General features: G+C 34.9%; 79 protein-coding genes, 1 tRNA gene, 1 rRNA gene and 1 pseudogene (1 of these 82 running past the window's edge). 42 read left to right on the top strand and 40 right to left on the bottom strand.

The window, feature by feature from the left end; all coding sequences use genetic code 11:
- Nucleotides 1-162 precede the first annotated feature (162 nt).
- The 4 genes from rrf to ACNQGJ_RS12830 all read left to right on the top strand — a co-directional run bounded on the left by rrf (nt 163) and on the right by ACNQGJ_RS12830 (nt 8,892).
- Nucleotides 163-272 (top strand): 5S ribosomal RNA (gene rrf, locus ACNQGJ_RS12845).
- 231 nt (nt 273-503) lie between these two features.
- Complete coding sequence (locus tag ACNQGJ_RS12840; protein ID WP_417973348.1) at nt 504-6,035, top strand: T9SS type B sorting domain-containing protein; 5,532 nt, start codon at nt 504-506, stop codon at nt 6,033-6,035.
- 57 nt (nt 6,036-6,092) lie between these two features.
- Nucleotides 6,093-7,010 (top strand): PorP/SprF family type IX secretion system membrane protein, encoded by a 918-nt coding sequence (locus ACNQGJ_RS12835; RefSeq protein WP_417973346.1) that lies wholly within the window; start codon nt 6,093-6,095, stop codon nt 7,008-7,010.
- Nucleotides 7,011-7,029: 19 nt separating this feature from the next.
- The gene (locus tag ACNQGJ_RS12830) at nt 7,030-8,892 is read left to right on the top strand and encodes an OmpA family protein (protein WP_417973344.1); all 1,863 of its coding nucleotides are present in this window, start codon (nt 7,030-7,032) and stop codon (nt 8,890-8,892) included.
- A gap of 79 nt (nt 8,893-8,971) precedes the next feature.
- On the opposite strand, the gene ACNQGJ_RS12825 is transcribed toward ACNQGJ_RS12830, so the two are convergent.
- Nucleotides 8,972-9,553 (bottom strand): MiaE family protein, encoded by a 582-nt coding sequence (locus ACNQGJ_RS12825; protein ID WP_417973342.1) that lies wholly within the window; start codon nt 9,551-9,553, stop codon nt 8,972-8,974.
- Between the two features lie 111 nt (nt 9,554-9,664).
- On the opposite strand from ACNQGJ_RS12825, the gene ACNQGJ_RS12820 reads away from it, so the two are divergent.
- Nucleotides 9,665-10,906, top strand: a complete 1,242-nt coding sequence (locus ACNQGJ_RS12820) for a glycosyltransferase (protein ID WP_417973340.1) — start codon at nt 9,665-9,667, stop codon at nt 10,904-10,906.
- Between the two features lie 61 nt (nt 10,907-10,967).
- On the opposite strand, the gene ACNQGJ_RS12815 is transcribed toward ACNQGJ_RS12820, so the two are convergent.
- The 5 genes from ACNQGJ_RS12815 to porU form a co-directional block, all read right to left on the bottom strand.
- On the bottom strand, nt 10,968-12,638 hold the full coding sequence (locus tag ACNQGJ_RS12815) for a pyruvate dehydrogenase complex dihydrolipoamide acetyltransferase (protein ID WP_417973338.1): 1,671 nt from the start codon (nt 12,636-12,638) through the stop codon (nt 10,968-10,970).
- Between the two features lie 7 nt (nt 12,639-12,645).
- Entirely contained in the window at nt 12,646-13,644 is a 999-nt protein-coding gene (gene pdhA, locus ACNQGJ_RS12810) for a pyruvate dehydrogenase (acetyl-transferring) E1 component subunit alpha (protein WP_417973336.1), read from the bottom strand.
- 156 nt (nt 13,645-13,800) lie between these two features.
- Nucleotides 13,801-14,283, bottom strand: a complete 483-nt coding sequence (gene cdd, locus ACNQGJ_RS12805; RefSeq protein WP_417973334.1) for a cytidine deaminase — start codon at nt 14,281-14,283, stop codon at nt 13,801-13,803.
- 84 nt (nt 14,284-14,367) lie between these two features.
- Complete coding sequence (gene porV, locus ACNQGJ_RS12800) at nt 14,368-15,537, bottom strand: type IX secretion system outer membrane channel protein PorV (RefSeq protein WP_417973331.1); 1,170 nt, start codon at nt 15,535-15,537, stop codon at nt 14,368-14,370.
- Between the two features lie 38 nt (nt 15,538-15,575).
- Nucleotides 15,576-19,412 carry a type IX secretion system sortase PorU gene (gene porU, locus ACNQGJ_RS12795; protein WP_417973329.1) on the bottom strand — a complete coding sequence of 1,279 codons (3,837 nt, stop codon included), beginning with the start codon at nt 19,410-19,412 and terminating at the stop codon, nt 15,576-15,578.
- 208 nt (nt 19,413-19,620) lie between these two features.
- Here porU and gldJ point away from each other — a divergent pair, with 208 nt between their 5' ends.
- Nucleotides 19,621-21,306: a gliding motility lipoprotein GldJ gene (gene gldJ / locus ACNQGJ_RS12790; RefSeq protein WP_417973327.1), complete on the top strand. Its 1,686-nt coding sequence runs from the start codon at nt 19,621-19,623 to the stop codon at nt 21,304-21,306.
- Between the two features lie 63 nt (nt 21,307-21,369).
- On the top strand, nt 21,370-22,656 hold the full coding sequence (locus ACNQGJ_RS12785; RefSeq protein WP_417973325.1) for a UDP-N-acetylmuramoyl-tripeptide--D-alanyl-D-alanine ligase: 1,287 nt from the start codon (nt 21,370-21,372) through the stop codon (nt 22,654-22,656).
- A 64-nt stretch (nt 22,657-22,720) separates the two neighbouring features.
- On the opposite strand, the pseudogene ACNQGJ_RS12780 reads toward ACNQGJ_RS12785, so the two are convergent.
- Nucleotides 22,721-23,401: pseudogene (locus ACNQGJ_RS12780) on the bottom strand (helix-turn-helix transcriptional regulator); the annotation flags it as partial.
- Between the two features lie 9 nt (nt 23,402-23,410).
- Here ACNQGJ_RS12780 and ACNQGJ_RS12775 point away from each other — a divergent pair.
- The 5 genes from ACNQGJ_RS12775 (at nt 23,411) to ACNQGJ_RS12755 (ending at nt 30,651) form a co-directional block, all read left to right on the top strand.
- The gene (locus ACNQGJ_RS12775) at nt 23,411-23,575 is read left to right on the top strand and encodes a glycoside hydrolase family 30 beta sandwich domain-containing protein (RefSeq protein WP_417973323.1); all 165 of its coding nucleotides are present in this window, start codon (nt 23,411-23,413) and stop codon (nt 23,573-23,575) included.
- A 44-nt stretch (nt 23,576-23,619) separates the two neighbouring features.
- Nucleotides 23,620-25,077, top strand: coding sequence for a glycoside hydrolase family 30 protein (locus tag ACNQGJ_RS12770; protein WP_417973321.1), 1,458 nt, complete (start codon nt 23,620-23,622; stop codon nt 25,075-25,077).
- Nucleotides 25,078-25,092: 15 nt separating this feature from the next.
- Entirely contained in the window at nt 25,093-26,841 is a 1,749-nt protein-coding gene (locus tag ACNQGJ_RS12765; protein WP_417973319.1) for a cellulase family glycosylhydrolase, read from the top strand.
- A 68-nt stretch (nt 26,842-26,909) separates the two neighbouring features.
- Nucleotides 26,910-29,153: a glycoside hydrolase family 3 N-terminal domain-containing protein gene (locus tag ACNQGJ_RS12760; RefSeq protein ID WP_417973317.1), complete on the top strand. Its 2,244-nt coding sequence runs from the start codon at nt 26,910-26,912 to the stop codon at nt 29,151-29,153.
- 742 nt (nt 29,154-29,895) lie between these two features.
- The gene (locus ACNQGJ_RS12755; RefSeq protein WP_417973315.1) at nt 29,896-30,651 is read left to right on the top strand and encodes an NUDIX hydrolase; all 756 of its coding nucleotides are present in this window, start codon (nt 29,896-29,898) and stop codon (nt 30,649-30,651) included.
- 145 nt (nt 30,652-30,796) lie between these two features.
- Here ACNQGJ_RS12755 and ACNQGJ_RS12750 read toward each other — a convergent pair whose 3' ends face one another.
- The 5 genes from ACNQGJ_RS12750 to ACNQGJ_RS12730 all read right to left on the bottom strand — a co-directional run bounded on the left by ACNQGJ_RS12750 (nt 30,797) and on the right by ACNQGJ_RS12730 (nt 39,085).
- Complete coding sequence (locus tag ACNQGJ_RS12750; protein WP_417973313.1) at nt 30,797-32,098, bottom strand: TolC family protein; 1,302 nt, start codon at nt 32,096-32,098, stop codon at nt 30,797-30,799.
- Nucleotides 32,091-34,511, bottom strand: a complete 2,421-nt coding sequence (locus ACNQGJ_RS12745) for an ABC transporter permease (protein ID WP_417973311.1) — start codon at nt 34,509-34,511, stop codon at nt 32,091-32,093. Before ACNQGJ_RS12745 ends, ACNQGJ_RS12750 begins: the two co-directional genes overlap by 8 nt.
- Nucleotides 34,512-34,513: 2 nt before the next feature.
- Nucleotides 34,514-36,937, bottom strand: a complete 2,424-nt coding sequence (locus tag ACNQGJ_RS12740) for an ABC transporter permease (protein WP_417973309.1) — start codon at nt 36,935-36,937, stop codon at nt 34,514-34,516.
- A gap of 5 nt (nt 36,938-36,942) precedes the next feature.
- Complete coding sequence (locus ACNQGJ_RS12735; protein ID WP_417973307.1) at nt 36,943-37,653, bottom strand: ABC transporter ATP-binding protein; 711 nt, start codon at nt 37,651-37,653, stop codon at nt 36,943-36,945.
- 172 nt (nt 37,654-37,825) lie between these two features.
- Entirely contained in the window at nt 37,826-39,085 is a 1,260-nt protein-coding gene (locus ACNQGJ_RS12730; RefSeq protein WP_417973305.1) for an efflux RND transporter periplasmic adaptor subunit, read from the bottom strand.
- A gap of 119 nt (nt 39,086-39,204) precedes the next feature.
- Here ACNQGJ_RS12730 and ACNQGJ_RS12725 point away from each other — a divergent pair, with 119 nt between their 5' ends.
- The 3 genes from ACNQGJ_RS12725 to ACNQGJ_RS12715 are packed head-to-tail and all read left to right on the top strand — an operon-like array spanning nt 39,205 to nt 42,141.
- Nucleotides 39,205-40,554, top strand: coding sequence for a sigma-54-dependent transcriptional regulator (locus ACNQGJ_RS12725; protein ID WP_417973303.1), 1,350 nt, complete (start codon nt 39,205-39,207; stop codon nt 40,552-40,554).
- Between the two features lies 1 nt (nt 40,555).
- Entirely contained in the window at nt 40,556-41,890 is a 1,335-nt protein-coding gene (locus tag ACNQGJ_RS12720) for a sensor histidine kinase (protein ID WP_417973301.1), read from the top strand.
- 5 nt (nt 41,891-41,895) lie between these two features.
- A complete protein-coding gene (locus ACNQGJ_RS12715) occupies nt 41,896-42,141 on the top strand; it encodes an NrtR DNA-binding winged helix domain-containing protein (protein WP_417973299.1) in 246 nt (81 codons plus the stop codon).
- Between the two features lie 50 nt (nt 42,142-42,191).
- On the opposite strand, the gene ACNQGJ_RS12710 is transcribed toward ACNQGJ_RS12715, so the two are convergent.
- Together ACNQGJ_RS12710 and ACNQGJ_RS12705 are read right to left on the bottom strand one after the other, a co-directional pair.
- Nucleotides 42,192-42,266: transfer RNA gene (locus tag ACNQGJ_RS12710), tRNA-Val, on the bottom strand.
- Nucleotides 42,267-42,352: 86 nt separating this feature from the next.
- Nucleotides 42,353-43,573, bottom strand: coding sequence for a bifunctional folylpolyglutamate synthase/dihydrofolate synthase (locus ACNQGJ_RS12705; RefSeq protein ID WP_417973297.1), 1,221 nt, complete (start codon nt 43,571-43,573; stop codon nt 42,353-42,355).
- Nucleotides 43,574-43,702: 129 nt separating this feature from the next.
- Here ACNQGJ_RS12705 and ACNQGJ_RS12700 point away from each other — a divergent pair, with 129 nt between their 5' ends.
- Nucleotides 43,703-44,398 (top strand): MotA/TolQ/ExbB proton channel family protein, encoded by a 696-nt coding sequence (locus ACNQGJ_RS12700; protein ID WP_417973295.1) that lies wholly within the window; start codon nt 43,703-43,705, stop codon nt 44,396-44,398.
- A gap of 1 nt (nt 44,399) precedes the next feature.
- On the top strand, nt 44,400-44,795 hold the full coding sequence (locus ACNQGJ_RS12695) for an ExbD/TolR family protein (RefSeq protein WP_417973293.1): 396 nt from the start codon (nt 44,400-44,402) through the stop codon (nt 44,793-44,795).
- Nucleotides 44,796-45,050: 255 nt separating this feature from the next.
- Here the strand turns inward: ACNQGJ_RS12695 and ACNQGJ_RS12690 are convergent, their stop codons facing one another.
- The 3 genes from ACNQGJ_RS12690 to ACNQGJ_RS12680 form a co-directional block, all read right to left on the bottom strand.
- Nucleotides 45,051-45,950 carry an energy transducer TonB gene (locus ACNQGJ_RS12690; RefSeq protein WP_417973291.1) on the bottom strand — a complete coding sequence of 300 codons (900 nt, stop codon included), beginning with the start codon at nt 45,948-45,950 and terminating at the stop codon, nt 45,051-45,053.
- A 408-nt stretch (nt 45,951-46,358) separates the two neighbouring features.
- Nucleotides 46,359-47,585 carry a Glu/Leu/Phe/Val dehydrogenase dimerization domain-containing protein gene (locus tag ACNQGJ_RS12685; protein WP_282711823.1) on the bottom strand — a complete coding sequence of 409 codons (1,227 nt, stop codon included), beginning with the start codon at nt 47,583-47,585 and terminating at the stop codon, nt 46,359-46,361.
- Nucleotides 47,586-47,652: 67 nt separating this feature from the next.
- Nucleotides 47,653-48,723 (bottom strand): anhydro-N-acetylmuramic acid kinase, encoded by a 1,071-nt coding sequence (locus ACNQGJ_RS12680; RefSeq protein WP_417973289.1) that lies wholly within the window; start codon nt 48,721-48,723, stop codon nt 47,653-47,655.
- An 88-nt stretch (nt 48,724-48,811) separates the two neighbouring features.
- Between ACNQGJ_RS12680 and ACNQGJ_RS12675 the strand changes: the two genes are divergently transcribed.
- The 9 genes from ACNQGJ_RS12675 (at nt 48,812) to ACNQGJ_RS12635 (ending at nt 55,218) form a co-directional block, all read left to right on the top strand.
- A complete protein-coding gene (locus ACNQGJ_RS12675) occupies nt 48,812-49,951 on the top strand; it encodes an acyl-CoA dehydrogenase family protein (RefSeq protein ID WP_417973287.1) in 1,140 nt (379 codons plus the stop codon).
- 139 nt (nt 49,952-50,090) lie between these two features.
- Nucleotides 50,091-50,768, top strand: coding sequence for a Crp/Fnr family transcriptional regulator (locus ACNQGJ_RS12670; protein WP_417973285.1), 678 nt, complete (start codon nt 50,091-50,093; stop codon nt 50,766-50,768).
- A gap of 80 nt (nt 50,769-50,848) precedes the next feature.
- The gene (locus ACNQGJ_RS12665) at nt 50,849-51,448 is read left to right on the top strand and encodes a peroxiredoxin-like family protein (RefSeq protein ID WP_417973283.1); all 600 of its coding nucleotides are present in this window, start codon (nt 50,849-50,851) and stop codon (nt 51,446-51,448) included.
- A 3-nt stretch (nt 51,449-51,451) separates the two neighbouring features.
- Entirely contained in the window at nt 51,452-51,766 is a 315-nt protein-coding gene (locus ACNQGJ_RS12660) for a hypothetical protein (RefSeq protein WP_417973281.1), read from the top strand.
- Nucleotides 51,767-51,923: 157 nt separating this feature from the next.
- The gene (locus ACNQGJ_RS12655) at nt 51,924-52,304 is read left to right on the top strand and encodes a DoxX family protein (RefSeq protein WP_417973280.1); all 381 of its coding nucleotides are present in this window, start codon (nt 51,924-51,926) and stop codon (nt 52,302-52,304) included.
- A 9-nt stretch (nt 52,305-52,313) separates the two neighbouring features.
- Nucleotides 52,314-52,802 (top strand): DinB family protein, encoded by a 489-nt coding sequence (locus ACNQGJ_RS12650; RefSeq protein ID WP_417973277.1) that lies wholly within the window; start codon nt 52,314-52,316, stop codon nt 52,800-52,802.
- Nucleotides 52,790-53,500 carry an NRDE family protein gene (locus ACNQGJ_RS12645; protein WP_417973275.1) on the top strand — a complete coding sequence of 237 codons (711 nt, stop codon included), beginning with the start codon at nt 52,790-52,792 and terminating at the stop codon, nt 53,498-53,500. The genes ACNQGJ_RS12650 and ACNQGJ_RS12645 overlap by 13 nt, the downstream gene beginning before the upstream one ends.
- Before the next feature lie 22 nt (nt 53,501-53,522).
- Nucleotides 53,523-54,572, top strand: a complete 1,050-nt coding sequence (locus ACNQGJ_RS12640) for an ATP-grasp domain-containing protein (RefSeq protein ID WP_417973273.1) — start codon at nt 53,523-53,525, stop codon at nt 54,570-54,572.
- Between the two features lie 4 nt (nt 54,573-54,576).
- The gene (locus tag ACNQGJ_RS12635; RefSeq protein WP_417973271.1) at nt 54,577-55,218 is read left to right on the top strand and encodes a hypothetical protein; all 642 of its coding nucleotides are present in this window, start codon (nt 54,577-54,579) and stop codon (nt 55,216-55,218) included.
- A gap of 164 nt (nt 55,219-55,382) precedes the next feature.
- On the opposite strand, the gene ACNQGJ_RS12630 is transcribed toward ACNQGJ_RS12635, so the two are convergent.
- The gene (locus ACNQGJ_RS12630) at nt 55,383-55,940 is read right to left on the bottom strand and encodes a GNAT family acetyltransferase (protein ID WP_417973269.1); all 558 of its coding nucleotides are present in this window, start codon (nt 55,938-55,940) and stop codon (nt 55,383-55,385) included.
- A 143-nt stretch (nt 55,941-56,083) separates the two neighbouring features.
- Between ACNQGJ_RS12630 and ACNQGJ_RS12625 the strand changes: the two genes are divergently transcribed.
- The 3 genes from ACNQGJ_RS12625 (at nt 56,084) to ACNQGJ_RS12615 (ending at nt 58,312) form a co-directional block, all read left to right on the top strand.
- Nucleotides 56,084-56,761, top strand: a complete 678-nt coding sequence (locus tag ACNQGJ_RS12625; protein ID WP_417973267.1) for an SDR family NAD(P)-dependent oxidoreductase — start codon at nt 56,084-56,086, stop codon at nt 56,759-56,761.
- A gap of 19 nt (nt 56,762-56,780) precedes the next feature.
- Nucleotides 56,781-57,383, top strand: coding sequence for a SprT-like domain-containing protein (locus ACNQGJ_RS12620; RefSeq protein WP_417973265.1), 603 nt, complete (start codon nt 56,781-56,783; stop codon nt 57,381-57,383).
- 260 nt (nt 57,384-57,643) lie between these two features.
- Nucleotides 57,644-58,312, top strand: a complete 669-nt coding sequence (locus tag ACNQGJ_RS12615) for an outer membrane beta-barrel protein (protein WP_417973263.1) — start codon at nt 57,644-57,646, stop codon at nt 58,310-58,312.
- A gap of 152 nt (nt 58,313-58,464) precedes the next feature.
- Here the strand turns inward: ACNQGJ_RS12615 and ACNQGJ_RS12610 are convergent, their stop codons facing one another.
- From ACNQGJ_RS12610 to gcvP, 8 genes are all read right to left on the bottom strand, one after another.
- Nucleotides 58,465-59,226 (bottom strand): ABC transporter ATP-binding protein, encoded by a 762-nt coding sequence (locus ACNQGJ_RS12610; protein ID WP_417973261.1) that lies wholly within the window; start codon nt 59,224-59,226, stop codon nt 58,465-58,467.
- Nucleotides 59,223-59,972, bottom strand: a complete 750-nt coding sequence (locus ACNQGJ_RS12605; RefSeq protein WP_417973258.1) for an MlaE family ABC transporter permease — start codon at nt 59,970-59,972, stop codon at nt 59,223-59,225. The genes ACNQGJ_RS12610 and ACNQGJ_RS12605 overlap by 4 nt, the downstream gene beginning before the upstream one ends.
- 68 nt (nt 59,973-60,040) lie before the next feature.
- The gene (locus tag ACNQGJ_RS12600) at nt 60,041-60,889 is read right to left on the bottom strand and encodes a glycosyltransferase family 2 protein (RefSeq protein WP_417973256.1); all 849 of its coding nucleotides are present in this window, start codon (nt 60,887-60,889) and stop codon (nt 60,041-60,043) included.
- Nucleotides 60,890-60,993: 104 nt separating this feature from the next.
- The gene (locus tag ACNQGJ_RS12595; protein WP_417973254.1) at nt 60,994-61,518 is read right to left on the bottom strand and encodes a class I SAM-dependent methyltransferase; all 525 of its coding nucleotides are present in this window, start codon (nt 61,516-61,518) and stop codon (nt 60,994-60,996) included.
- A 236-nt stretch (nt 61,519-61,754) separates the two neighbouring features.
- The gene (locus ACNQGJ_RS12590) at nt 61,755-62,813 is read right to left on the bottom strand and encodes a 3-oxoacyl-ACP synthase III family protein (RefSeq protein WP_417973252.1); all 1,059 of its coding nucleotides are present in this window, start codon (nt 62,811-62,813) and stop codon (nt 61,755-61,757) included.
- 342 nt (nt 62,814-63,155) lie between these two features.
- Nucleotides 63,156-64,706, bottom strand: a complete 1,551-nt coding sequence (locus ACNQGJ_RS12585) for a DUF6770 family protein (protein ID WP_417973250.1) — start codon at nt 64,704-64,706, stop codon at nt 63,156-63,158.
- Between the two features lie 23 nt (nt 64,707-64,729).
- Nucleotides 64,730-66,076 (bottom strand): M48 family metalloprotease, encoded by a 1,347-nt coding sequence (locus ACNQGJ_RS12580; protein WP_417973248.1) that lies wholly within the window; start codon nt 66,074-66,076, stop codon nt 64,730-64,732.
- A 95-nt stretch (nt 66,077-66,171) separates the two neighbouring features.
- A complete protein-coding gene (gene gcvP, locus ACNQGJ_RS12575) occupies nt 66,172-69,021 on the bottom strand; it encodes an aminomethyl-transferring glycine dehydrogenase (RefSeq protein WP_417973246.1) in 2,850 nt (949 codons plus the stop codon).
- 148 nt (nt 69,022-69,169) lie between these two features.
- Between gcvP and ACNQGJ_RS12570 the strand changes: the two genes are divergently transcribed.
- Nucleotides 69,170-69,982 (top strand): UbiA prenyltransferase family protein, encoded by an 813-nt coding sequence (locus ACNQGJ_RS12570; protein ID WP_417973244.1) that lies wholly within the window; start codon nt 69,170-69,172, stop codon nt 69,980-69,982.
- Here the strand turns inward: ACNQGJ_RS12570 and ACNQGJ_RS12565 are convergent.
- Both ACNQGJ_RS12565 and ACNQGJ_RS12560 read right to left on the bottom strand, forming a co-directional pair.
- Nucleotides 69,962-70,423: an SRPBCC family protein gene (locus ACNQGJ_RS12565; protein ID WP_417973242.1), complete on the bottom strand. Its 462-nt coding sequence runs from the start codon at nt 70,421-70,423 to the stop codon at nt 69,962-69,964. The two genes, ACNQGJ_RS12570 and ACNQGJ_RS12565, sit on opposite strands and share 21 nt — an antisense overlap.
- Nucleotides 70,424-70,554: 131 nt before the next feature.
- Nucleotides 70,555-72,582, bottom strand: a complete 2,028-nt coding sequence (locus ACNQGJ_RS12560; protein ID WP_417973240.1) for a M3 family metallopeptidase — start codon at nt 72,580-72,582, stop codon at nt 70,555-70,557.
- A gap of 225 nt (nt 72,583-72,807) precedes the next feature.
- Here ACNQGJ_RS12560 and ACNQGJ_RS12555 point away from each other — a divergent pair, with 225 nt between their 5' ends.
- A complete protein-coding gene (locus ACNQGJ_RS12555) occupies nt 72,808-73,479 on the top strand; it encodes a hypothetical protein (protein ID WP_417973238.1) in 672 nt (223 codons plus the stop codon).
- A gap of 47 nt (nt 73,480-73,526) precedes the next feature.
- On the opposite strand, the gene purE is transcribed toward ACNQGJ_RS12555, so the two are convergent.
- Together purE and ACNQGJ_RS12545 are read right to left on the bottom strand one after the other, a co-directional pair.
- A complete protein-coding gene (gene purE, locus ACNQGJ_RS12550) occupies nt 73,527-74,009 on the bottom strand; it encodes a 5-(carboxyamino)imidazole ribonucleotide mutase (protein ID WP_417973236.1) in 483 nt (160 codons plus the stop codon).
- 64 nt (nt 74,010-74,073) lie between these two features.
- Nucleotides 74,074-75,231 carry a 5-(carboxyamino)imidazole ribonucleotide synthase gene (locus tag ACNQGJ_RS12545; RefSeq protein WP_417973234.1) on the bottom strand — a complete coding sequence of 386 codons (1,158 nt, stop codon included), beginning with the start codon at nt 75,229-75,231 and terminating at the stop codon, nt 74,074-74,076.
- Nucleotides 75,232-75,444: 213 nt separating this feature from the next.
- Between ACNQGJ_RS12545 and hpt the strand changes: the two genes are divergently transcribed.
- The 10 genes from hpt (at nt 75,445) to ACNQGJ_RS12495 (ending at nt 84,004) form a co-directional block, all read left to right on the top strand.
- On the top strand, nt 75,445-75,975 hold the full coding sequence (hpt, locus tag ACNQGJ_RS12540) for a hypoxanthine phosphoribosyltransferase (RefSeq protein ID WP_417973232.1): 531 nt from the start codon (nt 75,445-75,447) through the stop codon (nt 75,973-75,975).
- 12 nt (nt 75,976-75,987) lie between these two features.
- Nucleotides 75,988-76,560 (top strand): adenylate kinase, encoded by a 573-nt coding sequence (locus ACNQGJ_RS12535; RefSeq protein WP_417973230.1) that lies wholly within the window; start codon nt 75,988-75,990, stop codon nt 76,558-76,560.
- Nucleotides 76,561-76,775: 215 nt separating this feature from the next.
- The gene (locus tag ACNQGJ_RS12530) at nt 76,776-78,047 is read left to right on the top strand and encodes a hemolysin family protein (RefSeq protein ID WP_417973228.1); all 1,272 of its coding nucleotides are present in this window, start codon (nt 76,776-76,778) and stop codon (nt 78,045-78,047) included.
- Nucleotides 78,048-78,135: 88 nt separating this feature from the next.
- Entirely contained in the window at nt 78,136-79,137 is a 1,002-nt protein-coding gene (gene obgE, locus ACNQGJ_RS12525) for a GTPase ObgE (protein ID WP_417973226.1), read from the top strand.
- Between the two features lie 126 nt (nt 79,138-79,263).
- The gene (locus tag ACNQGJ_RS12520; protein WP_417973224.1) at nt 79,264-79,971 is read left to right on the top strand and encodes a tetratricopeptide repeat protein; all 708 of its coding nucleotides are present in this window, start codon (nt 79,264-79,266) and stop codon (nt 79,969-79,971) included.
- Nucleotides 79,972-80,009: 38 nt separating this feature from the next.
- On the top strand, nt 80,010-81,365 hold the full coding sequence (locus tag ACNQGJ_RS12515) for a UDP-N-acetylmuramate--L-alanine ligase (protein WP_417973222.1): 1,356 nt from the start codon (nt 80,010-80,012) through the stop codon (nt 81,363-81,365).
- An 8-nt stretch (nt 81,366-81,373) separates the two neighbouring features.
- The gene (locus ACNQGJ_RS12510) at nt 81,374-81,832 is read left to right on the top strand and encodes a GNAT family N-acetyltransferase (RefSeq protein WP_417973220.1); all 459 of its coding nucleotides are present in this window, start codon (nt 81,374-81,376) and stop codon (nt 81,830-81,832) included.
- 12 nt (nt 81,833-81,844) lie between these two features.
- Nucleotides 81,845-82,540 (top strand): RadC family protein, encoded by a 696-nt coding sequence (gene radC / locus ACNQGJ_RS12505; RefSeq protein ID WP_417973218.1) that lies wholly within the window; start codon nt 81,845-81,847, stop codon nt 82,538-82,540.
- 8 nt (nt 82,541-82,548) lie between these two features.
- Nucleotides 82,549-83,238 (top strand): YjjG family noncanonical pyrimidine nucleotidase, encoded by a 690-nt coding sequence (locus ACNQGJ_RS12500; RefSeq protein WP_417973216.1) that lies wholly within the window; start codon nt 82,549-82,551, stop codon nt 83,236-83,238.
- Between the two features lies 1 nt (nt 83,239).
- Nucleotides 83,240-84,004: a hypothetical protein gene (locus tag ACNQGJ_RS12495; protein ID WP_417973214.1), complete on the top strand. Its 765-nt coding sequence runs from the start codon at nt 83,240-83,242 to the stop codon at nt 84,002-84,004.
- 72 nt (nt 84,005-84,076) lie between these two features.
- Here ACNQGJ_RS12495 and ACNQGJ_RS12490 read toward each other — a convergent pair whose 3' ends face one another.
- Nucleotides 84,077-85,354: a replication-associated recombination protein A gene (locus tag ACNQGJ_RS12490; RefSeq protein ID WP_417973212.1), complete on the bottom strand. Its 1,278-nt coding sequence runs from the start codon at nt 85,352-85,354 to the stop codon at nt 84,077-84,079.
- A 259-nt stretch (nt 85,355-85,613) separates the two neighbouring features.
- Here ACNQGJ_RS12490 and ACNQGJ_RS12485 point away from each other — a divergent pair, with 259 nt between their 5' ends.
- Nucleotides 85,614-86,402, top strand: coding sequence for a rhomboid family intramembrane serine protease (locus ACNQGJ_RS12485; protein WP_417973210.1), 789 nt, complete (start codon nt 85,614-85,616; stop codon nt 86,400-86,402).
- Between the two features lie 43 nt (nt 86,403-86,445).
- Here ACNQGJ_RS12485 and rlmB read toward each other — a convergent pair whose 3' ends face one another.
- From rlmB to ACNQGJ_RS12440, 9 genes are all read right to left on the bottom strand, one after another.
- Nucleotides 86,446-87,180 carry a 23S rRNA (guanosine(2251)-2'-O)-methyltransferase RlmB gene (gene rlmB, locus ACNQGJ_RS12480; RefSeq protein ID WP_417973208.1) on the bottom strand — a complete coding sequence of 245 codons (735 nt, stop codon included), beginning with the start codon at nt 87,178-87,180 and terminating at the stop codon, nt 86,446-86,448.
- A gap of 66 nt (nt 87,181-87,246) precedes the next feature.
- The gene (locus ACNQGJ_RS12475) at nt 87,247-88,695 is read right to left on the bottom strand and encodes a SusD/RagB family nutrient-binding outer membrane lipoprotein (RefSeq protein WP_417973206.1); all 1,449 of its coding nucleotides are present in this window, start codon (nt 88,693-88,695) and stop codon (nt 87,247-87,249) included.
- Nucleotides 88,696-88,700: 5 nt separating this feature from the next.
- Nucleotides 88,701-91,916, bottom strand: a complete 3,216-nt coding sequence (locus ACNQGJ_RS12470; protein WP_417973204.1) for a SusC/RagA family TonB-linked outer membrane protein — start codon at nt 91,914-91,916, stop codon at nt 88,701-88,703.
- Nucleotides 91,917-92,651: 735 nt separating this feature from the next.
- The gene (locus ACNQGJ_RS12465; protein ID WP_417973202.1) at nt 92,652-93,038 is read right to left on the bottom strand and encodes an integrase core domain-containing protein; all 387 of its coding nucleotides are present in this window, start codon (nt 93,036-93,038) and stop codon (nt 92,652-92,654) included.
- 120 nt (nt 93,039-93,158) lie between these two features.
- Nucleotides 93,159-93,518, bottom strand: a complete 360-nt coding sequence (locus ACNQGJ_RS12460) for a hypothetical protein (protein WP_417973200.1) — start codon at nt 93,516-93,518, stop codon at nt 93,159-93,161.
- Nucleotides 93,519-93,540: 22 nt separating this feature from the next.
- On the bottom strand, nt 93,541-93,888 hold the full coding sequence (locus ACNQGJ_RS12455; protein ID WP_417973198.1) for a hypothetical protein: 348 nt from the start codon (nt 93,886-93,888) through the stop codon (nt 93,541-93,543).
- A 124-nt stretch (nt 93,889-94,012) separates the two neighbouring features.
- Nucleotides 94,013-95,263: a hypothetical protein gene (locus tag ACNQGJ_RS12450; protein ID WP_417973196.1), complete on the bottom strand. Its 1,251-nt coding sequence runs from the start codon at nt 95,261-95,263 to the stop codon at nt 94,013-94,015.
- 17 nt (nt 95,264-95,280) lie between these two features.
- Nucleotides 95,281-96,732, bottom strand: coding sequence for a SusD/RagB family nutrient-binding outer membrane lipoprotein (locus ACNQGJ_RS12445; protein WP_417973194.1), 1,452 nt, complete (start codon nt 96,730-96,732; stop codon nt 95,281-95,283).
- 3 nt (nt 96,733-96,735) lie between these two features.
- Nucleotides 96,736-98,476, bottom strand: the 3' portion of a protein-coding gene (locus tag ACNQGJ_RS12440) for a SusC/RagA family TonB-linked outer membrane protein (RefSeq protein WP_417973192.1). The gene runs 1,514 nt beyond the window's last position; only the last 1,741 of its 3,255 coding nucleotides appear in the window; its start codon lies off the right edge, out of view; it ends in the stop codon at nt 96,736-96,738.

The following is a 98,476-nucleotide window of genomic DNA, read 5'->3' as shown; positions in this document are numbered from 1 at the left end:
GTATGTTTTTATTAGTTCCTGAAGTAAATTCAGGATAAATTTCTTTATCTCAGTATGTTAAGATATTACTATAATTATGAATTGCTTCGCCTGTTCGCTAACGCTCGGGTGTAAATTTCAATTGTTAGTTATAGATAATTGCCCAAAGCAATTATAACCTCTTAAGGTGGTTATTGCGGCGGGGCTCACCTCTTCCCATCCCGAACAGAGTAGTTAAGCCCGCCTGCGCAGATGGTACTGCAGTTATGTGGGAGAGTATGTCGTCGCCTTTCTTTAATCTGACGTAAATTCAGATTTATTTAAATCCTCATCATGTATTTGATGAGGATTTTTTGCGTTCATAAAATTTGGATTTATGTAATTATTTTATTTTGTTATACCTATTTAAATTTTTTATAAATCGTTAAATTTTTATTAAAATTTGCTCTGTTCATTGAAAATAAAAGAATACTTTTAATAAATAAAATAGTATACGGTTATATATTAACTACAAAAATCAGTTTATGAAGAAAAAATTACTTTTATTTTTGCTGTTTCATTTGTTATTTGGGTTTACATTAAGTTCAAAAAATTTAAACGATTTGGTAAAATTGCATAATCTGAAGTTTGAATTATCTTCAAAAATAATTTCTGCAGATACAATAAAAAAAAATAAAAAAACATCAAGGATTTCCAAAACTAAAGCAATTTTGTCTCCACCTTCAACAACTGCGGGTAGTTCTTGTGGTGATGGTGTTGCTTTAATGCAGGTTAATGTTTATGCATTTGGTGCTAATGGTTCTGAAACTATTGAATGGTTTACATCTCAATCGTCAGCAACTCCTATATACACTGGAACTGTCTACAGTCCAAGTATTAGTTCAACTAGGACTTATTATGTACGAAGTAGATCCGGCAGTGATATTAGTACACGTGTGCCGGTAGTAGCATCAATTTATGTAGTGCCTCCCACGGTTACTTTGACAGCTTCGCCCGCAAATAATACAACAAGTCCTTTATGTTTCGGAACAACAGTTACTTTCACTGCTTCAGGCGGCGCTGATTTATTTGAATTCTCAGTTGATGGTGTCGTAATGCAAGGTATGTCTTCGAGTAGAGTGTTTACAACTAATACTTTATCTGATGGGCAAATTGTTAAAGTTAGAACTAGATACGCAGTAGTCCTGGATGGTTCAATTACTGAAATGGCTTGGGGAACGGGAGTTTTGGAAGATAATTTTCTTTCTGCACCCTTATCCGTAAATGCTTCAACTGGATATGTTAATTCGTTTAAAATAAGCGCCTTAGAGGATAAAGTTGTTTTAGGGATCGCTGGAAAAGTTTTACTTAATAGAAGTATTTTGTTATTTCTTGATACTAAATCTGGTGGATTTAATGTTTCGAATTATGGAAATGAAGTAGATAATGATCCATTAGTCAAAGCTTTCAATATATTCAATAATAACCCTAGTACATTCGATTCATATTTTCTGGCTGATTACTGTTTAGTTATTACTACAGATGCGACTGAAACTAATTATTATGCAAATGTTATTGAATTAAAAACCGGCGTTTCCGTTAAAACTTATTTAGGAAGTGCTGCCACAGGTTTTCCTTCATCTGCAATAGGTGTTAATAAAAATAATAGTGGAACTAATGATTATAGTCTTGGTTTTGAAGTAGAAGTTCTAAAATCTCTTATTGGTTATACTACAGGAGATCTTAAGTTTTTTGCATTGACTATGAATGATAAAGAAGACGGCAGTGAATCAGTTACAAATTCATTTTTGAGTCCGGAAAGAAGTAGTAGTTTAGATTATGGCATAGCAGCTGTAGATTATAATTTTAAAGATCCTAACCCAGTTGTTGTTGCTTCAGCGGCATTGACACCTTGTTATTCTGAAGCAAATATTACAATGAATTTTGTTTCTATCCCTACAGCTGCAAGTATAACACAACCAACTTGTGCTGTACAAACCGGTACGATTTTAATTACGACACAAACCGGGGTTGATTATAGTATAAATGGAACAGTTTATCAAGATTCTAATACGTTTTCGGGATTAGTACCCGGAAATTACACCTTATTTGTTAGAAATAAATTGGATAATTCTTGTGCGCTTTCATCGGCAGCTCCATCAGTAATCAATGCGATTCCAACTCCTCCCGTAGCTCCAACAACGGCAAGTGTGGTTCAACCAACATGTGGAACACCATCGGGAAGTATTGTAATATCAACACAAACTGGAGTAGAATACAGTTTAAATGGTACAACGTATCAAGTTTCAAACACATTCAATGGATTAGCTCCGGGTAGTTATACTATGTATGTTAGAAATACAGCAGACACTACTTGTGTAACTTCGTCTGGATCTACCGTTACCATCAATGCAATTCCAACGCCTCCGGCAGTTCCAACTTCTGCGAGTGTTACGCAACCTACCTGTGCAACACCATCAGGAACGATTATAATAACCACACAAACAGGAGTAGCATATAGTTTGAACGGTACAACCTACCAAGCTTCAAATAGTTTTGCAGGATTAGCTCCAGGAAGCTATACTTTGTTTGTTAGAAATACAGCTGACAATACTTGCGTAACTTCAGCTTCATCAGTAATAAGAATTGATTCAGTTCCAACTCCTCCAGTAATTCCAACAGCGGCCACTATTACTCAGCCTACTTGTGCTGTACAAACCGGTACGATTTTAATTACGACACAAACTGGGGTTGATTATAGTATAAATGGAACAGTTTATCAAGATTCTAATACGTTTTCGGGATTAGTACCCGGAAATTACACCTTATTTGTTAGAAATAAATTAGATAATTCTTGTGCGCTTTCATCGGCAGCTCCATCAGTAATCAATGCGATTCCAACTCCTCCCGTAGCTCCAACAACGGCAAGTGTGGTTCAACCAACATGCGGAACACCATCGGGAAGTATTGTAATAACAACACAAACTGGAGTAGAATACAGTTTAAATGGTACAACGTATCAAGTTTCAAACACATTCAGTGGATTAGCTCCGGGTAGTTATACATTGTATGTTAGAAATACAGCCGATACTACTTGTGTAACTTCGTCTGGATCTGCCATAACCATCAATGCAATTCCAACTCCTCCGGCAGTTCCAACTTCTGCGAGTGTTACGCAACCTACCTGTGCAACACCGTCAGGAACAATTATAATAAGCACACAAACAGGAGTAGCGTATAGTTTGAATGGAACAACGTATCAAGCTTCAAATAGTTTTGCAGGATTAGCTCCAGGAAGCTATACTTTGTTTGTTAGAAATACAGCTGACAATACTTGCGTAACTTCAGCGTCATCAGTAATAAGAATTGATTCAGTTCCAACTCCTCCAATAGTTCCAACAGCGGCCACTATTACTCAGCCTACTTGTGCTGTACAAACCGGTACGATTTTAATTACGACACAAACTGGGGTTGATTATAGTATAAATGGAACAGTTTATCAAGATTCTAATACGTTTTCAGGATTAGCAGCCGGAAATTACACCTTATTTGTTAGAAATAAATTAGATAATTCTTGTGCGCTTTCATCGGCAGCTCCATCGGTAATCAATGCGATTCCAACTCCTCCCGTAGCTCCAACTACGGCAAATGTGGTTCAACCAACATGTGGAACACCATCGGGAAGTATTGTAATAACAACACAAACTGGAGTAGAATACAGTTTAAATGGTACAACGTATCAAGTTTCAAACACATTCAGTGGACTAGCTCCGGGTAGTTATACTATGTACGTTAGAAATATAACCGATACTACTTGTGTAGCTTCGTCTGGATCTGCCATAACCATCAATGCAATTCCAACTTCTCCGGCATTTCCAACTTCTGCTAGTGTTACGCAGCCTACCTGTGCAACACCATCAGGAACGATTATAATAAGCACACAAACAGGAGTAGCGTATAGTCTGAACGGTACAACCTACCAAGCTTCAAATAGTTTTGCAGGATTAGCTCCAGGAACCTATTCTTTGTTTGTTAGAAATACAGCTGACAATACTTGCGTAACTTCAACGTCATCAGTAATAAGAATTGATTCAGTTCCAACTCCTCCAATAGTTCCAACAGCGACCACTATTACTCAGCCTACTTGTGGGGTGCCGTCAGGAAGTATTGTGATAACAACACAAACAGGAGTATCGTATAGCTTGAATGGCACAACATATCAAACTTCAAATACGTTCACGGGATTAGTTCCAAACAATTACATTTTATATGTTAGAGGTACTTCTGATACTAGTTGCGTAACTCCATCTGGGTCTTCAATAACTATCAATGCAATTCCAACTCCTCCCGCAGATCCAACTACGGCAAGTGTTGTACAACCAACATGCGGAACACCATCGGGGAGTATTGTAATAACAACACAAAATGGAGTAGAATACAGTTTAAATGGTACAACGTATCAAGTTTCAAGCACATTCAGTGGATTAGCTCCGGGTACTTATACAATTTATATTAGAAATACAGCCGATATTACTTGTGAAACTTCGTCTGGATCTGCCATAACCATCAATTCAATTCCAACTCCTCCGGCAGTTCCAACTTCCGCTAGTGTTACGCAACCTACCTGTGCAACACCATCAGGAACGATTATAATAACCACACAAACAGGAGTAGCGTATAGTTTGAACGGTACAACCTACCAAGCTTCAAATAGTTTTGCAGGATTAGCTCCAGGAACCTATACTTTGTTTGTTAGAAATACAGCTGACAATACTTGTGTTACTTCTTCGGGATCAACTACAACAATTAATTCTATACAAGCAGTGCAAGCACCAACAGCAGTCAGCGTGGTTCAACCAACATGTGCTGTGCAATCAGGAAGTATAGTAATAACAACACAAGTAGGAGTAGCGTATAGTTTGAATGGCGCAACCTATCAAATTTCCAATACATTCACAGGATTAGCTCCGAGAAATTACACCTTATATGTACGAAATACATCTGACATCAGCTGTTTAAATTCATCGATAGCAGCGGTAATTATTAATGCTATTCCAATTCCTCCAGTAATACCTACAATGGCCAGCGTGGTTCAGCCAACATGTGCGATTACATCTGGGACTATTGTTATAGCAGCTCAATCTGGAGTAGAATATAGTTTGAATGGTACTACGTTTCAAACCTCAAATACCTTTACAGGATTAGCTCCAAACAATTACATATTGCATGTGAGAAATACTGCTGACATTACATGTTCAGTTCAAAGCCGGACGAGTGTAACTGTTAATCCACTTCCTTTATTGCCGTTAACTCCAGTTCAAATTCGAGTTGTACAACCAACTTGTTTGGTGCCATCAGGAAGCATTACAATTAGTACACAAGTGAACGTTCAGTACAGTATAGGTAGTGGCTATCAAAACAGTAATGTCTTTACTAATTTGGCTCCTGGAAAATATATAATGAATGTCCGATTTACAAATAGTACTGCCTGTATAAGTCAAGGTTCTGAAATAACGATAAACGCTATTCCTCCATTAATTCAGTTTGAAACCGTAGGTGATTGTGAAAATAAAGAATATATTTTAACAGCGAGTCCATTATTAGGATCATATGATCCAAACAATGTATCCTATCAATGGAAGGATAACTTAGGAGCTCCTGTCGGAACAAATTCAAACGTGTTAAATCTATCCGATGTGATAAGATCCACTCCAAGCGGACAAGTGGTGTTTCCTATAACATATACGCTTACTATAACTTCTACAAACACGGGTTGTGAAACCTCAAGTAATGTGGTTGTTGAATCTATTTATTGCAATATTCAAAAAGGAATTTCTCCTGATGGAAATGGTTCAAATGACTTCTTTGATTTAAGATTGATGGATGTCAAAAAACTGGAAATATTTAATAGGTATGGGATCAAGGTTTTCAGTCAACCAAATTATACCGACCAATGGAAAGGTCAGTCAGATAAAGGAGATGATCTTCCAAGTGCCACCTATTATTATGTGATAGAATTCAGTAGTGGAGTACCAAAAACAGGGTGGATTTATTTAATTAGAGAAAATAGTAAGTAATATATTTATTAGTCTGTAAATTTTTAAATCAACCAATAATCCGAAAAATAAATAGATATGAACAAAAAAATATTGATGTCTCTTTTAATTCTTATTGCCTATATGGATGTAAAAGCGCAACAAGATCCACATTATACTCAGTATATGTATAATATGAATGTTATTAATCCAGCTTATGCAGGCTCGAATGAAAGTCTTTCTTTTGGTCTTTTATATAGAAAACAATGGGTGAATATCGAAGATTCACCCGCTTCTTTTACTTTTGCAGGTCATACTCCTGCGGGCAAGAATGTAGGTATTGGAATATCCTTTATATCCGATAAGATTGGACCGGTAACAGAACAAAATGTATTTGGAGATTTCTCCTATACTTTAAAATTAGGAGAAACACAAAGATTGGCTTTTGGTTTAAAAGCCGGAGTTTCTTTTCACAAAGTAGGACTCAGGGATATACAATCCAGTTTGCCAGACCCTAATGAAGGTGTTTTTGGAGAAGATATCAACGATACATCATTTAATTTAGGATCAGGATTGTTTTATTACACAGACAAATATTACGTGTCTTTTTCGATTCCAAATATGATTAAATCGACGCATTTAGATTATAATGGACGTGAATATGGTTCAGACGTATCGCATTATTTTATTACAGCGGGTTATGTTTTTGACGTTAATTATGAATTAAAATTTAAGCCCTCTTTAATGTTAAAATCTGCATTTAATGTATCCCCATCTTTGGACGTTTCGGCCAATTTTTTATATCAGGAAAAATTTGAAATTGGAGCAACTTATCGCGTGGAAGATAGTTTTGGAGGGATGGTCAACTTTGCTGTCACACCAGAGTTGCGCATTGGATATGCTTATGATCATATAATTTCAGATTTGAAAGTAACTTCTCCTTCCTCACATGAATTCATATTATTATATGATTTATTTGAATCGAAAAAAGTTTCACGTTCTCCTAGATTTTTCTAAAATTTAATTTTTATAATTAATGAAAAAAATTACACTATCACTGATTTTTGTGTTAGCAGGTTTCTCACTTTGCGCACAAAATAAAGAAACTAAGAATGCCGATAAATTATTTGAAAGCTTCGATTATGTTGAAGCCGCTAAAGGATACTTAATCTTAGTTGAAAAAGGAAATACAGACGCTTATATAATGAAACAACTAGGCGATAGTTATTATTATATGAATAATACCGTTGAAGCCGAAAAATGGTATGCCAAAGCAATACAAACAAAACAGGATATTGAAACGTATTACAGGTATGTTCAGATCTTAAAATCTAATGGCAAATACGCTGAGGCTGATGCACAAATGAAAATATTTGCTGCTTTAGTTCCTGATGATCAAAGAACCAAGCAATTTAATAAAAATCCAAATTATCTTTCAGAGTTACGCAACAAAGAAAAACTTTTTGATGTCGATAAAATTTCAGTGAATTCTGAAAGATCGGATTTTGGAGCAAGTCTATATGGAGAAACACTTTATTTTACAAGTGCCCGAAATGAAAACAGTAAAATATACGGTTGGAATAATGAACCTTTTTTAGATATTTATCAGTCAACTTATAATGTTGATGGAAGCTATTCAGAGCCAATTCCTGTTAATGAATTAAATAGCAGGTTTCATGAAGGTCCAGTATCCATAACAAAAGATGGTAATGTTGTTTATTTTTCAAGTGAAAGTTATAAAGCTAATGTATTCGAGAAAGATAAAACACATAAGTTGAAGTTTGGTCAAGTCAATCTTTACAAAGCAGTAAAAGAAAATGAAAAATGGGGAGCCACTACGCCACTTCCGTTTAATAGTAAAAGCTATTCTATGGGGAATCCTTCCATAGATAAAGATGGCAAAGTACTTTATTTTGCTTCCAATATGATGGGCTCTGTCGGAGGAACTGATATTTGGAAAGTAATGGTGAACGATGATGGAACATTTGGAACACCAGAAAATTTAGGAACTAAAATTAACACAGTCGGTGATGAAAATTTTCCATTTGTAACTGATAATTCCATTTTGTACTTTTCATCAAATGGATTGTTAGGTTTTGGAGGTTCGGACGTTTTTTCTGTTGATCTAATTAAAGATACGGAACCTTCTAATGTTGGAAAACCAGTGAATACGGAGAAAGATGATTTCGCTTTTAGTTTCAATACAGATAAAAATTTAGGATATGTGTCCAGTAATCGTTCAGGGAAAGATCATATTTACAGTGCGAGCCCAATCTGCTATTCTCAAATTTTCGTTGCGGTCAAAAATGCTAAAACAGGGGAATTATTAGCCAATTCCAAAGTTGTAATTTTGGATGCTACCAAAACTATTTTAGAGACCCAAATGTCTGATAGGAATGGCGAAGTTCTTTATAATGCAGAATGTAAAAAGCCATACACGATAGAAGTTTTTAAAGATGGTTACGTTACTAAATCATTTTCAGCCTCAAGTAAGCAAGGAAAAATAAGTTTTGAAGCTGCAATTGAGCCAATCGATGTTATTGTTACAGAAACTGAAATTCTATTAAATCCTATTTATTTTCATTCTAATAAAAGCGATGTAACAGCGCTTGGTGCTACAGAACTTGATAAATTAGTTTATGTGATGTCGCAAAATAACACGCTCAAGATTACTGTTAAAGCGCACACTGATTCTAGAGGAACCGATGAATACAATGCAAATTTATCCGGAAGAAGAGCTAAATCAACAGTTGAGTATATTATTTCAAAAGGAATTAATGTAGACAGGATATCAGGAAGGGGATATGGAGAATCTGAGCCTAAGTTGGATTGTCATGATACATGTACAGAATTAGAATATGCCTTAAACAGGCGTTCTGAGTTTATGATTGTAAAATAAATTACTTAGTAGTAATTAATAAAAAAACAGGGTGCCGTTAAGCATCCTGTTTTTGTTTAATCGGATATTTCATTTTAAATTAACCATGGATGGTTTCTTGTTTACCATAGTTTGTGATAATCGAAGTTTCAAATTCAATCCACTCCTTCCAACGTTTTTCTACATCTATATTATCAGCATATTTTCGAGCAAAACCTAAAAAAGTGGTGTAGTGTCCCGCTTCTGAAATCATAAGATCTCTGTAAAAAGTAGCCAGTTCAGCATCTTTTATATTCTCTGATAAAACCTTAAACCGTTCGCAGCTTCTGGCTTCTATCATAGCTGAAAACAACAACCTGTCACAAAGCGCATCTTTTCGACTGCCATCTTTTTTCATGAATTTAAAAAGCTGATTCACATAATGATCCTTTCTTTCTCTGCCTAAAGTCAATCCTTTGCTTTTTATTAAATTATGAACCAATTGCAAATGGTCTAGTTCTTCTTTTGCAATGATTAACATTTCAGTTACTAATTCTTCTAATTCGGAGTTATTAGTAACTAGACTTATTGCATTTGATGCTGCTTTTTGTTCACACCAAGCATGATCTGTCAAGATTTCTTCTATATTCGATTCAACTATATTTACCCAACGCGGGTCTGTGGCTAATTTTAATCCTAACATGGTAATGAAATTTATTTGGCACAAAATTAGTGTTTTATAATCTATTTTTGGTTCAAATGACCGGATTGAAGTCAAAATAGCATTATTTTGCAATGGAAATTTTTTAATACTATGAATCAAGTTCAAAAGCTTTTAATTATTGGTTTTGTTTGGCCAGAGCCAAATTCCTCCGCAGCAGGAGGAAGGATGATGCAATTAATTTCGCTTTTTAAAGCGCAAGGTTTCAGCATTACGTTTGCTAGTCCTGCACAAAACAGTGATTTCATGGTTGATTTACAAGAGTACGACGTTGAGAAAAAATCAATAGAACTTAATAATTCCAGTTTTGATATTTTTATAAAAGAATTAAATCCGTCGATGGTTTTGTTTGATCGTTTTATGATGGAAGAACAATTTGGTTGGCGCGTTGCCGAAAATTGTCCTGATGCGTTACGAGTTTTAGACACTGAGGATTTACATTGTCTGAGATTGGCTCGCCAGAAAGCGTTCAAAGAAAATCGTTCTTTTAACACAACTGATTTATTTGTAGAAGAGGTTGCAAAACGGGAAGTAGCGAGTATTCTACGTTGTGATTTGTCTCTGATGATTTCTGAATTTGAAATGGAACTTTTGGAATCGACTTTTAAAATAGAAGCTTCTTTATTGTATTATTTGCCTTTTTTATTAGAACCAATTGACAATACCGAAACAGAAAAGCTCCCTTCTTTCGGAGAACGTAAAGACTTTGTTTTTATCGGAAATTTTCTTCATGAGCCCAATTGGAATGCCGTTCATTATTTAAAAGAAATCATTTGGCCATTACTTAAAAAACAAATACCAGAGGCTGTTTTGAATGTCTACGGCGCTTATCCCTCGCAAAAAGTACTGCAATTGCATAACAAGACAGAAGGCTTTTTAGTTAGGGGACGAGCTAGTGATGCACAAGAAGTAGTGAAGGAGGCACGAGTTGTTTTGGCTCCCTTGCGTTTTGGAGCTGGTATTAAAGGAAAATTATTGGAAGCGATGCAGTGTGGTACACCAAGTGTTACGACTGCAATTGGTTCGGAGTCCATGCATGGTGAGTTGCCGTGGAACGGTTTCATCGCAGATGATGTTGTTGATTTTGTGGATGTGGCGGTACAATTATATCAAGATCAAACAATTTGGCTGCAAGCCCAACAAAATGGTGTAAAAATTATTAATCAGCGATATGTGAAAGATTTGTTCGAAAATAACTTTAGAACTAAAATAGAATTTTTACGCTCTAATTTACAGCAACATCGACTGCATAATTTTATGGGAGCCATGTTGCAACACCATACTGTAAAAAGCACGAAATATATGTCGCGCTGGATTGAGGAGAAGAATAAATAAAAAATCCCGTCAAGTTTTTTTTATAAACAAGACGGGATTAATATAGTATAAAACCTAGTTGTTACGCGAGCATTGTAACAGGGTTTTCTATAAATTGTTTTAATGTTTGTAAAAATTGAGCTCCAGTAGCGCCATCTATCGTTCTGTGATCGCAAGCTAAAGATAACATCATTGTATTTCCTACAACAATCTGACCGTTTTTCACTACCGGTTTTTCAACAATAGCTCCTACTGAAAGGATTGCCGAATTTGGTTGATTGATGATAGAATTAAATTCAGTAATACCAAACATTCCAAGATTTGAAACTGTAAAAGTACTTCCTTCCATTTCTGCAGGTAATAATTTTTTGTTTTTAGCTCTTCCTGCAAGATCTCTTACGCTTCCGCCAATTTGAGATAAACTCATACCATCTGTAAAACGTAGTACAGGAACCACTAATCCGTCTTCAACAGCTACAGCTACACCAATATTTACGTGGTGGTTGATAAGAATGGAGTCTTCTCTCCATTGTGAATTTATTTTTGGATGTTTTTTCAAAGCCATTGCACACGCTTTTATCACCATATCGTTAAAAGATACTTTTGTATCTGGAACGTTGTTTATGATAACTCTTGATTTCATTGCTTCATCCATTGTCACTTCAATTACTAAGTTGTAATGTGGCGCGGTGAATAACGATTCGCCTAAACGTTTCGCAATGATTTTTCGCATTTGCGAATTTTTGATTTCTTCTGTGACAACTTCTCCTGCAGGAACAAATGGTTTTGTAGCAGCTGCAGTTTCTGTTTTTGCTGGTGCGGATGTAGTCGGAGCTGAAGAAGCGGCTGTTTGTGGGGTGAAATTTTCGATATCGCTTTTTACAATACGTCCGTTTTCACCAGAACCTTTTACTTGAGTCAATTGAATCCCTTTATCACTTGCAATTTTCTTTGCTAATGGTGATGCTAAAATTCGTTGTCCGTCAGTTGATGGTTCTTGAACAATAGGTTCTGTAGCTTTCTCAGTTGAAGCTACTTCTTTTTCTTCTACTGCAGCAGGAGCCGCTTGTGGTGCTCCGCCAGTTTTATAGTTTTCAGCAATTCCAGTAATATCAGTTCCTGCAGGCCCAATGATTGCCAAAAGGCTATCAACAGGTGCGGAATTCCCTTCTTCGATTCCTACGTATAATAAATTACCTTCGTTGAAAGATTCAAATTCCATTGTAGCTTTATCGGTTTCGATTTCAGCAAGAATATCCCCTTCGGCAACTGTATCCCCTACTTTTTTCAACCAAGTCGCCACTGTTCCTTCTGTCATGGTATCGCTCAAACGAGGCATGGTGATAACTACAACTCCTTTTGGTAATGAAGCGGTAGCAGGTGCTGCTGCTTTCGTCACTTCGGGAGTAGTTGCTGTTTCTTCAGTAACTTTTTTCTCTTCAGTAACTTTTGTTTCTTCTTTAGCTGGAGCTGCATCAGCGGGTTTTCCTGCTAATAATGCCGAAATATCCTCGCCTTCAGTTCCTATAATTGCTAATAAAGAGTCTACCGGTGCAGTTTCACCAGCAGGTATTCCTATATGTAAAAGTGTTCCTTCATTGAAAGACTCAAATTCCATTGTTGCTTTATCGGTTTCAATTTCAGCAAGGATATCACCTTCGCTTATTTTGTCACCTACGTTTTTTAGCCAAGTCGCTACTGTTCCTTCCGTCATCGTATCGCTCAAACGAGGCATTGTAATTATTGTTGCCATAATTGATTTATAATTTATGAGGTAAAAATGGATAGTTCTCTTGTTCGTATACTACATCGTATAGTTGTTGAATTTCTGGATAAGCAGATTCTTCGGCAAATGTGACACATTCTTCCACTAAATCTTTTACCCTTTTCTCAATTGCTTCGATTTCTTCATCTGTAGCGTATTTTAAATCCTTAATTACATCTAAAACTTGAGTAATTGGATCAATTTTTTTATATTCTTCTACTTCTTCTTTCGAACGGTATAATTGTGCATCCGACATCGAGTGACCTCTATAACGGTATGTTTTCATTTCTAGAAAAGTTGGTCCGTCTCCGCGACGTGCTCTGTCAATCGCTTCAGTCATTGCTTCAGCAACTTTAACAGGGTTCATTCCGTCAACAGGTCCACAAGGCATTTCATATCCTAAACCTAATTTCCAAATATCAGTATGATTGGCTGTTCTTTCTACTGAAGTTCCCATGGCATATCCATTGTTTTCAACAATGAATACAACTGGAAGTTTCCATAACATAGCCATATTAAAAGCTTCGTGTAAAGATCCTTGACGTGCTGCTCCATCACCAAAATAGGTCATTGTAACACCGCCTGTTTCAAAATATTTATCGGCAAACGCTAATCCCGCACCTACAGGAATTTGTCCTCCTACAATTCCGTGGCCGCCATAAAACCGGTGCTCTTTTGAAAAGATGTGCATAGAACCACCCATGCCTTTTGAAGTTCCGGTAACTTTTCCTAAAAGTTCGGCCATTACGCGTCTAGGATCAACTCCCATCCCTATTGGCTGAACGTGATTTCTATAAGCAGTAATCATTTTGTCTTTTGTCAAGTCCATTGCATGCAACGCTCCAGCTAAAACTGCTTCTTGGCCATTGTATAAATGTAGAAATCCTCTAACTTTTTGTTGAATGTATAATGCTGCAAGTTTGTCCTCAAACTTTCTCCAAAGCAGCATGTCTTCATACCACTTTAAATATACTTCTTTTGTAACTTCTTTCATCTGAATTTTTCTTTTGCTAAAGTGTTATTGTATTATCAATTTGTACCTATAACGCAAAACAGTTTCCTCCCACAAATTTGCGCCCCGAAGGGTCGGGATGCAAAAATAAGACATTCCAAGTAAGTACTAAAATTTAATAGGTAATTTTTGGAATTTTTACAAGAATTTTTTATCGAACATAAACGGAAGCAAGTTTTTCAAGGATTCTGATTTGTAAATTACGCCAATCTCTCCCATAAAATAGATTTCGATTGGGGTTTCTTGTCGGATTTCGTATTCTGCTATCGATTGTCTGCAAGATCCGCATGGTGGAATTGGAATACTCGTTTGGTACGAGTCTGAAGCAGCTGTTATTGCCATTTTTAAAATTTTGGCTTCTGGGTAGTTTGCGCCGGCATAAAAAATAGCGACACGTTCTGCACAAAGTCCCGAAGGATAAGCTGCGTTTTCTTGGTTCGAACCTAATACAATTTTACCGTTGTCTAAAACAATTGCAACTCCAACTTTAAATTTCGAATAAGGTGCATAAGCATTTTTTCGAATTTCAACGGCTTTCGACATTAGATTCTGAATGTCATTTGGTAAATCCTGAGTTGAATCGAATACTTTGAATTGAGTAGTGATAGTTATTTCTTTCATACTTTTTTAAGGAAAAAAAATCCAAACCTCATTCCGAAGATTCGGAATTGAAATTTGGATTGTTACTTGGAAATTTATTTAAGTTTAATATTCGTCATATTTCTCTCCAAAATTGAAGGTAAGTGAAAAACGAAGGGTATTTTCTAAAGGGTTTTTTACTTTGGATGCCGAGAATAAATAAGAAACATCGACCTTAACTACGTTGTATTTGAAACCGGCCCCCAGCGAGAAAAATTGTCGCGCTCCTTTCAAGGGACTTTCGTGAAAGTAACCCAAACGCATCGCAAACGAATCTTGGTACATATATTCAGCACCTACCGCATAAGTAACTTCTTTTATCTCTTCACCAAATCCGTCAGGCGCATCACCAAAAGATTTAAAAACACCGGAAGTCCACCCAATACCGCGGTAATTCTGATTGTTTTGATTGCGTTCTTCAGGGGTAGTTGTTCCGTCACCGTTTAAATCGGGATCTTGTGGTGTTGGGACTAATAATTTATTAAATTCTACATTTACGGCAACTCTATTATAGTCGTCTAAAATAAAATCAAAACCAGTTCCTATTTTTAAATTGGCAGGTATAAAGTTGTTGTTAAAATCATCATTATCATAACTGATTTTTGGACCTAAATTTTGAAAATTAAATCCCGCTCTCCATCTTCCGTTGAATTCATTAAATGCGATTTCTTCGGATTGGTAAAAACCGGCTACATCAACAGCAAATGTACTTGCAGATGAAGCGTCGTTATTATCTGAAGCCACTTTTAGATTTGAATTTATATATCTTCCGGCAATGGCCATTGAGAATTTCTCGCTTAGTTTCAAAGAGTAAGAACCGTCGATGGCAAACTCGTTTGGAGAAACTAGTCTTGGCGCCTCGTTTGGATCGCCTGTTTCGCGTAATTCAATTTCACCTAAACCAAAGTAGCGAAGGCTTCCCGCAAAGGCACTTCTTTCGTTCAATTTTTGATAATAGGTCAGCTGTCCTAATGATATATCATTTACCAGATCAGTAAGGTACGGAGTGTAACTTACAGAAAATCCTTTTTGGTCAATTGCAAAAGCATATTTAGCGGGATTCCATTGTTGTGAAAATGCATCAGCTGATGTTGCTACTCCTATGTCTGCCATACCTGCAGCTCTTGCGTCAGCTGCAACTAATAAAAAGGGAACCCCCGGATTTATAACTCTATCTTGTGCTTTTAAAAAAGAAATCGCAAATAAAGAGATAAAAAGTAAAGTAATTTTTTTCATTATATTTGGAAGTTATATTAAACAAATGTACTAATTTATTAAAGTATTACAAGTTTTTCAAATTTTTCAGTTTTCTTGTTTGTTAAACTTGATTTGACCGTTAGTTTATAAACATAAACACCTTTTCCTATTTTATCTCCAAAATCATCTTTGCCATTCCAAGTAATTTCTTTTGATAAAAACCCTTCCGTGGTAATAATTTGATTTTTCGTCCAAACCACTTTTCCAGTTATTGTCATTACTTGAACCTGTACCTCCAAAGGCTCAAATGGTCTGTTGTGTGTAAACCAAAATTCAGTATAATTAACGAACGGATTAGGATAATTCAACACATGTGTCAATGTTATCGTTTCATCTCCTACAACAATAAACTGAATTTCAGCTGTTATCGGGTTGTTGTATACATCCCAGGCTTTAAATGTTATTGTGTGTAATCCAGGAGCTAAATTGCGCAACGGAAATCGGAGTATTCCACTTGTAAAATCGTCTAGTGTTGTTTGATAATAATCATTCAATACAAAAGGATTACTTACATCTCCATCAAGAATAGCAACAATATCATGGCCTATTCCGCTTGCCGTATTTATTCCGTTTTCATCTTCAAGCAGTGCAACAAGAAATGGGGATTCATTAGTTGTGCCGCCAGAAACAAATGTCTCGTCATTCATATATAACTTAACTCTTGGACTAATATTGTCCGCAGATGCATTTTCATTTATTCCGCCTATTTTTATGCGGCTTTCGTACCCGGTTTCGTTCTGTAATATTTGATTTTTTTTGGAATAAAAACTAATTCTTCCGTTGGCTAATGGAATTCTAATGTCACGAGGTACAACAAAACTAAATTCAAATTGGCCATTTGTAACTGATGCGTTTCCCCGGAATATTGTTTCCCCTAAAACAGTGAAATTAATTGGAGGACTATTACTGTCATTATTATACGTTGTTCTTGAAACTGTTTTGTCAAAAATTGTTGTGGAAATTTCGCCGTTATAATTCGTCAACAGGTTGTTGTTTTCGTCAGTAACTTCTCCGGTTATTTTCATTTTTGCCAATGATTTAAAGTCGTCAATGGTTTGGTTAACCGGAATATCATTTACTTTAGTGAGTCTGATTTTTGGCTTTGGTATGGCAAGCATTAATGCCGGGTCGCCTATATAAAAAACAACATTGGTGGCTGAATTTGGATTGCTGTTTTTTGAAATTCTTAATGCTTCTGCAATTGAAGTATATTGGTTCGAATTGTACGATAATAAATTTTTTGTTAGTAAGTCGTTGAAATTTTCTGCACTGAATTGTCCAATTGAACGAATGGTAGTGATCATTGCGATTGCTCCTCCTTTTGGATTCCAATACGTATATTCTCCCGCGGTTGGTCTAAAGGGATTGTCAAAGCGGGAAAATTCACAAGTAATAGTTATAAATAAAGGATACTTGTATTGATTGCTTAAGTTTTGTCCGTCAGATTTTTCCCAAATGCGCTCGCTTGATAAACCGTCTTCACCGCCATGACCTAAATAATTAAATATCAAGGCTCCTTTTTCGAAGGCATTGAAGAAGTCCGTTCGAGCTTTTGGATATCTGGAGCCTCCTGCCGATGCTTCTTGGACGTAAGAATCTAAAAGAATTTTATTCACATTTAAAAATGGTTTTTCAAAAGCAATTGTATTTGCAAGGATATTTTGCCTGTTTTGTAAGCTGGCATCGGAGGCTACATCTGAATCATCAGCAATCAATGCGACGTTATTTCTCCAGCTTCCGTAGGATTTTAGATCGTGATATTCGATTACTTTTTGGACCATTTCGTCGGCCTGTTTTGTGTCGTTAACCAGCATTCTTCCGACAGCGATATCGATTCCTCCAAAATACGATGCAACATTTCCTTCGGCAGCATCCATTAATCCAAAAAAATCATCTGAGGCAAAAGACGATTCCCCGGTTGAGCTGCTGTTCAATGCGTGGTAAATTGGTACAACATTACTATTGTTTGAAATTCTATTTTTAAAATCATAAGAAGCATCGCCAAAAAGATTAATAAATTTCACTCTTTTTTCTGGTACAGAAGCATTTTCATAAATGTATTTAATGCAGTTTCTTATGGCGGCAACATCTTGTTTTCCAGAAGAAAATTCTTGATAGATAGCTTCCAAAGGAATAACTTTTACATTTAAATTGGATTGGATGCGATGAAAAGCAGCTAATTTCTCGGCTTGTATGGCTAAAAAAGCGGGTGTGATAATCACGTAATCGATGTCTTGAAATTGACCTTGTTTGTTTTTAAATAAAGTTCCTTTTAGATTTTGATTCGCAATTTTAAATTTGGTATCTTTTAAAGGAGTATAATAGTCCAAAGCATCTAAGGCGATATATTTTCTAAGTTCTCCTAAGTTTGCTTTAAAATTTAAAGTGTTTTGATTGGAGTTTTCGATTTTGGTTGGGTTATAAATATCAGTAACATCCCAAATTTGCGAAATATCTGTCGTGTTAGAAATACTGTAGTTCACGATCCCAAGATTTGAACTGGATTGATCGTACTGAAAATGAAATTGTTTACCGTAGCCTTGCAATTTTTGCTTAGCGACAAGTCGGATGTTGTCAAGAAATCCTTTGGAACCCGGAACGCCGTTGTTGTTATATTTCAGTTTTATTTTTATGTTTTCAGTACCCATGAAAGTGGTGTTATTGGGTAAAAAACCTAAATAAAATTTCGTTTCGGAATTGTTGTTTAATGCTGGGAAAGAAATAGTCCCAACCGCGGTTCCATTTGCAGTCACATTCAAAGTAGTAGGAGTAAATGCCGCTGATGCCGCAGTTACTAGCATTTTTACAGGTGTAGAAGAATCAATATTCGGGAAATTAAAATTGAATTCCTGTTCGTCTTTGACTTCAAATGATTCACCAAACCACTGACGACCCAATCGTACTATATTGATATTGTCAACTTCGTGGTATTGATGATTGTCAAAAGAAGTGATATTCAAGGTACTGTTTCCGGAAGGTTGAGCCATAGGAGTGATCCTTTTTCCATCGGCGCCTTGAATAGTGATGTAATAATAGGATTTTGTATCGTACAAATTAGTAAAGGTCAGACTTTCTTGGTTCCAAGTGTCAACTCCTTCCGCATAAAAAAGAATATAGTCGTCATTATTAAAAATCCCGTCGCCTTCTCCATTGATTTGAATCGCGTTTTCGGATATGTCATTTGGATAAAAAACACTGTTTGATAGCGGAAGCATTCGTCCGCCGTTACCATATATTTTTATTTTACGGGGATCTAATGTGCTTAGATCTAATCCTAATTGTTGTAAAAAACTTTTGGTAATTTTATATACGCCGGATTTTTCTATATGAAATTGATACCAGTTGCCGGTAGCAAAAATAGAATTAACAATGCTATTTGTCTTTGCGCTTTTACTGGATGGTAAAATTTGGGTACTATTATTTGCAACTTCGTAGGAAAAAGATTTGATTCGTTTATATCCAAAGTCGTCTTTAATTATAGGGGACAGATTTATAAAAGCTTCTTTGATGTCTCTTGAAATGGTAATTTTTAAAGATGCATTTATTGCCTTAGGAATGTTTTCGAACGCTAAATCGCCAAGTTGGGAAGTTGTGATTGTTTCGTAAGTTGCATTTGTAATCGTGACTTTTCCTTCAATAAAAGTAACTGGATCTTTTATTTTTAAAGTATAAAGCAATGCTTTTTGAGCAGCATCATAATGGAAACTGCTTCCTGTAAATTGCGGGATAACGACTTTGAAATTACCATATGACATTTCTTTTTTGTCAGTCCAGTCAAGGACTGCGTCACCTTTTATTTGAGCACAAGCAACAAAAGGGACTAAGCTTAAAAAAGCAAAAAGTATTTTTCTCATCGTTTTTTTAACGTGGTTAATAGTGAGATGTTATTTGTCAGTAAAAATAAAGCATTTCGTGTGATTTAAATAATAAATATTATAAATTTGCGTTCTCATATATAATTTATTGTTAAAGTACATCGGCGAAAAATATCAAATAGTATGATGTTGATTAATGGTTAATTATTATATTGCGGCACTTAAATTATTACCTACTAAAGAGAGTATGAAAGCAAACAAAATTATGGGCTTGCGATTGTTGATGTCAATCATGATAGTAATTGGTTTTTCCAGTTGCAGTAAAAAGTCCAGCTCCAAAAATACTTCAAGAGCAACCGGCTGGAATATGGACAGCAAAAAAGCGGGTTCAAGTAAAAAACAACAAGCAGGGCCAGGATTGGTTTTTGTTGAAGGTGGTACCTTTACTATGGGTAAAGTACAAGATGATGTAATGCATGATTGGAATAATTCCCCAACACAACAACACGTTCAGTCTTTTTATATGGATGAGACTGAGGTTACTAACTCTATGTATTTAGATTACTTAGATTGGCTAAAAAGTGTTTATCCACCTACTGAAGAAATTTATCAAAATATATACGAAGGAGCTTCCCCTGACACGTTAGTTTGGAGAAATAGATTGGGCTATAATGAAACGATGACTAATAATTATTTAAGACATCCTTCTTATGCTGAATATCCTGTTGTAGGAGTAAATTGGATTCAAGCCGTTGAATTCAGTAACTGGAGAACACAACGCGTAAATGAAGCGCTTTTAGAAAAAAACGGATATCTTAGAAAAAATGCAAAAACATTAGATGTAACTGCTGAAAGTAATTTTGATACAGAGACGTATTTGAATTCCCCTACTTTGGCGTACGGCGGAGATGAAGAAATCGTTTTAAAAGGAAAAAATGGATCTAGAAAAACTCCTAAAACTGGTAAAAATGGTCAAGTTATAGAGCCTAAAAATGTTTACGCACAACGCTCTTCTGGAATCCTTCTTCCTGAATATAGACTTCCAACTGAAGCGGAATGGGAGTATGCGGCTGCGGCTGATGTAGGACAAAGAGAGTATAATATTTATAAAGGTCAGAAAAAATACCCTTGGTCAGGCGGATACACGCGTTCCGGCAAAAGACAGAGTAAGGGAGATCAATTAGCTAATTTCAAGCAAGGTAATGGAGATTACGGAGGAATTGCAGGTTGGTCAGATGATGGTGCAGATATCACAAATGAAGTGAAGAAATATCCTGCAAACGATTTTGGATTGTACGATATGGCTGGAAATGTTGCCGAATGGGTGCAAGATGTTTACAGACCGATCATAGATAATGAAGCAAATGATTTTAATTATTTTAGAGGAAATAAATACACTAAAAATAAAATTGGAGCCGACGGTAAAGTTGAAATTGTTACTGCAGCGAATATGGAATTTGATACTTTAAGTAATGGTCGAATAGTAGCCAGAAACTTTCCTGGTCAGATAGCCCAAGTTCCAGTTGATGAAAAAGAGACGTATTTGAGACAGAATTTTGACAAAAGCGATAATGTCAATTATAGAGATGGTGACAAACAATCAACAAGATACTATAACTTTGGATCGTCGGAAGCTGACACTGAAAAACAAAAAGATGAAAAAAGCATGTATAACTTCCCTAGACATAATGTTACGACAGATAGTTTAGGTAAAATGGTTAGGAAATATGATAAATCAAGCGACAGGACAACTTTGATAAATGATAAGGTTAGAGTATATAAAGGCGGATCTTGGAGAGATAGAGCGTATTGGCTAGATCCTGCGCAAAGAAGGTATTTTCCACAAGATATGGCTACAGATTACATTGGTTTTAGATGTGCAATGTCTCGAGTAGGGCCTAAAGCCGACAATAAAAAATCAGCTAGAAATTAATTTTTTTTATAAAATAAAAACAAAAGCCCTATTTAGGGCTTTTGTTTTTTTAAATCGTTTTAAATGGATAGTAAGTACATTCATAGTTTATTTTTAAAATGCAATTCGGTTTCGATTGATACCCGAAACATCGGGTTAAACTCCTTATTTGTCGCCATTAAAGGCGAACGTTTTGATGCTAATACATTTGCACAAGAAGCATTGGATAAAGGTGCTTCTTACGTGATAATTGATGATAAATCGTACTTCATTGATCAAAGAACAATCTTAGTTGATGACAGTTTAATAGCATTGCAGAAGCTGGCCAAATTTCATCGTGAATATTTAAAATTGCCTATCATAGCACTTACGGGAAGTAATGGAAAAACAACGACCAAAGAACTAATTCATGTCGTTCTTTCTAAAAAATTCAATACTAAAGCGACCGTTGGAAACCTAAACAATCATATTGGAGTTCCGTTAACATTGCTTTCGTTTAATTCAGAAACGGAAATTGGAATCGTTGAAATGGGTGCTAATCACAAAAAAGAAATTGAATTTCTATGTGATTTAGCAAAGCCTGATTTTGGGTACATTACTAATTTTGGAAAAGCACATTTAGAAGGTTTTGGTGGTATTCAAGGAGTGATTGAAGGAAAAAGTGAAATGTACCATTACCTTTCGGCAAATGATAAACTTGCTTTCATAAATTTAGACGACTCGATTCAAGTGGAAAAGTCAGTGTCGCTGAAGACCTATTCTTTCGGAGTAAATAAAACAAATGCGAATGTAAATATTACAGCGATTAATGCAAATCCATTTGTAGCAATAAGTAAATCTAATATAACCATTTCAACGCATTTAATAGGCCTGTATAATGCCAATAACATCAATGCAGCGATAACTATTGGCACCTATTTTAACATTGATGAAGCCGCAATAAAAGAAGCTTTAGAGCGCTATGTTCCTGAAAATAACAGATCGCAGTTATTGACAAAAGGAACTAATCAAATTATTCTGGATGCCTATAATGCAAATCCGAGCAGTATGGCTGTAGCTATTGATAATTTTCTACAGTTAGAGAATTCAAACAAGGTAATGATTTTGGGAGATATGTTTGAGTTAGGTCAGGAAAGTCAACATGAGCATAAAGCAATAGTGGATCAGCTTGCGAATGAAGTTAAAGTGAAATGTTATTTTATCGGGGCAGCATTTTATGCCAATAAATTTGAAAATAGTAACTTTCGATTCTACGATACATTTGAAGCGTTTTCGAATGATTTACCAAGTACAGCATTAAGTAATAGTACTATTTTGATAAAGGGATCCAGAGGAATGGCATTGGAGCGAAGTTTAGATTTCTTTTCATAGCGCGCCGCTATTTGTAAATTAAAAATGCCATTGTAGTAATTTATAATGGTGTTTTTTGGTTTTATTAAATGCTCATTAGAAATCCAATCAGATTTTCCTTTTTGTTAAGTTCCAGTTTTTTTCGCAATCGGTACCGTGCAAGTTCTACTCCTCCGTTAGAGATGTTCATGATTTCAGTAATCTCTTTTGTTGACATATTCATTAACAAATAGGTTGATAAGTCCAGTTCTCGTGGAGATATAGTAGGATATTTTTCTTTTAGTCTTTTAAGGAAATCAAAATGAACATTCTTAATTTGTTTTTCCAAGTCTTTCCAGCTTTTATCCGCATTAACTTCCTTAGTGATACTTTTATTCAATTTTGTAAATTGAAATTTGGTAGAATCATCGAAGGATTCAACATTGATATCCTTTAATTTGTAAATGATTCCATTTAGAATTTTGTTTTTCTTAACTACTTGCAATGAGTTATTGACTAATTCTTTATCCTTTGCTAAAATCTTAATTTGCAACTTGTCACTTTTTAATTTTTCAATTTCTTTTTCCAGTTCATATTGTTCCTGTCTTATTTTAGATTCTTTTTCTAAATAAAGTCTTCGTTGTTCAATAGTTTCGTAATATTTATTTTTTCTTATTTTCATTTTTACTCTGCTTCATTGAACGCCATTATTGTTTCTCACTTTTAATTTCATTTTGTAATCACCTTCCCTTAAGTTCGTGTATTCTTTAATTGAAAGGGAAGACCAGTTGGTTCAGTGCGAATTTTGAGTAACTTTAGTGGAAATTTGAATAATGTGGCATTTAAAACGCCTGATGGAAAAAAAGTTTTAATAGTTGAGAATGATGGAAGACTTCTGAAATTTTTAATATTAAATACAATGGAAATTGGATTACAACGTCACTGGAAGCAGGATCGGTAGTAACGTATATCTGGTAAAATAGCAATCGCATAACAATAAATATAATGAAAAAAATAACCGCAGTAGTAGTTTTGGCAACGTCTTTTTTAGCTTTTTCGCAACAAAAAAACCAAGCTAAACTTAAATATTTTTCGACAAAAGATAAAACGATTACCGTTTATACGACAGCTGAAAACACAAATTTACGATTAACAGAAACCGATAAATTGAGCTTTGGTACTTCAAAACAACCTTTGGAAACCGAAATTTCTGTTTTTGTGGAACCAACAAAAATGTTTCAAAAATTTATGGGAATTGGTGGCGCAATTACAGATGCCAGTGCTGAGGTTTTTGCAAAATTAAGCAAAGAGAAACAACAAGAATTTTTAGACGCCTACTATGATAAAGAAAAAGGAATTGGATATTCCTTATTGCGCACCACCATTCATAGTTCGGATTTTAGTAGCGGTAGTTATACGTATATCAAAGAGGGTGACACGGATTTAAAGACATTCAATATTGATCATGATAAACAATATCGCATACCCATGCTTAAAGAAGCCATTAAAACGGCGGGCGGGAAATTATTGCTTTATGTATCGCCATGGAGTCCTCCTGATTTCATGAAAAGTAATGGCAACATGCTAAAAGGAGGTACTTTACTTCCTGAATATTACCAGTCGTGGGCAAATTATTATACGAAGTTCATCAAAGCTTATGAGAAAGAAGGAATGCCAATTTGGGGAATAACCGTTCAAAACGAACCTATGGCAACGCAAACTTGGGAATCCTGCGTGTATTCGGCCGAAGCAGAAAGAGATTTTTTGAAGAATTTCCTTGGTCCAACAATGAAAAAACAAGGTTTAGGAGATAAAAAAATTGTGGTTTGGGATCACAATCGCGATTTGATGAACCAGAGAGCCAATGTTATTTTCTCTGATCCGGAAGCTTCAAAATATGCTTGGGGAATGGGATTTCATTGGTATGAAACTTGGGCAGGAGGAGACCCAATGTTTGATAATGTTCGAAAAGTACACGAAGCCTATCCCTCTAAAAATTTACTGTTTACCGAAGGTTGCGTCGAAAGATTTGATGCTAAGAAATACCAATTATGGGCAAATGGAGAACGATACGGCACTTCTATGATTAACGATTTTAACAATGGAACTGTGGGTTGGACGGATTGGAACATTCTTTTGGACCAAAATGGCGGACCCAATCACGTAGGGAATTTTTGTTTTGCACCCATTCATGCCGATACTAATTCAGGAGAATTGATCTATACCCCGTCTTATTATTACATTGGGCATTTCTCAAAATTTATTCGACCAGATGCGAAAAGAATCAGCACAGCAGTAAGCAGAAGCAGTTTGATAAGTACGTCATTCCTTAATACAGATGGAAAAATGATTACGGTGGTAATGAATCAAAGCGATAAAAAAGTCACATATAATTTAATTATCGCTACCGAGAAAACGGTTGTTGAAATTCCGGCTCACGCGATTCAAACATTAGTATATTAATTTTAAACCAACTTTATGAAAAAAATAATTTTAATAGCCTTTATTTCTTTTTCAATTGCCTCGTTTGGACAAGGTTTTTTGCATAGAAATGGACAAGAAATTGTCGATGGGAATGACCAAAAAGTGATCTTGCGAGGATTGGGATTGGGCGGATGGATGGTTCAGGAAGGATATATGCTTCAAACCGGTTCGTTTGCTGGTCCTCAACATGTGATTAAGCAAAAAATAACGGATTTAATTGGTGCCAAAAACACCGTAGAATTTTATGATGCTTACAAAGCAAATGGAATAACGAAGAGTGACATCGATTCATTGGCGGCTTGGGGATTTAATTCCGTTCGCTTGCCGATGCACTATAATTTATATACGTTGCCTCTTGAACAAGAAGTGGTTTCAGGTCAAAATACGTGGCTGGAGGAGGGTTTTAAAATGACCGATGATTTGTTGAAATGGTGTGCTGCGAATAAAATTTATTTGATTCTTGATTTGCATGCAGCTCCCGGCGGTCAGGGAAAAGATGCCAATATCTCAGATTATGACCCCGAAAAACCATCACTTTGGGAAAGTACAGCGAATCAGGATAAAATGGTGGCACTTTGGGAAAAGATAGCGGTGCGTTACAAGGACAATCCTTGGATTGGAGCGTATGATATTATCAACGAGCCCAATTGGAATTTTACGGGAACGAATCAAAATGGTTGTGACGAAACGTCAAATGCGCCTTTAAAAGCGTTGCAAGTTCGAGTTACAAATGCGATTCGAGCCATTGATACAAATCATTTAATCTTCATTGAAGGAAATTGCTGGGGAAATAATTACAATGGTATGTTTCCGCTTTGGGATGAAAATATGGCGCTGAGTTTTCATAAATATTGGAATCAAAATGACACCGCGTCGATACAAAAAATGTTGGACTACAGAACCCAATATAATGTGCCAATTTGGTTGGGAGAAAGTGGCGAAAACTCAAATGTTTGGTTCAAGGAAGCCATCTCTTTAATGGAGTCTAATAACATTGGTTGGGCTTTTTGGCCAATGAAAAAAATTGAAAGCTTAGCTGGAGTTACGTCAGTAATAAAAACTCCTGAATATGATCAATTACTTGCATATTGGCAAAACGGAGGAAAAAAGCCAACAGTGGATTTTGCCAAAAACGCCTTACTGCAAATTGCTGAAAACTTCAAAATGAATAATCTGACCATCAGGCATGATGTGATTGATGCAATGTTCAGACAAGTTCAAACAACCGAAACAAAGAAATATAAAAATCATTCGTTGCCGGGGAGAATATTCGCAACAGAATATGATTTAGGGCAAAACGGATTCGCGTATTTGGATAAAGATGTCGCTAATTATGATGGTACTAAATTTACCAAATGGAACAAAGGCGGAATGATGCGAAATGATGGAGTTGATATTCAATCTTGTAGCGATGCAATGACAAATGGATTTCATGTTGCGTTTATTGAGGATGGCGAATGGCTACAATACACCGTTGAGGTGAAAGCCAAAACTACTTTTGATGTTGCTATTCGGTATGCAAGTGATGGCACAGGTGGAAAACTTTATTTAGAAGATGAAAATAGGAGAATTTCTGAAACAATAACAATTCCATCTTCAGGAGGAATAAATAATTGGAAAACGGTGACATTAAAAAATGTGGTTTTAAAACAAGGAATGAATAAAGTCAAAGTGCATTTTGAAAAAGGAAATTTCAATTTGAACTTTTTAGAATTCAAAATTCCAGTCGAGGTAAAAAAATAAAAGGACATTTCCTCTTCTTTGGATGATGGAATAAATAAATTTGATTATAAAAATAATAGTATTTAGAAATGAAAAAAATAGGAACTATAACTCTTTTATTGACCTGCTTTATTGCCTTGTCACAACAAAAAACAATTGACCAAAAAGTGAATGCGTTGCTGAAGCAAATGACACTCGAAGAGAAAATTGGGCAACTCAATCAATATACGGGAAATAATCAGGCGACTGGACCCATAACGATAAATCCAAATAAGGAAACCGAAATCAAAAAAGGTTTAATAGGTTCGATGTTGAATGTTATTGGTACTAAATATACCCGACAATATCAGGAATTAGCGATGCAATCCCGATTGAAAATTCCTTTGTTGTTTGGTCAAGATGTTATTCATGGGTACAAAACTACTTTTCCAATTCCTTTGGCGGAAGCCGCAAGTTGGGATTTAGCCGCGATGGAACTTTCAGCAAGAATCGCTGCTATCGAAGCATCGGCAAGTGGAATTCATTGGACATTTGCTCCCATGGTAGATATTGCTCGTGATCCGCGTTGGGGACGCGTAATGGAAGGCGCAGGAGAAGACACCTATTTAGGTTCGAAAATTGCTTATGCCAGAGTGAAAGGTTTTCAAGAAAAATTAGGCAATGTCAATTCGGTAATGGCTTGCGTGAAACATTTTGCGGCTTATGGCGCTGCAATTGGCGGGAGAGATTACAACTCAGTTGATATGAGCGAAAGAATGCTTTGGGAAACGTATTTACCTCCTTTTAAATCTGCTTTGGATGCGGGTGCAGCCACTTTTATGAATTCATTTAATGACCTTAACGGAATTCCTGCAACCGGAAATAAATACTTACAACGCGACATTCTAAAAGAGAAATGGAACTATCAAGGTTTTGTAGTTTCTGATTGGGGTTCAATCGGGGAAATGGTCAATCACGGATACTCAAAAGACACTAAAGAAGCGGCACTACAAGCCATAACAGCAGGAAGTGATATGGATATGGAAAGCAATGCTTATCGCTACCATTTAGCGGCATTGGTTCAAGAAAACAAAGTGCCAATTGCCTTGATTGATGATGCTGTAAAAAGAATTTTACGCAAGAAATTCGAATTAGGTCTTTTTGACAATCCGTATAAATACTCCAATCTTGAAAGAGAACAAGCCGCAATGAATAACCCGGAGCACAGAAAAGCAGCAAGAGCTATTGCAGCAAAAAGCATCGTATTGTTAAAAAACGCTATCCCGTCGGGGAAGGAGAAAAATATTTTACCCCTTTCCAAAGACACGAAAACAATTGCTTTTATTGGCCCTTTGGTAAAAGAACACAAACAAAATATGGGTTTTTGGGCAGTAGAATTGCCAGAACTTGATTATGATAAACAAGTTGTTTCTCAATGGGAGGGTGTGGTAAATAAAGTAGGTAGTTCCACTAAATTGCTTTACGCCAAAGGGTGTGAGATCGATGGGGATAATAAAGAAGGTTTTGCAGAAGCAGTCGCCATTGCCAATCAAGCGGATATCGTAATTTTGAGTATTGGTGAAAGAGCGGATATGAGTGGCGAGGCTAAGAGTCGTAGTAATATTCATTTACCAGGCGTTCAGGAAGAATTGGTAAAAGCAATACAAGCGACCGGGAAACCGGTTGTGGTTTTAATTAACGCAGGTCGACCGCTTGTTTTTAATTGGACGGCTGATAATGTTCCCGCAATCCTGTATACGTGGTGGTTGGGTAGCGAAGCAGGAAATGCTATCGCGGATGTTTTGTTTGGCGATTACAATCCCTCAGGGAAATTGCCAATGACTTTTCCAAGAGCAGAAGGACAAATTCCTATTTATTACAATCATTTTAATACAGGAAGACCCGCTCCAAATGACACCGCTTTTAATTATGTTTCGGCCTATACCGATTTAAACAACAGTCCTAAATTTCCTTTTGGCTATGGATTAAGTTATACTACTTTTGAATATTCAGATTTAAAATTATCTAAAAATAAGATAAAAAGTACGGGAAAAATCACGGTTTCATTACACGTAAAAAATTCAGGAAATGTGGCTGGAGAAGAGGTGGTACAGTTGTATTTAAGAGATAAGGTAGGATCTGTGGTTCGGCCAATTATTGAGTTGAAAGATTTTCAAAAGATACAACTGAATGCGGGTGAAACTAAAGTGTTGGAATTTATCATAGACAAGGAAAAATTATCTTTTTACAATGCAGCTTTACAATGGATTACTGAACCAGGAGATTTTGATTTAATGATAGGCTCGTCTTCGACAGATATTCGGTTGAAAAGCACTTTTGAATTAGTAAAATAAAAAGCCTCAATCGACAGTTTACGTAGAAGTCCTGTCGATTGAGTTTTAAATACTTTTATAACAACATTTACTACTACTTTTTAATTTTGGTTGATAGCGGTCAAAATACCATCAAGAGCTGCGTCTGCAAATTTCCCTCCTGATAAAAAAAAGAATTTATTTCTTGGCCTATTGACTAGCATTGCTTATAAAAAAAGGAAGTTGCTGTTTTCTTCTCGTCCGTTTTGGTATTTTAGTGGCACTTGTGAAACTTTAAACTCCATTAATAAAACCATTGGCAATTTCTTCTCTCAAAACAAGAACTTCAGAAAATTATAGCCAGTTTCTTCCACCAATAAGGGTGCACTTCATACCTAATCTGAATACTATACTATTTGAACAGCATTGGCTTTAAATTTAATTCCGAAAGGTTTATCCATTTTTTGTGCTGTAAGAGTATTTTAAGAGGTGGCAACTGATAAAGTTGTTGAAAAACAATCATGAATTACTTGATAATCTATGCGTGGGTATGCGACTGTTTTCCAGTCTTCCAATGATTAGTGAAATGAATTTTTTAGCTGTTGTTCACCATAAATATGTTTTTTCATCGAATGGATTCGTTTCTTTGTCCAATCTTTTTTTATATTAAGATCAAAATAAAGGATGATGAATTTTTAAAATTGTTACGTCCTTCAATTGCTTAACAAAAATGAACTAAATTGCGTCTTTCGAAGGGTATAATTTAATTGCTAGAATAAATCACATGTTAAAAGCCATTTTAGATAATAAGGAAAAGTATCAACCGGGTTTGTCGATAGATTGTGTGATTTTTGGATTTCATGACAATCAGCTCAAAGTGCTGTTAATAAAAACAAAGTACAGTGACAAATGGGCTTTGCCCGGAGGTTTTGTACCTGTAAATGAAGATATTGATCAGGCTGCAGTAACTGTTTTACATGGTAGAACTGGATTGAAAGGAATTTTTCTGAGGCAGTTTTCGACATTTGGCGCAGCTAGACGGACTAGTGTTGTTATCAGTAATTCAATACTTGAATTTTACGGAATACCCTTAGACGAAGGGAAATGGTATGCTAGCCGTTTTGTAACGGTAGGTTATTATGCGTTAGTCGATTTTTTGAAAACGGTTCCACAGCCTTTAGATAGCAATGAAATTGTAGAATGGATTGACCATAATGCGGTGCCGGAATTGGTTTTAGATCACAAACAAATTCTGGACACAGCATTGGAAACCCTTCGTATGGAATTAAATTTAATGCCGGTAGGATATAATTTGCTACCTGAAAAATTTACGATTCCGGAATTACAAAAACTATATGAAACCATATTAGGAAGAAAACTCGACCGTAGAAATTTTCTGCGTAAGATAACGGCAATCGGGATTTTGACAAAGCTGGATGAGAAGAAAAGTAATGTAGCGCATAAAGCGCCAAATTTATATAATTTCGATAAAGAAAAATACGAAGAAGTAGTTAAAAACGGATTGACACAAGGTTGGTAATTTTAAAAAAAACATAAAAAAACTCCATTATTTCTAATGGAGTTTTTTGTGGTCCTTACGGAACTATTTACGAACCATTTCATGCAGAATTTAAACAAGTTATCGCTACTGGATTGTGAATGATTTTAAATTTTAGTCTTTATTTTTACAACCGATCCTTTCTCAATAGATTTATTTTCAAGTCAATATATTGTAATTGAAGATTGTTTCTCAACACTTCATACTCAGCAGAGAGAGACTGATTTTTAACTGAGGAATATAAAATAGCTTCTACTTTGCCACTTATAAATTTAGCTTGAGTAGTTGCTAGAGAAGCTTTGGCATACTTTTCTTTCTCCATCAATTTATTCTGTAGGAGCAAATAATTTCTTTTGTTTTGTTCTTCCAATATTACTTGTTTGTCCAATTGTTGTTTTTCTTTTTCTACAACGAGTTTTGCCTGATCACCTGCTATTTTTGATGCACTGATTTTTTTGTTATTTCTAAAGCCATTGAAAATTGGAACGCTCAATTGCATACCAACTTGTTGACTTTTATTTTCTTCTAATTGGTTGAAAAAAGAATCTGTGGTGGCATTTGCTTGTTTAATATTTTTATAATAAAAAGTAGAATATCCATAATATGCTGACAAGATCGGTAGATTGCTGGCTCTCTCTAAACGGATCGACTTCAAACTGTTTAGATAATTGAGCTCTGCAAGTTTGATTTTAGGATTGTATAACGAATTCTCAGCATATTCAGTTCTTCCATTCAAATAAGGTTCCAATATAATTTCATTAGTTGCCACACCCGTAATATTCATCAACTGGAATAATTGTATTTTCTTAATAGCATACAATTGTGCGGTTTCCAAATTTCGGTTTTCTTCCTCCGAAAAACTCAATTGCATATCATACAAATCGCTTTGAGGTTTGCTACCGATAGCCACTTCTTTAGTTACTCTGTCTAAGTTAAAGGTAGCTTGCTTGAGTTGCTCTTTTTGAATTTTCAATAACTCCTGAGTATAAAGTGCCTGATAATAGCTTTCCAAAAGCTGCAATTTATATTCGTTTTCTAAAACTTCTTTTTCGGCTTTGGCTTGCTCAATATTAATTCTATCTTTTTGAGCATTCGCAAAAGCACTAAAATCTATTAGATTAGTTCTGGCACTGAGATAGAAATTATCATTTTGAATGTTAGAACTTACTCTTCCGTTAGTCGAAGGATCAATGGTAGAACCAAAATTATATCCTTGTTCTCCATATAAATTGATAGTCGGTAACATTCTATTTAAAACTGAATTCTGTGACTTTTGAGTTCTTTTTATTTCGAGTTGTCTGATTTTTATTTCGATATTATTCTGCAAAACTGTTTCCATGCATTTTGTAAGCGACCAAGAATTTTCTTGGCCGCTGGCAAAAGCACTAAAAATTAAAAATAAAAGTGTTATAACTGTTTTTTTATTCATATTTCAAATATTTCAAAACATCTGTTTTTGTTGCCTGATAGGCTTTTAAAAGCACAATTATCAAAGTTAAAACTAATAGTATGATGAATCCAAAAATGAATGGAAATACAGTGATGTCAATCCTAAAGGCAAAATTTTCGAGCCATTTGTTCAACAAATAATACACTGGAAACAAAGCGATTAGAAACCCGATTGTGCAATATAATATATACTGTTCTGATAATTCTTTAAGCAAAGTGTTGGTTTCTGCACCCAAAGTTTTTCTGATGGCGATTTCTTTCATCCGACTTTGTATAGAATACGAAGCCAAAGCAAATAAACCAAAAAGAGCAATGAGAATCACCACAATATTCAGCAATGAAAAGAGGTTCTTTTGTTTTACATAAGTTTCATATGTTCTGGCGTACTCTTTATCAACGAAATCATATTTGAATGGGTATTCTTTATCGACCGTTGTCCAGAATTTCTCGATATCAGCAATAGTATTTTCAACATTATCCGATTTTAGTTTTACGTAAACAAGACTTATGGTTTTAGCTATATCTACGGATTTAATATGGAAAAAGGTCATTGGTGGGACTTCAACTTCCGGGCTTAATAAATTGAAATCTTTGACAACCCCCACAATTTTTAACTTTTGATTCCTAATCAGTACTTCTTTCCCAATTGGGTCTTTCATATTCATTAGTTTTAGGGCTGTTTCGTTTACCAATACAGAATTGATGGTGTCGGAAGCGAATTTTTCGTCAAGACCTCTGCCTTTTAGCACTTTTATTTTCAGCATTTCAAGCATACCAAAATCTACCGGAATAGTTCGTTCTTTAAAGAGCTGATCTTTATATAAAACAGGGAATAATGAATGGTCTGCACCATCAAATGTAACAAGACCCGTTGATGCCTGTTCAACTCCTTTTATTTTTGTCAATTCCTGTTTGATGGTAGTGTATCTGTTGTAAATATTTCTGCCGATGTCTTCTCCCTCATAGTACGAAGATGGAAGATTTAATGCTATGGCAATCACTTGGTCTCCTTTAAATCCAAGGTCTTTATTGCTTAAATAGTTGACTTGCTGATAGACAATATGAGACCCGATAATAAAAAAAGTAGCAATAGCAAACTGTAAAATTAGCATTCCGTTACGCAACCAAACACCACTTTTACTCCTTCCGAAATTCCCTTTCAATACTTTGAGCGTTTCAAAATTGGAAACATAAACCGCTGGAAATATTCCCGCAACCAAAACGGTTAAGATGAAAATCAGAATTAATTGCAAATAAAATTGGCTTCCAACAATCATTAGGTTTTTCTCTAAAAATTCATTGTAATAAGGCAACGCCAATTCTACAATGACCAATGCCAATAAAATAGAAAACGAACTTATAAGAATAGTTTCAAAAATAAATTGACTGATAATGTTACCTCTTGATGCGCCCACGATTTTACGCACTCCCACTTCTTTGGCTCGCTTTATGGCATTGGCAGTAGCCAAATTGACATAATTGACAACAGATAAAATGAGAATTACAACAGATAGTCCAGCCATAATCAACAAAAATTGAGAATTGCCTCTGCCTTCCGGATACCCATCAACGATGGAATGTAATCTCGCCTTTGAAAGCGGTTCCATGAAAATTTCAAACTGCCCGATTTTTTTAGCCATTTCCTCGGTTGTAAAGCCGGCTTGTTTTGCGTTTTTTACGATATATTCGTCGAAATATATCTTTTCTATCCTCTTTCTTGTTTTCTCCACTTTAGAAGGGTCTTCCGTTTTCAAAAGCACTTTGAAAGCAAAAATCCCCATCTGTTTATTTGGATCCAAAAGCTCCTTCATTCTATTGACGATGACATTTGGAGCAATAGAAGAATTATCTGGAATGCGATATACGGCGCGAACAATGCACATAGCGTCCAAGCAATTCACTTGTTTGCCAATCGGGTTTTCATCGCCGAAAACCCTTTTGGCAATGTCTTCTGAAATGGCAATGCCGCTGTCATCTTTTAATGCAGAAATGGCATCTCCTTGAATGATTTTAAAAGGGAAAAGAGAAAAGAAATCACTTTCTACATTGATGATTTTATCGACTAATTGCTTCTTTCCATTATGAATGATTCGGTCATTTTGATACCAACTGTCACCATAAACTACAGTTTCTACATTCGGGTCTTCTTCCAAAAAAGATTTTAGTACCAATGGGTTTTCTCCTCTCACGGGTGTACCTGTCAATTGAACCAACACCTGATAAACTTTTTCTTTTTCAGGGTTCCAGGCGTTATAGCTATGTTCATCGTTCCAGTATAGCAAAGCGAAAATTAAGCCCGATATTCCGATGCTCAATCCTAACACATTCAAAGCCGTAAAAAGCTTGTTGTTTTTGATGTGATATAAAAATATATTTATCCAATTTTTCAGCATGGTTATTCGTATTTTAAGAATTGTAAAACATCGACTCTGGTTGCGGCATAAGCCCTGGAAAGTACTATAGCTAATGTTAAGCTTAACAGGACTATGAGACCAATGACAAAAGGAATAATTGAAATTGAAATTCTAAAAGCAAAATTTTCCAGCCATAAATTCAATAAATAGTACACCGGAAATGCCGCAATCAGAAATCCAATTACACAAAAAAAGATGTATTGTTTGGATAACTCTTTTAGTAAAACATTGGTTTCTGCTCCTAGTGTTTTTCGTATCGCAATTTCTTTCATTCGTCTTTGAATTGAATATGTTGCTAAGGCAAACAATCCGAACAAGGCAATACCAATAACTACAATATTTAGTAGTGAAAACAGGGTTTTTTGTTTCACATAACTGCTGTACGATCTTTTGTAATCTTTATCGACAAAATCATACGCAAATGGATAATCTGGGTCTACATTTTTTATCCAAAATTTTTCAATATCTGCAAGCGTTTGCGACATAGTCTCAGGATTTGCTTCGACATAAATATTATTTAAAGTACCTATAAACCACGGAATTGTTTTGAAATGAAAAAAAGACATGGGCGGAATTGCTTCGCTTGGATTATCTAAATTAAAATCTTTAACAACACCTACAATAATTACTTCTTTTCCATCCCAATTGACTTTTTTACCTATTGGATTTTTTTCTTTTAACATTTTCAATGCGGTTTCATTAATCAGCATAGTGTTGATCGTATCTTGAGCAAATTTTGGATCTAAGTATCTTCCTTTCAACATTTTGATTTGCAACATTTCGAGCATTCCAAAATCGATAGGGATATTATTCCCATCTATACTCCTATCTTTATAATAATACGTCGTTGTTATTGGCGCACCAATGCCAAACACAAAAGCACCACCTGCAACTTGTTTTATTCCTTTTATTTTTAATAATTTATTTTTAATTGTTGTATATCTATCAAATCTAAACTTGTCTGATATCTTTTCTCCATATACATTCCTATAGGATACGTTTAAGATTTGATCGGCTTTAAAACCTAAATCTTTTGTACTCATATAGTCTATTTGTTGGTAAACAATATAAGAGCCGATAATAAAAAAACTTGCGATGGCAAACTGCAATACTAACATGGAATTTCTTAGCCAAATCCCTGCTTTACTTCTATTGAAGTTTCCTTTCAATACCTTTAAAACTTCAAAATTTGCTACATAAATGGCGGGAGAAATTCCGGCAGTTACTATAATTAAAAGAAATAGTAGTACTAATTGAAAGAAAATCTGATCCAATTGAATACTCAAATTTTTCTCCAAAAACTCATTATAATAAGGCAAGGCTAATTCTACAATTACTAAAGAAAACAATAAAGCAATCAAAACAACAATTATGGTTTCAAATAAAAACTGCGTGGTGATATTTCGTTTTGACGCCCCTAAAACTTTACGCAAACCTACTTCTTTTGCTCTTTTTATAGCACTCGCAGTTGCCATATTGACATAATTGAATATGGATAAAAGCAAAATAAGAATGCTCAACCCCATCATTATTTTTAAAAACAAATAATTTCCTTTAACTTCTATTATTCCACTTGTTTTGGTATGTAAACGAACATCTGATAAAGGTTCTAAGGAAGGTTTTGTCGATCCAAATTTTTCAATAAACTCTTCTGGTGTAATACCTTTTTGTTTTGCATAACGAACGGTCATATTATCATAATACAATTGTCCTAAAGTCTTTTCTATATGTGCTTTAGAACTAGCACTTTTTGCTCTAATTAATAACACAAATTGAAAATTACCCCATTGATCAATAGACTTTTTTATTCTAAAATCCATAAAATTAACCACACAGGAAGGACTGTACGATGATTTTTTATCTAATTTATAAACCCCTCTTACAACTAGTTTTTTGTTGTCAAAAACCACTTCTTGATTTAAAGCGCTCTCATTCCCGAAGAGTTGCATAGCTGTTTCCTGTGATAAACAAATACTGTTTTCATCCGGTAAAGCTCCTTTTTGGTTTCCTTCGACAAATTCAAAAGGAAAAAAATCAAAGAAATTATCTTGCGCAATTAGTATTTTTTCAAATTGTTTTTTATTGTTTTTAAATCGTATTATATCCTTATTATAATCTCCGCTGATATAACAAAAGGAAGCTACATCATCTGATTTTTTTATTAAATTAGAACCTACCGGAGCAGGAGTAGTAGTCCAAAAAGAATTTTCATCCATTTGATTGACTAAAAAAAACACTTTCTCCTTATTTGGGTTCCAAGCATCATAACTTTGCTCCTCATTCCAATATAAAATCGCGAAAATCAATCCCGCTATCCCAATACTCAAACCCAAAACATTCAAAGCCGTGAAAAGCTTGTTGTTTTTGATTTGGTATAAAAATATATTTATCCAATTTTTCAGCATGATCTTTAGATTTTCTCGCTTATCAATACATCAACATTACGACTGTTTATTTTTTCTGAAAGTATCATTCCATCTTTCATCAAAATGGTTTTTTGAGAAAAAGACGCATCATAATCAGAGTGCGTTACCATCAGGATTGTGGCTCCATTAGCATGTAAATCTGTTAAAAGTTCCATGACTTCATTTCCGTTTTTGCTGTCTAGATTTCCTGTAGGTTCATCGGCAAGGATGATTTTCGGATCGTTAATTAATGCTCTTGCCACGGCTACACGCTGTTGTTGTCCTCCAGAAAGCTGTTGTGGATAATGTTTTAATCGATGTGAGATCCCTAATTTTTCGGCAATTGCTTCTACTTTTTTCTTTCTGTCCGAAGAAGGAACTTTGTTATAAATCAATGGCAATTCAATATTATCATAAACCGATAGTTCGTCAATCAAATTGAAATTTTGAAAAATGAAACCGATATTTTCTTTTCTGGCTTTTGACTTTTCTTTCTCTTTCAATCCAGTCATTTCTTGATTCAGCAATTGATAGTTCCCGCCAGACGCACTGTCGAGCAATCCTATAATATTCAATAAGGTTGATTTACCACTTCCCGAAGGTCCCATGATAGACACAAAATCACCTTGATTAATTGTTAAAGAAACTTCACTCAATGCTTTGGTCTCCAATTCCTCGGTTCTGAATACTCTTGAAAGATTTTTAATTTTTATCATAATTGTTGTTTTTTAACGTCTAGTGTGCGTTAATTATTGGAATCGTCAATTCAATACTTTTTTTAAACCATTAAGAAATTAAGTACGCTTAAGTTTAACAATCTTAATGTCTTAATGGTTATTTTTATTGTAATTTATGTTTAATAGCCTTATCCGTATGAGTAAACTTACTTTATTCTATGTTTAATATTTCAACTGATTCATAATCTTTATAAGACGAAGTAATTACTTTTTCGCCAGCTTTTAATCCGCCAAGGACTTCATAATACAAAGGGTTTTCTCTTCCCAATTTGATTGCTTTTCTCTCTGCTTTGTTGCCGTTGACAACAAAAATCCATTTCCCATTGGTTTCTTCATAAAAACTTCCTTTGGACAGTACTATGGTTTTTGTTTTTTCAGACAAGTTTAATTTCACTCCAAAACTCAATCCTTGTTTTAAATCCAGTTTTTCAGAGGAAACAAAATCTAATTCCACTTGAAACCTTCCGTTTTTGATTTCGGGAATTACTTTAGTTATTTGAACTTCGATGGCTTTGTTTTCAAAATCCACCGTTCCTTTTTGTTTCTCTGCAATTCTGGCCAAATAAAATTCATCTATATCGGCTAACAATTTATACCCTTTTCTATCGTCAATAAAACCGATGCTCGTGTTTTGCGAATACGTTTTTCCGAGTATCGGTTCAAATGAAGAAAGCCTGCCTGAAAGTGGTGCAATGATTAAAAAATTCTTTTTATTATTTCTTAAAATGGACAAGCTTTTATCCATAATGCCAATGGATTGATTGAGTTGCACTATCTGAATTTGATTCGCCAGTTTTTCTTTTTTGACACTTTGTTTAATGATGTTCATGCGTTCTTTTTGAAAACGATAATTTTCATTGGTCTTTTCCCATTCGTTTTTAGAAAGTATTTCTTGTTCAAAAAGTTTTTTATTCAAATCGAATAAATTTTTAGCATCGAGATAATCGTGTTCTATCGCGATCAAGTCTTTTTCTAAATTCAATTCCTGATTTCTTAAATCGAGTTTTCCTTTATTCAAATTATTGATTTGTTCGATAATCGCTGTTTCTTGTTGCATATACGCCAGTTCTGCATTGGGATTGTATAATCTTGCCAGCGGTTGCCCTTTTATAACCATATCGCCATTTTCTACAAATATTTCCTGAACCGCACCACCTTCTATGATATTAATTAACATTGAATTTAAAGGAACTGCTTTTGCCTGAAAAGACATAAAATCTTCAAAAAAATCATTTTCAACCGTCTTAATCGTAATTTCAACTTTTTTTACGTTCAAACTTCTTTTTTTGGTCGCAGAAGTAAAGACAAAATACCCGAAGAGTAAGATTATTATTAATGCGATTATAAGATACTTATTTTTGTTAGTTTTACCTGTGATTACAGTGTCCATTGTTTGTGATTTGTTAACCATAAAGGGATTTTTATGCCAATAATTTAAATATTGTAACTGCCTTATTTTTAAGTTTTTATTTTTAATAAAATTTTAAAGGTGTCCATTATTGAACACCTTTTGTCCGAAACCGAACAGTAATGAAAAAGACGAACGCCTCTATTTTAGTGATAGACGACCAAGAAGACATTCTTTTTGCTTCCAAAATGCTCCTTAAAAAGCATTTTGAAAACATTTTTACACTCAATAGTCCGAAAAATGTAGTTGAATTATTGGCAAAAAACACCATTGATGTCGTTTTGCTCGATATGAATTATAGAATAGGATTTGAGGATGGGAGAGAGGGGTTGTATTTACTGAAAGAAATAAAAACGCTTTCGCCAAAGACTGTTGTTATTTTGATGACTGCTTTTGGAAAGGTTGAGACGGCTGTAGAAGGTTTAAAAGCTGGGGCTTTTGATTATATTTTAAAACCTTGGGAAAACGAAAAATTGCTCAGCGTTGTAAAAAATGCGGTTGATAAAAGCCGCAAAGAGCAGAAAAAATCAAATGATATCGAGATCATAAACGAATTCTTCGTTGGTAATTCAGACGTTATAAAAAAGGCATATTCCTTGGGAGATAAAGTCGCAAAAACCGATGCTAATGTTTTAATTCTTGGCGAGAACGGAACTGGTAAATTTGTTTTATCTCATCATATATACTGCCAATCAGATCGAAAAGACAGTTCATTTATTCACGTTGATTTGGGTTCTTTGAATTCCAATATTTTTGAAAGCGAATTATTTGGCTATGCCAAAGGGGCTTTTACTGATGCCAAAATAGACACGCCGGGACGCTTCGAAATGGCCCAAAACGGAACTATTTTTTTGGATGAAATAGGAAATGTTCCATTACAATTGCAGTCTAAACTCTTGCAGGTTATCCAAACCAAAACCGTAACCCGATTAGGAGAGTCGAAAGCGAGACCTTTGAATGTCCGCATTATTACTGCCACTAACTTGAATTTGAAGCAGGAAATTGCCAATAAAAACTTTAGGGAGGATTTGTATTATCGCATCAACACCATGGAAATCGTACTGCCTCCATTGCGAGAACGAAACGAAGATAAAATCCCTTTAGCGAACTATCTTTTGCTAAAAATAATTGCGAAATACAGACGAGACGAAATCACTTTTCACGAAAAAGCATTAGAACAAATCGAAAAACACGCTTGGAACGGGAACATCCGGGAAATGGAGAACCGAATAGAACGTGCCGTGATTCTTTGTGAAAATAATCAAATTACTGTTTCGGACCTGGATTTGGAACAAATAACAACGTACGAGGATAATCAAGACGATATTCAGCTGTCGTCTGTCGAAAAAATAACCATCGAAAAAATCCTTTTCAAGAACAACAACAATATTACTAAAACTGCTGAGGAATTGGGATTGTCCAGAGGTGCATTATACCGACGTTTAGAAAAATATAACATCAGCACCAATTAATATGTTTAATTCCTGGAAAACATACAATCTCTTTTTTGCTCGATTGATTTTTATTCTTTTTGCTGCCGGAATTTCCATTTTTCTTATTCAAAAAGGACTGGTTTATACAGCTGCATTTGGTCTTTTTGTAATTTTTATACTCGTTTTTGAAATGTATTTGTATCTAAAAAATGCTTTTCTACTTTATGACAGAACGATTACTTCGATTTTGCAAAATGATTTCACATCCGATTTTTCCAAACACAAATCCTATCAAAATTACTCCAACTTATTCAAGTTATATGAAACGCTGAAACGCAAAGAAAACGAACAGGTTTCAAAAGATATTGTGTATCGTTCTATTCTAAATAATATCGAAACGGGAATTGTTATTCTGCAAAAAGATAAAAACGACTGGAATATTTTTTTGATGAATGACTATTTTTCCAATCATTTTGATGTGCCAAAAGTTTCCAAATGGAAATACTTGAAAAATCAGTTGCCTGCTCTATGTGAAATTATTGAGGAACAGGATTTTAAAGAAATTAAAACGTCATTAGAAATACGTGTTAATCAACAAGACACGCAAACATTTCTGATGCAGACTTCCAGAAGTGAAATTTACAATCAAGATTATTTTATTATTCTACTGGACTCAATTCAGACTGTAATAGAGAAAAAAGAGAAAGAAGCCTGGAGCAATCTGATGAAGGTGATTTCTCATGAACTTTTAAATTCAATTACTCCCATTCGATCACTTTCTCAGAATCTACAGGATTTGGTTCAACAGAAGACAATTTCATCGGAAGACGTGGACGATATGAAAAGCAGTGTTGCCACGATGTTGAGGCGGACCGACCATCTACAGCAATTTGTTGAAAGTTACCGCAAACTGGCCATGTTGCCTTCTCCCAAAAAAGAAAAAACAGAATTGTTGAAAATGATTGAAAACGGTTTCCAAATTATGACTCCAATCTTCAAAAAAGAACAAATAGAAGTCATAAACACGATTGCTTTTGACCACAGGCTAAATGTTGACATGCAACAAATGGAACACGTATTGATTAATCTTTTGACGAATTGTATTTATGCCTTGGCAGACACAGAAAAGAAGCAAATTATTATTTCGGCAGAAGTTAAAGAAAAGAGAATTTTTATTAAGATTACCGATAACGGAAAAGGCATCGAAAAAGAAATAGAAAGTAAAATATTCTTACCCTTTTTCACCACTCGTAAAGAAGGGGCCGGAATTGGCTTGACTTTATCCAAAAGCATTATAGAAGCTCATGGCGGCTATTTGGCGCATAGAAATGACGATGGAAAAACCACTTTTGTGATCTGTTTAGTTGATAATTAAATTTAATGCCGGTAGGATATAATTTACTGCCCGAAAAATTTACGATTCCGGTATTACAAAAACTATATGAAACAATATTAGGTAGAAAACTCGACCGTAGAAATTTTCTGCGTAAGATAACGGCAATCGGGATTTTAACAAAGCTGGATGAGAAGAAAAGTAATGTAGCTCATAAAGCGCCAAATTTATATAATTTTGATAAAAAAAAATACGAAGAAGTAGTTAAGAACGGATTGACCCAAGGTTGGTAATTTAAAAAAAAAGCATAAAAAAACTCCATTATTTCTAATGGAGTTTTTTGTGGGCGATGAGGGGTTCGAACCCCCGACCCCCTCGGTGTAAACGAGGTGCTCTGAACCAGCTGAGCTAATCGCCCTAATGCAATTTAGTTACTTTCGTTTCCGTTATTGCGTGTGCAAATATACGCCACTTTTCTAGATTTGCAAGTAAAAACCAAAAAAATTATAAAATTTCTGCCACTACAAAGGTGCTTCCGCCAATGTATATAAAATCAGATTCTCCAGCGTTTTCAATTGCTATGTTATAAGCTTCTGAAACAGAATTATATACTTCGCCTTTTAATTCGAAAGTTGCTGCTTTTTGTTGTAAAAGTACAGCATCTAACCCGCGAGGAATATTTGGTTTGCAGAAATAATAGCGTGCTTTTTTAGGGAATAAAGGCAGAATTTTATCTAAATCTTTATCGTTTACTACTCCCAAAACAATATGTAAAGCTTCAAAATTTTCTTTTTGTATTTGTTTTAAAACAACTTCCAGTCCGTTTTTATTGTGTGCCGTGTCGCATACAACTTTTGGAAGTTCATTCAATTGTTGCCATCTTCCTTGAAGTCCGGTATTTTTTACCACATTTAATAAGCCACATTTTGTATTTTCGACAGTGATTTTATATTCGGTCTGACTATTTAAAATGGAAACGGTTTGTAACACGGTCTTTTTATTATGAATTTGATAATCCCCCATTAAATCAGAAGGATAAGTTTCTGAAATCAAATCAGAAGCAAAATAGATTTCTGAATTGCATTCTTTGGCTTTGATCCCAAAAACAGGTTCGGTTTCAGCAGTGTATTCTCCAATAATAACTGGAATATTTGGCTTTATAATTCCCGCTTTTTCAAAAGCGATAGCTTCCAGCGTGTTGCCCAAAAACTGGGTGTGATCCAGTCCTATATTTGTTATAACGGAAACTAGAGGGGTAATGATATTGGTTGCATCCAGTCTTCCGCCCATTCCCACTTCAATAATGGCGATGTCTACTTTTTCTTTGGCAAAATAATCGAAGGCTAATCCAACAGTCATTTCAAAAAAACTCATGTCATTGGATTCAAAAAAACTTTTGTGTTTATTGATGAAATCAGTAACGAATTCCTCAGAAATATCTTTTCCGTTGATTTTTATGCGCTCTCGGAAATCCTTTAAATGGGGTGAAGTGTATAATCCAACTTTATAACCCGCTTCTTGAAGTATGGATGCCAACATGTGTGAGGTCGAGCCTTTTCCATTAGTTCCCGCTACATGAATGCACTTTATTTTTTCCTGAGGATTCTCAAGATGAGCAATGAGTAAATGCGTGTTGGTTAAATCTTTTTTATAGGCCGAAGCGCCCTGAAGTTGGTACATCGGTAGTTGGTTAAACATCCAATTTATGGTTTCCTGATAGTTCATTTTTGTAATAAAATAGTAATTGTTTAAAATATTTTTCGTTTTTTTTAGTTTAATACTACATCGAAAAGTATCTTTAATGCAAAATTGAAATAATTTTTAGAATTAATGATTAAAATACAATAATATTATATGTTTAGTTTTATACAAGTACAGGCCGACACTATTACCAACGCTGCATCTAACGTAGTTATCGAAAAAATTGCTCCAAATGCCGAAATATCCACTTTAGGATTCCTTTTAAAAGGCGGTGTGTGGCTTATCCCAATTGGGATTTTATTATTTTATACTTTTTATTTAATTATTGAACGCTATTTGTTTATTAATAAAGCATCGAAAATTGATGCCCATTTAATGCGCGACATACGTGATAATTTAAATTCTGGGAATCTTGATTTGGCGCGATCTATTGCAGAACGAAATAATAGTGCGTCAGGGAATATTATCAAAGAAGGAATTCTGGTTATTGGCAGGCCTATTATCGAGATTGAATCCAATATGGATCGTGCTGCGGATATCGAAATAGGAGGAATGGAAAAGCATTTAGGTCACTTGGGTCTTATTGCCGGAATTGCACCTACATTAGGATTTGTTGGAACTATATCTGGAGTTATCAAAATATTTTACAGCATATCGGTTACTGAAAACATCAGTATTGGTAATATTTCCGGTGGATTGTATGAGAAAATGATCAGTAGTGGTGCCGGCTTAATTGTTGGTATCATCGCCTACAGTGGATATCATATATTAAACGGCAATATTGATAATTTTGCTTTAAAAATTCAAAAACAAATATTAGAGTTTGTAAATATTATTCAAAGATCGTAACATGTCTATAAAACGAAAAAGAAGATTTCATGCCGAGGTGGCAACGTCGTCATTAAGTGATATTATGTTTTTTCTGTTGCTTTTTTTCTTGATTATATCAACCTTGGCTAATCCTAATGTTATCAAAATGACATTGCCAAAAGCTAAATCTAACGAGAAAACAAACAAGCAATACATCAGTTTATCCGTTACTGAGGATAAAAAATTCTATATTGACAAGCAAGTAGTTTCCTTTGAAGAACTCGAAACAACTTTGATGTCTAAAATGAATGTAGAGAAGGATCAAACCGTAATCGTACGTATTCCATTCAATTTGCAAGTACAAGATTTAGTCGATGTACTGCAAATAGGAGTGAAGAACAATCTGAAGTTTGTGATTGCAACGAGTCCCAAGTAAATGGCATTGCGATTTTTGTGAAGCAATTGCATTATTTGGGCGTGACCGCGATAGAAAAAGGGGCTAATCAACTTGATATTGATTAGCCCCTTTTTCTATCGCGGTCGGGCTATCCGCAGTACTTCGGTACTTGCTGCTATCCCTCACGCAAATTTGTATCTGATGTTACGCAGTTGTCATTACCTTGTTCCTCGCAATCGTAAGATAGAGAGGTTGTTTTAAAAAAACATAAAAAAAATACGCTTCCTAATTGCTCTAATTCAAATTGAAATTATAAACAATCTTACCTACTTGTTTTTCCGGAGCATCGCTGCTGGCATCCCATCTCGTATTCATAGCAGCAATTCTAGCTTGATCTAATAAACATTTTGCGGTATTGGTTGTTCCTTTTACACCGGCAACTGCATTCACAGTCCTTCCGGATCTATCTACTGATACTTCAACAACAACTTTTCCTTGTTCATTACACGTATATTTTGGTGCTGGTTTTGAGAGTGCTTTTCTGTTTCCTAACGAATATCCGACTCCGCCGCCGGAGCCACTTCCGGAACCACCACCGCTTCCGGAGCCATAGCCACTGCCAGTTCCTATTCCGCTTCCAGTACCATTTCCTCCGCCATTTCCTCCACCGGAACCACCCGTTCCATAATAGCCATTAGAACTCAAGCTTCCGTTAGCTTTTCCTTTGTTTCCAGATGCTTTGTCATCGCCATCGCCACCTTTATTGGAGCCTTTTAGTATGCTGGATAAAGCATCATTGGTATTGTTAGAAACCTTAGGCTTTACAACCACTTGTTTAGTTAATTCTTTTATGACAACTGCTGGTTTTTTAGTTTTTTCTTTTGTCGGAATCACAACACTTTCTTCAGTGCTGTTTTCTTGAGATAAAATAGCTTCATCAGGAGTTGATTTTGCAGGGGTTTGTCGGTTTTGGCTTTTTACGTCTAAAACTTCGCTTTTATAATTTGCACCAGAACCTAAATCGCTGTCACCAAAATTAACGGTAACGCCACCGCCACCGCCACCGCCGGCAAGTTCATCCATATTCGCAGGTGGCCAAAATCGGATGAAAAATAAAATCAACAACATTGTCGCATACAGAAGAATGGATAGTGCTAACGATTTCTTTTGATCTGATGAAATGGTGGAACTCATTTGTATTTTTAATTTAAAAAAGTGTATGAATAAAAAACGTGGAAAAGTACTAAAAATTGTTAAGAGTAAAAAGCGACTGCCAGAATATAAATAAGATTGCTTTCGCTTAAAACTAGAAATGAGAAAAGGGATTAAATAGATTTTAAAATCTTCTTAATCCCAGTTCCGAGAATAAAGAATAGTCCGTTGGGTAATATTAATAAAAATTCAAATTAATTTTAAAAAAAATCGAACCACATAGAAACATAGAAAAAAAGAGTCACATAGCCCAATTCTTGAGTTCACCTAGCCATGGTTTTTACTAAAAAAGTGAAACGCCTTCCATAAAGTAAAAATCTATGTTTCTATGTGGTTAAAAAATTAAACGAATTGAATTACACCCAACGGGGTAAAGAATACCATTGTATTTTAAGTAAGCTGCTTCAATGCGATTTCAAAAGCGGTAGCACTGATATTTGTTTTACTTGGATTCAAGGCATGTGCTTTTTCAATTGCTTTTTTAATGATTTCTGATGTGTCTTGAAAGATAGCTTCATCCGTCATTTGTACTTTCTTTTCCATGAAGTAAGCAAAAACGCGCGCCATACCACAGTTAGAAATAAAATCTGGAATCAAACTCACTTTATGATCTACATCTTCCATAATTGGACCAAAAAAGATCGCTGTATCCGCAAAAGGAACATTCGCACCACAAGAAATTACTTCAAGACCATTAGCAATTAAACTGTCAATTTGAGATTGAGTAACCAATCGGGAAGCGGCACAGGGAGTGAATATTTCAGCACCTATTGTCCATATTTTCTGATTGATTTCTTCAAAAGGAATCATGTTTTCGGCAACTAGTTTGTTTCCGTCTTTGGCGAGGAACAAGGCTCTTATTTCTTCAAAAGAGAATCCTTCTTCGTTGATTAATCCACCGTCTCTATCGATAATTCCAATTACTTTAGCACCCATTTCGGCTAGGTAAAAAGCGGCAGCAGAACCTACATTTCCAAAACCTTGCACGATTGCTTTCTTTCCTTTTACATCTCCGCCATAAATTGTGTAGTAATTACGAACGGCTTCGGCAACGCCGTAACCGGTAATCATATCAGCAATCGTATATTTTCTGGAAACATCAGGTGAGAATTTTGGGTTTTCAATCACTTTCACAACGCCTTGACGCAATTGTCCAATTCTGTTAATTTTATCCGCTTCTGTAGGTTTAAAATGACCGTTAAAAACGCCCTCTTGTGGATGCCAAACACCGCATTCTTCCGTCATGGGAATTACTTCGTGAATTTCATCAACATTTAAATCGCCGCCAGTTCCGTAGTAACTCTTTAATAAAGGAGAAACGGCTTTGTACCAACGTTGTAAAACGCCTTTTTTTCTTGGATCGTTCGGATCAAAATTAATACCAGATTTAGCTCCGCCAATAGCAGGTCCAGAAACCGAAAATTTCACTTCCATTGTTTTTGCCAAAGACAAAACTTCATTCATATCCAACCCTTTTCTCATTCTAGTTCCACCACCGGCAGCACCACCACGTAGCGAATTGATGACTGTCCATCCTTCAGCTTCCGTTTCGGCATCTTTCCAATGAAAGACTATTTCAGGTTCTTTATTTTCGAATTTCTTTAATAAATCTTTCATTTGTTGCGATATATTTAATTTTGGCAAATATAAAAAATAGAATAATGTGAATTATCTATTTTTAATTTTATTTTGGAGAATAAATAAATCCAGAACTGTGATCTGTTTTCGCCCCGGTTACACTGCTCAAAACGTTAATTTCTCCGCGCAATTTTAAAACTCCGAGAAGTGCAAAAATCAGCGCTTCTTTAAATTCCAGGATTTTAGCTGACGGAATTATAATTTTCATTTTGGGTAAGTGGAAATGAATTCTCTCGACAAGAAAATCATTGTAAGCACCACCACCAGTTATAAAAAGAGTGCCGTTTTTATTTGGCAGAGCCAATGCAATTTGTAGAGCCACATGTTCCGTGAAAGTGTGTAATTTGTCTTCAATTGGAATCAAATAGCTGTCGATAATAGGTAGGACAGTTTCTTTTACAAATTCATAACCCAATGATTTAGGGTGTTTTTTTTGATAGAAATCCAATGCATTTAATTCATTTAACAATGCATCATTACAAATTCCTGTTTTTGAAATACTGCCTTTGTCATCATAATTCAAACCCAATTGGTTCGCATAAAAATTCAAAACGGTATTTACAGGTGATATGTCAAAGGCGATTCGTTTGTTATTTTGTTCAAAAGACACATTCGAAAAGCCGCCTAAATTCATGCAGTAATCATATTCAGGAAATAAAATTCGGTCACCAATAGGAACCAAAGGTGCGCCTTGACCACCGAGTTGTACGTCCTGAACTCTAAAATCACAAACTACCTTTTGATTAATTAAAGTGGCGAATTCGGGTAAATTACCAATTTGAAGCGTAAATCCATTTTGTGGTTGGTGTAAAATAGTATGTCCGTGAGAACACACGGCGTCGAGATCTTTTATTTCGTGTTTGACGATAAAATTAGTAATAATAGTAGCCAGAAGCTCCGTGTAGTCTTGATTTAATTTTTCAAGCGCAACTTTAGAAAAATCGACAGCTATTTTTAATTTGTTCAGCCAATCGGCTGTGTAAGAAACGGTTTCGGAAGCAAGAATTTGAAAGTCCCATTTGTTGTTTTTGACAGTAAAGCTAATATGTGCCAAATCTACTCCATCAAGAGACGTGCCTGACATAACCCCTATAATTGTATAGTTTTCTTTAAACATTGGCTAAATTTACGAAATCGTTTGAAATCTGATTTTTAATAATTACTTTTGACCACAAATTTAAGAACATTTAATTTACTATAAAAATATGGATTTTAATCTTACTGAAGAGCATTTAATGATTCAACAAGCGGCACGAGATTTTGCAAATGCTGAATTATTAGCTGGAGTTATAGAAAGAGACGAACATTCAAAGTTTCCTACTGAGCAGGTGAAAATGATGGCTGATTTGGGTTTCATGGGAATGATGGTCGACCCTAAATATGGTGGATCTGGTTTAGATAGTATTTCGTATGTTTTGGCTATGACTGAAATCTCAAAAGTAGATGCTTCTGCGGCTGTAATTATGTCTGTAAATAATTCATTAGTCTGTGCCGGTATAGAAAAATATTGTAATGAAGAACAAAAAATGAAATATTTGGTTCCGCTAGCAAAAGGAGAAGTGATTGGAGCCTTTTGTCTGTCAGAACCAGAAGCGGGTTCAGATGCCACTTCACAAAAAACAACCGCTTTTGATAAAGGAGATCATTACCTGTTAAATGGTACAAAAAACTGGATAACCAATGGTTCTTCGGCATCGACTTATATTATAATTGCGCAAACGGATATTGAAAAAGGACATAAAGGAATCAATGCTTTTATTGTTGAAAAAGGTTGGGCAGGATTTGATATTGGACCAAAAGAAAAGAAAATGGGAATTCGTGGATCAGATACGCATTCTTTAATGTTCACTGATGTAAAAGTTCCAAAAGAAAACCGAATTGGAGAAGACGGTTTTGGATTTAATTTTGCGATGGCAGTTTTAAACGGAGGACGAATAGGTATTGCTTCTCAAGCATTGGGAATAGCAACCGGAGCGTATGAGTTGGCATTGAAATATTCACAAGAAAGAAAAGCTTTTGGAAAAGAAATTTTTAAACACCAAGCAATCGCTTTTAAGTTGGCGGATATGGCTACTCAAATTATGGCGGCAAAAATGCTGGTTCTTAAAGCGGCATCAGAAAGAGATGAAGGCAAAGATATTTCACAATCAGGAGCTATGGCTAAATTATTTGCTTCGCAAACCGCTATGGATACAACAATTGAAGCTGTCCAAATTCACGGTGGGAATGGATATGTAGCTGAATATCACGTGGAGCGTATGATGCGTGATGCTAAAATTACTCAGATTTATGAAGGAACTTCTGAAATACAAAGAATTGTAATTTCAAGAACTTTGATTTCCTAGTTAACCATCTAGTAAAAAATATATTTTCAAACCATTAAGGAATTAAGAGAATTAAGGCGTAATCTGTCTTAATGAATCTTAATTTCTTAATGGTTTTTAATTTAAAAAAAATACTACATTTACTTAAAGATTTACTTTTATGTACGATGAATTAAAATATTGGTATTTGCGCGATCACAAATTGTTCAGAACTTTGAGTTTTGGACAAATCAGACAATTATGTATTATTACTGGTTTTAAAAAAGCGAAGAAAGGCGAAATTATTTATTTTTCTTCTTCGGATTTGCCAAAAATATTTCTGCTAAAAAAAGGAAATATAAAAATTGTGGCAGTTGATGAGGACGGCAATGAAACAATTAAAGATATTATTCAAAAAGGGGATTTATTTGGGGAATTGGCTTTGGAAGCCGACAGTCAATCTAATGAGTATGCAAAAGTACTTTCTGATGATGTGGCTATCTGTAGTTTTTTAATGTCGGATTTTGAAGATCTACTGTTGCGAAATCCAAGTTTGGCTTTGTCTTACACCAAGTTTGTAGGTTTGAAAATGAAGCGCATTAAAAACAGTTATTCTAATTTGATTTCTAAAGATGCTAAAACCAGAATGTTTCAGTTTTTAAAGGATTGGGCTGAAAAAGAAGGCCGAAGAACAGATAATAAAGTGGTTGTTGAAAATTATTTAACCCAAAACGATATTGCGCAAATTATTTGTACTTCAAGACAAACAGCAACTCAACTGCTTAATGAAATGGAAAATAATGGGACCATCATTTACAGTAGGAAAGAAATCATTATTACGGATATCAGTAAATTATAATTATTTTAATGGAACTGTAACATAACCGACAAATCATTTTAAAATTTCACAGTAGTTTTACAACATTAAAAAGTAACACTATGAAAAAAATTATTTGTTTGGCTTTATTTGCAATTGGATTATCAGTTCACGCTCAAAATGACTTGCCAAAAGTAGCCACAGAAATCGCTCCATTACTTATTGGAGAAAAAATCCCTAATTTTATTTTAAAATCAGTAGAAAATACGGCTGTTAATTTGACGGAATTAATCAGCAAGAAAAGAACGGTTTTAGTTTTTTACCGTGGCGGATGGTGTCCATATTGTAATGCTCATTTAGCTGCATTAGGAGAAGCCGAAAAACAATTACTGGATTTAGGCTATCAAATTATCGCCATAAGTCCGGATGCTCCAAAAAGTTTGAGGGTTACGGATGAAAAACAAAAATTAAATTATTTGTTATTGTCTGACAGTACAGGGGAATTGTCGAAAGCTGTTGGAATTGCTTTTCAAGCCCCGGAAAATTATAAAACTAACATCACTAAAGGTTCTGATGGCATGAACAGTTCTTTTGTACCTGTTCCGGCGGTGTTTATTCTAAATACAAATGCTGAAATTGAATTTGAACACATCACTCCAAATTATAAAAACAGAATTTCAAATGATTTGTTAATTGCCGCTGCTAAGGCTTTAAATAAATAACTCATGAAAAAGCTCTTGTGCATCCTAACCGTACTGTGTACTCTTTCTAGCTTTTCGCAAAAGGTTGACATACGAGTAACTCATTTTAATCTGGAAAAAAAGGTGGCTATTCAAGGATATGATCCTGTGGCTTATTTCAAACAAGGAAAAGCAGTCAAAGGAAAAAAAGAAATAACAACATTACATGAAAATGTGGTTTATTATTTTTCGATGGCAGTTAACAAAGAATATTTCTTGAAGAATCCGTCAAAATATGAACGCAATACGGAGGTTGGTGTGCCTTTGCAATGGGAGACTCTAATGAAAAAGTTTCTGTAAATCCGGAAACTTTCAAAATTATTAATGGGAAGTTGTATTTGTTTTACAACGCGTTTTTCAATAATACACTGAAAAGTTGGAATAAAGAGGAAGCTGGATTGATGAGGAAGGCCGATGACAATTGGAGTAAAATAATAAAACAATAAAAATAGAAATCATGAAATCAGGTGTATTTTTCTGGATACTACGACTCGTGGTGGTGGTAATTTTAGTGCAAACATTGTACTTCAAATTTACAGCCAGCGAAGAATCGATTTATATTTTTTCTGCTTTAGGAATAGAACCTTATGGAAGGATTGGTACAGGAATTGCCGAATTGATTACAGCAATCTTGATTTTAATACCAAGAACTTCAATTTTTGGTGCTTTATTGGGTTGCGGCATTATGGTTGGTGCGATTTTTGCTCACCTGTTCGTGCTTGGTATTGAAGTTAAAAATGATGGTGGTACACTTTTTATTTTGGCGCTCATTACCTTTCTTTGTTGTGTTATTTTAGTGTTTAAAGATAAAACTAAAGTAATGAATTTGTTGAATTAAAATTTAAATATGCTAATACCTTCTATTAAAAATAGTTTAAACGAACTAACTGATTTGCTGAAGCAATTGTCTCAAAATGAATATTCAAATTCCTGTGCGGAATTAAGTGATGCAACTATCGGGGAGCATACAAGACATATTATTGAAATGTTTCAGTGCCTGGAAAATCAATATGATTTTGGCATTGTAAATTATGATAGAAGAGAACGAAATACACGTATTCAAACGGATACTGTTTTTGCTATTGAAAATATAGCGTCGATTCAACAAAACTTAGATAAAAAAAATAAAAACATCGAGTTGCTGCAAATTATCGATGGAGAAGAAATCCGTATAGGAAGCAACTATTTTAGAGAATTGCTTTATAATTTAGAACATTGTATTCATCATCAGGCGCTTATAAAAGTCGCTATTTTGCAATGTGAAACAGTAACATTAGATCCTAATTTTGGAGTTGCTCGATCTACAATAGAATATAGAAAACAATGTGCACAGTAAGTTTTGTAGCAACGAATGATAAAATTATCATTACTTCCAATCGGGATGAAAAAACAATCAGACCGAGTGCAATACCTCCAAGGAATTACGCCGTAAACGGAAAAAATCTTATTTTTCCAAAGGACCCAAAAGCTGGTGGAACTTGGTTTGTTGCTAAAGAAGACGGAACAATTTTGGTGCTTTTAAATGGTGCCGACGAAAAGCATGAGGTGAAACTTCCGTATCGAAAGAGCCGCGGTTTAATTGTTTTAGATGTGATCAGCAGCATTTCGCCAAAGGATTTCTGGACCGAAATTGACTTACAAAACATCGAACCTTTTACGTTAGTTTTATTCCAAAACAAGGCTCTTTTTCAATTGCGCTGGAATGGAAAAGAAAAAGACACAAAATCTTTAGACATTCATCAAAATCATGTGTGGTCTTCATCAACGTTGTATTCGTCTGCAATTCGTGATAAACGCTCGCAATGGTTTCATGCTTTTATGGATAGAAATTCTGAAATCTCCGAATCAAAAATGCATGATTTTCATCGCTACACCGAAAAAGGAAATGATGAAAACGGGTTAGTAATCAATCGAAATGACGAGATGAAAACGTTAAGTATCACGCAGTCGGTTGTTGAAAAAAATAAAGTAGCTATATTGCATTACGATTTGGTTACCCAACAGGATTTTTTCACCTCATTTATCACCGTTTAAAAAAATTATATTGACCCGAGTTATGACGAACAGGCGAAGCAAACTATTTTTTCATAAAATTACGCATTGGGAATACTGGCCTTTCCAGATCGTTTATATTCCTATTTATTTTTTATGGTCCTATTATTCGATCAAGGCAAAATCTATTTTTTTCTTTAACGCCTCTAACCCAACCATTAAAAATGGTGGTTTTATGATGGAGTCCAAAAAACAAATTTACAATTTGATTCCACAACAATATTACCCAAAAACGGAATTAATCAACGAGGGAACTGCCCTTGAAGAAATTTTAAATATCATTGAAACAGCAAAAATAAAATATCCTTTGATTGCTAAACCAGATATTGGGCTGCGAGGATCAGGGGTTAAAAAAATTAATACGATTGGCGAATTAAAATGTTATGCAGAAAAAGCAAATTTCGATTTCCTGATACAGGATTTAATTCCGTACGAGAACGAAGTTGGGATTTTCTATGTGCGTTATCCTCATGAAAAAACGGGTAGAATTACAGGAATAGTGTCTAAAGAATTTCTGATTATTACCGGAAACGGATATTCTACTGTAGAAGAATTAATCAAAGAAAATCCTCGATATGAGCTGCGATTAAAGGTTTTGCAACAGGAATATGGAAAAAAACTACTCGATATTTTGCCTAAGGAAGAAAAGTTAAATTTAGTGCCTTATGGGAATCACGCACGAGGCGCTAAATTTATTGATGGTAGTCATTGGATAACCCCGAAATTGACAAAAATGATTAATGAAATGTGCTTGCAAATTCCCGGATTCTACTTTGGGCGATTGGATGTAATGTACAATACAATAGACGAATTAGAACGAGGATTAAACTTTTCTATCGTTGAATTGAATGGTGCAGCAAGTGAACCCACGCATATTTATGACCCAAAACATTCTTTGTTTTTTGCCTGGAAAGAACTCGCGCGTCATATTACGTACCTGTATGAAATAAGTGTGGCAAACCATAAAAATGGAGCTCCGTATTTAAAACATAAAGACGGTATGAAGGAGTATAGAATGCATCTGGAACAAAGCAATAAAATTGTAAATTTCTGAAATTGTGAAGGCATTAAAGAACATTTTTATTGGTTTTTTGGTGAGTTTTATCGGTTCCATACCGCTGGGATATTTAAATGTCATCGGTTTTGAAATTTATTCAAAACAGGGAATGAACAGTTTGGTTTTCTTTTTGCTGGGAGTGATTTTTGTAGAAATGTTTGTGATTTATTTCACTTTAATTTTCGCAAAGCAATTGGTCAAGAATAAAAAATTAATAAAGATTATTGATTTTTTTGCCATTTTCTTTCTGCTAATTTTAGGCTATTCTTTTTATTCAAATTCCAGTCAGACGATTGGTCAACATGGGATTTTAGAGAAATATGCAATGTATTCTCCTTTCTTTATTGGAATATTTTTAAATTGTATCAATTTCCTTCAAGTGCCATTTTGGACCGGTTGGAACCTTTATTTGATGAATGGGAATTATATTTTGACAGTAAAAAAGCTAAAACTATTTTATGTTTCAGGGACACTAATAGGTACATTTTTTGGGATGTTAACGTTGATCTTAATATTAAACTCGTTATCTCAAAACACAACAAGCTTTTCTAAATATGTAATGCCAATAATAATTCCGTCATTTTTTGTGGTTTTGGCTTTTGTACAAATGATAAAAGTTTACAAGAAATACTATCGGAATTAAATCATATTGTAAAAAGTAAATGCAATTTTGAAAAAAATAAACGGCACAAATCATAAAAATAGTATTCCTATCTTTTTCTTTCGTTTTCGTCGGTTGTCTCTCAACATCTGCGGTCATAACACAAAAGTTTGACGCGACACAAGTAATCATAATGCTGAAAGAGTTTAAGAAACTGCCTGATTCATGTCATACGCTAAAATAAAGTACTCATTATTGTTGAATTGAAAATCTCCAATTACAGTCCATTTTAATTTTTCGGTATGCGCTTTTGCGGACGGAATATTAATTTTGTTGATGAAAGTCAAACTCAATGGGAATTTTTGCACCATGTGTGCTCTCATGAATTCAAACAATGGCTTTATCAATCCTTTTCCTCGATATTCCTTATGAATGCAAATGGGGCCGTATTGAAAAGTATTGGTGGTGGTAATTTCAAAATCTAAAAAGGTAAGTTGCGGAAACAATGAACTCATATACTTGAAAATGGGCCATTGTTGGAAAAAATCCCAACTTCCGGCAAAAATATAAGCAATGATTTTGTTGTTGTCTTTGGTAATAAACAATTCTTCTTTTTGGATAACTTCGGTTAGTTGTTGTATTGTAAATGGTGTGGTAACAAAGCCGAACGCTTTTTCTTGGTCCGATAAATTAGCGACAAGATACAAGTCCTGTAAAGCCAATACACCATCAATGTCACTCATTTTTGCGGTTTCAAATTGCATGGTTTGTGCTTTTTTTAGGAGAATTCAGATGGTACTTACTATGTCAAAAATAAGTAAAATTATAGAATTCTTTAATTTTTATTGGTGCAACAATCCTTTGCTTAAAGCGTTACTTTTTTGCCGTTTTTGTTTATTTTTGCTTCATGAAAAATATCATCATCACAGGAACGAGCAGAGGAATAGGATTTGAGTTGGCGCTGAAATTTGCCAATGCAGGACACCAAGTACTAGCCATTTCCAGAAAAATTCCTCAAGCTTTATTGGGAAACCAAAATATCACCTGTCTTTCGGTTGATTTATCCAATGAATCGGAGTTAGTGAAAGTAACTGATTTTCTGTCCAAGTCTTGGAAACAAATAGATGCAGTCATTCATAATGCTGGAAGTTTATTGTTGAAACCCTTTTCAGAAACAACGCAGGAAGATTTTGAAAACATCTATAAAGTCAATGTTTTTGGTGTTGCTAATTTGACTCGCGTTTGTTTGCCGTATTTACAAAAAGGAAGCCACGTAGTAACGATAAGTTCTGTGGGCGGGATTCAGGGCAGTTTAAAGTTTGCGGGACTTTCAGCTTATAGTTCGAGTAAAGGCGCCGTGATTACGCTGTCAGAGTTATTGACCGAAGAATATAAAGAGCGTGGAATTTCTTTCAATGTTTTAGCTTTGGGCGCTGTACAAACCGAAATGCTTGCAGAAGCTTTTCCCGGCTATCAAGCACCACTATCAGCGAGTGAAATGGCCAATTATATTTATGATTTTACGTTGACTGGAAATAAATATTTCAACGGCAAAGTGTTGCAAGTTTCTTCTACAAACCCTTAATTTATAACTCATAACTATTTTGAGCGAAACCTTAGCCAGATACATTCCAGAGCATGCGGTAAAACCCGTTTTCGAACTTATTGTTGCCAATCAAGTGCATCTTAAGATTGTCAATGAGCGTCAGACCCGTCATGGGGATTATCGAAAAGGTTTGAACGGGAAGCACGAAATCACAGTCAATTCGAATCTGAATAAATACAAGTTCTTGATTACGTTGATTCATGAAATCTCGCATTTGGTGGCTTTTGAAAAATTTGGGCGACATATCAAACCTCATGGGAATGAGTGGAAATATTCTTTTCAACGGTTAATGATTCCCTATATCCGACCTGAAATTTTCCCGAATCATTTATTGCCTTTACTGGCTCGACATTTCAAAAATCCAACAGCCAGCAGCGATACTGATGCTACGTTGGCTTTGGCACTGAAGCAATTTGACCAGCAAAACGATAAAAACTACGTTTTCGAGATTCCGTACGGCAGTGTCTTCCGAATCCAAAACGGAAAGATTTTCAAGAAAATAGCCGTTAGAACCAAGCGTTTTGAATGCCTGGAAATGAGTTCTGGGAAAACGTATTTATTCAATCCTAATGCTGAGGTGGAACTGTTGAAATCCAGTTAGATTTACTCTTTCAAATACGTCTCCCGTACTTTTTTGAAGACATTAGAAGAATAAACAAATTCTATAATCACTTGATTAGTAGTTGTTCTTTTATGCGTGCAAATGTGAAACTGTTATTTATACGGTAATTTTATGTAAATTTTATCTTATATTTACAGTATGGTCTTAACTTTACAAAAACAGTTACATTATGAAAAACCTACTATTCTTGTTTACAACTCTACTAGTATTTTTTAAAACTTTATTTGAATAATAAAAACATGAAAAATGCAATCATTAATCTCGTATTGATCTTTATGCCTTTTTTGATAAACGCACAAGAAACTGCAAAAATCGCAATCATCAGTCCAAAAGGCAATTGGTATTTTGGGGCAGAAATGGGTTTGAATACGATAACCTCTTTCAAGCTAGGTGAGCCGAATAAATCACTTCAAGGAGGGATTTTGGCAGAATATTATACGGAGAGACATTGGAGTCTTTCGGGGAGAATTAAATATTTTGAGACGGGAGTTTCATTTTACAAACCAGATACTCATAGTGGAAGTTGGTTTGATTTAGGTAGCGATGCGTATTCCGGTGTTTTTAAGGGAGCCGTTATTTCTATTCCTGTAACTATAAAATGGGAGTTTAGAATTTTTAAAAACTTTGGCGGAAGTTTGAAATTGGGGTATGCGCACAGTTTTGAAACCAAAAGTAGTTATATCAATTATTCTGAGAATTTAAAAACGGACTATCCGAAAAATTATGGGTGTTCAATTTCAGGATTGGGTTTCAATTATTTTTTAAACAATAAAACAGCCATCTATGTTGATTTTGAAACCTATTTTGGTGGAAGAAAGGCAAAAATACCAGCGCTTATTTTTGATAATGATCAGCATGTTATGAATAATCTAATCAATATTGGTATAAAACATAACTTTAAAAAATAATGTTTAAAAAATACAATCATTAGTTTGGTATTTATCTTTCTCTAAAATCATTGGCAGCAAAAAATCATTTTTTATTATGTAGCTGTTTATTAAACCTTTGTCAAATGTATTGTTGTTGTTAATGAAAAAAGAGAGCTTGATTTAGAGTGTTTTTACTCTTTCAAATACGCTTCCCGTACTTTTTTGAATAAATTTGAAGAATAGACGAAGGCTGTAACATCCTCATTATCGGTTCTGAAAATTTCTTCTTTAGTTCCTTCCCATGCTTTTAAACCATCTTTTAAGAACAAAATTTTCTCGCCAATTTCCATTACGGAGTTCATATCATGCGTGTTTATTACCGTTGTGATATCATACTCTTCAGTGATTTCTTTGATAAGATTATCGATCAATATGGCCGTATTGGGATCTAGACCTGAGTTTGGTTCATCACAAAATAGATATTTTGGATTGTTCACAATCGCACGGGCAATGGCTACCCGTTTTTGCATACCTCCTGAAATTTGTGAAGGTAGTTTTTTATGCGCGTCAGTGAGGTCGACTCTTTTTAATACAAAGTCTACGCGTTGCTGAATTTTTGCCTTGTTGTCTTTGGTGAACATTCGTAATGGAAAACCAACGTTCTCTGCAACAGTCATGGAGTCAAACAAGGCACTTCCTTGAAAAACCATTCCTATTTCAGTTCGTAGATCTCGCTTTTCATCCGGTGTTAATTCAGAGTATATTCGGCTATCAAATGAAATAGTTCCAGATTCCGGCGTATGAATGCCTAAAAGACTTTTAAGCAAAACTGTCTTTCCCGATCCACTTTGTCCAATAATTAAATTAGTCTTTCCGGTTTCAAAAACGGTGGAAATACCTTTAAGTATTTTGATACCGCCAAAAGATTTTTCTATGTTTTGTACTTCTATCATGATCCGAGTAACAACTGTGTTAATATATAATTGAATAGTATTATGGAAACTGATGTCCAAACAAAAGCGACGGTACTGGCTTTACCTACTTCAAGCGCGCCACCTTTCATGTAATATCCATGAAAAGAGGGTATTGTGGCCAGTAACATAGCGAATATCAGTGTTTTGATGAATGCATAAGCAATATGATAAGGGATGAAATCCATCTGGGTGCCACTTATAAACTCGGCGCTTGAGATAAAACCACCATAAACACCGGCCATCCAGCCACCCAAAACACCTAGAAACATTGCGATTCCGATTAGGAATGGATATAATAATAAGGCTACTATTTTAGGGAAAACCAGATAGTTCAAGGAATTTACTCCCATCACTTCTAACGCATCGATTTGTTCTGTCACTCGCATAGTTCCAATACTGGATGTAATAAAAGAACCCATTTTTCCCGCCATAATCACGGAGATGAAAGTAGGAGCAAATTCTAATATTACAGATTGGCGTGTGGCAAAACCAATAAGGTATTTTGGAATTAACGGATTGGTCAGGTTCAACGCAGTTTGTATGGCAACAACTCCTCCAACAAAGAAAGAAATGAACGCTACAATACCGAGGGAATCAATAATTAAATCGTCTATTTCCTTGAAAATTAGATTTCTCATCACAGACCATTTCGTCTGTTTGTTGAAAATTTCTTTTAGCATTAAGAAGTATCTTCCTATCTGCGTTATATATCGAATGAGCATCATAGTTTTGTGAATATGGGCTAAATTACAAAAATAGTTATGAGTTATAAGTTTTGCGTTCGTAGTTTTCGTTAGAAAATTTTTTCTTTCATTTTCTTTAAACGGTACTCGCGAATAAATTTAGCTTGTTCTGGGGTTACCAATAATGGTGTTTTAGCTACTTTTGCTTTCCAAAAACCGTTGATGTAATCTAAAAAAAGTAACGGTTGCTTTTTCATCATCGCAAGTTTTGCCGAAGCTATGGAAGTAATTAAAAATCCGTAGCCTAAAGTGTAAAAAGCTTCTCCTTGCTTATAACGCGCTGTTTTGTTGTAGTTAGCTCCTGTTGGTTTCAAGTGTTTTACGATTAATGAAGCATCTGTAACGACTTTCCATCCGTAGAATTTAGACAATAATTCGTCAACGGTGTCCCAACCCATAGCAGGTTTTAAATTCCCTATTTGTTGGAAACATGCTTTTCTATAGGCTTTAAATGCGCCACGAATGTGGTCCTTATCGGTTAGGTTTTCCAGAATCCATGCGCCATTCTTTTCAATGTAGGCAAATCCGCCAGCCATTCCGATTGATGCGTCTTTGTCAAAAATATTTAAAATAGTTTCGAAATAGTTGTTAGGCAGAATTAAATCGGCATCCAGTTTTACAATTACATCATACTCTTCATCTAATGTTTCGAAACCTTTGTGAAAAGCCTGAATTACTTTACTTCCCGGTAAATGTATGGCGCTTGAGGTTTTGTTTACCAATGATATAAATGGAAATGCTTTAGCATAAGCGGTTACTATTTCAGCCGTTTTATCAGTCGAGTTGTCATTGACAATGACCAATTTTTTGGGTAAAACAGTTTGAGAGATCAAAGAATCTAAAGTTAAAGCGATGAAGGCTTCTTCATTATGAGCCGGAATGACAATATAATAATTCATTTAAAAAATTTTAGATTTTAGATTTTAAATTTTAGATTAACGATTTGCTGTAAAACGTTAATTAAAAATCAGAAATCAGAAATCGTTAATCTACAATCTTAAATTTATTGGATTTTTTCAGCGTAAACAATATAATAGCGGTTGGTGAATTTTCGTAATAAGGGACGAAGACCAAATTTCTTTACTGGATTTGTCCATTTTTGACGGTCAATTATTTTCCATCCTGTTTTTTCCAAAAGCCAGTCCAATTGCCAATCTTCAAATTCGTGGTAATGTCTGTCCCACAGATCGGTTTTGCTTCTGTAGGCAGGTGAAAACCACAAGCGCATTGGTATTGAAATAAAAAGTTTATCCGATTTTATTTCGCTTAAAATTGTATACGGATTTAGTAAATGTTCGAAGATTTCGAAAGCCGTTACCACATCTTTTCTTTCTGTTGAAAATACAGATCGATCCTTATCTAAATCTTCACCTGTTGAATTTGTAACTGTAAATCCTTCGGATTTCATGATTTTAGAAAAAGGATTTTCAACGCCTAAGTCTAAGATAGTCTCTGAAGTGGAGAGGTGTTTTTTTAAAAATTCTAAAGTATGTTTGAATCTTTTATTGGGAAACGTTTTTTCGTACATGTTTTTTTAATTTTGCCGCGAGGACACGAAGGCACAAATATAGTAATAAATGTGTTTTTGGGCATTGTTTTTTAGCCCGGATGGAAATGAAAATCCCAGAGCTTCAAAATGTAGTTTTTCAAAGCGCAAAAAGCGACTGAAAGAAGCTTTCTTGCGCTTTAGAAAAACAAGTTTTGTAGTGAGGAATTGTAATGGACAGCCGGATTAGCTCCTGATTTTTGAATTTTTCCTGCTGTTTAATACCGGTAAACAAATGCGTTGATATTCATTCCTGCTCCAACGGATGCAAAGATTAGAACGTCGCCTTTTTTTATCGATTGGTTTTCTATTTCTCCGCGAATTAAAAGATCAAAAAGAGTTGGAACCGTGGCAACGCTGCTATTCCCTAATTCATGAATGCTCATGGGCATGATGTCTTTTGGAACGGATCTGTCGTATAATTTGTAAAAACGTTGAATTATGGCTTCATCCATTTTTTCATTGGCCTGGTGGATAAGGATCTTTTTAACATCATCAATTCCTAATCCACTTTTGTCTAAACAACTTTTCATTGCCGCAGGAACTAGATTTAATGCAAATTCGTAGATTTTGCGTCCGTACATTTTTATGTAACGGATGTCTGGATCTAAATCTGGGTTGTATGATTTTCCAAAGAACAAGTAATTAGCCTCGTCATTTGCGTATGTTGCACTTTCGTACGCTAACATTCCAGTTTCGTCATCGGAAGCTTCAATGATTGAGGCGCCGGCGCCATCTGAATAAATCATAGAATCTCTGTCATGAGCATCTACCACTCTAGAAAGGGTTTCAGATCCTATAACTAAACAACGTTTTGCCATTCCAGATTTGATGAACGCATTAGCTTGAAGTACTCCTTCGATCCAACCGGGACAGCCAAAAAGGATATCGTAAGCGACACATTTTGGATTTTTTATTTGTAATTTATTTTTGACACGGGTGGCTAAACATGGAAGCATATCAGATTGATTTGTTCCGTATTTTACATCTCCAAAATTGTGTGCAAAGATGATATAATCTATGGTTTCAGGATCAATTCCTGCATTTTCGATTGCTTTTTGAGCCGCAAAAAAAGCTAAATCAGAAGAGGTGTATTGGTCTTCCGCATAACGTCGGTGTTCTATGCCGGTAATGCCTTTAAATTTATTAATGACAACTTCATTTGGGTAAGCAAAAGCTGTTCCGTCTTCATTCAAAAAAACATGATTACTAAAGTCAGTATTGCTTACTTTTTTCTCAGGAATATAACTTCCTATTCCAGTTATTTTTATTTTCATCGGTTTGGGTTTCCAAAAATTCAGGCTAATTTAATGATAAATAAATTAGTACACTCACAAAATTTACTATGCACGCATATAATTATGATATAATAATTTATTGGCAAAAATATTGATTATTTTATTACTAAACGCAATTAATAATGCGATATTTATTTCCAATTCATGCAATTGATTATTTAGTTTTTTGAGGAAATCGCAATCGATAATTTGTAAGCGTATAAATTTTTAATATAATTGTGTGTTTATTTTTGCGCTAAGTTTGTTTTTGAAAGAAAACATAAATTAGAAAGTGTAGGACCAGTACTAAAAAGAGCCACTAACTAGTGGCTCCTGTGGGGACTATCTGATATTTATTTTTTCTAAATGTACATTTATTTCCTTTAATTTTTTATCATATTCCAATAATAAGACATTTCCAACCTTGGCAGGTAAAACGCGAAAATCTTTATTGTTATTGTCGCTTTGCAAGTAGATTTTATCTTCAGAGAGTTGACCGTTATCACAAATTATAGTTTTAAAAGCATTTTTGTTTTTCTCGCCTTTCACTCTTTCATAATCTATGAAACAAGCGTAGAAACGATCATTTGTTTTGTCTATTTGGGTATATTCATAATCAAATGCTCCAAAAGATTTTAATGCATGCGCATTTAATTGTGGGCTACCAAAATCAGATAAACTGGGCGCTCTTGATTTTCCTTTTTCAAATTCTTGAATTCCTGTAAGTTTGAAATCGGAATTGAATTTAAAGACCACAGAATTTGCAATTGTAAGTTGCGTAACACTTGCGCCGCCACCGCCACCGCCGCCTAATATGGATAATGTTGTAAGTGCTATGCCTGCAGCACTGGCAGTTCTTTTATAAAATTCACCAATTGCATAATACTCGTTGTTATTTGTTTTTGCAATATTGTGGAAATAGATGTATCCCTTGTCTTCAATGTAATTTCCATCGACTTTTGCAATTTTTGCAACATCTTCTTTCCAACTGGTAAAATTTTCTTTTAAAGTTTTGCCGGATAAATCGACAACTTCAGTAAACAGACCTAAACTTTTATCGTCAATAATATTATCACCCTCGTTGAAATATTCCCCCATCAAAACGACATTGTTGTCTTTGTCCAGGAACGCATTATTAATTAATCGGGGCTTACTGTCTTTACTATATTCTTTCTCGTACAATAACGCACCGGTATTTACATCAATTATTTTTGTTTTTAATGTAATTTTTCGAGATAAAAGCCCTGGTTTTGATGTTTCTAAAGCAACAATTACTTTTTCATTTACTTCAATAGGATTTATTGCTAGCATTTCTTTTGAATCGTCGGGAGAATTATATTCCCAAGATTTTCCGCCATCCGTTGGGTAATATTTCAATGAATATCCTATTTTTTTATTATCTTCAAACTTGTTAAAAAGGAATCCTTTATTCTCAACAGGAAATAAAATATTAAAATCTCCTGTTTGTTGCATGTATTGAATGTAGCGGATTTCTTTGCTTTCTAAAGAAATATCAATAGTTGGTAATTGGTTGACTTTTTTATCATAGCTAAGCAGGCTGATTTTTTTTTCTTTAAAATTAGCCATTGCAAACATTATCCCTTGATTGTTAAAGCTACTTTTCATTAGTAAAGTATTTTTATTATCAATGTAAGTTTTCTTTGCAACTTCAACCAGATTTTTGTCTAAAACTTGAATTGCAAATTCGCGGTCACCTTTTTTTAGTTTGTCTAATTCATAGAAAAAATAATAACCATCAACATCTTTCTCCTTGTTTAGGATTGCACCTGAATTTTTTACTTTAAAAGTATTGACTTCGTTGATTTTTTTCTCTTGTGCAAATGTCAAATTTGCCGCTAATGTAATTAAAAGTAATGTACTGATTCTTTTCATAATTGGTTTGTATTTGATTAGTATTAATATTTATTTAAACTCTTGAAAAAAGTATAGGCGTCTTGAAATTCTGCGTCGTTTTTGGATATCAATTCATTTTTTTGACAAAAATAGTAACCAATTTTTTTTAGGTCTTTTAGTTCAATATTGTTTAAAAATGATCTTATTTGGTTGATGTGTATTTCCTCGGAAAACGAGTTTATCGGACCTACATATTTTCCAAAAACATGGTTTTCTTTTAAAAGATATACTTTTTTTAATAAATTAGAAACTTGACTTATAAAAGCCTTTTGGTCCAATTCATTTTTTTCATGCAGCGCTAATAATTGATACAAAGCAAAGTCTAGTTTTGAGTCGTCTAAAAATATTTTAATGCTGTTTTCAACTGTTTTTTGCTGTATTAAGCCTATTTCATCGTTACTTGAATTTGTAACGGTGATACTATAATTGTGAAGAATGTTTTCGATACGAAATGGAATGTCTGGATGTGTTTTTAAGGAATCTTTGTCAAGCTTAAAATCATTTGAGCTTTCAGTAGTATCAAACATTTTGTCTTCATTCTCAATCCATACGTCTTTAAAAGGATATTCTTTGAAATTAAAATTTTGTTTTAAATTTGTTGGATTATTAAAAATTATGCCGTCAGTCAACTCCAGTTTTTTTAAAATATTTAGAGAAGCCTGCTGGTTGAATTTTGTATTTTTAAACAAAGTAAAGCCTAGGGAATCAGCTTGGGTTTCTGAACTTCGACTTCTTTTCATAAAATTAAAGTTCAAATCCTTTAGTAATAAAGTTACGGCAGATCTTCGTCCATACTTTTTATTAGAGGCGTTGTTAAGTTGCTGTTTAATAGCTTTAGAGCTGAAGGTTTTGATGTATTCTTCGAGCGTTTTGTCAGTATGTTTTAAGATATAATGTGCTATTTCATGACAGATAATAAAAGCCATTTCGTCATTGTTTTCAATAAGCGTGAATAAACCTAAATTAATGGAGAATATTCCGTTTCCATAGCAGGCAGCATTAGGAATTAGTGATTTATTGATCAAGAAATAAAAATCTTTCGTGTCAATTTGGGGATTTGAACGGTATATTTCGGTAACTATTTCTTGAAGAAATCCAGTAAGGGTTTGGTCGAAAATAAATGTACTATCCTTTACATCTTTTAAAAACGATACTTTTCTTTCTAAAAGTATTTCTTTCGCTTTCTTTCTCTGATTAACACCGAACTCGTTTATTTTATTATTCGTGATTTTAGTAAGGTAATTTTCTAGCGAATCAATGCTCCTAGGGGAATAACTAAATTCATAAGATTGGGCTTGACAGGTTCCAAAATACGATAGTAATAGAAATAATACGATTTTTGTTTTCAAAATGTACTTGTAAGAATTGTTTTGCTAATACAAGTATAATAAAAATGCCCCGATTTATCGAGGCATTTTTGTTTTTTTTTGAGCAAATCTACAAATTAGCTTTCCATGTACGCTTCAATTGGCGCGCAAGAGCAAACTAAATTTCTGTCGCCATATGCTTCATCTACTCTACGCACGGTAGGCCAGAATTTATTCTCGGCGATATATTCTAAAGGGAATGCTGCTTTTTCACGAGTATATGGAAAATTCCAACTATCAGTGGTTGCCATAATCAAAGTATGGGGCGCATTTTTTAATACATTATTTGGATTGTCTAAAGTGGCCGCTTCGATTTCTTTTCTGATTGCAATCATGGCATCACAAAAACGATCTAACTCTTCTAAGTTTTCACTTTCTGTTGGTTCTATCATTAAAGTTCCGGCAACCGGAAAGGAAACAGTCGGCGCATGGAAACCATAATCCATCAAACGTTTTGCAATATCAGTTACTTCAATTCCTTTTTCTTTAAAGGGACGGCATTCCAAAATCATTTCGTGTGCTGCGCGACCCATTTCTCCAGAATATAACGTATCATAATGACCGTTTAATTTTTCTTTAATGTAATTTGCATTTAAAATTGCATGTTGAGTGGATTGCTTCAAACCTTCAGCGCCGAGCATACAAATGTAGCCATACGATATCAAACACACCAAAGCGGAACCCCAAGGCGCAGCAGAAATAGCTGTAATAGCTTTTTCTCCTCCTGTTGGAATTACAGGATTTGTAGGTAAAAATGGTACTAGTTGTGGTGCAACACATATTGGCCCTACACCTGGTCCACCACCTCCGTGAGGAATGGCAAATGTTTTGTGTAAGTTCAAGTGGCATACATCAGCGCCAATAGTCGCAGGATTTGTTAATCCAACTTGTGCATTCATGTTGGCACCATCCATATATACTTGTCCACCGTTATCGTGGATCAATTGCGTGATTTCTTTAATTGCACTTTCAAAAACACCGTGAGTTGATGGATAGGTTACCATCAAACAGGAAAGATTGGCTGCGTGAAGCATTGCTTTTGCACGTAGATCCTCTACGTCAATATTTCCGTTAGCCAATGTTTTAGTAACCACAACTTTCATTCCGGCCATCGCTGCCGAAGCGGGATTTGTTCCGTGAGCTGATGATGGAATTAAAGCAATGTTTCTATGGTGATCCCCTCTTGACTGGTGGTACGCACGAATAACCATTAATCCGGTATATTCCCCTTGGGCACCTGAATTAGGTTGTAAAGTTGTTCCTGCAAAGCCAGTAATTACATTTAACTGTTGCTCTAATTTAGCCAGCATTTCTTGGTATCCTTGCGCTTGATCCAATGGGGCAAACGGGTGAATGTTATTCCATTGTGGCATACTTAAAGGCAACATTTCTGAAGCGGCATTCAATTTCATCGTACATGAGCCTAATGAGATCATCGAGTGATTCAATGCTAAATCCTTTCTTTCTAACATTTTGATGTAACGCATCAAAGCAGTTTCTGAATGGTGTTTATTGAAAACATCATATTGCAAGAAAGTAGATGTTCTATTTACGCTCTCTGGGTAATGATTGGTTTCTGATAAACTTTCAATTGTGGTTGCTTGTTTATTATTTGCGGAAGCGAAAATGGTAACAATTTTATTTAAATCAGCAATACTTGTTGTTTCGTTTAAGGAAATTGAAATTGTATTTTCGTCGATGTAATAAAAGTTAACTTCATTTTGTTCGGCGATGGCGCGTACTTTTTTGGCATCAGCGGCAACAACAATAGTGTCAAAGAAAGCGGTGTTAGTTTGCTGCAAGCCTAATTTTTCTAATTCGTTTGCCAATGTTGCTGCCAAAGCATGAACTTTATTAGCGATATATTGCAGGCCTTTTGGTCCGTGATATACAGCATACATTCCTGCCATAACGGATAATAAAACTTGTGCGGTACAAATATTTGAAGTGGCTTTATCACGTTTAATGTGTTGCTCACGAGTTTGTAATGCCATGCGCAAGGCACGATTTCCGTCCGTATCAACAGTTACACCGATGATTCTTCCCGGCATGCTTCTTTTGTATTCGTCTTTTGTTGCGAAATAAGCAGCGTGTGGTCCACCATATCCTAGCGGAATTCCAAAACGTTGTGTAGTTCCAAGGACTACTGCAGCGCCCATTTCTCCTGGAGGAGTCAGTTTTGCTAAACTTAAAATATCAGCAGCAACGGCTACTTTTATTTCGTTTGCGGCAGCGGTAGCGATAAAAGCGGTATAATCATGAACTTGCCCAAATTTTCCTGGATATTGAAGGATTGCTCCAAAATATTCCGATGAAAAATCGAACGTTTCATGGTTTCCAATTACTAATTTAACCCCTATTGGCGTAGAACGTGTTTGTAAAACCGATAAAGTTTGTGGTAATATTTCCTCAGAAACAAAGAATTTATTGATGTTGTTTTTCTTTTGGTCGCGAGAACGAACGTCAAAAAGTAATGCCATTGCTTCAGCAGCGGCAGTTCCTTCGTCCAATAAAGATGCGTTAGCGATTTCCATTCCGGTTAATTCCATAACCATGGTTTGAAAATTCAAAATTGCTTCTAAACGACCTTGTGCAATCTCGGCCTGATACGGCGTGTAAGCAGTGTACCATCCTGGGTTTTCAAATACATTTCGCTGGATTACCGCAGGAATAATTGCTGCGTTATACCCTAAACCGATATACGATTGAAAAACTTTATTTTTATTTCCTAAATTCTGGATATGATTCGCAAACTCATATTCAGTCATGGCCGGCTCGAGATCCAGCTCGGATTTTAAACGAATATCACTTGGGATCGTTTCTTGAATCAATTGGTCAAGTGTTGCTGCCCCAATTGTCTTCAACATGTGTACTAAATCATTTTCTCTTGGGCCAATGTGTCTTAATGCAAAAGCGTCTGTTTTCATTATATATAAAATGGGTTGTGTGTTTCTTGTTTTAAAAGATTGTAAAAATAAATATTAATCTGCTATTAAAAGACTTTTTTAACTTTGATTTTCTGTGAATTTTTCAACTAAAAGCCATTCTTGTTAACACTTTGATTAATTTTGTCCAATGAGGTTTATAAAACTAATATTTGATTTTTATATTAATAGTAGCATCCACGTGGCTTTGTCTTGTTATGCCTTGGTGAGAATGACACAACATATGTTCCAGATTTCAGATGATGAGCCCGTTGCTAACTTTGCTTTTTTTGGAACAATTGTAGGATATAATTTTGTAAAATACGATGCGCTGGCCAGAGTACAAAGATTTCAGATGCGTACGGAGCTAAAAACAATTGCTTTATTTAGTTTTTTTGCTCTTATTTTGGTCGGATATTATTTTTTTCAGCTGCAAGGGATAACCCAAATAATTGCAGTAGTTTTCCTGAGTATTACATTATTATACACACTTTCCTTTTTTCCAAATAAGAAAAATGCCAGGAATTGGGCCGGTGTTAAAATTTACATTGTCGCATTATCGTGGGTAGGAGTGACGTTGCTTTTGCCAATTGTGAATGCCGGTGTTTCAATTACTTCTGATTTCTATTTAAAATGCCTGCAACGTTCCATCTTAGTTTTTGTATTGGTACTTGTTTTTGAAATTATTGATTTGGCAAAAGACGATCTACATTTAAAAACCGTTCCCCAACAAATAGGAGTGAAATATACTAAAATATTAGGATTGCTGCTTTTATTACCTTTTTATATCTTGGAATTTTTTAAAAGTAATTTTGACAAAAATCAATTGATGATCAACTTGATTTTAGTAATTATCCTTTCGTTATTTATGCTTTTTGCAAATGAAAAACGGACTAGATACTACACCTCTTTTTGGGTTGAAAGTGTGCCGATTATTTGGTGGTTACTGCTTCTCATTTTCTGACAAAGCTTTCAATGTTTTATTTCTTTCGAGAATAAAATTAATCATGTGATTTTTTAGAAACAAAAAATCAAATAATTCTCCAAAAAATCCAAAAGGCACTTCATAATATAATTTATCCTTCATGACGGTTATCCCATCTTTTTCATTAAAGATGTGTTCATGTCGGAAGGATTTGAATTTCCCTTCTTCCATTTCATCCACAAAATAATCATAGAAATTCATTGCCGTTATTCGGCTTGTATGAGTCAAATAAACACCAAAATGTTTCCCGCGCCAAGTGACCGTTTCATTGTAATTAATTAATCCGGAAGTGATTCCGGCAATGGCAGTTTCTTTTGTAAAATTTGCTGATTGTTGGTGTGCATCAACATTTCTAGATAAATCAAAAACAGTTTGTATGGGAGCTTTTATTGTCGTTAATACTTTAATTGTTTTCATCATGACGCTTATTTTTTGTCGGTCCTAAATACTATTTTTAAAGCCATGCCATTACTTAATATTGCCTTTTTGAACTACATGAAAGTGTATTAAAAAGCCCGAAGCATTATCCTTCGAGCTTCAAATAGTGATACTTATAAAAGTCCTGCTCTTCTCAATAATGCCTCCGGTTTTGGTTCTTGTCCTCTGAAACGTTTATACAAAATCATCGGATGTTCAGTCCCACCTTTTGACAGTATATTTTCTTTGAATTTGGTAGCTACTTCGGTATTAAAAATCCCTTTTTCCTGAAAATATTCGAAAGCATCAGCATCGAGAACTTCAGCCCATTTATAACTGTAATAACCGGATGAATATCCTCCTTGAAAAATATGGGAAAAGGAAGTGCTCATCGCATTTTCTTTTACTTCAGGATACAATTGAGTAGCGGCAAACTGTTCGGTTTCAAAAGTTTTGATGTCTTTAATATTTGATGGATCTTGTGCGTGCCAACCCATGTCTAATAATCCAAAACTCAATTGGCGCATCGTTGCAATTCCTTCTTGAAAACTGGCACTTTCTTTAATTTTGTGCACTAATTCCATCGGAATCATTTCGCCAGTTTCATAATGATACGCAAACAATGCTAATGCTTCCGGTTCGTAGCACCAGTTTTCCATTATCTGACTTGGTAATTCCACAAAATCCCAGTACACAGACGTTCCTGATAAACTTGGATACGTTGTGTTCGCTAACATACCGTGTAAAGCGTGGCCAAATTCATGAAATAAGGTTGTCACTTCGTTAAACGTTAATAGCGATGGTTTCGTTTCGGTTGGTTTTGTGAAATTGCACACAATAGAAACATGAGGTCGTTCGTTAATCCCTTTTTTTATGTATTGTGATTTAAAAGACGTCATCCAAGCTCCGTTGCGTTTGCCTTTTCGTGGAAAGAAATCAGCATAAAAAACAGCAACCAATTGATTTTCTTTATCTTTTACTTCGTACGTTTTTACGTCCTCATGATATTTATCGACTTCAAAAATTTCTTCGAAAGTGATTCCGTATAATTTTTGCGCTACCGCAAAAGCACCGTCCAAAACTTTTTCTAATTGGAAATACGGTTTCAATATTTCATCGTCCAAGTTGAATAATTGCTGTTTCAGTTTCTCGGAGTAATAGGCGCCGTCCCATTTCTCGAGTTGTTCGATTCCGTGTAATTCTTTTGCGAAAGCGGTTAATTGTGCGAATTCCTTCAAAGCGGCAGGTTTGGCTTTTTCCAATAAATCATTCGAGAATGTTTTTACTTTCTCCGGACTTTCAGCCATTCGTTCTTCAAGCACAAAATGAGCGTGAGTGGCATAACCTAAAACTTGTGCTCGGTCAAAACGTAATTTTGCAATTTTCAGTACGATCTCCTGATTGTCAAATTCGTTGTTTTGAAAACCTTTGGCACCAAAAGCAATTGCTATTTTCTTACGCAATTCGCGATTGTCAGCATAAGTCACAAACGGAACATAACTAGGGTAGTCCAAGCTGAAAATCCAACCTTCTTTTTCGTGGCTTTTTGCCAAAGAACGTGCGGCTTCAATAGTTCCCTCTGGTAAACCAGCTAAATCTACTTCATTAGTAATGTGCAGTTCATAGGCTTGGGTTTCGGCCAATACGTTTTCGCCAAACTGCAAACTGAATTTCGATAATTCTTTGTCAATTTCGCGTAACTTATTTTTTTTGTCTTCTGGTAAGTTTGCCCCGTTTCTGGAGAAACTTTTGTATTTTTTGTCCAAAAGCGTGGTTTGTTCCGGATTAAGATCCAGTTTTTCTCGCTGCTCATAAACCGTTTTTACTCGGGCGAATAAAGCGGGATTAAGACGAACATCATTGCCGAATTCAGATAGCAATGGAGAAACTTCCTGCGCTATTTTTTGAATTTCATCATTGGTTTCTGCTGAATTCAAGTTGAAAAAGATACTTGAGATTCTGTCTAAAACATCGCCGCTGAATGCTAGCGCTTCAATCGTGTTTTCGAAAGTGGGTTTTATTGGATTTTGTACAATAGCATCGATTTCGGATTTTGCCAATTCGATTCCTTTTTGGAAAGCAGGAAGGAAATCTTCGTTTTTAATTTTCGAAAAAGGCGCAGTATTGTGCTTTGTATTAAAATGTTGGGTTAAGATGCTCATTTGTATTTTTACTAAAATAATTTAATGTTTAAAGATAACAAATGTACGGATATAATGAAAACGATGAAGTTGATAAAACAATTGATTTGTCTCAAAATGGCGCTGCGGATACTGTTATTTAAATGTTATTTATTTCGTTTCACAATAATAAAACCTTAAATTGTAAAAAAAAGAGTGGTTTTTTAAGAAACACATCATATTAAGAAATAAATATCCAACGAAAACATGAACTATCAAATTACGATAAATAGCGCAAATTCTGTAGACCAAATTGAAGCCTACTGGACTAATGAGGATTATATTCAGTTGCTTGAAAAATACGATTATCCAGATGCTTCGGATGCAGATGCTTCGAGTTTAAGGGAGTTGCTTTTTATGGCAATAAGTGATTTTGAACCCAAAGACGCTGCGGTGATCGCGTTAGAATATAAATTGTCAGAACATTTGAATGAAGGTCAGATTCAGCAAATTTCTAATGATATGTTTTTGGATAAAGTATGTGAAGAATATCCTCAGATAGGGCTTCATTCCACTTTATTTCACATCAATCAATTGCTTTTTAAAGCCTATAACGGTACGTTTCCTAATGCAAAAGCAACAGTTTTGACAGTTACAATTGCGGCATTAGATCCTGAGAACAACATCAATTTGACTAAAGAAAATGTGCTTAAATTATTGAGCAAAGGATTGTCTGACAGTAATCTTATTAAAAGGTTGTTTGATCAGGCAATGAATGAAAATGCTCCTTTTCCCGAAGCTGAGGATGTTTTGTGGGATTTAACAACTGCGGATAATTTGAATTATACCATTACCACTTCGGAATATTGGTTGAGTAAGGAAGATATTATTGCCTCAGAATTTGAAGGCGTTGTAGAAATACCGCTAGATGTTGAATAAGTAATTCAGGATTTTAAATAAAAAAAAGCTCCATTATGGAGCTTTTTTTATTTTTTCAAACTTTCTGAAGCGATGTTAACCGCTTCTTTCAGTCCTGCTTTATACTTAATAATCTTTTCCATCACACTTTTGTTGTGGCTTCCTATGATTTGAGCAGCAAGAATTCCTGCGTTTTTAGCGCCATTTAAAGCAACTGTCGCTACAGGAACGCCGCCTGGCATTTGTAGAATAGACAAAATGCTATCCCAACCATCGATTGAATTACTTGATTTTATAGGTACGCCAATTACTGGAAGTGGTGACATTGAAGCGACCATTCCTGGTAAATGTGCTGCTCCTCCAGCCCCGGCAATAATTACCGAAATACCACGAGTGTGCGCATTTTTACTAAAATCAAATAATTTTTCTGGAGTTCGGTGTGCCGATACAATATCGACTTCAAATTCTAAATCGAACGCTTTTAAGATGTCTATCGCTTCTTGCATTACGGGCATGTCAGAAATGCTTCCCATGATTACAGCTACTTTCATTATTTTTTTTTGTTTAAAGTTTAAGGTTTAAAGTTGCAAACTGGGACTGACCACTAATTACTATTTACTGACCACTGATTACTCGAATCGTATTCTTCACCTCTTCGGCTATTCGTCGTGCTTCCTTAATGTCTTGATTTACTATGGTTACATGTCCCATTTTTCTAAAAGGACGGGTCTGTTGTTTGCCATAAATATGAGGTGTAACGCCGTTCCAACCTAATATTTTTTCAATATTTTTGTACACTACATCTCCGGAAAAACCTTCTTCTCCCGATAGATTTACCATAATTCCAGCAACTTTGCTTTCCGTATTTCCTAAAGGTAAGTTAAGAATCGCTCTTAAATGGTTTTCAAATTGTGAAGTATAACTGGCTTCAATGGAATAATGACCTGAATTGTGTGGGCGTGGAGCGACTTCGTTCACAAGTATTTCGTCCTCTTCCGTTTGGAACATTTCAACGGCCAATAAACCAACATGATTGAATTTTTCAGAAACATTCAATGCGATTGCGATTGCTTTTTTGGCTACTTTTTCATCAATTCGGGCAGGACAAATTACATATTCCACTTGGTTGGCTTCCGGATGAAATTCCATTTCTACCACAGGGTACGTTTTTATTTCGCCTGATGGATTGCGACAAACGATAACGGCCAATTCATTTTTGAAAGGAACCATTTCTTCGGCAATGCATTCTACATTGGCTAAATTGTCTAAATCCGAAATTTGCCGAATGACTTTAACGCCATTTCCGTCGTAACCAAATTCCGTACATTTCCATACAAACGGAAGTTTTGTTTTAGAATCTAAGATGTCAATAATGAGGCTTTTTAGATTGTCAAATCGTTTGTACTTTGCTGTTGGAATTGCATGTTGTGTGTAGAAATCTTTCTGAATTCCTTTGTTTTGAATCAATTTCAACGTTTTTGGAGAAGGAAATACTTTTATTCCTTCTTCTTCTAGCTTTACTAAAGCTTCCAGGTTTACCAATTCAATTTCGAACGTAAGCACATCAACGCGCTTTCCAAAATTGTAAACCGTCTCGAAATCCATTAAATCACCTTTAAAGAACTGATTGCATGCTATTTTGCTTGGTGCTTCATCACTTGGATCAAGAACATAAGTTTGTATGTCGAATTTTCGGGTGTCAAACAACAGCATTTTACCCAGTTGTCCTCCGCCGAGAATTCCCAATTTAAATTCAGAAGAAAAATAATTCATTGTGTTGTAGTATGTTTCTGCAAAGATACTTTATAATGATTGAATCCAAAAATGCTATTTTATTTTCTTTATATTTCCGGTATTATTTGTTTCTTATACTGCCTTTTAAATCGTTTTTTTAGCGAATTTACTTAAAAACAGAAATTAATGTCCAATTATCAATTGTCAAATCCGAATTCTGTATCTTTGCGCATTATTTTAAACACGAAAATAATGATACAACTTCACGATAAACAATTTGTTCCGTTTATTTCGGCCAAAGAAATTGATTTTGCCATCGCCAGAATGGTTGCGCAAGTGGAAGCTGATTTTGCCGATGAAACACCGGTATTTGTGGGAGTATTAAATGGCGCTTTTATGGTGGTTTCTGATTTTATGAAACTATATAAAAAACCTTGTGAAGTCTCTTTCATCAAAATGGCGTCGTACGAAGGAACTGCTACCACAAATCAAGTCAAACAATTAATAGGCATAAATCAGAATTTAACCGGGCGCTCTGTTATTCTGATTGAAGATATAGTTGATACCGGAAATACATTGGTAGAACTGAAAGAATTATTTAAAAAACAAAATGTAAAACATTTTAAAATAGCCACACTTTTTTTTAAACCCGAAGCGTATACGAAAGACATTAAAATAGATTACATTGGGATTAGAATTCCAAATAAATTTATTGTGGGTTTTGGCTTAGACTATGATGGGTTAGGAAGAAATTTACCGGAAGTATATAAATTAAAAGAATAACGACACAACAATATGACTAACATTGTTTTATTTGGAAAGCCAGGTGCTGGTAAAGGAACTCAAGCTGAGTTTTTAAAAGAAAAATACAAATTAACACACATATCAACTGGTGATGTATTTCGTTTTAATTTGAAAAATGATACAGAATTAGGCAAACAAGCACGAGTATTTATGGACGCTGGAGATTTGGTCCCAGATGAATTGACTACAAAAATGCTTATTGCTGAGGTAAATAAACACCCGGATACCAATGGCATTTTGTTTGACGGATATCCCAGAACAATTTCACAAGCCGAAGCCTTGGATGCTTTTCTTACCTCAATAGGTTCTAAAGTTGCAGCGACAATAGCACTGGAAGCCGATGATGAGATCTTAGTTAAACGATTATTGGAACGAGGAAAAACAAGTGGTAGAATAGATGATCAAGATGAAGAAAAAATCAGAAATCGCTACCAGGAATACAATGAAAAAACTGCGCCTTTAATGAATTATTATGAAGGGCAGGGTAAGTTTTATGCCGTAAACGGAATAGGTTCAATCGTTGAAATTACAGAAAGAGTAAGCAACGTGATTGATAATTTATAGAAGCATTTTCAGCTGTACATTACAAGTCCTCGTCAAAAAAGCTATTTTCTAAGTCATAAAAGGAGCTTCCTTTGGTCGCTCTTTTTTGACAAAAAAAATTAGCTTTTTGAACTCCGGGCTTTTCATTACCATCTGGGCTAAAAACCAGATTATGGATTACATAAAGTAAAAAATCAGAAATCAGCTTTTAAATAAAAAACGAATCAACTACTAAATTGGAAATACTAATAATATTTTTTCTAATACTGCTAAATGGGGTTTTCTCTATGTCAGAAATCGCATTGATTTCAGCACGAAAAAACAGATTAGAGACCGCGGCAAAAAAAGGAAATAAAAGTGCTAAAATTGCATTGGATTTGGCGAATTCGCCAAACAAATTTTTATCAACGGTCCAAATAGGAATCACGTTGATAGGAATACTTACCGGTATTTATAGTGGTGATAGAATAACCAAAGATGTTGAAACTTTTATACTTGGATTCGAATATTTAAAACCATATGCGCATCCAGTAGCGGTAGGATTAGTTGTTGTTATTCTGACCTTTTTCTCCCTTGTTTTGGGAGAGTTATTGCCAAAAAGAATTGGATTAAACCATCCCGAAAGGATCGCAAAAGCTGTCGCGTTACCCATGAAAATTGTTTCAATTGTTACGGCACCATTCATCTGGTTGTTAACACATTCAACTGATTTTTTATTGGATATATTACAGATAAAACCCACTGCTGACGGTAAAGTAACCGAGGAAGAAATAAAAGCGATTATCAAAGAAGGAACCGAAGGAGGAGAAGTACAGGAAATTGAGCAAGATATTGTGGAGCGCGTTTTCCATATTGGAGACAGAAAAATAAATTCGCTGATGACACACAGGAAGTCAGTGGTTTTTTTACCTTTGCATGCTGACAAAGAGAAAGTTAGGGAATTTATGAGTATAGAATTGCACTCTATTTATCCAGTTTATGGCGAAAACTATGATGATATTGTGGGAGTTGTTAATCTCAAAAATATTTTTGCCCATTTTGAAAACGAAAATTTTAATTTGGCTGATATCATGACCGAAGCTCCTTTTATGATGGAGCAAACCACGGCATACGTGGCACTGGAAAATTTTAAAAAAACAGGGATACATTATGCATTCGTCTCTGACGAGTATGGTGTTTTCCAAGGCGTTATTACTCTGAATGATATTCTGGAAGCCTTAGTTGGTGATGCTTCTGATTTTTACAAAGATGATTTTCAACTGATTGAAAGAGAAGATGGAACATGGCTTGTTGACGGACATTATTCGTTACATGATTTCTTAACGTATTTTGAATTAGATGAATTAATCAATGATTATGAAGTGACTACGGTAAGTGGATTAATCATGACGGAACTCTCACATATCCCTAAACAAGGAGAGAAATTGGTTTGGCAAAAATTTGAGTTGGAAGTCATAGATATGGATGGCGCCAAGATTGATAAAGTGATGGTGAAAACACTTAAATAATTAATAATAAAAATAGAGGACAGGATACTGATAGCTTTTTGAATTTTTCAATCTGAAATCCGAAAATTGAAATCTGAAATTAAAAAAAATGACAGAAGGGAATTTTGTAGATTACGTTAAAATATATGTTTCTTCCGGAAAAGGAGGGAAAGGGTCTACGCATTTGCATAGAGAAAAATTTATTGAAAAAGGAGGGCCTGATGGTGGTGATGGTGGTCGCGGTGGTCATGTTTTTTTGGTTGGTAACAAAGGTCTTTGGACTTTATTTCACCTTAAATTTGCCCGACATATCAAAGCTGGTAACGGTGGAGATGGTAGCGGTGACAGAAGTACAGGTGCTGACGGGGACGATAAATTCATCGAAGTCCCGTTAGGAACGGTAGTGAAAGATAAAGAAACCGGTGAAATATTATTTGAGATTACCGAAGACGGTGAAAAACAAATACTATCCCGTGGTGGAAAAGGGGGACTAGGAAACTGGCACTTTAGAAGCTCAACGAATCAAACACCACGATACTCACAACCTGGTTTGCCTGGTTCAGAAATGGATGTGATTTTAGAACTAAAAGTACTTGCTGATGTAGGTTTGGTAGGTTTTCCTAATGCAGGGAAATCAACGCTGCTATCAGTATTGACATCAGCTAAACCAAAAATTGCGGATTATCCCTTTACGACCTTAAAACCAAATCTTGGAATTGTAGCCTATAGAGATTTTCAATCTTTTGTAATTGCCGATATTCCCGGAATCATTGAAGGAGCAGCTGAAGGAAAGGGATTAGGTCATTATTTTTTACGTCATATAGAACGTAATTCTACGTTGCTTTTTCTAGTTCCTGTAGATACGCCAGACATCAAAGCCGAATACGATATTTTGGTAAACGAATTAACGAAGTACAATCCGGAAATGCTGGATAAAGAGCGTTTGTTGGTGATTTCAAAATGTGATATGCTGGATGATGGTTTAAAAGCAGAATTAAAAATAGAATTAGATGTCGCTTTTAAAGATATCCCATATATGTTCATTTCTTCTGTGGCACAACAAGGCTTGACGGAATTGAAAGATAAATTATGGAAAATGTTGAATGACTAAATCTTGAATTTTAAATAAATATTAAAAGCCGTCTCCTATAGTATATGAGGCGGTTTTTTGTATAAAAAAGTTAAACCTTTTACATCCCTGGAGAATTACAATTATAAATTTCCTTATTTTTGGAAAATGAAATATACTACACTGATCTTTTTTTTATTTCCTATTATGATTTGGTCTCAACCTAATTTTGATAAAGCAGAAAAATTATTCAAAGCAGAAAAGTATGAACAAGCGCAATCCTTGTTTGAATCTGTATTGAAAACAAATACCTCAGATTTAAAAACAATAGAATATTTAGGGGATATTGCGGGTCATTACAAAGCATGGGATAAGGCGATTGTTTACTATAAAAAGTTGAAAATTTTAAAACCCTCAGAGGCCAATTATTATTATAAATTTGGTGGTGCTTTAGGAATGAAAGCCAAAGAATCTAATCGGTTTAAGGCTCTAGGGATGATTGATGAAGTCAAAGGTTCTTTCGAAAAAGCAATCGGTCTTAATCCAAAACACCTTGAATCGCGGTGGGCTTTGATAGAATTGTATATTCAGTTGCCTGGAATTGTAGGTGGAAGCGAGTCTAAAGCCATAAAATATTCAAATGAATTATTGCGATTATCACCTATTGACGGTTATTTGTCCAGAGGTCACATCGAGGAATATTTTAAAAGATACAAAGTTGCAGAACAACAGTATAAAAAAGCGATTCTTGCAGGAGGTTCAAGGATAAGTTATCAAAAGTTAGCTAGCTTGTACAAGAACAAAATGAGCGACCCTGAACAAGCAAAAACAGTATTAGAAACCTATAATAATAAAAAAGTTCAAGATAGATCTTAATCTCGCTGTAACTTAACAACCATAAATCAAAAATTAGAATGCGTACACATTTTATAGCTATCGGCGGAAGTGCCATGCACAATCTCGCACTTGCATTACACAATAAAGGATATCAAGTTACGGGAAGTGACGATGCGATTTTTGAACCATCAAAATCGCGATTAGATAAAAAAGGAATTTTGCCGTCAGAATTAGGCTGGTTTCCTGAAAAAATAACGTCAGCTATTGAGGCGGTTATTCTTGGAATGCATGCCAAAGCGGATAATCCTGAATTATTAAAAGCACAAGAATTGGGATTAAAAATATATTCTTATCCAGAGTTCCTGTACGAACAATCTAAAAATAAAACACGTGTTGTCATTGGCGGTTCACATGGGAAAACGACGATTACCTCAATGATTTTACATGTGATGCATTACCATGATATTGCAGTAGATTATATGGTGGGTGCGCAACTGGAGGGCTTCGACACGATGGTGCATCTTACGGAGGAAAATGACTTCATTGTTTTGGAAGGGGATGAATATTTGTCTTCCCCAATTGACCGAAGACCCAAATTTCATTTGTATCAGCCAAACATTGCCCTTATTTCAGGGATTGCGTGGGATCATATCAACGTTTTTCCAACGTATGAGAATTATGTAGAACAGTTTGAAATTTTTATTGGTAAAATTACCAATGGTGGGATTTTAGTTTACAATGAAGATGATGCGGAGGTGAAACGTGTGTCCGAAGCCGCTACGAATCCAATACGAAAACTGGCCTATCATACGCCAAAATATTCTGTGGCTAACGGTGTTACACTTTTAGAAACTCCTGAAGGCGACATGCCAATTGAAATTTTTGGAGCCCATAATCTTAATAATTTGGCTGGCGCCAAGTGGATCTGCCAAAATATGGGAGTAGACGAAGCTGATTTTTATGAAGCCATTGCCAGTTTTAAAGGCGCTTCAAAGCGATTGGAAAAAATTGCTGAAAGCGAAGCAAAAGTGGCCTATAAAGATTTTGCGCATTCGCCAAGCAAAGTTGCCGCTACGACAAAAGCAGTGAAAGAGCAATATCCTAACAGAACGTTAGTGGCTTGTTTAGAATTGCATACTTACAGTAGTTTAAATGCAGAATTCCTGAAAGAATATCAGGGAGCATTAGAATATGCTGATAGCGCAGTTGTTTTTTATTCGCCTGACGCCGTGAAAATTAAGCAGCTTGAAGAAGTTACATATGAACAAATTGCAGCATCTTTTAATCGGGAAGATTTAATTATTTATACTAATCCAAAAGATTTTAAAGACTATTTGTTTAGCTTGAATCTTGAGAATTCAGCTTTGTTACTGATGAGTTCCGGTAATTATGGCGGATTAAATTTTGATGAAGTAAAGGAATTGGTACAGTAAATAGGGATATGAAAGATACTTTAAAAATCATTAAAACTACTAGTGAAAATCTAGACTTCAATATTCTTATCGCCGCATTAGATAAAAGTCTATGGGAGCGTTATCCAGAACTGAAAACAAATTATTGGGGGAATAATGTTTTGGAATTAAATTCGAATGTTGTTGTTATTTATTTGGAAAACAAAGCAGTGGCTTGTGGTTGTTTTAAGAAATACGATAAAAATACAATTGAAATAAAGCGTATGTTTGTTTCGCCTGAAGCCAGAGGAATAGGTTTAGCACAAAGTATGTTACGTAAATTAGAACTTTGGGCACATGACCTAGGATATTCGTCTTCTGTTTTGGAAACGCTAAACAAACAAAAGGAAGCTATTGCTTTATATCAAAAAACAGGATATACAATAGTTGATAATTACGAGCCTTACGTGGGCTTAGAAAACAGTATTTGCATGCGGAAACAAATTTAAACAACAAACTGAATGGCTGAAAATTCCTTTTTTCCTATTACTAATTGGTCCGAAGATGATAAGCCACGCGAAAAACTAATGCTGAAAGGCAAGAGTGTTTTAAGTGACGCTGAATTAATCGCAATTTTGATTGGTTCAGGAAGCAGAAGCGAGTCAGCAGTTGATTTAAGCAAAAGGATTTTAGCAAGTGTTGACAATAATTTGCATGCATTAGGGAAATTATCCCTTTCGCAATTAATGAATTTCAAAGGTATAGGGGAGGCCAAGGCAATCTCAATTATTGCTGCTTTAGAATTAGGAAGACGAAGAAGGACGCAAGATGCGGTGGAGTTAAAGAAAGTCACTTCCAGTAAAATAATTTTTGAAATCATGCAGCCTATTATTGGTGAATTGCCACACGAGGAATTTTGGATCATTTATTTAAATAATTCAAATAAGGTTATTTCGAAATCACAGTTGAGTAAAGGTGGGATTACCGGTACTTTAGTAGATGTTCGCATTGTTTTTAAAACAGCGCTTGAAATGGGTGCAACTGGATTGATCTTGTGTCATAATCATCCCTCTGGAACTTTGATTCCGAGTGATGCCGATAAACAGATTACAGCAAAATTAAAATTGGCAGGCGATAGTTTAGAAATAAAAGTTCTCGATCATTTGATTGTTACTGAAAAGAGCTACTTTAGTTTTGTTGATGAAGGAATATTTTAAATTATAAAATGGAAAATACTATAATAACGGACGTTTTTTTTGATTTAGATCATACACTTTGGGATTTTGATAAAAATTCAGAATTGACATTTGAAACTATTTTTACTAAAAATCATCCGGCAATTGAAACTAAAGTTTTTATTGAAAAATATGTGCCAATAAATCAAGAATGTTGGAAGCTGTATCAATATGATAAAATTACACATGCGGAATTGCGTTACAATCGGTTGAAGTACTCTTTTGATGCGCTTGACTATTTAATTTCTGATGAAGAAATTGATACAATAGCAAATGATTACATTCGTTTTTTACCAGAAAACAACCATCTTTTTGATGGAACAATTGAAGTATTAGACTATTTGAATCAAAAATATAATCTGCATATAATTACAAATGGATTTGCTGAGGTTCAATTTAAAAAAATAAATAATTCTAAGATTGGGAGTTATTTTCAAACCGTCACAAATTCTGAAATGGCTGGAGTAAAAAAACCTAATTCCATTATTTTTAATTATGCGTTAGATTTGGCCAAAGCCAAAAAAGAAAACAGCATCATGATAGGGGATAGCTTAGATGCCGATGTGCAAGGTGCGCTTGACGCCGAAATAGACGCTATTTTTTTTAATGAAAGCAAAGTACAGGTCGAAGGACATATTAAACAAATTAATCATTTATTAGAACTCAAAAAATATTTATAATATGAATAAGCAATTTTTAGTATTGTTATTGTTGGTCGTTAGCTATTCCTACTCTCAATCAGTGAACAGTTACAAAGCGGTGATCATTCCTTTAAAATACGATTTTATTAAAAATGAAAATCAATACCGTTTGAATACATTGACTAAGTTTAATCTAGATAAAGCGGGATTTGTTGCATTTTATGCCAATGAAACGATACCGGCAAACTATAATGAAAGATGTAATTTGTTGTATGCTGATGTGGTAAAAGATAGTGGCTTTTTGACCACAAAACTTTTGATAACGTTGAAAGACTGTTATGGAAAAATAATTTTCCAATCCACAACTGGAAAAAGTAAAGAAAAAGAATATCAGCGTGCTTATACCGAAGCATTGAACGAAGCATTCAACTCTGTTTATGATTTGCACTATAAATACAATGGAAGTATGACTGCGGAAGTCCAGCCGGCGATACAATCAGAAGTTGTCAAAGCTACGTCAGTTCCTGTTGCTGTAAACAAGAACGTCTCGAGTGAGCCTGTTGTGGTTAATACTGTAGTTTCCGATTCTAATTTGTTGTATGCACAACCTACTGCTACCGGTTTTCAATTGATTGATAGCACACCAAAAGTAGTTATGAAAGTTTTTAAAACAACTACATTATCTTGTTACATTGCCGTAAAGAACAGTTCACAAGGTGTTTTATTGCTTAAAGATAATCAGTGGTATTTTGAATATTATCAAAACGATAAATTAATTGTTGAAAAAGTAGCCGTTAAGTTTTAGAACTTCGAAATTTATTTTTTAAAACGGTTCCGTTAAAAAGGTCTTGATTTCTCAAGGCCTTTTTTATAAAATCTAATATCCATATTTATTTTTCCAACGGTTTTTAAGAAATTCTCGAATGCTGTTTTCTCTGGAATTGTTTCCAGGAACATAAAGTGGTGTTTTGCTTACTGCTTCAGGTAAAAATTCTTGTTCAGCAAAATTATTGTCATAATCGTGTGAATATTTATAGTCTTCTCCATAACCCAATTCTTTCATTAATTTTGTTGGAGCGTTGCGCAAATGAATAGGAACCGGTAAATCTCCCGTTTGTTTTACAAGTTGTTGCGCCATTCCTATCGCTAAATATGAAGCATTACTTTTAGGGGAAGTCGCCAGATAAACAGCGCACTGGCTCAAAATAATTCTACTCTCAGGATAGCCGATTGTAGCCACAGCCTGAAAAGTATTATTTGCCATTATAAAAGCCGTTGGGTTGGCATTTCCTATATCTTCACTACTTAGAATAAGCATTCTTCGAGCGATAAATTTCACATCTTCACCACCTTCAATCATTCGGGCAAGCCAATATACAGCTCCGTTAGGATCACTGCCTCGAATTGATTTTATAAAAGCAGAAACTATGTCATAATGTTGTTCGCCGGTTTTGTCATACAAAACGGTGTTTTGTTGCACCAATGCAAAAACTCGATCATTAGTGATTGTAATTTCGTCGTCATTAGACGCATTTACGACGAGTTCAAAAATATTTAATAGTTTGCGTCCGTCTCCACCGGAAAGCCTCAGCAGCGCCTCTGTTTCACTTAATGTAATTTTTTTAGTAGATAAAAAAGTGTCTGTTTTCATGGCGCGTTGTAGAAGAGACTCTAAATCTTTTTTTGTAAAAGCATTCAAAATATAAACCTGACATCGGGATAGTAATGCAGGAATAACTTCAAAACTCGGATTTTCTGTTGTCGCGCCAATAAGCGTAATCCAGCCTTTTTCTACTGCTGCCAGCAAAGAATCTTGTTGTGATTTGCTAAAACGGTGAATTTCGTCAATAAATAAAATAGGGTTTTTAGTCGTGAATAAACCGCCACTTTGTTTCGCTTTTTCAATTACCTCACGAATATCTTTTACGCCTGAATTGATGGCGCTCAAAATGTAAAATGGACGCTTCGACTCTTGCGCAATAATTTGTGCCAAGGTAGTTTTTCCGGTTCCGGGTGGTCCCCAAAAAATTAATGAAGGAATAATCCCTTTTGCAATTTGTTGCGTCAATGAACCATTTGGTCCTACAAGGTGGGATTGACTGATGTAGTCTTCTAATTTTTGAGGTCGTATGCGTTCTGCAAGTGGTGCTTCCATGACGTAAAATTACTGTTTTTTTTTTAATGTGAACTTGTCTAAGATTGTCAAAATTTGTTTTGACAGCAGCTATTTTCGGCGGTATACTTCATCTTTTACTTATCTTTATACAAACAAGATTTAACATGATACAGTTTTCATGTTGACTTGGCAATCGTATTATATAACACATTTTCAGTTTAAACATGACAAAATAGCATTAAATTGTTTTTGGAGAAGTTTTTGAATTTAAAGTAGAACATACAACTTTACGGCATCAATGGACAAGCATTTTAAATTTACCAATTCAGTTATCGGACTGCCTCTTTTTTTTGTGGTGTTCCTGTGGTTTGTATTTTGGCTCGAAATCCGATTTGATTTTGACTTTGCTCACAATGGTATTTATCCTAGGACTTTTTCAGGTTTGCAGGGTATTTTGTTTAGTCCATTTATTCATGGTGATATTGAACATCTTTATAATAATTCAATTCCTTTATTGATTTTATTGGCAACTTTGCGTTTTTTTTATGCGGATCAATCAGTAAAAGTTATTGGATATGGGATTTTAGTTTCAGGGTGTATCACTTGGGTTATTGGCAGAGATAATTACCATATAGGAGCAAGCGCATTAATTTATGTTCTCTTTAGTTTTATTTTTTTTAAAGGCTTGCAAAGTAAATATAATCGATTGGTAGCGTTGTCCCTTACGGTGATTGTAGTGTATGGTGGTTTAGTTTGGTATGTTTTTCCAAGTCCTGAACTTACGGGAAATAAATCGATTTCTTGGGAAGGTCATTTGGGAGGATTACTTACGGGATTTTTTCTTTCGTTACTTTATAAAACGCCGGAATATAAAAAGATGATTAAATATGATTGGGAGCACCCCGATTTTAATGCTTCAGAAGATAAATTTATGCAGCGTTTTGATGCCGACGGGAATTTTGTAAATCTCCCAGAAGTTGAAGAAAATTTGGAGGAACAGGAATTAGCAGCGTATTATGCTTCCCGTTTTCCGGAAGATTGTGTAACTGTCACAAATGAAAAAAATGAATCAGAACCTAATTCTTAATTCATTTTAATCAAAAGTTTATCGTGTATAATTATCTAAAAACCTAAGCTCGTTGTCTTACCGCTTCGTATAAAAAAGCACCACAAGCCACCGATACATTTAAGGAGCCAATAGTTCCAAACATAGGAAGTTTTGCCTTTTCATCAACAATTTTAAGAACAGAAGGGTTTACACCTCGATCTTCAGATCCCATAATGATCGCTACAGGTTCATTTAATGAAATGTCATAGATATTTTGATCTGTTTTCTCCGTTGCAGCAACAGTTTTTATACCACTAGCTTGCAAAAGAAAAATAGCATCTTTAATGTGTTCTACTTTACAAATTGGAATGTTGAAAACTGCTCCGGCAGATGTTTTTACAGTATCTCCGTTTACTGGGGCTGAACCTGCTTTTTGAACTATTATACCGTTGACCCCTGTACATTCTGCGGTTCTGATGATAGCACCAAAATTACGAGCATCAGATATCTGATCCAAAATTAAAAATAATGGTTTTTTTCCATTTTCAATTACAGATTCTATTAGCGATTCCAGATCAAAAAAGGAGATAGGGGATATGGTAGCGACAGCACCTTGATGGTTATTAGGTGTCAGTCGATTTAGTTTTTCAACTGGTACATAGGAAAAATTTATGTTTCCACGTTTCATCACTTTCATTAAGTCTTTCATTAATTCGCTGCTCGCTTCTTTTTGAATATAAACTTTGTCTACTGTTGCGCCCGCTTGTATGGCTTCAATTATCGCTCTAATCCCAAATATTTGATGTTCTTTTTCCATGGTGCAAATATATAAAAAAAAACCACCCCAAAAAGCGGGATGGTTCTTAATAATAGAATTTTGAAATTAATTATGTACGGGTGTTTTTGTGATAATTGAAGGTAAAGGTTTCGGAGTATTTGGATTCGCATTGACCTCTACTTGAGGGTATAAGAAACGCTCGGGTGTTCCTGTATTGCCAGTTTTTAATTGAATTTGGGCCAAATTATTTGATCTTCCAAAATCATTATAACTTTCATAGTTGGCCATAAAATAGATATATCTTTCTTGAAATATTTCTCTTAATAAGGCATTTTGAGCAGTAAGAGTTCCTGATGTATTCTCTATTCCTGTAGGTGCAAAATCAAGGGCTGTGTATGGTGCATAGCGAAATCCTTCTCCATCATAACCATCATTATCGATACCAATCGAATATCCAGTGTTTAATAAAGCTCTGTAATTATTATAGGAAACTAATCCAGTTGTAAAGGAAGTTCTTGCATCCACTTCAGCAATAATCAATTGCATTTCTCCATAGGTAACCATAGGTAAAGGAGAGTCACTTCCAAATTTCCCGTTTGTTCCTCCATAGTCTGAACCATAGATATTAAGACCATAAGGATCAAAGTATTCTTGATTATAAGTAAAGGCATACCTTGCTGATTCATCAGTTTTTGCATTACCTCTATATAAAGACGATGACGGATCTAATATTCTTGCAGCGTAACTGTCCCCAGACATGTAATCATCTCTGTCGTAAACAAGGAATGAATAGAAAGGGTTAAAATTTTGCGCATAAGAATTTCCAAATATTGCTTTGAAATCATCATCAGCATTGTTAATTCCCAAAAGAGCATTTGTTTTAGCTTTTGCATAGTCTTTTACATGAATGTAGTACCTAGCCTTGAGAGAATAAGCTAGTCGTAGCCATTTTGAAGCATTTCCACCGTAATAAATATCTTTTGAAGATGGAATTCCCTTACCTTTATTTGAACTTAAATTAGTTATGGCATTATCTAACAAAGTTTGTATATTAGTATAAATAGCGGCTTGCGCATCATATTTTGGTGTTAAATTATTTCCTGTAATATCTAGTTCAGAATACGGGACATCGCCCCATAAAGCAGTAACTGTTCCTATACAATGTGCCTCTATCACCTGAGCTGCCCCTTTTAGCTTTGGATTCAGTTCAATATCTGCTTTCGCTACAGTTATCTTTGCTTGTGTAATGCAATTTACATATGCATTATTCCAAGTGTCATCAAATGCTGATGCTGTAGTGTTGTTCCAATTATTGAGAGCAATATATTGTCTGTTTTCTCCTTTGGCTTGGTTTAACCAAATCATTACTTCTCTGGTACTTGAACTTGTTTGAAAAAACTGATTAGCTAAAAGTACTCCCTGAAATAAGTTTGTAGCGTCACTGTCAGACAAGTTATCTGGGTCTACATTAATATTGTCTACATAATCAGTACAACTAAATATTGTTGTAATTAGTAAGCATATACTTGCTGTTTTTAAAAATATATTTTTCATTTTTTTTAGAATTTTAAGTTTACGCTAAATAACAATGACTTAGAGTTAGGACTATTGAAATATTGTAATCCTCTTCCATTGGAACCTCCTGTAAGATTAGTTTCTGGATCTTGGCCTAGGTCTTTTGCCTCTGTCCATAACCATAAATTCCTTCCTGTTCCAGAAAAAGTAATACTTTCGACTCCTATTTTGGTGTCTTTAAATTTCAATAAATAAGATAACGTTAATTCTCTCCATTTTACCCATGAAGCCGATTTAATAAATTGTTCAGAAACGGGTCCAAAACCCCCGCCTACACTCTGATACCAGGTTTGATCAAGGAAAACTGGTCCTGCTCCAAAATCACGGATGTTCCCCCTTACCGTTCCTGCGGGGATTGTTACACCATTATAATTGACTAATGGAGTTGTTAAAGTAGACTCGTTTGCTGTTTCCCACGTTCTACCAAAGTTGTTTAAAGCGCCATTAGTACCATCCCATAATTCACCTCCAATTGAAGCATCGAATAAAGTGCTCAATTTAAAGTTTTTGTACGATACTGAAGTTCCAATTGCTCCTCTCCAATTTGGATTAGGGTCTCCTATTACACCTTCAGATAACGCAACTGTTGGAAAACCATTAGCATCTAATATCATAGTTCCATTCGTGTCTCTGTCAAATTTTCCTCCCCAAAGTACGCCAAGTGGTTGCCCTAATACGGCACGAGAAGAGGATCCTGTAAAACCATTTAAAAATAATGATTCTGTACCTTCTAATTGTGTTACTTCATTTCTATTCATACTCCAGTTACCAAAGATATTCCATTTTACAGCTGAATTAGATGAGAGAATGCTAGCGTCAAAATCAATTTCAATTCCCTTATTTTGTATTGTAGCGAAATTACCATATAGTGAACTAAATGTAGAACTACCATTCAAAGGAACGTCTACAAGTAAATCTTTAGTTTCATTTGTATAGTAGGTAGCGTTCAATTTAATTCTATTAAAGAATTCCAAATCGGTACCAACTTCGAATTCAGTTTTTATTTCAGGTTTCAAGTTGGGGTTCCCACCTGTAGCAGATCTTTGAAACGAGCCGTTGTATACTCCTGAGTCATAAGCGGGTCCATAGCCTTCTGCTCCGGTTGCAGAGTTGAAATAAGTTATTCCAGCATATGGTCTTGGGATCGATGCTATCTGTCCAAATGTTAAACGTAGCTTTCCATCGGTAAGAATTTTATTTTCTATGTTTTTTGTGAATTTATATCCAAATTCTGCAGTTGGATAAAAATAAATTTTCAAATTTGGATCATAACTAGAAGCGGTTTCAAAACGTCCACCTAAAGTCAAGAATAGATAGTCTTTATAATCAAATGCTGCCGAAAAATACGCACCACTAAGTTTTGAATAAGTTCTGTCTAAAAATGTTGTTTTGTCATTAATCAGTGCGTTGTCATATGAAAAGGTATTGGTGTCAATTAAAAAGTTTTTGTAAGTTCCACCTCTTTGATCATATTTTGTTTCTGCAAAATTAATTCCAGCTAAGTAATTAAGTCCTAAATTGTCGTTTATTTTTAAATCTCCTAATGCCATGAAGTCAACATTGTATTGCTGAAAATCAGTGACACTTTCGCTCGCACTACCATTTCCTGCGTTTTCTGAGGAGTTCATTGGGAACATTGTTATTCTTTTGTCACTATAGCCATCTAGACCAACCCTCGCTAATAAAGACAGCCAATCTCTTACCTCATGTTTCAGTTCGAATCCTGCAATATATCGATCGACAGTATTTGGATTTTTTTGTATATCCGTTGTCCAAAGTGGATTGTTATAACTAGGATTTAAGTCAGTGTCAAAAGTCCCTGTGTCTTGTCTGTAAGCTCTTTGGCTATTAAATGAAGGAACTCCTGTAGCGCTAAAATTAGTTCCAATAAAATCTCTATTGTCAAAATCCGCAGGTGTTCTGTATAACCCTAAATAAAGCCCACTTAAATTGGAACCAGTTTGTATTCTGTTCGAATTTGAAGACGAATATCCAAATTTACTTTTGAAAGTTGTTTTATCTCCTATTGTAGATTCACTTGTAAAGTCAATACTTGTTCTTTCGTAATCAGAATTTCTAACAATTCCATTTTGTTTTGTACTTCCTACTCCAAGGTAAAAATTAGTATTTTCACCACCTCCACTGATTCCTACGTGATTATCTATTGAGAATCCATCGCCAATGACTGAATCCATATTGGAGTCATTAAAGTTTGCTGTACTTCTCTTACCACCTGAAGCTATAGGGTAAATTGTATTTCCGTTGCTGGAAAGGAAAGAACGTGCAGCAGTATTAAAAACATCAAGTCCGCCAGCTCTTGCAGAAATTTTATCACCAAAAGAGTTAGCATTGTTTCTAGTCCAAACACCTCTTGTTCCTTGCCCGAAACGATCTTGCAGACTCATTCGGATATTAACTTTATCAAAAGAAACGGTTGAATTTACATTTACTGATATTTTTCCCTTTTTTCCTTTTTTTGTTTTAATAAGAACTACACCATTGGCTGCGCGGTAGCCCCAAAGTGCTGCGGCCGATGCACCTTTTAAAACTTCAACCGATTCTACATCATTTGGGTTGATATCATTCATTCTACTTTGTTGTCCGACACCGTCTACTGTACTTCCTATTTCATCACTTGAAATCGGAATACCGTCGATTACGAATAACGGTTGAGTGGATCCTGTTATGGAATTTTGTCCTCTGATTTGAATATATGCCCCAGATCCAGGATCACCAGAATTAGAAACAATACTCACACTTGAAGCTTTAGCTGACAATCCTTTCAAGAGAGATGTTTCTCCGGAATTAGTTAATGCAGTACCTTTTACCTTTGAATAGGCTGATGCAGATTGGTTTTTCTTTACTTCAACTCCTAAGGCATTAACAACAACTCCTTCTAATTCAACTGAATCATCGGACATCTTTACATTCACGGTAGATGAATTTGTTGATATTTCTTGAGTTTTCATCCCAATGTAGCTGAAGATTAGAACTTGGGAAGATGTTGCTCTGATGGAATATTTTCCGTCAAAATCAGTTTGTGTCCCAGATTTGGTTCCTTTTATTAATACAGTTACCCCTGGTAGAGGCATACCTGTATTATCAGAAACAACACCTGAGACAGCTCTTTCTTGCGCAAAAGTGAATTGCGCAATCAGTACTAGAAGTAGTACTAGGAATCCAGTGAACTTTAGTTTCATTTTGAATATTTTTTGATTAGTTAGATCAAAAATCTTAATTAATTGTTAATATTCCTAATCTTTTATTAAAAATTTTGAATTTATATGATGTTTATGAATCTCTTTTTTGTTTCGTCATAATATAATGATGTAGGAATAGTAACAAATAAAAGAAACTTGGGGGTGAAATTATTAATAAGGTATTGGAGTTTTTTTGTTATTAAAGTCGAGCAACAAATGTATCGGCATCTTTTTTTGATGAAATGTCATTTATTCTTTAAAGGATATTGTATTGAAAATAGGGCGTACTGAAGCAAAATTATCATAAAACTAAATGAGAATTCAAATGTAAAAAGACGATTTTAATAGTAAAAAGCTAAAGTTTACTGCTATATTTTTATGTCATCTTAATTTTTAAAGATATATGTATTAGAATCAGTATAAAATTTGCATAGACCGGACCTAATTAATCAATTACAGATTCTATTAGCAATTCCGAATCAAAAAAGGAGATAGGGGATATGGTAGCCACGGCGTCTTGATAGTTATTAGGTGTCAGTCGATTTAATTTTTTAAGTGGACTTTCAAGTTCGCTGCTCGTTTCTTTTTAATTAATATAGACTTTGTCCATTGTTGCACCCACATGTATAGCTTCTACGATCGCCTTAATCCCAAATATTTGATTTTCTTTTTCCATGGTGCATGTCTAGTCCTGAAAAACCGATACAGGATTAATAAAAAATAAAAGTACAATTTTTAGACAGTAGTAAACACAAGTTTACTACTGTTTTTTGTTTTATAAGTTCTCATTTTAATTTTGTTTTGCAAATGCATTTGATCAGGAGTCGGCATATAATTTGAATAATGCGGACGCTTTTCATTGGATGTATTAATTGCTTCTTTGACAATACTTTTCATAATATCTAAATCTTGATTGTATTTATCAATCATAAATTCTTGTTTTAATATGACGTTTATCCTTTCAGCTACTGCATTCTCATATGGATCAGAGTTTTGTGTCATACTAGATAAAATTCCATTTTTATTTAAAACACTTTGGTAGTCGTTAGCGCAATATTGTAATCCTCTATCAAAATGATGAATTAAAGGCAACTCTTTATTTTTTCTTTGCTTGACTGCCATTTTTAGAGCCATTAAACTACTTTATGTGTTGAGATTATCGGCAACATAATACCCCATAATCTTCTTAGAATAAGCATCGGTAACGATACTTAAATAACAAGGGTTTTCTCTTTTTCCAATCTATGTTATATCCGAGACCCACACTTGTGCGGGTCTGTTTATTTCTAAATCAAGGATTTGATCTTGATGCTTTCTAAAGCGATGATGAGAATTAGTGGTTATGTGATAACTGCGTTTTGGTTGTATTAGTAAATGATTGGCTCCAAGGATATCAAAAAATTTATTTCTTCCAATGTTTATCAATTGGAGTTTATCCCATAAAAGATAGTATAGCTTCCTAGTTCCTAATCTAGGCATTGATTTTCTGATTTCAATTACCATAGAAACTACTTGTTCCGCTTTACTTTGTTTACTGATTTTTCTTCTAATTTTTCGATAATAAACCTGTCTGTCTATCCCAAACAAATAACAGGCGAACACTAGTGTTTGTTGCTCTTTTTGTTTAAAATAGTCGATTGTTCGGGTGGAGAGTTTTTTCGTATATCGATTTGATATTCTTTATCGGCAATATATCAATCATCATATCGAAAATAATTGCTTTCTTGTCCGCTACATAAGCTTGTTGTTCCAAGAAAGACTTCTGTTTCTCCAGTAGTTTTACTTTAGCTTCAAGCTCCATAATCTTTTGTTCGGGTGTCTTAGGGATATTTGAAGGAGTTTGGTTTTCCCAATCAAAGTTACCAAATTTTCTTAACCATTGAACTACTGTTGAACGAGCTTGAATACCGTATTGTTTTCTGGCCTGGGTAATGGTCAGGATACCTGTAATCTCGCTGACTACGCTTAACATAATTTGAATGCTCTTCCATAACGATCTTTTTTGTGTATCGCTACTTCAGGACTAGACAACAAATATATAAAAAAAAACCATCAACTTAGGCTGATGGTTTTTAAAAAGTTTAAAACCTACTTATTTACAAAAAGCTTCCTTCTTTATAAACTATTCCAAATGAATTGGTTGTAGTCCCGTTTAAAGTTGTTGTATTTGTATCTCCAACTGTAATCATTCCGTATGAAGTTATAGCAGTAGCGCCAATACCTCTAACTATTTTGTAAAGAACAATATCGTTCTTAACCAAACCAGTTAATGAAGTTACTTTTGTACCTGCATTATAATCTGCTTGAACTTTAAATAAGTCTGCAGTAGCATAAGGAGTAGTATTTGATTTCACAAAATCAATTAAAGTAGCCCCTTCTTTTGAAATGCCAAATGGTGTTTTGAAAACGATCTCGCCATCTATTATATTTGAATTAACATAATTCAATCCAGTTTTTAAACTAAATTTATTTTTTGTTAAATCATCAGAAAGAGTTGCTGCTTTTTCAGCATTCAAATTTTGAGTTACAATTGTAACTTTAGTACTAATGAAATCAGTTTGTGTACCAGCAGTAACAGTATAAGTATAAGTGATTACATCCCCTATTACTAAACCTCCATAAGTTGAATATGGTATTGCAGCAATATCAACAGATTTAGTTGAAGAATTTGGTGTAATTGCTCCAGGAAGATTTCCAGTAGTAATTGCTCCAGCAGTAGGGGTTTTTGTCCATTGTCCCAATATGCTAGTGAGGTTTGCAGGTGTTTTTGTAACTGGAGTAAATCTGATTATAACGGGTGTAGGATCGTTTAACTTGAAACTTGAAACACCACTTGTAGCATTCGTTACAACATTACCATTTGCATCAATAATTTTCCAAACAATTCCTTTTCCAACAGTTTGTACATAAGGTATAGTAGTAACTGTACCATCAGAAAAAGTAGAAACGATAGCTAATGGAAAAGTTCCAGTTTTTCCTGTATTTCCAAGACTAGCAGTTGGGAATGCATCAAAACTACCTAAGGTAGATGAGTTATATGTTGCTGTTTTACCATCTGCTGCTATTAATGCATCTGAAACTTTAGCTCCTAGTATTATCGGAGCACTTGCATCTGCAGCTGTATTTTTATAGATCTCAATTTTATTAGTGCTTACTCCTTCTTTGGTGTGTATGCCTAAAGGAATAAGGTAAGTTCTGTCTAGGCGACTTATACTGCCCGGAGTAGCTACTCCTTGTCCAGAGACACTTCCGCCAGCTGAAAGCATCTCTACTTTCTCATCTGGGGAACAAGATGCAAAAAACACGATTAATGCCAGTGCAACAATTTGTTTTAAATATTTTTTCATTTTTTTTATTTTAAATATTAGAATTTATCCCAGAATATTTTAGATGTTAATTTATCTCCACCTGTAATTTTTGCAGCAGCAGCAGCTACATTTGTAGCATTTACAGTTGCTTCACCAGCGGGATAAGTAAATCGTGTTGGAACAGTTTTTATATCGTTGAAAGTTGTAGCAGGAACTACTAATACAGGAAAATCTAATCTTCTCCATGAATTCCATGCTTCAAAACCTCTATTATATAAAGCAATCCATGCTTGTTCACCAATGCTTTTTTTCCAAGCTGCAGTTGAAGATCCGTCATAAGGATTAGTGGCTAAATAAGCTGTGGCTTCAGCTGTGGTTACACCCCAAATATTCATAGATGCGGTTACGGCATTATTGTAATGAGTGGCTGCCACACCAGCAGCAGTAATGCCTCTTGCAGCAGCTTCAGCTAACAAAAATTCTTGTTCGCTATACGCCATTATAGTCCCGGGGAAAGTTGGAGCTAAAAGTGTATTATTCACGGTAGAAAAATTAGTATAGCTATTAGATGCGCCATAAATACCGCCTTTATATACAGTGATGCCCGGAGCAAATGTGAAGTATTTAGCTCTTCTAGGGTCAGCTAATGCGTTTAATTTATTAACAAACGTATCGGCAATAACAAAATCTTTTCTACCACTTGCAACTAAATCTACATATAATGGGTTAGCATTTGGCTGTGCACCTAAATAATTCAAATTAGCGTCATCACTATTACTTGTCATAAGTCCTGCATTAATAGCAGCTGTAGCCTGAGCAGAAGCGTAAGCAGCATCTACGTCAGACATATTTACGGCAAGTCTTAATCTAAGAGTATTTGCAAATTTTTTCCATTTTGATGCATTACCTCCATATATAAGATCGGCAGAACCAAAACTAGCTTCTGAGGTGTTCAATGAAGCTTGAGCTGCAGCTAATCTGGCAATAAGGTCTTTGTATATGGTTTGTGCATCATCATACTTTGGTAATGGATGTCCTTCGATATCTAAAGCCTCAGAATAAGGTACATCTCCAAAAGTATCTACTAAAACACTAAACGTATAAGCATTCATAATTTCGATGATTGCTTTTTTATTAGACACAATTGCAGCTTCACTTGCGCCAGCCGAAACAACCTTATCAAGTAATACAGTAGACTCTTTAAAATCTCTAAGAACGTCTCTATATAGCACTGTAAAGTGAGTGTCAGGAATAGGTCTGGTTGTCAAATTATATTGACTTTCGTCTGGATAGGTAGTCTCTGTCCAGTGTTGAACTAACATTCTAAACACATTTCTGTTTACTGAAGAGTTTACCATTTGGTCTACTAAAGCCTTTTGAGCATTTGTAAATAAATACTCGGGTTTAGCAGTTGTTGGATTTTTAGTGTCTGTATTTAGGCTAGTTATATCATCGGTACATGATATGGTAAGGGCTAAAAACGTGATTAATAAAACTATTTTTTTCATAATTTAAAATTTAAATGTTACGTTAACACCAACGTTTCTTGTTGTTGGTAATGAACCCACTGAGTATCCAGAAGATGAAGCATTAGCACTTAATCCACTTTCTGGGTCTGCGTATGGAAGGTTTTTGTCTATGATCCATAAATTTGAACCTACTATGCTAAATTTCATTTCTTGAAGATTCATTCTTGAAACTAGTGTAGTTGGTAAAGAATAAGAAATATTAACCTCTCTTAACTTGATGAATGAAGCATCATAAACGAAAGCTTTATTTGGGGCTCTTCTATAACCCGATACGTTACCATATTGATCTGGAGCAGGGGTTCTTATTGTATTGGGCGAACCGTCAGCATTAACACCTGGTAAAATTATACCACCACCATTAGCGATAGTATTTCGTATTGGATTACCCAAGTCATTAGTACCTGCAGTAATATCGTATAAACCTGTAGCTAAACCATATGATTGATCAAGAGAGAAAATATCTCCTCCTTTTTTCATATCAATTAAGAAACCGAAAGATAAGTTTTTGTAAGTGAATTTATTACGAATACCCCCTAACCAGTCAGGATTAACATCGCCAATTACATTATTTGCAGATGCATTTACAACGTATCTGCCATTTGAAACCACTTTTTGACCATCTAAATAAGTAAAGTCAGTTCCTTTAAGTACGCCATAAGGCTGTCCTATTGAAGCATTAAGAGTTACACCACCTTGAAATGAGTTCAATCTTAAGTTTTCAATTCCTTCAGCTAGCTTGGTAACTTCATTTTTATTTTTAGACCAGTTTATAAATATATCCCAAGCGAAATCTTTTGTCTTAAATGGGGTAGCATTAAACTGAACTTCTAAACCTTTGTTTTCTACAGTTGCCGCATTAATATATCTTGCACTATTACCTGTTGCAGTAGAAAAGGGAACTTGGAAAGCTTCTCCATTATTTACGTTTTTGTAAGCACTTACTTCAAATCCAACTCTTCTATTAAAAAACTGCATTTCCAACCCAATCTCTTGAGTGTTAGTTTTTACCGCCTCTAGATTTGGATTGTTTTTAGTGCCAGAAACAGAATACTGTTGATTAGAACCAAAAGGATCATTCTTAACATAGGTGTCCACTAAAGATAAATTTGGAGTACCTAATGGGCTTTCAGAATAACCAGCTCTAATTTTACCAAAACTTAACCATGGCTGGTTAATATGGTTGGTAAACACATAACTTCCAGAAGCAGAGTAACTCCAAATTGCATTCTTTTCAGCAGGTAAGCTAGAAAAAGCGTCTCTTCTTGCAGTTGCATCTACGAAAAAGTAGTCTTTAAATCCTAAAGACGCCGATCCGTAATAACTATTAATTCCTTGGTTAACTTCTGATTCCAAAGGGAAAGGGACAGTTTGAACGGAATTTGATAAGCTGAATAAGTCTGGTACAATCAGACCACCTTGAGTAGAGTTTAAAGTAGATATAACCCTAGTTCTAACTGCAGTACCTCCAGCAAGACCGCTAAAACTAATGCTTTCAGAAATATCTTTTTTGAATGTTAAGATAAAATCATAATTTTGTTCAGAAAATGATCTTTGATATTTTTGATATCCAGAATTTTCATCCAATCTGTTTATCCCAAAAAGACCAGCAATAGATCCAAATGCTTTTCTTTCTTCACGTAATTCGCTATAGGAGTCAGTAGATATTTTTGCTGTTGCAGTTAACCAGTCAGCAATTTTATAATCCAATTTCGAGTACCCGATA

Source organism: Flavobacterium cryophilum (assembly GCF_048286555.1).
Taxonomy (GTDB): domain Bacteria; phylum Bacteroidota; class Bacteroidia; order Flavobacteriales; family Flavobacteriaceae; genus Flavobacterium.
This window is presented reverse-complemented; position numbering and strand designations above follow the sequence as displayed.

Coding starts and splice junctions, on each gene's coding strand:
- ACNQGJ_RS12840 (WP_417973348.1), top strand. CDS start 504: ATGAAGAAAAAATTACTTTTATTTTTGCTGTTTCATTTGTTATTTGGG.
- ACNQGJ_RS12835 (WP_417973346.1), top strand. CDS start 6,093: ATGAACAAAAAAATATTGATGTCTCTTTTAATTCTTATTGCCTATATG.
- ACNQGJ_RS12830 (WP_417973344.1), top strand. CDS start 7,030: ATGAAAAAAATTACACTATCACTGATTTTTGTGTTAGCAGGTTTCTCA.
- ACNQGJ_RS12825 (WP_417973342.1), bottom strand. CDS start 9,553: ATGTTAGGATTAAAATTAGCCACAGACCCGCGTTGGGTAAATATAGTT.
- ACNQGJ_RS12820 (WP_417973340.1), top strand. CDS start 9,665: ATGAATCAAGTTCAAAAGCTTTTAATTATTGGTTTTGTTTGGCCAGAG.
- ACNQGJ_RS12815 (WP_417973338.1), bottom strand. CDS start 12,638: ATGGCAACAATAATTACAATGCCTCGTTTGAGCGATACGATGACGGAA.
- pdhA (WP_417973336.1), bottom strand. CDS start 13,644: ATGAAAGAAGTTACAAAAGAAGTATATTTAAAGTGGTATGAAGACATG.
- cdd (WP_417973334.1), bottom strand. CDS start 14,283: ATGAAAGAAATAACTATCACTACTCAATTCAAAGTATTCGATTCAACT.
- porV (WP_417973331.1), bottom strand. CDS start 15,537: ATGAAAAAAATTACTTTACTTTTTATCTCTTTATTTGCGATTTCTTTT.
- porU (WP_417973329.1), bottom strand. CDS start 19,412: ATGAGAAAAATACTTTTTGCTTTTTTAAGCTTAGTCCCTTTTGTTGCT.
- gldJ (WP_417973327.1), top strand. CDS start 19,621: ATGAAAGCAAACAAAATTATGGGCTTGCGATTGTTGATGTCAATCATG.
- ACNQGJ_RS12785 (WP_417973325.1), top strand. CDS start 21,370: ATGGATAGTAAGTACATTCATAGTTTATTTTTAAAATGCAATTCGGTT.
- ACNQGJ_RS12770 (WP_417973321.1), top strand. CDS start 23,620: ATGAAAAAAATAACCGCAGTAGTAGTTTTGGCAACGTCTTTTTTAGCT.
- ACNQGJ_RS12765 (WP_417973319.1), top strand. CDS start 25,093: ATGAAAAAAATAATTTTAATAGCCTTTATTTCTTTTTCAATTGCCTCG.
- ACNQGJ_RS12760 (WP_417973317.1), top strand. CDS start 26,910: ATGAAAAAAATAGGAACTATAACTCTTTTATTGACCTGCTTTATTGCC.
- ACNQGJ_RS12755 (WP_417973315.1), top strand. CDS start 29,896: ATGTTAAAAGCCATTTTAGATAATAAGGAAAAGTATCAACCGGGTTTG.
- ACNQGJ_RS12750 (WP_417973313.1), bottom strand. CDS start 32,098: ATGAATAAAAAAACAGTTATAACACTTTTATTTTTAATTTTTAGTGCT.
- ACNQGJ_RS12745 (WP_417973311.1), bottom strand. CDS start 34,511: ATGCTGAAAAATTGGATAAATATATTTTTATATCACATCAAAAACAAC.
- ACNQGJ_RS12740 (WP_417973309.1), bottom strand. CDS start 36,937: ATGCTGAAAAATTGGATAAATATATTTTTATACCAAATCAAAAACAAC.
- ACNQGJ_RS12735 (WP_417973307.1), bottom strand. CDS start 37,653: ATGATAAAAATTAAAAATCTTTCAAGAGTATTCAGAACCGAGGAATTG.
- ACNQGJ_RS12730 (WP_417973305.1), bottom strand. CDS start 39,085: ATGGTTAACAAATCACAAACAATGGACACTGTAATCACAGGTAAAACT.
- ACNQGJ_RS12725 (WP_417973303.1), top strand. CDS start 39,205: ATGAAAAAGACGAACGCCTCTATTTTAGTGATAGACGACCAAGAAGAC.
- ACNQGJ_RS12720 (WP_417973301.1), top strand. CDS start 40,556: ATGTTTAATTCCTGGAAAACATACAATCTCTTTTTTGCTCGATTGATT.
- ACNQGJ_RS12715 (WP_417973299.1), top strand. CDS start 41,896: ATGCCGGTAGGATATAATTTACTGCCCGAAAAATTTACGATTCCGGTA.
- ACNQGJ_RS12705 (WP_417973297.1), bottom strand. CDS start 43,573: ATGAACTATCAGGAAACCATAAATTGGATGTTTAACCAACTACCGATG.
- ACNQGJ_RS12700 (WP_417973295.1), top strand. CDS start 43,703: ATGTTTAGTTTTATACAAGTACAGGCCGACACTATTACCAACGCTGCA.
- ACNQGJ_RS12695 (WP_417973293.1), top strand. CDS start 44,400: ATGTCTATAAAACGAAAAAGAAGATTTCATGCCGAGGTGGCAACGTCG.
- ACNQGJ_RS12690 (WP_417973291.1), bottom strand. CDS start 45,950: ATGAGTTCCACCATTTCATCAGATCAAAAGAAATCGTTAGCACTATCC.
- ACNQGJ_RS12685 (WP_282711823.1), bottom strand. CDS start 47,585: ATGAAAGATTTATTAAAGAAATTCGAAAATAAAGAACCTGAAATAGTC.
- ACNQGJ_RS12680 (WP_417973289.1), bottom strand. CDS start 48,723: ATGTTTAAAGAAAACTATACAATTATAGGGGTTATGTCAGGCACGTCT.
- ACNQGJ_RS12675 (WP_417973287.1), top strand. CDS start 48,812: ATGGATTTTAATCTTACTGAAGAGCATTTAATGATTCAACAAGCGGCA.
- ACNQGJ_RS12670 (WP_417973285.1), top strand. CDS start 50,091: ATGTACGATGAATTAAAATATTGGTATTTGCGCGATCACAAATTGTTC.
- ACNQGJ_RS12665 (WP_417973283.1), top strand. CDS start 50,849: ATGAAAAAAATTATTTGTTTGGCTTTATTTGCAATTGGATTATCAGTT.
- ACNQGJ_RS12660 (WP_417973281.1), top strand. CDS start 51,452: ATGAAAAAGCTCTTGTGCATCCTAACCGTACTGTGTACTCTTTCTAGC.
- ACNQGJ_RS12655 (WP_417973280.1), top strand. CDS start 51,924: ATGAAATCAGGTGTATTTTTCTGGATACTACGACTCGTGGTGGTGGTA.
- ACNQGJ_RS12650 (WP_417973277.1), top strand. CDS start 52,314: ATGCTAATACCTTCTATTAAAAATAGTTTAAACGAACTAACTGATTTG.
- ACNQGJ_RS12645 (WP_417973275.1), top strand. CDS start 52,790: ATGTGCACAGTAAGTTTTGTAGCAACGAATGATAAAATTATCATTACT.
- ACNQGJ_RS12640 (WP_417973273.1), top strand. CDS start 53,523: ATGACGAACAGGCGAAGCAAACTATTTTTTCATAAAATTACGCATTGG.
- ACNQGJ_RS12630 (WP_417973269.1), bottom strand. CDS start 55,940: ATGCAATTTGAAACCGCAAAAATGAGTGACATTGATGGTGTATTGGCT.
- ACNQGJ_RS12625 (WP_417973267.1), top strand. CDS start 56,084: ATGAAAAATATCATCATCACAGGAACGAGCAGAGGAATAGGATTTGAG.
- ACNQGJ_RS12615 (WP_417973263.1), top strand. CDS start 57,644: ATGAAAAATGCAATCATTAATCTCGTATTGATCTTTATGCCTTTTTTG.
- ACNQGJ_RS12610 (WP_417973261.1), bottom strand. CDS start 59,226: ATGATAGAAGTACAAAACATAGAAAAATCTTTTGGCGGTATCAAAATA.
- ACNQGJ_RS12605 (WP_417973258.1), bottom strand. CDS start 59,972: ATGATGCTCATTCGATATATAACGCAGATAGGAAGATACTTCTTAATG.
- ACNQGJ_RS12600 (WP_417973256.1), bottom strand. CDS start 60,889: ATGAATTATTATATTGTCATTCCGGCTCATAATGAAGAAGCCTTCATC.
- ACNQGJ_RS12595 (WP_417973254.1), bottom strand. CDS start 61,518: ATGTACGAAAAAACGTTTCCCAATAAAAGATTCAAACATACTTTAGAA.
- ACNQGJ_RS12590 (WP_417973252.1), bottom strand. CDS start 62,813: ATGAAAATAAAAATAACTGGAATAGGAAGTTATATTCCTGAGAAAAAA.
- ACNQGJ_RS12585 (WP_417973250.1), bottom strand. CDS start 64,706: ATGAAAAGAATCAGTACATTACTTTTAATTACATTAGCGGCAAATTTG.
- gcvP (WP_417973246.1), bottom strand. CDS start 69,021: ATGAAAACAGACGCTTTTGCATTAAGACACATTGGCCCAAGAGAAAAT.
- ACNQGJ_RS12570 (WP_417973244.1), top strand. CDS start 69,170: ATGAGGTTTATAAAACTAATATTTGATTTTTATATTAATAGTAGCATC.
- ACNQGJ_RS12565 (WP_417973242.1), bottom strand. CDS start 70,423: ATGATGAAAACAATTAAAGTATTAACGACAATAAAAGCTCCCATACAA.
- ACNQGJ_RS12560 (WP_417973240.1), bottom strand. CDS start 72,582: ATGAGCATCTTAACCCAACATTTTAATACAAAGCACAATACTGCGCCT.
- ACNQGJ_RS12555 (WP_417973238.1), top strand. CDS start 72,808: ATGAACTATCAAATTACGATAAATAGCGCAAATTCTGTAGACCAAATT.
- purE (WP_417973236.1), bottom strand. CDS start 74,009: ATGAAAGTAGCTGTAATCATGGGAAGCATTTCTGACATGCCCGTAATG.
- ACNQGJ_RS12545 (WP_417973234.1), bottom strand. CDS start 75,231: ATGAATTATTTTTCTTCTGAATTTAAATTGGGAATTCTCGGCGGAGGA.
- hpt (WP_417973232.1), top strand. CDS start 75,445: ATGATACAACTTCACGATAAACAATTTGTTCCGTTTATTTCGGCCAAA.
- ACNQGJ_RS12535 (WP_417973230.1), top strand. CDS start 75,988: ATGACTAACATTGTTTTATTTGGAAAGCCAGGTGCTGGTAAAGGAACT.
- obgE (WP_417973226.1), top strand. CDS start 78,136: ATGACAGAAGGGAATTTTGTAGATTACGTTAAAATATATGTTTCTTCC.
- ACNQGJ_RS12520 (WP_417973224.1), top strand. CDS start 79,264: ATGAAATATACTACACTGATCTTTTTTTTATTTCCTATTATGATTTGG.
- ACNQGJ_RS12515 (WP_417973222.1), top strand. CDS start 80,010: ATGCGTACACATTTTATAGCTATCGGCGGAAGTGCCATGCACAATCTC.
- ACNQGJ_RS12510 (WP_417973220.1), top strand. CDS start 81,374: ATGAAAGATACTTTAAAAATCATTAAAACTACTAGTGAAAATCTAGAC.
- radC (WP_417973218.1), top strand. CDS start 81,845: ATGGCTGAAAATTCCTTTTTTCCTATTACTAATTGGTCCGAAGATGAT.
- ACNQGJ_RS12500 (WP_417973216.1), top strand. CDS start 82,549: ATGGAAAATACTATAATAACGGACGTTTTTTTTGATTTAGATCATACA.
- ACNQGJ_RS12495 (WP_417973214.1), top strand. CDS start 83,240: ATGAATAAGCAATTTTTAGTATTGTTATTGTTGGTCGTTAGCTATTCC.
- ACNQGJ_RS12490 (WP_417973212.1), bottom strand. CDS start 85,354: ATGGAAGCACCACTTGCAGAACGCATACGACCTCAAAAATTAGAAGAC.
- ACNQGJ_RS12485 (WP_417973210.1), top strand. CDS start 85,614: ATGGACAAGCATTTTAAATTTACCAATTCAGTTATCGGACTGCCTCTT.
- rlmB (WP_417973208.1), bottom strand. CDS start 87,180: ATGGAAAAAGAACATCAAATATTTGGGATTAGAGCGATAATTGAAGCC.
- ACNQGJ_RS12475 (WP_417973206.1), bottom strand. CDS start 88,695: ATGAAAAATATATTTTTAAAAACAGCAAGTATATGCTTACTAATTACA.
- ACNQGJ_RS12470 (WP_417973204.1), bottom strand. CDS start 91,916: ATGAAACTAAAGTTCACTGGATTCCTAGTACTACTTCTAGTACTGATT.
- ACNQGJ_RS12465 (WP_417973202.1), bottom strand. CDS start 93,038: ATGGCAGTCAAGCAAAGAAAAAATAAAGAGTTGCCTTTAATTCATCAT.
- ACNQGJ_RS12455 (WP_417973198.1), bottom strand. CDS start 93,888: ATGTTAAGCGTAGTCAGCGAGATTACAGGTATCCTGACCATTACCCAG.
- ACNQGJ_RS12450 (WP_417973196.1), bottom strand. CDS start 95,263: ATGAAAAAATATTTAAAACAAATTGTTGCACTGGCATTAATCGTGTTT.
- ACNQGJ_RS12445 (WP_417973194.1), bottom strand. CDS start 96,732: ATGAAAAAAATAGTTTTATTAATCACGTTTTTAGCCCTTACCATATCA.